Annotated in this window: 117 protein-coding genes and 3 tRNA genes (2 of these 120 running past the window's edge); 45 read left to right on the top strand and 75 right to left on the bottom strand. The window is 32.5% G+C overall.

The window, feature by feature from the left end:
• From PQ463_RS06345 to PQ463_RS06335, 3 genes are all read left to right on the top strand, one after another.
• Nucleotides 1-172, top strand: the end of a protein-coding gene (locus tag PQ463_RS06345; RefSeq protein ID WP_274256841.1) for a hypothetical protein. 323 nt of this gene lie to the left of the window's left edge; only the last 172 of its 495 coding nucleotides appear in the window; its start codon lies off the left edge, out of view; it ends in the stop codon at nt 170-172.
• A gap of 396 nt (nt 173-568) precedes the next feature.
• Entirely contained in the window at nt 569-2,344 is a 1,776-nt protein-coding gene (gene rpsA / locus PQ463_RS06340; RefSeq protein WP_111376332.1) for a 30S ribosomal protein S1, read from the top strand.
• A 124-nt stretch (nt 2,345-2,468) separates the two neighbouring features.
• Entirely contained in the window at nt 2,469-4,787 is a 2,319-nt protein-coding gene (locus PQ463_RS06335) for a DUF7619 domain-containing protein (RefSeq protein ID WP_274256840.1), read from the top strand.
• 118 nt (nt 4,788-4,905) lie between these two features.
• Here PQ463_RS06335 and PQ463_RS06330 read toward each other — a convergent pair whose 3' ends face one another.
• From PQ463_RS06330 to PQ463_RS06320, 3 genes are read right to left on the bottom strand one after another with little or no spacing between them, the layout of a single operon-like run.
• Entirely contained in the window at nt 4,906-5,433 is a 528-nt protein-coding gene (locus tag PQ463_RS06330) for an ExbD/TolR family protein (protein ID WP_274256839.1), read from the bottom strand.
• 11 nt (nt 5,434-5,444) lie between these two features.
• Complete coding sequence (locus PQ463_RS06325) at nt 5,445-5,975, bottom strand: ExbD/TolR family protein (protein WP_274256838.1); 531 nt, start codon at nt 5,973-5,975, stop codon at nt 5,445-5,447.
• 34 nt (nt 5,976-6,009) lie between these two features.
• On the bottom strand, nt 6,010-6,534 hold the full coding sequence (locus tag PQ463_RS06320; RefSeq protein WP_274256837.1) for an ExbD/TolR family protein: 525 nt from the start codon (nt 6,532-6,534) through the stop codon (nt 6,010-6,012).
• 215 nt (nt 6,535-6,749) lie between these two features.
• On the opposite strand from PQ463_RS06320, the gene PQ463_RS06315 reads away from it, so the two are divergent.
• Nucleotides 6,750-7,304, top strand: a complete 555-nt coding sequence (locus PQ463_RS06315; RefSeq protein ID WP_274256836.1) for a fasciclin domain-containing protein — start codon at nt 6,750-6,752, stop codon at nt 7,302-7,304.
• Nucleotides 7,305-7,391: 87 nt separating this feature from the next.
• Here the strand turns inward: PQ463_RS06315 and PQ463_RS06310 are convergent, their stop codons facing one another.
• From PQ463_RS06310 to PQ463_RS06280, 7 genes are all read right to left on the bottom strand, one after another.
• Nucleotides 7,392-8,237 (bottom strand): EamA family transporter, encoded by an 846-nt coding sequence (locus PQ463_RS06310; RefSeq protein ID WP_274256835.1) that lies wholly within the window; start codon nt 8,235-8,237, stop codon nt 7,392-7,394.
• A 63-nt stretch (nt 8,238-8,300) separates the two neighbouring features.
• Complete coding sequence (locus PQ463_RS06305; protein WP_111368963.1) at nt 8,301-8,444, bottom strand: SsrA-binding protein; 144 nt, start codon at nt 8,442-8,444, stop codon at nt 8,301-8,303.
• 231 nt (nt 8,445-8,675) lie between these two features.
• Nucleotides 8,676-10,526, bottom strand: a complete 1,851-nt coding sequence (locus PQ463_RS06300) for a M56 family metallopeptidase (protein ID WP_274256834.1) — start codon at nt 10,524-10,526, stop codon at nt 8,676-8,678.
• Between the two features lie 10 nt (nt 10,527-10,536).
• Nucleotides 10,537-10,905 carry a BlaI/MecI/CopY family transcriptional regulator gene (locus PQ463_RS06295; protein ID WP_111425003.1) on the bottom strand — a complete coding sequence of 123 codons (369 nt, stop codon included), beginning with the start codon at nt 10,903-10,905 and terminating at the stop codon, nt 10,537-10,539.
• A 27-nt stretch (nt 10,906-10,932) separates the two neighbouring features.
• Entirely contained in the window at nt 10,933-12,534 is a 1,602-nt protein-coding gene (locus tag PQ463_RS06290) for a M56 family metallopeptidase (RefSeq protein WP_274256833.1), read from the bottom strand.
• Nucleotides 12,535-12,542: 8 nt separating this feature from the next.
• Nucleotides 12,543-12,911 (bottom strand): BlaI/MecI/CopY family transcriptional regulator, encoded by a 369-nt coding sequence (locus PQ463_RS06285; protein ID WP_066034576.1) that lies wholly within the window; start codon nt 12,909-12,911, stop codon nt 12,543-12,545.
• 166 nt (nt 12,912-13,077) lie between these two features.
• Nucleotides 13,078-14,295, bottom strand: coding sequence for an MDR family MFS transporter (locus tag PQ463_RS06280; RefSeq protein ID WP_111376340.1), 1,218 nt, complete (start codon nt 14,293-14,295; stop codon nt 13,078-13,080).
• 99 nt (nt 14,296-14,394) lie between these two features.
• On the opposite strand from PQ463_RS06280, the gene PQ463_RS06275 reads away from it, so the two are divergent.
• The 7 genes from PQ463_RS06275 (at nt 14,395) to PQ463_RS06245 (ending at nt 19,335) form a co-directional block, all read left to right on the top strand.
• Nucleotides 14,395-14,994, top strand: coding sequence for a DUF1684 domain-containing protein (locus PQ463_RS06275; protein ID WP_274256832.1), 600 nt, complete (start codon nt 14,395-14,397; stop codon nt 14,992-14,994).
• Entirely contained in the window at nt 14,994-15,641 is a 648-nt protein-coding gene (locus tag PQ463_RS06270) for a TatD family hydrolase (RefSeq protein WP_274256831.1), read from the top strand. The genes PQ463_RS06275 and PQ463_RS06270 overlap by 1 nt, the downstream gene beginning before the upstream one ends.
• Nucleotides 15,642-15,772: 131 nt before the next feature.
• Nucleotides 15,773-16,486, top strand: coding sequence for a tRNA threonylcarbamoyladenosine dehydratase (locus PQ463_RS06265; RefSeq protein WP_111368980.1), 714 nt, complete (start codon nt 15,773-15,775; stop codon nt 16,484-16,486).
• Nucleotides 16,487-16,665: 179 nt separating this feature from the next.
• Nucleotides 16,666-17,328: an HAD family hydrolase gene (locus PQ463_RS06260; RefSeq protein WP_274256830.1), complete on the top strand. Its 663-nt coding sequence runs from the start codon at nt 16,666-16,668 to the stop codon at nt 17,326-17,328.
• A gap of 69 nt (nt 17,329-17,397) precedes the next feature.
• Nucleotides 17,398-18,240: a DUF2911 domain-containing protein gene (locus PQ463_RS06255; RefSeq protein ID WP_274256829.1), complete on the top strand. Its 843-nt coding sequence runs from the start codon at nt 17,398-17,400 to the stop codon at nt 18,238-18,240.
• A 154-nt stretch (nt 18,241-18,394) separates the two neighbouring features.
• Nucleotides 18,395-18,916 carry a TetR/AcrR family transcriptional regulator gene (locus PQ463_RS06250; protein ID WP_274256828.1) on the top strand — a complete coding sequence of 174 codons (522 nt, stop codon included), beginning with the start codon at nt 18,395-18,397 and terminating at the stop codon, nt 18,914-18,916.
• 5 nt (nt 18,917-18,921) lie between these two features.
• The gene (locus PQ463_RS06245) at nt 18,922-19,335 is read left to right on the top strand and encodes a nuclear transport factor 2 family protein (protein WP_274256827.1); all 414 of its coding nucleotides are present in this window, start codon (nt 18,922-18,924) and stop codon (nt 19,333-19,335) included.
• Nucleotides 19,336-19,339: 4 nt separating this feature from the next.
• Here the strand turns inward: PQ463_RS06245 and PQ463_RS06240 are convergent, their stop codons facing one another.
• The 14 genes from PQ463_RS06240 to PQ463_RS06175 form a co-directional block, all read right to left on the bottom strand.
• Nucleotides 19,340-19,969 carry an MCP four helix bundle domain-containing protein gene (locus PQ463_RS06240; protein ID WP_274256826.1) on the bottom strand — a complete coding sequence of 210 codons (630 nt, stop codon included), beginning with the start codon at nt 19,967-19,969 and terminating at the stop codon, nt 19,340-19,342.
• Between the two features lie 23 nt (nt 19,970-19,992).
• Nucleotides 19,993-20,595 (bottom strand): hypothetical protein, encoded by a 603-nt coding sequence (locus PQ463_RS06235; protein ID WP_274256825.1) that lies wholly within the window; start codon nt 20,593-20,595, stop codon nt 19,993-19,995.
• Between the two features lie 108 nt (nt 20,596-20,703).
• Nucleotides 20,704-21,192, bottom strand: coding sequence for a hypothetical protein (locus PQ463_RS06230; RefSeq protein WP_274256824.1), 489 nt, complete (start codon nt 21,190-21,192; stop codon nt 20,704-20,706).
• A gap of 28 nt (nt 21,193-21,220) precedes the next feature.
• Nucleotides 21,221-22,945 carry a sodium:solute symporter family protein gene (locus PQ463_RS06225; RefSeq protein ID WP_274256823.1) on the bottom strand — a complete coding sequence of 575 codons (1,725 nt, stop codon included), beginning with the start codon at nt 22,943-22,945 and terminating at the stop codon, nt 21,221-21,223.
• Nucleotides 22,946-23,060: 115 nt separating this feature from the next.
• Complete coding sequence (locus tag PQ463_RS06220) at nt 23,061-25,592, bottom strand: PIG-L family deacetylase (RefSeq protein ID WP_274256822.1); 2,532 nt, start codon at nt 25,590-25,592, stop codon at nt 23,061-23,063.
• 170 nt (nt 25,593-25,762) lie between these two features.
• Nucleotides 25,763-27,388, bottom strand: a complete 1,626-nt coding sequence (locus PQ463_RS06215) for an LVIVD repeat-containing protein (RefSeq protein WP_274256821.1) — start codon at nt 27,386-27,388, stop codon at nt 25,763-25,765.
• 207 nt (nt 27,389-27,595) lie between these two features.
• The gene (locus PQ463_RS06210) at nt 27,596-28,114 is read right to left on the bottom strand and encodes a hypothetical protein (protein WP_274256820.1); all 519 of its coding nucleotides are present in this window, start codon (nt 28,112-28,114) and stop codon (nt 27,596-27,598) included.
• A gap of 190 nt (nt 28,115-28,304) precedes the next feature.
• Nucleotides 28,305-30,137 (bottom strand): BamA/TamA family outer membrane protein, encoded by a 1,833-nt coding sequence (locus PQ463_RS06205; RefSeq protein ID WP_274256819.1) that lies wholly within the window; start codon nt 30,135-30,137, stop codon nt 28,305-28,307.
• An 80-nt stretch (nt 30,138-30,217) separates the two neighbouring features.
• The gene (locus PQ463_RS06200) at nt 30,218-31,318 is read right to left on the bottom strand and encodes an AI-2E family transporter (RefSeq protein WP_274256818.1); all 1,101 of its coding nucleotides are present in this window, start codon (nt 31,316-31,318) and stop codon (nt 30,218-30,220) included.
• A gap of 102 nt (nt 31,319-31,420) precedes the next feature.
• Nucleotides 31,421-31,951 (bottom strand): mechanosensitive ion channel domain-containing protein, encoded by a 531-nt coding sequence (locus PQ463_RS06195; RefSeq protein ID WP_274256817.1) that lies wholly within the window; start codon nt 31,949-31,951, stop codon nt 31,421-31,423.
• 10 nt (nt 31,952-31,961) lie between these two features.
• Complete coding sequence (locus PQ463_RS06190; RefSeq protein WP_274256816.1) at nt 31,962-32,546, bottom strand: Maf-like protein; 585 nt, start codon at nt 32,544-32,546, stop codon at nt 31,962-31,964.
• Nucleotides 32,539-33,465, bottom strand: a complete 927-nt coding sequence (locus tag PQ463_RS06185; RefSeq protein WP_274256815.1) for a geranylgeranylglycerol-phosphate geranylgeranyltransferase — start codon at nt 33,463-33,465, stop codon at nt 32,539-32,541. The genes PQ463_RS06190 and PQ463_RS06185 overlap by 8 nt, the downstream gene beginning before the upstream one ends.
• A gap of 82 nt (nt 33,466-33,547) precedes the next feature.
• Entirely contained in the window at nt 33,548-34,075 is a 528-nt protein-coding gene (locus tag PQ463_RS06180; protein WP_111376359.1) for a KdsC family phosphatase, read from the bottom strand.
• A complete protein-coding gene (locus PQ463_RS06175; protein ID WP_274256814.1) occupies nt 34,059-34,820 on the bottom strand; it encodes a Rossmann-like and DUF2520 domain-containing protein in 762 nt (253 codons plus the stop codon). Before PQ463_RS06175 ends, PQ463_RS06180 begins: the two co-directional genes overlap by 17 nt.
• A gap of 288 nt (nt 34,821-35,108) precedes the next feature.
• Here PQ463_RS06175 and PQ463_RS06170 point away from each other — a divergent pair, with 288 nt between their 5' ends.
• Nucleotides 35,109-38,324 carry a cytochrome c biogenesis protein CcsA gene (locus tag PQ463_RS06170; protein ID WP_274256813.1) on the top strand — a complete coding sequence of 1,072 codons (3,216 nt, stop codon included), beginning with the start codon at nt 35,109-35,111 and terminating at the stop codon, nt 38,322-38,324.
• A gap of 70 nt (nt 38,325-38,394) precedes the next feature.
• Here PQ463_RS06170 and PQ463_RS06165 read toward each other — a convergent pair whose 3' ends face one another.
• The 4 genes from PQ463_RS06165 to PQ463_RS06150 form a co-directional block, all read right to left on the bottom strand.
• Nucleotides 38,395-39,123, bottom strand: a complete 729-nt coding sequence (locus PQ463_RS06165) for a DUF3667 domain-containing protein (protein WP_274256812.1) — start codon at nt 39,121-39,123, stop codon at nt 38,395-38,397.
• Between the two features lie 17 nt (nt 39,124-39,140).
• Nucleotides 39,141-39,533: a DoxX family protein gene (locus PQ463_RS06160; RefSeq protein ID WP_274256811.1), complete on the bottom strand. Its 393-nt coding sequence runs from the start codon at nt 39,531-39,533 to the stop codon at nt 39,141-39,143.
• An 85-nt stretch (nt 39,534-39,618) separates the two neighbouring features.
• Nucleotides 39,619-40,407 (bottom strand): anti-sigma factor, encoded by a 789-nt coding sequence (locus PQ463_RS06155; RefSeq protein WP_274256810.1) that lies wholly within the window; start codon nt 40,405-40,407, stop codon nt 39,619-39,621.
• A complete protein-coding gene (locus PQ463_RS06150) occupies nt 40,407-40,937 on the bottom strand; it encodes an RNA polymerase sigma factor (protein ID WP_274256809.1) in 531 nt (176 codons plus the stop codon). The genes PQ463_RS06155 and PQ463_RS06150 overlap by 1 nt, the downstream gene beginning before the upstream one ends.
• Before the next feature lie 273 nt (nt 40,938-41,210).
• Here PQ463_RS06150 and PQ463_RS06145 point away from each other — a divergent pair, with 273 nt between their 5' ends.
• Both PQ463_RS06145 and PQ463_RS06140 read left to right on the top strand, forming a co-directional pair.
• Nucleotides 41,211-41,351 (top strand): hypothetical protein, encoded by a 141-nt coding sequence (locus tag PQ463_RS06145; protein ID WP_274256808.1) that lies wholly within the window; start codon nt 41,211-41,213, stop codon nt 41,349-41,351.
• A gap of 378 nt (nt 41,352-41,729) precedes the next feature.
• Nucleotides 41,730-42,317, top strand: coding sequence for a glutathione peroxidase (locus PQ463_RS06140; RefSeq protein WP_274256807.1), 588 nt, complete (start codon nt 41,730-41,732; stop codon nt 42,315-42,317).
• Nucleotides 42,318-42,427: 110 nt separating this feature from the next.
• On the opposite strand, the gene PQ463_RS06135 is transcribed toward PQ463_RS06140, so the two are convergent.
• Together PQ463_RS06135 and PQ463_RS06130 are read right to left on the bottom strand one after the other, a co-directional pair.
• A complete protein-coding gene (locus PQ463_RS06135; RefSeq protein WP_274256806.1) occupies nt 42,428-42,925 on the bottom strand; it encodes a GNAT family N-acetyltransferase in 498 nt (165 codons plus the stop codon).
• 17 nt (nt 42,926-42,942) lie between these two features.
• A complete protein-coding gene (locus tag PQ463_RS06130) occupies nt 42,943-44,118 on the bottom strand; it encodes a thioredoxin family protein (RefSeq protein WP_274256805.1) in 1,176 nt (391 codons plus the stop codon).
• A gap of 177 nt (nt 44,119-44,295) precedes the next feature.
• Here PQ463_RS06130 and menD point away from each other — a divergent pair, with 177 nt between their 5' ends.
• The 8 genes from menD (at nt 44,296) to PQ463_RS06090 (ending at nt 53,446) form a co-directional block, all read left to right on the top strand.
• A complete protein-coding gene (gene menD / locus PQ463_RS06125; protein WP_274256804.1) occupies nt 44,296-45,957 on the top strand; it encodes a 2-succinyl-5-enolpyruvyl-6-hydroxy-3-cyclohexene-1-carboxylic-acid synthase in 1,662 nt (553 codons plus the stop codon).
• Between the two features lie 86 nt (nt 45,958-46,043).
• On the top strand, nt 46,044-46,385 hold the full coding sequence (locus tag PQ463_RS06120; protein ID WP_274256803.1) for a DUF2853 family protein: 342 nt from the start codon (nt 46,044-46,046) through the stop codon (nt 46,383-46,385).
• Nucleotides 46,386-46,558: 173 nt separating this feature from the next.
• Nucleotides 46,559-47,413 carry a CvfB family protein gene (locus PQ463_RS06115; RefSeq protein WP_274256802.1) on the top strand — a complete coding sequence of 285 codons (855 nt, stop codon included), beginning with the start codon at nt 46,559-46,561 and terminating at the stop codon, nt 47,411-47,413.
• Between the two features lie 811 nt (nt 47,414-48,224).
• A complete protein-coding gene (locus tag PQ463_RS06110) occupies nt 48,225-49,058 on the top strand; it encodes a 1,4-dihydroxy-2-naphthoyl-CoA synthase (RefSeq protein WP_012024845.1) in 834 nt (277 codons plus the stop codon).
• A gap of 100 nt (nt 49,059-49,158) precedes the next feature.
• A complete protein-coding gene (menA, locus tag PQ463_RS06105; RefSeq protein ID WP_111376372.1) occupies nt 49,159-50,121 on the top strand; it encodes a 1,4-dihydroxy-2-naphthoate octaprenyltransferase in 963 nt (320 codons plus the stop codon).
• 30 nt (nt 50,122-50,151) lie between these two features.
• On the top strand, nt 50,152-50,829 hold the full coding sequence (locus tag PQ463_RS06100) for a metal-dependent hydrolase (RefSeq protein WP_111376373.1): 678 nt from the start codon (nt 50,152-50,154) through the stop codon (nt 50,827-50,829).
• Between the two features lie 193 nt (nt 50,830-51,022).
• A complete protein-coding gene (locus PQ463_RS06095; protein WP_274256801.1) occupies nt 51,023-52,261 on the top strand; it encodes a tetratricopeptide repeat protein in 1,239 nt (412 codons plus the stop codon).
• A 141-nt stretch (nt 52,262-52,402) separates the two neighbouring features.
• Nucleotides 52,403-53,446, top strand: a complete 1,044-nt coding sequence (locus PQ463_RS06090) for an o-succinylbenzoate synthase (RefSeq protein WP_274256800.1) — start codon at nt 52,403-52,405, stop codon at nt 53,444-53,446.
• 61 nt (nt 53,447-53,507) lie between these two features.
• Here the strand turns inward: PQ463_RS06090 and PQ463_RS06085 are convergent, their stop codons facing one another.
• Together PQ463_RS06085 and PQ463_RS06080 are read right to left on the bottom strand one after the other, a co-directional pair.
• The gene (locus tag PQ463_RS06085) at nt 53,508-54,053 is read right to left on the bottom strand and encodes a helix-hairpin-helix domain-containing protein (RefSeq protein WP_274256799.1); all 546 of its coding nucleotides are present in this window, start codon (nt 54,051-54,053) and stop codon (nt 53,508-53,510) included.
• Between the two features lie 16 nt (nt 54,054-54,069).
• Entirely contained in the window at nt 54,070-54,993 is a 924-nt protein-coding gene (locus tag PQ463_RS06080; protein WP_274256798.1) for an OmpA family protein, read from the bottom strand.
• A gap of 183 nt (nt 54,994-55,176) precedes the next feature.
• Here PQ463_RS06080 and PQ463_RS06075 point away from each other — a divergent pair, with 183 nt between their 5' ends.
• Both PQ463_RS06075 and PQ463_RS06070 read left to right on the top strand, forming a co-directional pair.
• A complete protein-coding gene (locus PQ463_RS06075) occupies nt 55,177-55,650 on the top strand; it encodes a CYTH domain-containing protein (protein WP_274256797.1) in 474 nt (157 codons plus the stop codon).
• A gap of 1 nt (nt 55,651) precedes the next feature.
• A complete protein-coding gene (locus PQ463_RS06070) occupies nt 55,652-56,620 on the top strand; it encodes a YpdA family putative bacillithiol disulfide reductase (protein WP_274256796.1) in 969 nt (322 codons plus the stop codon).
• A gap of 109 nt (nt 56,621-56,729) precedes the next feature.
• On the opposite strand, the gene PQ463_RS06065 is transcribed toward PQ463_RS06070, so the two are convergent.
• Nucleotides 56,730-58,298 (bottom strand): protein adenylyltransferase SelO, encoded by a 1,569-nt coding sequence (locus PQ463_RS06065; protein ID WP_274256795.1) that lies wholly within the window; start codon nt 58,296-58,298, stop codon nt 56,730-56,732.
• A gap of 188 nt (nt 58,299-58,486) precedes the next feature.
• Nucleotides 58,487-59,020: a peptide-methionine (S)-S-oxide reductase MsrA gene (gene msrA / locus PQ463_RS06060; protein ID WP_274256794.1), complete on the bottom strand. Its 534-nt coding sequence runs from the start codon at nt 59,018-59,020 to the stop codon at nt 58,487-58,489.
• A 184-nt stretch (nt 59,021-59,204) separates the two neighbouring features.
• On the opposite strand from msrA, the gene PQ463_RS06055 reads away from it, so the two are divergent.
• Entirely contained in the window at nt 59,205-60,692 is a 1,488-nt protein-coding gene (locus PQ463_RS06055; RefSeq protein WP_274256793.1) for an aminotransferase class V-fold PLP-dependent enzyme, read from the top strand.
• Nucleotides 60,693-60,882: 190 nt separating this feature from the next.
• Here PQ463_RS06055 and PQ463_RS06050 read toward each other — a convergent pair whose 3' ends face one another.
• The 6 genes from PQ463_RS06050 to PQ463_RS06025 all read right to left on the bottom strand — a co-directional run bounded on the left by PQ463_RS06050 (nt 60,883) and on the right by PQ463_RS06025 (nt 65,623).
• Entirely contained in the window at nt 60,883-62,625 is a 1,743-nt protein-coding gene (locus tag PQ463_RS06050; RefSeq protein ID WP_274256792.1) for an APC family permease, read from the bottom strand.
• Between the two features lie 111 nt (nt 62,626-62,736).
• Entirely contained in the window at nt 62,737-63,207 is a 471-nt protein-coding gene (locus PQ463_RS06045) for a nuclear transport factor 2 family protein (RefSeq protein WP_274256791.1), read from the bottom strand.
• Nucleotides 63,208-63,254: 47 nt separating this feature from the next.
• On the bottom strand, nt 63,255-63,767 hold the full coding sequence (locus tag PQ463_RS06040; protein WP_274256790.1) for a hypothetical protein: 513 nt from the start codon (nt 63,765-63,767) through the stop codon (nt 63,255-63,257).
• A gap of 24 nt (nt 63,768-63,791) precedes the next feature.
• Complete coding sequence (locus PQ463_RS06035) at nt 63,792-64,268, bottom strand: hypothetical protein (protein ID WP_111369054.1); 477 nt, start codon at nt 64,266-64,268, stop codon at nt 63,792-63,794.
• 6 nt (nt 64,269-64,274) lie between these two features.
• Entirely contained in the window at nt 64,275-64,952 is a 678-nt protein-coding gene (locus PQ463_RS06030) for a peptidoglycan DD-metalloendopeptidase family protein (protein ID WP_274256789.1), read from the bottom strand.
• Between the two features lie 5 nt (nt 64,953-64,957).
• Entirely contained in the window at nt 64,958-65,623 is a 666-nt protein-coding gene (locus PQ463_RS06025) for a spermidine synthase (protein ID WP_274256788.1), read from the bottom strand.
• Nucleotides 65,624-65,687: 64 nt separating this feature from the next.
• Here PQ463_RS06025 and PQ463_RS06020 point away from each other — a divergent pair, with 64 nt between their 5' ends.
• A complete protein-coding gene (locus PQ463_RS06020; protein ID WP_274256787.1) occupies nt 65,688-66,239 on the top strand; it encodes a 1-acyl-sn-glycerol-3-phosphate acyltransferase in 552 nt (183 codons plus the stop codon).
• Nucleotides 66,240-66,323: 84 nt separating this feature from the next.
• Here PQ463_RS06020 and PQ463_RS06015 read toward each other — a convergent pair whose 3' ends face one another.
• Nucleotides 66,324-66,782, bottom strand: a complete 459-nt coding sequence (locus PQ463_RS06015) for a helix-turn-helix domain-containing protein (RefSeq protein ID WP_274256786.1) — start codon at nt 66,780-66,782, stop codon at nt 66,324-66,326.
• A 312-nt stretch (nt 66,783-67,094) separates the two neighbouring features.
• On the opposite strand from PQ463_RS06015, the gene PQ463_RS06010 reads away from it, so the two are divergent.
• The 4 genes from PQ463_RS06010 (at nt 67,095) to PQ463_RS05995 (ending at nt 72,010) form a co-directional block, all read left to right on the top strand.
• Entirely contained in the window at nt 67,095-68,249 is a 1,155-nt protein-coding gene (locus PQ463_RS06010; RefSeq protein WP_274256785.1) for a M14 family metallopeptidase, read from the top strand.
• A gap of 77 nt (nt 68,250-68,326) precedes the next feature.
• Entirely contained in the window at nt 68,327-68,806 is a 480-nt protein-coding gene (locus PQ463_RS06005) for an Lrp/AsnC family transcriptional regulator (protein ID WP_008468989.1), read from the top strand.
• Between the two features lie 92 nt (nt 68,807-68,898).
• Nucleotides 68,899-71,484, top strand: coding sequence for a phosphoenolpyruvate carboxylase (locus PQ463_RS06000; RefSeq protein ID WP_274256784.1), 2,586 nt, complete (start codon nt 68,899-68,901; stop codon nt 71,482-71,484).
• Nucleotides 71,485-71,494: 10 nt separating this feature from the next.
• Nucleotides 71,495-72,010: a DinB family protein gene (locus PQ463_RS05995; protein WP_274256783.1), complete on the top strand. Its 516-nt coding sequence runs from the start codon at nt 71,495-71,497 to the stop codon at nt 72,008-72,010.
• Between the two features lie 174 nt (nt 72,011-72,184).
• On the opposite strand, the gene recQ is transcribed toward PQ463_RS05995, so the two are convergent.
• The 6 genes from recQ to PQ463_RS05965 all read right to left on the bottom strand — a co-directional run bounded on the left by recQ (nt 72,185) and on the right by PQ463_RS05965 (nt 81,520).
• Nucleotides 72,185-74,293, bottom strand: coding sequence for a DNA helicase RecQ (recQ, locus tag PQ463_RS05990; protein ID WP_274256782.1), 2,109 nt, complete (start codon nt 74,291-74,293; stop codon nt 72,185-72,187).
• A gap of 140 nt (nt 74,294-74,433) precedes the next feature.
• Nucleotides 74,434-74,844, bottom strand: a complete 411-nt coding sequence (locus PQ463_RS05985) for a DNA primase (protein ID WP_274256781.1) — start codon at nt 74,842-74,844, stop codon at nt 74,434-74,436.
• 8 nt (nt 74,845-74,852) lie between these two features.
• On the bottom strand, nt 74,853-75,821 hold the full coding sequence (locus PQ463_RS05980; RefSeq protein WP_057117936.1) for a deoxyhypusine synthase family protein: 969 nt from the start codon (nt 75,819-75,821) through the stop codon (nt 74,853-74,855).
• A gap of 98 nt (nt 75,822-75,919) precedes the next feature.
• Nucleotides 75,920-77,323: a type III PLP-dependent enzyme domain-containing protein gene (locus PQ463_RS05975; RefSeq protein WP_111424946.1), complete on the bottom strand. Its 1,404-nt coding sequence runs from the start codon at nt 77,321-77,323 to the stop codon at nt 75,920-75,922.
• A gap of 304 nt (nt 77,324-77,627) precedes the next feature.
• Complete coding sequence (gene aroB / locus PQ463_RS05970) at nt 77,628-78,695, bottom strand: 3-dehydroquinate synthase (RefSeq protein WP_274256780.1); 1,068 nt, start codon at nt 78,693-78,695, stop codon at nt 77,628-77,630.
• Nucleotides 78,696-78,814: 119 nt separating this feature from the next.
• Nucleotides 78,815-81,520, bottom strand: coding sequence for an O-antigen ligase family protein (locus PQ463_RS05965; protein WP_274256779.1), 2,706 nt, complete (start codon nt 81,518-81,520; stop codon nt 78,815-78,817).
• A gap of 160 nt (nt 81,521-81,680) precedes the next feature.
• Here PQ463_RS05965 and PQ463_RS05960 point away from each other — a divergent pair, with 160 nt between their 5' ends.
• Complete coding sequence (locus tag PQ463_RS05960; protein ID WP_274256778.1) at nt 81,681-82,850, top strand: proline dehydrogenase family protein; 1,170 nt, start codon at nt 81,681-81,683, stop codon at nt 82,848-82,850.
• A 229-nt stretch (nt 82,851-83,079) separates the two neighbouring features.
• Here the strand turns inward: PQ463_RS05960 and PQ463_RS05955 are convergent, their stop codons facing one another.
• The gene (locus PQ463_RS05955) at nt 83,080-84,864 is read right to left on the bottom strand and encodes an ABC transporter ATP-binding protein (RefSeq protein WP_274256777.1); all 1,785 of its coding nucleotides are present in this window, start codon (nt 84,862-84,864) and stop codon (nt 83,080-83,082) included.
• Nucleotides 84,865-85,256: 392 nt separating this feature from the next.
• Here PQ463_RS05955 and PQ463_RS05950 point away from each other — a divergent pair, with 392 nt between their 5' ends.
• From PQ463_RS05950 to PQ463_RS05935, 4 genes are all read left to right on the top strand, one after another.
• Nucleotides 85,257-86,246: a hypothetical protein gene (locus PQ463_RS05950; protein WP_274256776.1), complete on the top strand. Its 990-nt coding sequence runs from the start codon at nt 85,257-85,259 to the stop codon at nt 86,244-86,246.
• 229 nt (nt 86,247-86,475) lie between these two features.
• Nucleotides 86,476-86,550: transfer RNA gene (locus tag PQ463_RS05945), tRNA-Val, on the top strand.
• Nucleotides 86,551-86,641: 91 nt separating this feature from the next.
• A tRNA-Val gene (locus PQ463_RS05940) sits at nt 86,642-86,716 on the top strand.
• A gap of 78 nt (nt 86,717-86,794) precedes the next feature.
• A tRNA-Tyr gene (locus PQ463_RS05935) sits at nt 86,795-86,875 on the top strand.
• Between the two features lie 30 nt (nt 86,876-86,905).
• Here the strand turns inward: PQ463_RS05935 and PQ463_RS05930 are convergent.
• The 3 genes from PQ463_RS05930 to PQ463_RS05920 form a co-directional block, all read right to left on the bottom strand.
• On the bottom strand, nt 86,906-87,409 hold the full coding sequence (locus PQ463_RS05930) for a hypothetical protein (protein WP_274256775.1): 504 nt from the start codon (nt 87,407-87,409) through the stop codon (nt 86,906-86,908).
• 96 nt (nt 87,410-87,505) lie between these two features.
• Nucleotides 87,506-88,306 carry an MBL fold metallo-hydrolase gene (locus tag PQ463_RS05925; protein ID WP_274256774.1) on the bottom strand — a complete coding sequence of 267 codons (801 nt, stop codon included), beginning with the start codon at nt 88,304-88,306 and terminating at the stop codon, nt 87,506-87,508.
• Nucleotides 88,307-88,380: 74 nt separating this feature from the next.
• Complete coding sequence (locus PQ463_RS05920) at nt 88,381-88,944, bottom strand: Crp/Fnr family transcriptional regulator (protein ID WP_274256773.1); 564 nt, start codon at nt 88,942-88,944, stop codon at nt 88,381-88,383.
• Nucleotides 88,945-89,081: 137 nt separating this feature from the next.
• On the opposite strand from PQ463_RS05920, the gene PQ463_RS05915 reads away from it, so the two are divergent.
• On the top strand, nt 89,082-89,663 hold the full coding sequence (locus tag PQ463_RS05915; protein ID WP_274256772.1) for an HD domain-containing protein: 582 nt from the start codon (nt 89,082-89,084) through the stop codon (nt 89,661-89,663).
• 183 nt (nt 89,664-89,846) lie between these two features.
• Entirely contained in the window at nt 89,847-90,431 is a 585-nt protein-coding gene (locus PQ463_RS05910) for an RNA polymerase sigma factor (RefSeq protein ID WP_274256771.1), read from the top strand.
• On the opposite strand, the gene PQ463_RS05905 is transcribed toward PQ463_RS05910, so the two are convergent.
• The gene (locus PQ463_RS05905) at nt 90,428-90,931 is read right to left on the bottom strand and encodes an endonuclease V (RefSeq protein ID WP_274256770.1); all 504 of its coding nucleotides are present in this window, start codon (nt 90,929-90,931) and stop codon (nt 90,428-90,430) included. The genes PQ463_RS05910 and PQ463_RS05905 overlap by 4 nt on opposite strands.
• Before the next feature lie 218 nt (nt 90,932-91,149).
• On the opposite strand from PQ463_RS05905, the gene PQ463_RS05900 reads away from it, so the two are divergent.
• The 3 genes from PQ463_RS05900 (at nt 91,150) to PQ463_RS05890 (ending at nt 93,046) form a co-directional block, all read left to right on the top strand.
• Nucleotides 91,150-91,992: a chromate resistance protein ChrB domain-containing protein gene (locus tag PQ463_RS05900; RefSeq protein WP_274256769.1), complete on the top strand. Its 843-nt coding sequence runs from the start codon at nt 91,150-91,152 to the stop codon at nt 91,990-91,992.
• Between the two features lie 82 nt (nt 91,993-92,074).
• On the top strand, nt 92,075-92,572 hold the full coding sequence (locus PQ463_RS05895; RefSeq protein ID WP_274256768.1) for a hypothetical protein: 498 nt from the start codon (nt 92,075-92,077) through the stop codon (nt 92,570-92,572).
• 78 nt (nt 92,573-92,650) lie between these two features.
• The gene (locus tag PQ463_RS05890; RefSeq protein WP_111378007.1) at nt 92,651-93,046 is read left to right on the top strand and encodes a VOC family protein; all 396 of its coding nucleotides are present in this window, start codon (nt 92,651-92,653) and stop codon (nt 93,044-93,046) included.
• A 44-nt stretch (nt 93,047-93,090) separates the two neighbouring features.
• On the opposite strand, the gene PQ463_RS05885 is transcribed toward PQ463_RS05890, so the two are convergent.
• Genes PQ463_RS05885 through PQ463_RS05875 form a run of 3 tightly spaced genes read right to left on the bottom strand, consistent with a single transcriptional unit; the run spans nt 93,091 to nt 94,722 of the window.
• Nucleotides 93,091-93,729 (bottom strand): SMI1/KNR4 family protein, encoded by a 639-nt coding sequence (locus PQ463_RS05885; protein ID WP_274256767.1) that lies wholly within the window; start codon nt 93,727-93,729, stop codon nt 93,091-93,093.
• A gap of 4 nt (nt 93,730-93,733) precedes the next feature.
• Entirely contained in the window at nt 93,734-94,264 is a 531-nt protein-coding gene (locus PQ463_RS05880; protein WP_274256766.1) for a serine O-acetyltransferase, read from the bottom strand.
• A 59-nt stretch (nt 94,265-94,323) separates the two neighbouring features.
• Complete coding sequence (locus tag PQ463_RS05875) at nt 94,324-94,722, bottom strand: VOC family protein (RefSeq protein ID WP_274256765.1); 399 nt, start codon at nt 94,720-94,722, stop codon at nt 94,324-94,326.
• Nucleotides 94,723-94,840: 118 nt separating this feature from the next.
• Between PQ463_RS05875 and PQ463_RS05870 the strand changes: the two genes are divergently transcribed.
• A complete protein-coding gene (locus tag PQ463_RS05870) occupies nt 94,841-95,191 on the top strand; it encodes a DUF2200 domain-containing protein (RefSeq protein ID WP_274256764.1) in 351 nt (116 codons plus the stop codon).
• A gap of 210 nt (nt 95,192-95,401) precedes the next feature.
• Here the strand turns inward: PQ463_RS05870 and PQ463_RS05865 are convergent, their stop codons facing one another.
• The 15 genes from PQ463_RS05865 to PQ463_RS05795 form a co-directional block, all read right to left on the bottom strand.
• Nucleotides 95,402-95,959 (bottom strand): DUF4256 domain-containing protein, encoded by a 558-nt coding sequence (locus PQ463_RS05865; protein WP_274256763.1) that lies wholly within the window; start codon nt 95,957-95,959, stop codon nt 95,402-95,404.
• Between the two features lie 12 nt (nt 95,960-95,971).
• A complete protein-coding gene (locus PQ463_RS05860; RefSeq protein ID WP_274256762.1) occupies nt 95,972-96,349 on the bottom strand; it encodes a DoxX family protein in 378 nt (125 codons plus the stop codon).
• A 5-nt stretch (nt 96,350-96,354) separates the two neighbouring features.
• The gene (locus tag PQ463_RS05855) at nt 96,355-96,822 is read right to left on the bottom strand and encodes an SRPBCC domain-containing protein (RefSeq protein ID WP_274256761.1); all 468 of its coding nucleotides are present in this window, start codon (nt 96,820-96,822) and stop codon (nt 96,355-96,357) included.
• A gap of 3 nt (nt 96,823-96,825) precedes the next feature.
• Entirely contained in the window at nt 96,826-97,143 is a 318-nt protein-coding gene (locus PQ463_RS05850; RefSeq protein WP_008464153.1) for an ArsR/SmtB family transcription factor, read from the bottom strand.
• A gap of 140 nt (nt 97,144-97,283) precedes the next feature.
• The gene (locus PQ463_RS05845) at nt 97,284-98,336 is read right to left on the bottom strand and encodes a linear amide C-N hydrolase (RefSeq protein WP_274256760.1); all 1,053 of its coding nucleotides are present in this window, start codon (nt 98,334-98,336) and stop codon (nt 97,284-97,286) included.
• Nucleotides 98,337-98,506: 170 nt separating this feature from the next.
• Nucleotides 98,507-100,093 carry a ribosomal protection-like ABC-F family protein gene (abc-f, locus tag PQ463_RS05840; RefSeq protein ID WP_274256759.1) on the bottom strand — a complete coding sequence of 529 codons (1,587 nt, stop codon included), beginning with the start codon at nt 100,091-100,093 and terminating at the stop codon, nt 98,507-98,509.
• A 207-nt stretch (nt 100,094-100,300) separates the two neighbouring features.
• The gene (locus tag PQ463_RS05835; RefSeq protein ID WP_274256758.1) at nt 100,301-100,666 is read right to left on the bottom strand and encodes a hypothetical protein; all 366 of its coding nucleotides are present in this window, start codon (nt 100,664-100,666) and stop codon (nt 100,301-100,303) included.
• A 216-nt stretch (nt 100,667-100,882) separates the two neighbouring features.
• Nucleotides 100,883-101,815, bottom strand: a complete 933-nt coding sequence (locus tag PQ463_RS05830) for a transglutaminase-like domain-containing protein (protein WP_274256757.1) — start codon at nt 101,813-101,815, stop codon at nt 100,883-100,885.
• Nucleotides 101,816-101,834: 19 nt separating this feature from the next.
• The gene (locus PQ463_RS05825) at nt 101,835-102,686 is read right to left on the bottom strand and encodes a substrate-binding domain-containing protein (protein ID WP_111378019.1); all 852 of its coding nucleotides are present in this window, start codon (nt 102,684-102,686) and stop codon (nt 101,835-101,837) included.
• A gap of 243 nt (nt 102,687-102,929) precedes the next feature.
• On the bottom strand, nt 102,930-103,406 hold the full coding sequence (locus PQ463_RS05820) for a DUF4265 domain-containing protein (protein WP_274256756.1): 477 nt from the start codon (nt 103,404-103,406) through the stop codon (nt 102,930-102,932).
• Nucleotides 103,406-103,798: a VOC family protein gene (locus PQ463_RS05815; protein WP_274256755.1), complete on the bottom strand. Its 393-nt coding sequence runs from the start codon at nt 103,796-103,798 to the stop codon at nt 103,406-103,408. Before PQ463_RS05815 ends, PQ463_RS05820 begins: the two co-directional genes overlap by 1 nt.
• A 3-nt stretch (nt 103,799-103,801) precedes the next feature.
• Nucleotides 103,802-104,242, bottom strand: coding sequence for a DinB family protein (locus tag PQ463_RS05810; protein WP_274256754.1), 441 nt, complete (start codon nt 104,240-104,242; stop codon nt 103,802-103,804).
• 11 nt (nt 104,243-104,253) lie between these two features.
• Nucleotides 104,254-105,123 carry a nucleoside phosphorylase gene (locus PQ463_RS05805; protein ID WP_274256753.1) on the bottom strand — a complete coding sequence of 290 codons (870 nt, stop codon included), beginning with the start codon at nt 105,121-105,123 and terminating at the stop codon, nt 104,254-104,256.
• 120 nt (nt 105,124-105,243) lie between these two features.
• The gene (locus PQ463_RS05800; protein WP_008464140.1) at nt 105,244-105,576 is read right to left on the bottom strand and encodes a translation initiation factor; all 333 of its coding nucleotides are present in this window, start codon (nt 105,574-105,576) and stop codon (nt 105,244-105,246) included.
• Between the two features lie 114 nt (nt 105,577-105,690).
• On the bottom strand, nt 105,691-106,641 hold the full coding sequence (locus PQ463_RS05795; protein WP_274256752.1) for an isopenicillin N synthase family dioxygenase: 951 nt from the start codon (nt 106,639-106,641) through the stop codon (nt 105,691-105,693).
• Nucleotides 106,642-106,830: 189 nt separating this feature from the next.
• Between PQ463_RS05795 and PQ463_RS05790 the strand changes: the two genes are divergently transcribed.
• On the top strand, nt 106,831-108,807 hold the full coding sequence (locus tag PQ463_RS05790; protein ID WP_274256751.1) for an alpha-ketoacid dehydrogenase subunit alpha/beta: 1,977 nt from the start codon (nt 106,831-106,833) through the stop codon (nt 108,805-108,807).
• 147 nt (nt 108,808-108,954) lie between these two features.
• On the opposite strand, the gene PQ463_RS05785 is transcribed toward PQ463_RS05790, so the two are convergent.
• From PQ463_RS05785 to PQ463_RS05775, 3 genes are all read right to left on the bottom strand, one after another.
• Nucleotides 108,955-109,926, bottom strand: a complete 972-nt coding sequence (locus PQ463_RS05785; RefSeq protein ID WP_274256750.1) for a quinone oxidoreductase family protein — start codon at nt 109,924-109,926, stop codon at nt 108,955-108,957.
• 125 nt (nt 109,927-110,051) lie between these two features.
• Nucleotides 110,052-110,627 carry a Crp/Fnr family transcriptional regulator gene (locus PQ463_RS05780; RefSeq protein WP_274256749.1) on the bottom strand — a complete coding sequence of 192 codons (576 nt, stop codon included), beginning with the start codon at nt 110,625-110,627 and terminating at the stop codon, nt 110,052-110,054.
• A gap of 8 nt (nt 110,628-110,635) precedes the next feature.
• Nucleotides 110,636-111,037 carry a glyoxalase gene (locus PQ463_RS05775; protein ID WP_274256748.1) on the bottom strand — a complete coding sequence of 134 codons (402 nt, stop codon included), beginning with the start codon at nt 111,035-111,037 and terminating at the stop codon, nt 110,636-110,638.
• A gap of 81 nt (nt 111,038-111,118) precedes the next feature.
• On the opposite strand from PQ463_RS05775, the gene PQ463_RS05770 reads away from it, so the two are divergent.
• A complete protein-coding gene (locus PQ463_RS05770; RefSeq protein ID WP_274256747.1) occupies nt 111,119-111,541 on the top strand; it encodes a hypothetical protein in 423 nt (140 codons plus the stop codon).
• 175 nt (nt 111,542-111,716) lie between these two features.
• Here the strand turns inward: PQ463_RS05770 and PQ463_RS05765 are convergent, their stop codons facing one another.
• Nucleotides 111,717-112,964, bottom strand: coding sequence for a mechanosensitive ion channel family protein (locus PQ463_RS05765; RefSeq protein ID WP_274256745.1), 1,248 nt, complete (start codon nt 112,962-112,964; stop codon nt 111,717-111,719).
• The gene (locus tag PQ463_RS05760) at nt 112,957-113,250 is read right to left on the bottom strand and encodes a DUF3817 domain-containing protein (RefSeq protein ID WP_274256744.1); all 294 of its coding nucleotides are present in this window, start codon (nt 113,248-113,250) and stop codon (nt 112,957-112,959) included. Before PQ463_RS05760 ends, PQ463_RS05765 begins: the two co-directional genes overlap by 8 nt.
• 141 nt (nt 113,251-113,391) lie before the next feature.
• Here PQ463_RS05760 and PQ463_RS05755 point away from each other — a divergent pair, with 141 nt between their 5' ends.
• On the top strand, nt 113,392-113,925 hold the full coding sequence (locus PQ463_RS05755) for a DUF6155 family protein (RefSeq protein WP_274256743.1): 534 nt from the start codon (nt 113,392-113,394) through the stop codon (nt 113,923-113,925).
• Between the two features lie 109 nt (nt 113,926-114,034).
• Nucleotides 114,035-115,343: the 5' portion of a DEAD/DEAH box helicase gene (locus tag PQ463_RS05750; RefSeq protein WP_111424910.1), read on the top strand. Its footprint extends 227 nt past the window's final position; 1,309 of the gene's 1,536 nt are visible here — the first part of the coding sequence; the start codon lies at nt 114,035-114,037; the stop codon falls past the right edge of the window.

Below are 115,343 nucleotides of genomic sequence, written 5' to 3'. Positions count from 1 at the left end.
CAGACACAAGTATGATAATGAAAAGGTAGAATATTTAGCAGGCCGATGTATTAGAATGGACATATCTGTAAAGAATTATATGTTACAACAACTTAGTCCGTTTTCAGGAAATAAATATTCTTTTAATAGAAGTGAATATAGAGAAATCCAGAAAGAGTTTCGGGAAGAATAATAGAAATATTTTGTTCTTTTTGGAGTATGATTAATTAAACCTGACAGGTTTTTAAAACCTGTCAGGTTTCGCTTTTTAAGGTTCTTATGAAAACAAAAAAAATCTAACCTAGCCCCGATAGAAGTGGAAATCCTTTTGTGACGGGGTTCGGCACAAAAGATTGCAACGGATAGCGGGACTAAACGTCTTTTGGAACCTCAAATCTTCTGCTTCTTAATAATCAACTGATAATCATATCGGTTTTGTTTTGTTAATTCAGAAAAATGTATTAATTTTGCAGTCCTTTTGGCAGAGAAGAGTTTCCATTAGGAATCAACCATTTATGTAAAACAACTTCTGTATTTTCTATCGCATAGAGAAACTCGAGAAAAACAGAATACAAATTTTTTTATCAGCATGTCTGAACAAACAAAATCACAAGAAGAGTTTTTAGCAAATTTTAACTGGCACAACTTCCAAGAAGGAATCGATGCAGTAGATGAAAAAAACTTACAAGAGTTTGAAGAACTAGTATCAAAAACTTTCATCGCTACAGATCAAGAAGAAGTAGTTGAAGGAGTTGTAGTTAGAATTACAGATAGAGACGTTATCGTTGATATCAATGCTAAATCTGAAGGTGTTATTTCTTTAAACGAATTTCGTTACAACCCAAACTTAAAAGTAGGTGACAAAGTAGAAGTATTAATCGACATCCGTGAGGATAAAACAGGTCAATTAGTATTATCTCACAGAAAAGCACGTACTATCAAATCTTGGGATAGAGTTATTGCAGCTAATGAAACTGGAGAAATCGTTAACGGTTTTGTTAAATGTAGAACTAAAGGAGGTATGATTGTTGACGTATTCGGTATCGAAGCGTTCTTACCTGGATCTCAAATTGACGTTAAGCCAATTAGAGACTACGATGTATATGTAAACAAAATGATGGAATTCAAAGTGGTAAAAATCAACCACGAATTCAAAAACGTAGTTGTATCTCATAAAGCTCTTATCGAGGCTGATATTGAAGTACAGAAAAAAGAGATCATCGGTCAATTGCAAAAAGGACAAGTATTAGAAGGTGTTGTTAAAAACATTACTTCTTATGGTGTGTTCATTGACTTAGGTGGTGTTGACGGATTAATTCACATTACTGACCTTTCTTGGAGCAGAATCAACCACCCAAGTGAAGTTCTTGAATTAGACCAAAAATTAAACGTTGTAATCCTTGATTTCGATGATGAGAAAACAAGAATTCAATTAGGATTGAAACAATTAAACGCTCACCCATGGGATGCTTTAGATGCTAACTTAACTGTTGGTGACAAAGTTAAAGGTAAAGTAGTTGTAATCGCTGATTATGGTGCTTTCATCGAAGTTGCTGAAGGTGTTGAAGGTTTAATCCACGTTTCTGAAATGTCATGGTCAACTCACTTACGTTCTGCTCAGGACTTCGTGAAAGTTGGAGATGTTGTTGAAGCAGTTATCTTAACTCTTGACAGAGAAGATCGTAAGATGTCATTAGGTATCAAACAATTGACTCAAGATCCATGGACTGACATTACTTCTAAATACCCAGTAGGTTCTAAACATACAGGTATCGTTAGAAACTTCACAAACTTTGGTATTTTCGTAGAATTAGAAGAAGGAATTGATGGATTAATCTACATTTCTGACCTTTCTTGGACTAAGAAAATTAAACACCCATCTGAGTTTGTAAACGTTGGTGAAAAACTTGATGTTGTTGTATTAGAGTTAGATGTTGAAGGACGTAAATTATCTTTAGGTCACAAACAAACTACTGCTAATCCTTGGGATCAGTACGAAGATTCTTTCGCTGTAGGAACTATCCACAACGGTGAGATTTCTGAAATCGTTGACAAAGGAGCTACTGTAGAATTCGGAGATGATATTGTTGCTTTCATTCCTACTCGTCACCTTGAAAAAGAAGACGGAAAGAAATTGAAAAAAGGTGATACAGCTGATTTCAAAGTAATTGAGTTCAACAAAGAATTCAAAAGAGTAGTTGCTTCTCACACTGCTATCTTCAGAGAAGAAGAAGAGAAAAACGTGAAAGCTGCTGCTGAAACTACTACATCTGCATCTACAAACGCACCAGCTGCGACTTTAGGTGACAACAATGATGTATTAGCTGCTTTAAAAGCTAAAATGGAAAAAACTGAGAAAAAATAATTCTTAGCTTTTTTATAAATAGAAAGTCCCACAGAAATGTGGGACTTTTTTTTATTTAATAGTTTAAATTTTAGAATATTTTAACAAATAAAGTTGTGTTATTATCTCAAAAAGTTATTTTTGTATGAAAATACCACATATGAAGAAACTTTACTTTTTATTTTTGGCTCTATCCTTTTTTAATATATTGAGTGGGCAAGTAATTAATTTTCCAAATGCTCAATTTAAATCTGATTTGTTATCAGGGAGCTATACTAGAGATATTAATGGTTACTATTTATCAGTCGACAGTAATGGTGACAAGGAGATTGATATCTCTGAAGCCTTAAAAGTATATGAAATAACAGATGAAAATCACTTCATTACTGATGTTACTGGTATCGAAAATTTTACAAACCTTGTAACTTTAAAAATTCAAGGAAATAGGATTACTAACCTAGATGCATCTAATTTTAAAAAACTTAAATACTTAGATTGCAGTTCTAACATGCTAAAGACTTTAAATATATCAGGCCTTACTGATTTATCTTATTTAAAATGCAGTACAAATGGACTAAAAAATCTGGATTTAACAGGTTTAATATCTCTTACTAATTTGTATTGCTCACAAAATGCTATTAAAAATTTACTAATAAAAGATTTGCCTCTTTTAAAACTTGCTGAATGTGTGGGGCTTGGATTTGGTGACACTTCAACAACTAGCACTTTAGTGCTAGATAATCTGCCGAGTTTAATAAATTTAGATTGCACGTCTGGAAATATTTCTGAATTAAAAATGACGGGAATTGGCAAGCTTGAATATTTAACTTGCAAAGGAAACAAATTGACAACATTGGATGCTTCAGAAATGTATAGTGCTAAAAGTATAATAGTTTCAAATAATTATGAATTGACTTCTTTATTTGTTAAGAATGGAGTTGATGAAAATGTGAGTTTTGGAAATAATAATTTTAGTAGTAAGTTGAAATATATTTGTGCTGACGAAAGTCAAATAAAGAGTCTTCAATATAATATTGATAGAAATATGTCATATATGTCAGGAAAGTGCTTAATAGGTTCATATTGTAGTTTTAAGCCTGGAGGAGTTTTATATACTGTAAAAGGTAATCAAAAATGGGATATAAACAATAATGGCTGTGATATACAAGATCCTATTTTTCCTTACCTAAAGTTTAATATATCTAATGGAAATATTAGTGAAGATTTTATAGCTGATAATTCTGGGAAATATAGTATTTATGCTCAAGCTGGAAATCATACACTAAAACCCATTATTTTAGAAAATTCATCTTTTTTTATAGTTTCTCCAAATAATGTGAATGTTAATTTTCCGATTGATAATAATCCTTTTATACAGGATTTTTGTATTTCATCAAATGGAAATCATTCTGATTTAGAAATTGTTATGTTGCCAATAGAAGATGCGAGGCCCGGTTTTAATGCTAAGTATAAAATAATATATAAGAACAAAGGGAATACTATTGAAGAAGGTTCAATTAATTTGGATTTTGATGATAGTAAATTAGAATATGTTTCTTCAGATGTTTTTTTTAAAACTAAAGCAGTAAATAAAATAGTATGGAATTTTAATAATTTGCAACCATTTGAAAGCAGGCAAATAATTGTTTCTTTAAAAGTCAATAGACCAACAGAAACACCTCCTGTTAATATAGGTGATATAATAACTTATACATTGAAAGTGAAATCTGAAAGTAGCGACGAAACACCATTAGATAACACTTTTACTTTAAATCAAACAGTTGTTGGTTCCTACGATCCAAATGACAAAACTTGTTTAGAAGGTTCTATTGTTACGCCAAGTTTAATAGGCGAGTACGTGCATTACATGATTCGTTTTGAAAACACAGGGACATATCAAGCACAAAACATCGTAGTTAAAGATATGATTGATTTATCAAAATTTGATATTTCAACTTTAATTCCAACTAGTTCAAGCCATTCTTTCGTAACTAATATATCAGAAGGAAATAAAGTAGAATTTATATTCGAAAACATAAATCTTCCTTTTGATGATGCTAATAATGACGGTTACATTGCTTTTAAAATAAAGACAAAACCAACATTACAGGTTGGAGATACATTTACCAATGATGCTAATATTTATTTTGATTATAATTTTCCTATTTTGACTAATAAAGCAACTTCAACATTTAAAACTGTTTTATCAACGGAGGATTTTAATTTCTCTAGATATTTAAGTTTATATCCAAATCCGGCAAATCAGTTTTTAAATATTTCGCAAAACCAGAATATCGAAGTGCAATCATTTGAAATTTATGATGTTTTAGGGCAATTAGTAATTGCGGTTCCAAATGCAAAAACAACTTCAAATATTGATATTTCTAAACTTAGAGTAGGTAATTACTTTATACGAGTAAAATCAGACCAAGGAAGCTCAAGTATGAAATTTATTAAGAATTAAACAGGAAGTCCCACAGAAATGCGGGACTTTTTTGTTTGTAATGATTTGATTAGAGTTATTTCACTATTGCCACTTCGAGAGGAGTCGAAAATCTTTTGAAAAAAAATATTTTGTGATGTTAATTTGAAGCTAATAATTTTGATTCTTCTGGTGTAAACTGAGGGACAATTGCATAAGAAGTTATATTAGCAATTCTCATTTCATCTAATATATCTACTAAATTGCCATAATTTGAGTTTTGTGTTGGTTTTATAATGACCGTTATTCCTCTTCCTGGCCTACCAAGTCTTGCTGAATATTCTAAGCTCATTTTATTTTTTTCCATTAGTTCTTGTCGAATTCCATATTTGCCGTAGTTAGTTTCTTTAGGTGCTTGTATAGGAAATGCTAATAAGCCATGATAAGTTATTATTTTGTTATTTTTGTCTAGCAATAAAGTCGCTACTAGATTGTCATCGGGCTTATTACAATCTGGTTCAGGACCGCAGCCGCTACGACCAGAATATAGTTCCATAATTTTCGGTTTCGACAATTCCCCAACAACCATAAAAAATATAATTAGCAAAAAAGAAACACTAACCATTGCAGTTAGATCTACTTTTGAATTTAACTTTCTGCTTCTGACTTTTTGAGGTAGATTTTTCATAGGCTTTATATTTAGTTTGAAGCTAGTAATTTAGATTCTTCCGGACTGAAATCATTTACTATTGCATAAGTATCAATTTTTGCAATTGCCATTTCATCTAAAATGTCAACCAGATTTTTAAAATTACTTTTTTTGCTTGGTTTAATAATAACAATAAGCCCTCTTTCAGGTTTTCCTAATTGAGCATAGTACTTTAACATGTTCTTGTTTTGTTTTAAAAGCTCTTGCCTAATTCCTTGCTTTCCGTACCCTAACTTTTTTGGAGCAACTTTAGGCATTTCTAATAATCCCATGTAGCATACTAATTTGTTTTCTTCTCCAAGTAAAATTGTATAAGACCTATTCTCTCCAAAGCATCCGCCTGTCGAACCGCATATTATATCATCGTTGTTTGGTAAACTCAAATCGGCAACTTTTGGTTTTCTTAACTCAATTGTGACCATAAAAAATATAATTAGCAAAAAAGAAACACTAACCATTGCAGTTAAATCCACTTTTGAATTTAACTTTCTGCTTCTGACTTTTTCAGGTAGATTTTTCATAGGCTTTTTGATTTAGAGTTGTGACACAATTGAATTAGTTTGAGGCCAATAATTTTGATTCTTCTATAGTAAAATCATTTATTATTGAATAGTTTTCAATATTGGCAATTTTCATTTCATCTACTATATTTACTAAGCTTCCATAGTTTGAATTTTTACTCGGTTTTATAATAACGATTACTTCACTTGTTGGTTTTCCTTCGGAGATCATATAATCATGAACTTCTTTCTTTTTACGGAAGATTTCTTGCCGTATCTCATTTTTTTCAAAATTAAACTCTTTTGGCTTCTCGATTGGAAATTCCAACAAACCTGAATAAGTTATTATTTTACCATTTTTATCTAACAATATGGTATACAATCGATCAGTTTTGACACATCCAATATTTTCTAAATAGACATAGTTCTCTGGAAAAGAAAGATTGATTGTTTCAGGCTTTAATAATTTCTTAGCAGCCATAAAAAATACAATCAGTAAAAAACAAACGCTGACCATTGCGGTTAAATCTACTCTTGAACTTAACTTTCTGCTTCTGATTTTTTGATGCAAATTTTTCATGATTAGTAAGTTTTGATTTTAAATTTAATAATAAAATCGATACAAAAATTAGATGTATTTATAATTTTTTGAAAAAATATTAGAATACTTTAATGCCTTGTTTTGCGGGAAGTTTAGGAAAGAATTAGATTTTTTTGGTTTAAAAATAATTTTCAAATGAAAACCAAAACTATTCTATCGCCGTAAATGACCTTATAACTTAAAAATCATTTAATATGAAAACTAGAAAATTTTTAGCTCTTGCAGTTTTAGCTTTAGGATTTGCATTTACATCAAATGCTCAAAAATCAGTTATGGTCGGTGGAGCAGCGATGTATCCAAATAAAAATATAATTGAAAATGCTGTTAATTCAAAAGATCATACGACCTTGGTTGCTGCTGTAAAAGCTGCCGACTTAGTTGAAACTTTAAAAGGAAAAGGACCATTCACTGTTTTTGCCCCAACAAATGCAGCATTCGATAAATTGCCAAAAGGAACGGTTGAAACGTTGCTTAAACCAGAAAATAAAAAAATGCTTCAAAATATCTTGACTTATCATGTTGTTGCAGGAAAATGGGATGCTTCGGATATTGCAAAAGCTATAAAAGAAGGTAAAGGAAAAGCAACTATAAAAGCGGTAAATGGAGGAACATTAACAGCTTGGATGAAAGGAAAAGACTTATATATTAGCGACGAGAGCGGCAATAAAGCAAAAGTTACTATTGCCGACGTAAATCAGTCAAATGGCGTTATTCATGTTATAGACGCTGTATTGCTTCCTAAAAAATAAATGGCTTAAATTCTAATAAAAAAAACAAATTCCAAATTCCAAATGCTACATTGGAATTTGGAATTTTATTTTTGAGATTTTTTAAGCTTATTTTTTAGATGTCAAAGTACTTCCTGCGGAAGCAATTACAACGCATATTACAGCTAGAATTTCGTAAAAATTTAAACTTTCTTTCAGAAAAATAAAGGCACAGATAGAGGCTGCTGCCGGTTCTAGGCTCATTAAAATACTAAAAGTACGTGGAGGAAGTTTTCCCAATGCTTTCATTTCTAGTGTAAACGGAATTGCACTCGATAAAAGAGCAAGAGCAATACCCATTCCGAAAAGTTTAGGCGTAAGATTGTTTAATCCGCTTTCAAAGAAACCAAAAGGTAAAACTAAAAGAGCCGCAAATAACATTCCTATAGTAACGGCATCTCCATCATTCATTATTTTTGAAACTTTGCCTCCTAAAACAATATAAGCACTCCAAAAAGCCCCAGCTAAAAGAGCACATATAATTCCGACAGGATCTAAACGATCATTTGTCCAAGGCGCAATTAATAAAATACCAACTGCAGCCAATAAAACCCAGCAATAATCAACCAAACGTTTTGAACCAGCTATTGCAAGCAATAATGGCCCCACGAATTCTAGTGTTACCGCCAAACCAATTGGAATTCTTTCTATAGCGAGATAGTAAATTAAATTCATAGCACCCAATGATAAACCATAAGGAATTACAACTTTCCATTGTTTTGGTGTTATGGTTCTCAAATTTGGTCTATAAGCTAATAATAAAATTATTGCCGAAATACCAATACGCATTGATGCTGTACCTGCTGAGCCAATTGTTGGAAAAAGTGTCTTTGCAATTGCCGCACCGAATTGCACACTGATAATTGCTAATAATACTGCTGGAACAGGAGACAGACTGATTTCTCTGTTTTTCATAAAAAAATAAGACAGAATGCTAAAAAGCCTATTTCTGTCGGATAAATAAAAATGTATTCTAAATTAATTGCCCAATGCTTTTTTTGTAACATAGGCGCGATAACCAATAATTGCCATTTGCCATTTCTTTGCTTTTGAAATATCCAGACCTTGTTTGGTAAAGCTTGGCAAAAGTAGTTTATTTAGTTTAGCTAATAATTTATACATGGTAGATTTGTTTCGGCAAAGATATAAAAAAAAGACTTTGTGTTTGAAACAAAGTCTTTTGGCAGTAAAATGTAAAAGTATTTAAATTCTGATAACCAGATTTTTATCTTCAGCTGTTTTGTGATTTAGGGTATTTTTAGAGTCTCCATTCATCCAGCTTTATTGATGACAAATTTGAAAAGAGAAACCAGTGTTTGAGCACTGGTTTTTTATGTTTCAAAATATATGCAACTATGCTTTTTTATTTTGTTTTTCCATTTCTTTCATGTCTTTTTCATGCTGCTTCATATCTTTCTCATGTTGTTTCATGTCTTTTGCATGTTGCTTCATGTCTTTGGCGTGCTGTTTCATATCAAGCTCATACTGTTTCATGTCTTGTTCGTATTGCTTCATGCTATTTTCATAGTCTTTAGAATCATCTCCGAAGTTAAATTTAAAGTCATAATTAAATTTTTCCATGTTTGCACTAAACTTTTCCATAGCAATTTCATACTTAGCCATTTCTTTCTCATAAATAGCTTCTCTTTGAGACATAATAGTTTCAATTTGTTTCTCATATGCATCCATCTGAGGTTCCCATGCTTCCATTTGTTTTTCAAAAGCTTCCATGTCTTTTTCAAATTTAGCCATAGCAATTTTATCTTTTGGGTTTTTAGGAGCAACTGGAGGTTTTGGCATTTTTGACATGTCAACTGCAGGAGCAGGAGGCAGTGGCCCTGAAGGAAATGAAGGTGGAGTTGGAGGTGCTGGAGGAACTATATCTCCATTACGAACAATAACTTTTTCGTTTCTGATAATTATCGGTGTTCTGAAATTTTTATCAGTATTGATAACAATAGCTTTTGCTCCATTTTCATCTGTTCCAATTGCCAGTTCACAATCTTTTATAGCTTCGTCTCCGTCAATTTTGATAGTTTGTTTTTTGCCAGAATCCGATTTTACTTTGATCTGAATTGCTGTTAATTCTTCTTTGGTATTTCTTTTTACATCAGAAATCTCAACATCAAGATTATGATTTGTTTTTAACTTTCCAGGAAGTTCGTTTAATTCCTTATCGGTTGTATTTTTTGTTATTTTGATGGTTTCATCAGAATCTTTGATAGTATCTCTTTGAACAACAGCTTCATTTTGTTTCTTTTCCTGTGCAATGGTCTTTATCTGAAATAAAAGAACAAATGCGCCAAGAGCAGGAATTACTGCCGAATATTTCCAGTAGTTTCTTTTCTTTGATTGATTTTTGTTTAACATGACAATTCGTTTTTTGATTAATGATTGATAAAAATGATTGGTGATTGCAACACAAGTTTCATGCGTTGTGATTTTTAAAAGTGTATATTGATACGCTTTTTTGTCTGCAATTTTTTTTGAAGCTTCGCTATCAGCAATAAATTCTAGGTTTTGCAAAATTGCTTTTTTATAAAGCCAAACAATTGGATTGAACCAAAATAGGATACAGAAGATTCTCGAAATCAAAACATCGACTGTGTGTTTTTGATCGCTGTGCACTTTTTCATGTTCCAGAATATTCTCTAATTCTGCTGCTGTATATAGTGATGAGTTATATACAATGTAATCAAAATAGGAGAAGGGAGCAATGTTTTCATCCACATCAATGAATTTAAAATCATTTTGCTGTTCAATTTTCTTTCCTTTCAAAACAGAGTTTAAGCTGTAAAAATCTAGTGCAAATTTGATTAGAAATGCCAAGAAACCAATTCCATAGACTACGGCAAGAACTAAACTCCAATTGATTTCAAAATTTTCCTCCTCAACAACCGTAACCGTTGTGGGTTTGTATTGAGGTGTGTAAGCAATGACATCTTGACTTGAAATTGGAATGTTTTTTACAGCATTTTCCGTAGTTGTTATAATTGGGGCAGGAGCAAGCACAGGCGGTGCTTCAACCCAAATCACTTTGGTGTAAACTACAAAAGGCAGTATAACAGAAGTAATTAAACCAGCAATAAGAAACCAGCGGCTGCTGTTGAAAAAAGTCTCTTTGCGAAGTAAAAAAATGTAAGCAAAATAAAACGTTGCTAATAACCCGCTTGATTTTAGGATAAAAATGAAAAGTGCTTCCATACTATTTTGATTATTTGCCTTCTTTTGGATTTTCGATCATATCTAAGATTTCACGTAATTCGTCCGCCGAAATTTTTTCTTCTTTGGCAAAAAATGAAACCATACTTTTATAAGAACTATTGAAATAATTGTCAATAGCAGTACTCATAAAACCTTTTCTATAATCTTCTATGCTTACAGCTGGGTAATACTGATGTGTATTTCCGAAAGCATTATGCTTCACATAACCTTTCTCTTCCAGATTACGAACTATGGTCGACAAAGTGTTGTAATGCGGCTGATCTTCTAAAATCTCTGCTTGAATTTCTTTTACAAAAGCCTTTTTCAGCTTCCATAAAATATGCATGATTTCTTCTTCTTTATTGGTTAGTTTTTGCATTTTTTCTCTTTAAAAATTAGAAAGGTCTTATTTTTTAGTTTCGATTTCGATTACTCCATTTGTGGCTTTATCACCATATTGATCAGCTGCCTCTATTGCTTTTAAGACATTTACAGATAAAATATTTTCAGGTTTAATGCTATTGTAATCAAAGCTAGAAGGCATTTCTTCTCCATCAACAATCACTAGAGGGCTACCTACTTTAATGTTTGTTTTTACGCCACTTGAAACAGCAACAGTCGCACCATTGCTTGCAATAACTTTAGTGTTGCCGTCTTTGTTTACGATTACAGTAGTGCTAATATTTGTATTAGTATCACTGTTAATTTTTGTACTAGTAGTAGAATTAGTGTTAACATTGGTTTCTGTATTAGTAATTGTATTTTTAACTTCAGAATGGTTTTCCTTTTCATTTAAAGCAACTTTTTGACTTACAGCGCTTTTTTCATCATAGGTTTTGATGCCAGTTCTTTTTGTGCCATTTTTTCCAGAAACAACAACTATCCCGAAATCTTTAATGGCAACTTTTCCGCCTGTTTGGATAGATTGAGATTTTTGGTTTTCATAAGCTATTTCAACTTTAAGTGAAGTTAGCTGATTTGCCGAGTTTCTTTTGACTCTAGAAACTTCAAAATCAACATTGTGCAACATTTTTAATTGCGTTTTGATTCTTTTTAGCTCTAAATCAGTAGTGTTTTTTTGAATTTTGTAAATATCAACGGCTTCAATTTCGTTTGAAACTGATTTTACAGTTTGAGGTCTTTCTTTTGCAATTACTTCAATTTGAAATAATAATACAAATGCAGCAAGAGCTGGGATTACAGCATAATACTTCCAAGAATTTCTTTTTTTTGATTGACTTTTGTTTAGCATAACGATTCGTTTTTTGATTAATGATTGATAAAAATGATTAGTGATTGCAACACAGTTTTCGTGCGTTGTTATTTTTAAAAGCGTGTATTGATAGGCTTTTTTGTCTAAAAGTTTTTTAGCGGCCTCGCTGTCGGCAATAAATTCTAAATTCTGAGTTATTGCTTTTTTGTAAAACCAGACAATCGGGTTGAACCAGAAAATAATGCTGAATATTCTCGAAATCAACACATCGAATGTATGATTTTGATCGCTGTGCACTTTTTCGTGTTCAATTATGTTTTCCAATTCTGAAGCTGTGTACAGTGATGAGTTGTACACGATATATTCAAAATAGGAGAAAGGAGCAATGTTTTCGTTTATATCTATGAATTTGAAATCGGCTTGCTGTTTGATTTTTTTTCCTTTAATAATGGAATTCAAACTATAAAAATCGATTGCCAATTTTATTAGAAAAATCAAAAGGCCTAAAGCATAAAGCCCAAGAAGGAAATAGTTCCAATTAAACTCCGAAGATTCGTCTTGAGATGTGTTTGATACGAAATTCTGAAAATCGGTATCAAATTGTGGAGCCGCATTTATCCATATTACCTTCGTATAAGTCACTAATGGTAAAATTGCTGATACAATTAAACCAGACAAAAGAAACCATCTGTTGCTGTTAAAGAACGTTTCTTTGCGCAACAAGAAAAAGTAAGCGCAATAAAACAAAAGCATTAAGCCACTTGATTTGATAATATAAATGAAAAGTGCTTCCATAATCCGAATTATTTATCTTCTTTTTTATTTTCGATCATCGATAAAATTTCGCGTAATTCATCTGCTGAAATTTTCTCTTCTTTAGCAAAAAAGGACACCATGCTTTTATAAGAACTATTAAAGTAATTATCGATTGCGGTTTTCATAAATCCTTTTCTGTAATCTTCAATTGGTACAATCGGAAAGTATTGATGTGTGTTTCCGAAGGCATTGTGTCCAACATATCCTTTTTCTTCCAGATTACGCACAATAGTAGATAATGTGTTGTAATGCGGCTGGTCTTCAGTTATTTCAGCTTGAATTTCTTTTACAAAAGCTTTTTTAAGCTTCCATAAAATCATCATAATTTCTTCTTCTTTGTTTGTTAACTTCTGCATCTTCTTTAATTTTAATTCAAACCTACAACTATTTTTTTAGTTACACAACTATAAAAATAGTTATTTAACTAAAAATTAAGTTTGATTTCGATTTTAGACGCAAAAAAGCAATTCAAATTTAATGGTAATAAATTGAATTATAGTATTTTAAAAAGTTAAAAGTTGTTTAGGAAGCTTTTGGGTTAAGTAAAGCATTTTTAATCCAGATACAGCATCCAGTTGCAAGAACACCCATGCAGGCCATAAAAAGCCAGTTGGTTTGGTAGCCAAATCGGGTAATAATCTCGAAGCCAAGTTTAGAACTCACAATATGAGCAAGACTAAAACTCATGGTATAAAGTGCCATGTATCGTCCTTCTTGTCCGCGCGGTGCACGACTTAGCGCAAATGCATTGGAAAACGGAAAAGTAAGAACTTCACCAATAGAAATGCAAACCATGCTGACAACCAATATTCCTGCCCAGAAATTAATAAGAAGCAAAAAGAAACTGGATGCCATTACAAAAGAACCTACTATTATAATTCGAATTTTAGGAAAAGCTTTTCGCTCTAAAAATCCAACTGTTGGCATTTCTAGAGAAAAGATTAAGAGCCCGTTTAAAGTCATTAAAAGACCTGTTTGGAATTCGCTTAAGCCAAATTTTTCATTATGATATAAAGGTAGAGTAGTAAATAACTGGAAGAAAATCATAGCTGTAATAAAACTAACGAATAAGAAAACCCAGAAAATTTTATCATGAAAAACCGATTTTACATCAGTAGCGCTTTCTGCTTTATCGTCGTGAGTGGCTTTTTTCTTTTCTTTTACTAGCAGAGCGAAAATAGAGATTGAAATAATGCAAGAAGCACCGTCGACCCAAAACAAACCTGAATATCCCATTCCCATAATAATTAAACCGCCAAGGGCAGGTCCCGCTGCAAAACCTAAATTTACAGCAAGACGTACAAGTGTTAGAGCGCGGGTTCTATTTTCTGGTTTAGCATAAGCTCCAAGAGAAACAAACATCGCAGGTCTAAACATATCGGCAATGGTCATAAGAACAAACATTGCTACGCAAAGTGCCCAAAAAGTAGTAATATATTGTACAAAGAAAAGAGAAACACCGCTTGTAAATAAGCTAAAAATCATAATCTTATAGAACCCTATTTTATCTGATAGTTTACCTCCAAGCCACGAACCCAACATTGACCCAAAACCAAATGCAACCATAATCCACCCCACTTGATTGTACGAAAAGTGAAGATCTTCTTTCAAATATTTTGATAAAAAAGGAAGAACCATTGTTCCAGCGCGGTTGATAAAAGTGATGATGGCAAGAATCCAAACTTCTCTGGTAAAACCTCGAAAGTTGTTAATGTAGTGAGTTAGGGCGTTTTTAAGCATTTTGAGTGATAGATTATCGTCACAAAGTTAGGAAACTTTGTCTCGTTAAGTGGTTGTTGTTTTGTTACTTTTGAACTATTTTTGCATAAAATTTCTAGAATGAAAACTATAAACGCCATAGCTTTATTGTTGGTTTTTAATTTTGCTTTTGCACAAAAAAAGTTTAATAAAGCTGATGTACAAAAATTTCAAAAGAAAATCAATTCGGAATTTGCTGATCCTAAGACAAGTCCGTTGATGGCTGAAGATCTAAAAACTTTTAAAAGCTTAGATTTTTTTCCTATTTCTGAAACGTATTTTGTTAATGCGACTTTAGTAAAAGCTAAAGGGGGAAAAGTTTTTGAAATGAAAACTTCGGGAAAATATACTCCAAAGTACATTAAATATGGAACCTTAAATTTCAAAATAAACGGAAAAGCGTTTCAGCTTGCCGTTTACCAAAGTTTAGATCTTATAGTTCAGGAAAAATATAAAAATCATTTATTCTTGCCTTTTTCAGATTTAACAACTGGTAAAGAAAGTTATATCGGCGGCCGTTATATTGATTTAGAAATTCCGAAAGGAAATACAATAGCAGTCGATTTCAATCAAGCTTACAATCCGTATTGTGCTTATAATTACAAGTATTCTTGTCCGCTTGTACCGCAGGAAAATGATCTGAAAATTGAAATTAAAGCTGGTGTAAAGACTTTTCATTAATGGAATATTTTAATTTTCATACGCATCAATTTACCAATCAATCAGATGTTTTAGAATTGGTTAATCAATATCCAAAAGATTTTGATGCGTTAATTCCATTTTATTCGATAGGAATTCATCCTTGGTATATTGACGAAAATAGGCTTAATGAAGATTTGAAAATTATTGAAGTAAAACTGCAAACCAATAATTGTCTGGCGATTGGTGAATGTGGTCTGGATAAAAGAATAGAAGTTCCGTTTGATTTACAGGTCTCTATTTTTGAAAAACAATTGGAATTAGCAGAAAAATATAAAAAACCAGTAGTAATTCATTGCGTTGCCGCTTTTCAGGAAGTCATGGCAATTAAGAAAAAAATGAGGATAAATGTTCCAATGATTATTCATGGTTTTTCGAAAAATAATCAATTGGCTGAGCAATTAATAGCTGCTGGATTTTATCTTTCATTTGGAAAATATTTATTGAAAAATCCAGATTTGAAGTCGGTTTTTCAAAATGTTCCAAATGATCGTTTTTTCTTAGAAACGGATACTATTGAAGAATCAATTAAAGAAGTTTACGAATTGGCTTCTGAATATAAAGGACTAAATTTAAAAGAATTAGAAGAGATTATTTCAAGTAACTATAGAAGTGTGTTCGAATTGTAAAACATGATTTGTCAGGCGAAGTAAAGTCGAAGTCCAAACCAATAGGAACACCTTTCGACTTCGCTCAGGGCGCCAAACGTGTAAAACTTGAAACATTAAACTTGAAACAAAAAAAATAAAATAAAGAATATATGGCAGAATGGACAGAAAGAGCTGAGCTTTTGTTTACTAAAGAAGGATTAGAAAATTTACAAAAATCTAATGTTTTAGTCGTTGGACTAGGAGGAGTTGGATCTTTTGCAGCTGAATTTTTAGCAAGAGCAGGAGTAGGAAACATGACAATTGTAGACGGAGACGTTGTGGATATTACCAATATTAACCGTCAATTGCCAGCTTTGCACTCAACAGTAGGTCAGCCAAAAATTAAAATTGTAGGCGATCGTTTAATGGATATTAACCCAGAATTAAATCTAACTCGTGTTCAGGAATTTCTTTCTCCAGAACGTGCTTTTGAGATTGTTTCTCCAGAATTTGATTATGTTTTGGATTGCATTGACAGTATTACTCCAAAATTAAATCTGATTATTGCCGCAAAACGCAAAAGAGTAAAAATCATCAGCAGTATGGGAGCTGGTGGGAAAATGCTGGCTTCAAAAGTAAAAGTAGCAGATATTTCAAAAACAATTAATTGCTATTTCTCTAAAACAATTCGCAAACGTTTAAAAGAAGTAAAAATTAATAAACTGAAGGTAGTTTTCTCTTCTGAAATTCAAGACGAAAAAAGCCTAAAATTAACAGACGGTAAAAACTTTAAAAAATCGTTTTACGGAACAAACAGCTATATGCCAGGATTATTTGGTTTGCACGCCGCAGAAACGGTGATTAGATATTTGCTTAAAAAGTAAGGTTCTGAGATGCTAAGATTCTAAGGTGCTAAGGTTTTTTACTGAAACGCTGAATCTTAATTCCTTTGAACTTATAAATAAAACGTAAAGCAACTTTGTCAAAGTTTAAAACTTTGACAAAGTTAAACAGACACAAGAGAAACCTTAGAGTCTCAGAATCTCAGAAACTTTAAAAAAAAATGATTAAAACAGTAATTTTTGATATGGATGGCGTGATCGTTGACACGGAACCTGTTCATCGTTATGCCTACTATTTACAATTTTCAGAATTAAATATTAAAGTTCCTGAAGAAATGTATACCACATTTACAGGATTTTCAACTCGAAATACATTTCAAACTTTAAAAAGCTATTTTCCAACTGTAGAGCAGGAAGTTGAAGATTTGATTCAGAGAAAAAGAACCATTTTCAATGATGCTTTTGATACTAAGGAAGATCTATATCTTTTAGAAGGTGTTGAAGACCTGATTAAAGATTTGTACAACAACGGAATACAATTGATTTTGGCTTCATCAGCTTCAAAAGTTACTATTGATCGCGTTTTTACAAGATTTAATCTGCATCAATATTTCACGCACATTGTGAGCGGTGAAGATTTTCCGCAATCAAAACCAAATCCAGCCATATTTATTCATGCAGCTTCATTGTCGATTGCACCAAAAGAAGAATGTATTATTATTGAAGACAGCACAAATGGTGTAAAGGCGGCAAAGGGTGCCGGAATTTATTGTGTAGGATACAAAAGTGAACATTCTCATCTTCAAGATTTGTCTGAAGCAGATTTAGTTATAGAACATTTTAACGAATTAAATGCTGAAAAAATATCACAGCTAAAGCCTTGAATTATATAAAATTTAACATTTTAAAGCTGATTGAATTTGTAAATTTGAATAAAATAAAAACGTAAAATAATGAAAAAACTACTTATTGCTTTAGCTCTGATTATAGCTCCATTAGCATCAGAAGCTCAAGTAAAAACTCCACAAGCAAGTCCAAAAGGATATATTAAACAGACTGTTGGTTTAACCGATGTTGAAGTTACCTATTCAAGACCTGGAGCAAGAGGAAGAGCCGTGTTCGGAAACTTAGTTCCATTTGGGAAACTATGGAGAACAGGAGCTAACGAAAATACAATCATTAACTTTAGCGACGACGTTATAATTGACGGAAAAACGCTAAAGAAAGGAAAATATGCAATCTATACCGTTCCTAGAATCGAAAGCTGGGATATCATTTTTTATCTTTCTACAGACAACTGGGGATTGCCAGAAAACTGGAGCGACGCTTACGTAGCTTTAAAAACTACTGTAAAAGAAGAGGCTTTGCCAACTCCTGTTGAAACATTTACAATCGGAATTAACGGTTTAGATCCAAATTTTGGTTATTTAGATATTTCTTGGGAAAACTCTCATGTTGCTTTAAAATTTGAAGTTCCAACTGCTAAAATTGCTACAGCAAGTATCGATAAAGCTTTGGCTGGTCCAACTTGGAATGATTATTTTGCCGCTTCTCAATATTTATTCCAATCAAACGGAAATATTGAAACGGCTAGAAATTATGTAGACAAAGCGCTTGATATGAGTTCAGACAAACCTTATTATGTTTCAAGATTAAAATCTTTAATCCAAGCAAAACAAGGTGACAAAAAAGGCGCAATTGAAACTGCAAAAGCTTCTTTAGCATCTGCAGAAGCGGCAAACAATGCTGATTACGTAAAATTGAACAAAGACAGTATCGCTGAGTGGAGTAGATAGAAAATTCTTTCGAATTGTTAAAATCCAATTTTTAAAATATAAAATTCCAAAACTGACGAGTTTTGGAATTTTTTTTGCATTAAAAATAAAACAGACAGACTTGTCTGTTTGTTTTGAGAAAAAAACTATCTTTGTAGATATAAATTACGATGCTATGTTGCCAAAAGAAAGAATACTAGAAAAAACATTTACTTTATTTCATACGCAAGGTTATAATGCTACAGGCATCAATCAGATTATTGAAGAGGCAAAAGTGGCTAAAGCTAGTTTTTATCAGCACTTTAAATCTAAAGAGGATTTGTGTGTGGCTTTCTTAAATCAGCGTCATTTCTTTTGGTTTGAAGAATTACAAAAGTTTACATCAAAGGAAGAGGATAGGAAACTAAAAATTTTGGCTTCTTTTGATTTCTTAATTTATATGAATAAAAAGGAAAATTTTAGAGGTTGCAGTTTTCTAAATATTCTATCAGAGATTCAATCAGATAATGTTAAAATTCTAGATGTCATTCAAAATCATAAAGCTGATCTACGTGTCTATTTTAATGAAATTTTAAATGATAATCTTTTATCAGACCATGTGTATCTGCTTTTTGAGAGTTGTATTATAGAAAGTCAACTTTTTAAATCAAATCAACTTATTGAGCAAACTAAGAAAATTATTCAAACTTTAATCTAATTATTATGGAACAGAAATTGCCATTGCCACCTTTCTCGTATGAAACAGCAATAGAAAAAATTCTATTAGCAGAAGATGCGTGGAATAGTCAGGATCCTGAAAGGGTTTCAAAAGCGTACACGATAGACAGTGAATGGAGAAATAGAGATAAGTTTATAAATGGACGTGATGAAATCATTCTTTTTTTAACCGAAAAATGGAAAAAAGAGAAAAATTATAAATTAAAAAAGGAGTATTGGGCTCATACCGAAAACAGAATTGCTGTTCGATTTGAGTACGAATACCAGGATGTTAATGGAAACTGGTTTAGAGCTTACGGAAATGAAAACTGGGAGTTTGATGCAAATGGATTAATGCAGAAAAGATTTGCCAGTATAAATGATTTTCTGATCTCAGAAGAAACTAGGAAATTTAAATAAAAAACTAATTCATACTAGGCGGTTCTGGAATCTTAATTTTTTGCTTGATTTTCTTTACAATCAAAAGATAAAACGTAATTCCTCCTAAAATAATAAGAAGCGCAATCTGGAGCTGGCCTAGTACATTGTTTCTGTTATACATTGCATTTGCAGCGGCAAGTTTTGCTTTTCCTTCTTCAATTTGAATTTGCGAAAGGGATTCAAGGGTTTTTAAAGCTTTCTCGCTAGAAATGGCAATTTTATCCCAGTTTTTACTTTCAACCTGTTTGTTTATTTCTTTGCAGGAAAGCAAAAAAATATCAAAATACTGTTTCTCTTTGTTTGTTAAAACTGTTTTAGCGTACAAATCGTCGATATCATGAATAATATCAAGAGTATGAATAATTTCATTTTTCTTGATGTTGTCGCTCAAATTTAATTTTTCAGCTTCAGCTTTTATAAAATGAAGTTCTTTTGAGTATTGAAAAATATAATGCGCCACAACTAATCGGTCTTTGTAAATCGCATTGATATTATCATTTACGTTTTTGGAGTTTCGGAGCGTGTTAAAGTTCCCAAGCAGAATTATAAGCATTACTATTAATAGAATAAAAGCAGCTTTTGTTTTATTGCTGTATTTTTTTTGATCTTTCATAGTGTTTTTTGGAAACTAAAATTTTAATCAATCATTTTGTTTTCGACCAATGCAATGTTCTTTATGGAGGCTAAAGGAGTAATTTTTATTCTTTTGTCTCCTTTAACAAGATAGAAATAGTACAAGCTATTATTTCCAATAATAAAAACATTTTTAGATTCACCTTCATTAAAATCAAGTTGATAGCTATAATCCAATCTGTTTTCTTTTAGCTTTTTCGTAGTAAAATAGCCTCCAGCGAATCCGTAACCTAAAAAAAAGGATAATAAAAAAACTACGAGAGATTTTATGGCAATGCCATTATAGTAGCTTTTAGTTTCTTGTGGTGATAATTCATCTGTTGATTTTAATTCAAAAGATCGTTTCACAAATGCCGAATCTTTATTCTTAGCCAAGAAGGAAGGAAGATAAAAATGGGCCAAAAAAAGTAAAATTATTGCACCCAGAATAATAGGGTTTGAAGTAAATTCAGCAATTGGACTAATTAATATATCCATTATTGTAGAATACCTCAATATATTAATTCCGAATTGGTAATAGAATATACTATCTTTTAATATTCCCATTAAAATTAGAAATAGATATCCAAATGGCAATAGCTTTTCTAAATCGTCAGAAATCTTCATTTCTCCAGTTTAAGATTAGTTTAGTTTTATGGTCAGTCTTACAACTTACTAAAATAGTCTTTTTTACTTACAAAAAAAGAAGAATTGTATTGGAATGAGATTGTTTTCCTATTTTATAAATTTTGTGAAGGAAGTAAAAAAGTCTTTCAGTGAAAATATAAAATTATTATGCTGCCTAAATTTTTCTCCTTCAACATAATGTAAAGGAAAATTAGGACCTTTTATTCCGAAAGGTCCAGAACCATTTCTGTTATAATAATATTCATCCTTATTGTCAGTATACCTTCCTGCACAGAGCAGATTAAATGTTGTACTTTTTTTACTTGATTTTAAAACTCTAATATCAATCCAAACGGGAACTTTATTTTTTCGATATAGTAAGTCAACAACTTCCGTGTCCGTCAAATCCAGTTTTATTGTTCCTTGATCTTCTGGGTACAGATCAAATTGTGTTAGACTAGGATCATCTGTACTTACACTAAGAATGACATTGTATTTAAAATCTGTCTCTAATTTATCCTTGACATATCGTTCAGCAAATTTTAAAGCTATTATGCTTGCTCCTTGCAAATGAAATAAAAATTCTTCTTTTGTCATTTTATAAAAGTATAGATTTTCTAAAAATCTATTCGATTACTAACTCGTTATTGTCTGATTTCCCTCTGAAAAACAAAAATTGAAGTAAAACCGCCAATACAATTGTCAAAATTGCTCCAATAAAATTCAGCCATAAATACCCTAATTTTTCCTGACTGTAAATCATGAAATAGTAAATTACAAAAATGGTTAGCTGACTAATAATGGCGCTAATAAACATGGGTTTTGCTTGAACTTTTTTAGTGTAAAAACCAACAAGGAAGATTCCTAAAACGGTTCCGTAAAAGATAGATCCAATAATGTTTACAAGCTGAATTAAATTTTCAAACAATGTTCCAACGCAAGCAAAAAGTATTGCTATAACTCCCCAGAAAAGAGTGAAAAACTTAGTGACATGCAAATAATGTTTCTCTGATTTTTCTTCTTTCTGATTTCGTTTGTAAATATCAATTGCTGTCGTAGAAGCCAAAGCTGTTAATCCTGAAGCGGTAGAAGACATAGCAGCCGAAAGAATAACGGCCAATAACAATCCTATTAGGCCTTTTGGTAAGTAATGCAGAATGAAATGAAAGAATACATAATCTTTATCATTAGTTTCAGAATTACTGTCTGCTCTCGAAATGATTTCTTTGGCTTTATCGCGTAGATCTTTTTCTTTATTTGATAATGCAACCAATTCTTTACGCAAAATTGGATTGTCATAATCTTGATTCAGCTGATCGATATATAATAAGTTTATTACTTTTTTATCTTCTGAAAGCTTTACCAATTTTTCTTCTAAGACATGATATTCCTGTTTGTAAGGAGACTTCTCAATTGCAATTTTATTATTCGGATTAAAATTTAAAGGCACTGGATTGAATTGAAAAAAAACAAAAACCATAACTCCTGTCAAAAGAATAAAAAACTGCATTGGCACTTTAAGCAATCCATTCATAATTAATCCCATTTGGCTTTCACGAACCGATTTTCCAGATAAATAACGTCCAACTTGAGACTGGTCTGTACCAAAATAGGCTAGAGCAAGGAAGAAACCTCCTGTAATACCGCTCCAGAAAGTATATTTTTCTTCGGGATCAAAAGAAAAATCAACAATATTCATTTTATCATTAGCGCCTGCAATATGTAGCGCGCTGTTGAAAGTCATATCGTTTGGAAGATAATGCAGTATCAAGAAAAACGTGATAAACATTCCAGACATGATAACGAACATCTGCTGTTTTTGCGTAACGTTAACTGCTTTTGTACCACCAGAAAAAGTGTAGATAATTACCATAACTCCGATAATGATGTTCATTCCGGTTAAGTTCCATCCCAAAAGTGCAGACAAAATAATAGCTGGTGCATAAATGGTTAAACCAGTTCCTAGACCTCTTTGCACTAAAAATAAAATAGCAGCAAGTGAACGTGTTTTGACATCAAATCTTCGTTCTAAAAATTCGTATGCAGTAAAAACTTTACTTTTATGATAAAGTGGAATAAAAGTCAAACAAATGACAATCATGGCAATTGGCAAACCAAAATAAAACTGAACAAAACCCATTCCGTCGTGATATGCTTGTCCAGGTGTAGATAAGAACGTAATTGCGCTGGCTTGTGTCGCCATTACAGAAAGCCCTACAGTATACCAAGGTGTTTCATTGTTTCCTAAAATGAAATCTTCAACGTTTTTACTCCCTCGGGTTTTCCAAGAGCCATATCCAACAATAAATAATAGTGTTACAATAAGTACGATCCAGTCAAATAGCTGCATAGGTTATGAGTATAATTGCATGATTAAAAGAAAAATAGCTATGTAAATCGCATTAACGATCAAGACGTAAGTGTAGCTTTTTTTCCATTTTTTTGTCTTTTTGGCTTCCATATTTTTACTGCTTTAAATCTTGTTTTGGAGCTTCAATTGGCTGTTTTAGAGAAATAATATTAGATAATAATCTATATGCTCCAGAAACACCTTCTGGTAATTCTCTAAAGAAGCTTAAACCAGTGTAAATATAATATCCTTTTCCGTATGGAGCGACCAATAAAGCGCCATCTTTTGCAGATTCTCCTTTGTCATGTGATGAAATAATAGGAGTGAAGGCAGGATCATATTCATTTGGATAATACAAACCTTGCTCTTGTGTCCAACCTTGAAAATCTTTTTCAGAGATTTTATTTGGCGTATTTAAAACAGGATGATTTGGCGCTAAGAATGTAATTTTAGCATTTTCTTCTGTCACACGGTCATTTGATAATTTTAGCGAATATGGTGCAATTTTATCCGTAACCAGTTTTCCGTTTGTATTGTATTGAACAATCATATTTTTACCGCTTTTAACAAAATTGAAAAGTATATTTTGTTTGTTTGCTAAAGCATTCACAGTATTATAGGCACGGACTCCTGTAATTACAGTGTTGAAAGAATCTAGTTTTTGAGGCGTAATTTCTTCTGGTTTTAAGATAGAAACTTTATATCCCATTTGAGTTAAACTTTCTGGAACTTCATCTCCAGCACCCATAATGTAAGCAATGGCATCTCCAGAAATTTTCAAATCAATTCTAATGCATTTTGATTCCGCTGGTTTCAGAACCATTTGTTTGGTAATATGAGGAAAATCAATAATCGTTTGGTCTTTGTCAAAACGTTTGTTGTCAACAATTGCTACACTTTTTGCAGTAACTTCTTCTGGATTTACAGGAGGAGTTACTTCAAAATAAAAGATTTGTTCTGTACCTTTTTTATCCAAAGTAAACGGAATTTCTTTTGGTGAAACCGTCCAGCTTTTTGGTAATTCTAATTGTAGGTTTCCTTTCACATCATCTTTTCCTGCACGAACTTTTACTGGAACCATTTTACTTTTTGTATTTCCAAAAATTAAAACTCTTTCTGAGATTGAAGTTGTAACTTCTGGCACAATATCAAGAAAATTATACATTTCGCCTTTTACGCCATCATTGTATTTATATACAACAGTACGCTCAAACGGAATTTCGACATCGTTGATTTTTACGTTAAAAATTACTTTTGTGTCTCGTATAATATCTGGAATACCAATGTTTTCTTGATTAGAAACCGTGTACATTCCAACTGTAGCTTTTTCTTTTAGCCAATAAGGCTGCGTATATTCAATATCGTTAGGAAGCTGTAATTGCAGATTGATCTTTTGATCGTTATTGTTTTTTAAAACGCTGTTTTGAGTTGTCGTTTTATTATCTGGAAGCGTGGTTACACTAACTAACTGCATATCAACAGAACATCTATTTATAGCTTCAAGACTTAATTTAATAGTGCTTCCTGGTGTAGCTTCTTGTTCATTGGCAACGGCTTCAAGATATAAACCAGAACAAGATGCGATAATGTTTTTTATGGCTGCCGATTTAATCTCTTTCCAATGCGTATCGTCTAAAGCTTGGATCATGGCGTAAACTTTAACTAAATCTGGAATACTGGCAGAAGGATGGCTGAAATCGTATTTTGAAATGATTGATGAAATTAAATCGCCAACTGGTTTTCCGTTTTTAACGCGGTTCCAGCTTGTATCTATTCCGTCAAATAAATTATCGCGTTCTTTTGGAGTTTCTCCATTTATAAGTTCCAAATATTCAGTTTCTTCACCTCGAACACCCGTACTTCCAAAACCTTGCGATTGGTGACGGCTTCGGCTTAAAGCTGCGATTTCTTGATTCGATTTTCCGATTCCCGTGTAGTAAACACCTGTTTCTAGCTTTGTAAATTTAGATTTGTTTGCGGCATCAAATTTTTCTTGACTTCCGTAAAACCACCAAGACGGATTAAAGAATTGTCGTTTTACCTGCCAAGGTGAGACATATTTTAATTGTTCAGGATAAACTTTAGGATCGTTTGTCAATTTAAAACTTTCAACGCTAAGCATTGCAGATGAAGTATGATGCCCGTGTGTTGTGCCTGGCGAACGGTGATCAAAACGATTGATGATAATGTCTGGTTGGAATTTTCGTATTGTCCAAACCACATCGGCAAGGACTTTGTTTTTGTCCCAAATGTCTAAAGTTTCGTCTGGATTTTTTGAAAAACCAAAATCATTTGCTCTAGAAAAGAATTGTTCTCCTCCGTCAATTTTTCGCGCTTCAATTAATTCTTGTGTTCTTATAACACCAAGTAGTTCACGCAATTGAGGACCGATTAAGTTTTGTCCTCCATCACCGCGAGTCAATGACAAATAGCCTGTTCTAGCATTCATATCATTGGCTAAATACGAAATCATTCTGGTATTTTCATCGTCAGGATGTGCGGCAACATACAATACAGAACCTAAAAAGTTTAACTTCTTGATTTGATTGTAAATTTCAACTGAATTTGGTTTTTGTGGCTGCTGTGCAAATGAAACCTGAAAACCGATAAAAAATAAAAGAAAGATCTGGATCTGTATTTTTCGCATGGTAAATGTTAGGTATTTTTTGAAATCATTCCAAAAATAGTAATTATTTCATGTAAGATTATTTAAATGAATTGTTAACGCTCAATAATTATACCTTTCTTTAAATAGAAACAACAAAAAAAGCTGTTAGAAACCAATCTAACAGCTTTTCTATAAGGGTTTTGAAAAATTTACTTCAATTTATTTTCAGTGTCTTTGTAAGTTCCTGTAATGGTTACATTGCTTCCTTTGGTAACTTTTCCATAGATGGTTATAGAAGAATTATTTCCAATGAAATTAATTTTAGCACCACTATTTAATCTCAAATCTCCCCAGATTACAACAGAACCTTCAATCTGTAAAAGAGCATTATTATTGATAATTAACTCCGTAGGATTTGATTGCTGATATTTTCCTTGTGATAAACTCCCTGTCATATTAAAAGTACCACCACTGTTTAAAATCAGGCCATTTTGAATTGCAATAGAACCACAATGCGTTAAAACAGCACCAGAATTAATAATTGCCGAATTAATAGCAGTTGCTCCTTGGTATGATTTTATATCATTAGAATTCAAAATCAAATCTTTACCTTGATTGTAGACAATATAAGAAGTACAATTTGCAAAAGTGGTATTTGGTTTTTCCATTTTAATGATTTTCAAACCGCCTGTACCGCTCGCCACATAAATATAATTACCGCTTGATTTTACATAGTTTGATGAACCAGCAATTCCAACAGAACCTAACAAATTAAGCTGTGTTGCAGATTGATAAACGTTTAAGCCAAGAGCGCCGTTTGCCACAAAAGCATAACCATCATTAAAAGAAACTGCATTTGTTACATTGTCTTCTCCAGCTGTTGCAATGGCAATGCTTTGCAATTTAGATCCGCTGTTAATGTCGTATACACCAAGACCATTTGCCCCTTCAGAAACAAAAAGTTTTGATCCGTCAATATCCATTGTTCTTTTTGCACCGCTAATATCAGTAGAAGTTGTAAAGCTTTTTTGCAAAGCAAGAGTTGACTGATTGTAAATATTAACGCCCTTTGTTCCGCTTAACGTTACCACTTTGTCATTTGTTAAAGCGATAGAACGTAAGTCGGCTACAGCTGTTTTTCCAGTAATTTCTTTAGTTGAACTGCTTAGTTTGAATAAACTTCCGTTATCTCCAGTTACAGCAAAATAATTAGAAGTATTTGCTGCCACATCTGTTGTAACTCTATTCTCTAAATAATTGGTTTTTAATTTATCTGTAAGCAACCCAGAGCTTAATTCCATGTTAAGAACAATAGCAGGATTTGTAGAAAGAAGCGGATCTTTGTCTACATCTTTCGCAGCTCCGATAATTAAGTTTGAACCAGAAAAAGTAAGAGACGTAATATCAGTATTTGGAATTAAAGCAGACGTAACCAATTTTGGTTTGTAAGGATCTGAAACATCAATCACATCAATAGCTCCAGAATAGGCATCGCCTCTCATAATATAAGAAACATAAGCATAATTTCCGTTTACTGTAACATGGCTGGCTTGTAGTGTTCTTCCGTTAGCATCAACAGGAGGTTTAACTTCTGCAATTTGAACTAAAGGAAAAGAAGTGTTGGCTGTCTCTGCAGATTTTCCTGCCAAAGAACCATTTTCGATCGAAATTACCCCTGAATTAGTTAAGTCAAGTCTTTGATTTAAAGCAGATTGATCTGAGGTAATAGTAATGTTATTTGACGATTGTCCATCGTTTTTGTTGTCATTGTTATCGTCACATCCTATTAACAGTGACATTGCTAAAAATGAAAGCAAATAAACATTCTTTTTCATAAATTTCTTTTTTGGATTTTAAAATTCGGCGCAAATATATATCATAATCACATTAAACAAAGGTTAATTTTAGTAAAACAAGTTGTTTTTCAGTGATTTATATACGAATTACAGTTTTTTAACAAAAGTTCAAAATTAAATTGCCACAAAAAAAGAGAGTATCATTTATTTGATACTCTCTTGTGTTGATTGCTAATAATTTAGTATTTATCTTCTTCCGTGTCCATGTCCATGTCCGTGACCGTGATCGTCATCGTGGTCATCGCGATCGTGTTTGTTATGATGCTTATCATAGTGTTTATCATAACGTTTGTAATCTCTTCTATCGTCATAACCATATACTGGTCTCGGTCTGTATGGTCTTTGTGGAGCTCCATAATATCCTTTATAGTATTTTACTCTATGACGGTCAAAGTATGTATAAGGCGCTCTTCCATGATAGTCTGTCAAAACTACTTTATAACCTCCGTACAAATCATAGTTTCTATATTGTCTAGGTAAGTAAGTTGTTCTTACCCATCTTCCTCCTCCGAAATAGATAAATTGAGCAGCACGAACATCGTAGTAAGCTTCAATATCTGGCAGATAATAGTATTCCATATCTGTATATCCCACTGGACCCCAAGCTGGTGGATTTCCAATATTTACGTTTATCGATACTTGGGCTTGTGTGGCGTTTGCAACCAGTAGAAATAATCCGGCGATTGCTAATTTTATCGTTTTCATCTTTTTTGTTTTTTTTAAATGTTAATCTTGAATAGGGATATTCATATACTGTGCCAAAAAAAATGTTACGATGTATTTTGTCGGATAAAAATGCATTTCGTCGAATAAATTAAAAGCATCAATAGCTTTAATTCGTTGATATTTAGAGTTTTTAGTGCTTTTAAAAATTTCTTAAAAAAAATAAAAAAAATTACTTGTAATTAACCACTCTAGGTTTTGCCAACTCAAAACTCTGCAATCCATAATCGGTAGTTTCAAAAGTATTTGTCTTGAAAACATTATCTCCCTGTTGCGGAATACTCGGATAATAAGAAAGTGAAAGCTGAAATGAACTGAAAACCAAATAGTCATTGCTAATTAATAATCCTACAGTAAGTTTAGAATAAGGTTTGCTTTTTGTCATTGCCATTTCTGGACTTCCTAGTACTGCAATTGAATAATTAAAAAATGGGTTTAAACGAAATCCAAGTAAAGAGTGCGGCGAATATGTTTGTGTCTGCAATGATAAAAGTGCTTTACTTGTTCCGTACAAATAACTGTTGAATCCTGGAATTCCGTTTTCTTCATTTATATTTAACTGATCTCCAATAATATCATCTCGATTTATTCCAATTACAACTTTCGGATTTATAAATTGTCTAAGTTTCCAATTTCCTATGCTGAATAATTTCGTAAAATAATTAGATTCAAACAGAAATGAAGTTTGATAGGTCTTGGATTGATGAAAAAAAGTTCCAGCTTCAAAATTCATACTTAGAAAACCTAAGCGATAATAATTTCCAAAAGAAAATTGAGCACCAACATAAGGCCTCCAAAAAGTATTTTTATACTGATAGCCAAAAGTTACACCGTATATTCTTCCTATAGGGACGTCTTCTGTCTGCCCATTTCGAAAAATATAGCTGTCTTTGATAAATTTTCGCGTATTCAGTCCGATTCCGCTGAGAATTAGTTTTTCTGAAGAATAAAAATGATTCGGATCGTAAATCTCAGAAGGCGATTCGCTATAATTTACATTCAAAAAGCGCGCTGTTGTAATCAAATTGGTTATGGCATGATTGCTGTCTTCATACATTTTAAAAGCTCGTCCAGCCCAAACGTCTTGCGAAGTGTACTTTTTAGGCTGATAAGCAAATGTAGAATCGGGTGCTTGTAATGTATCCTTTCTAAAACTTTCATCAATATAAAATCCACCAGCCCATTTAGTCAAAGGAGAGTAGAAGTCTCGCTCAATATCTATACTTTTAATATAGTTATTATCCAAATCCATATTGTAATGAAACACAGTACCGATGTAAGTATTTTTAATATTTGGGATCGTGTATGTTGCCTCATTGGCATTTCGTCCATCATCAAAACGATTGGTAAAACGATATTCTAATTGCTGTCCAGTTCCAAAAAAGTCTTTTTCTTTAAAACCAATCGACATCTGGCTGCTAGAAATCGAAAATCTCGGAATGGTACTCCAAGAATCTAAAACCCGAATGGTAACATCTACAGAATCTGAAGCTTGTCCCACCGATTGATTCGAAATTCTAACCGCTGTAACATATCGTTGGGCACGAATTAAACGCTCAGATTCCAATACTTTATAGGTGTTGTAAGGCGTATTTTTCTTAAAAAGCAATAAATTATAGATAGCTATTTTTTTTGTTTTTAAGTGAAGTCTATTACCCATTCTTTCTCCCCAGTTTTTGGGAATCTGAGTGGTATCGGCAACAGAATGACCAAACGGATCTAAAGTAATAATATTGATCTTTCGAATAATTTTTCCATCGTAATTTGTAGAATCAAGCGGTACAAGCAGTTCGTCTTTTTTCTTTGGCTTTTTAGATCTAAAAAACAATTTATGCATTGCCTGCGTAAACTTATTTTTCTTAGAATAATTTCTAATTTTAGTATAGATTTCAGTGGTATCTTTCTCTTTTTTGGGCTCTTTTTTATTTTGATCTACCTGAGCATATCCGCTTTGTAAAAAAAAGCAAAACAAAATAAAAAACAGTATTTTGTAGTTTAAAGACATTCGGTAATTTTCTTCTAATATTTTTTTAAGTTTTATGAATTTAAGGAATAAATAAATACTATGCTAGCATAACGCTTTTTTTAATTTTCTGTTGTAATTTTTCTCTTTCTCCAGACAAATTTTCTTGGAACGTGATTTCCCATGAGATAACCCCAAGCGGAAAGAGAATCAATTCGGTCAAAAATAATTTTTAAAATTGCTAAAAGAGGAATGGCTAAAAACATTCCGGCAATTCCGGCAGCGGCTCCTCCCACAATAATGCCCATGATTGAAACAAAGGCATTTATTTCTACTTTAGAATTTATAATTAAAGGCACAAGCAAATTATTATCGATAAACTGAACAATAATATTTACAATAAGAATTCCGAGAATTACAGATATTTCTCCAGATCCTGTTAGCGATGCTAGAACCGTAATTACTCCAGCAATAAAAATTCCGATATAAGGAATCAAATTCAAAATTCCGGTTATTAATCCGAGAAGGATAAAATATTTTACGCCAATAATCCACAAACCCAGACTAGTTAATACCGAAACTACAATCATTTCGATAATTAAGCTTACTATGTAATTATTGATCGAAACTTTTATCTGAGATAATATATCTTGCAGAACAGCATGATTTTCTTGTTTGATTAGTTTCGCAAAAAACAATTTAAAATGCTCTTTGTAAATTAGAAACAGAAACGTGTAAATAATCATAATGGTACTATCCAGAAGAACATCGCTTATCGAAATTATAAACGAGCCTAATTTTGCCTGACCCGTTTTAACCGAATCTTTGGTAACCGAATCTAGATATTTTTTTTGCTCACCAATACTTACCTGAAAATTTTCTCTTATAAATTTATGGATTTCAATAATAAAGGAGTTGGCGTTTTTCTTTATAGTTTCAAAATCATTTGCTATGTAAGTGACTTGGTAAGAGATAAAAACTAAGATTCCGACAATGCAAGATATAAAAAGGACGAGACAAACAATTGCAGCGAGATGTCTTGGGAACTTACATTTTGTATTTAAAAAAGTAAAAATCGGAAGCAATAAAACAGCAAATAAGAATGCCATTAGAACGGGTGTAAGAATATCTTTTCCGATGCAAAAAATAAATGCAAAACAGATTAAAATAACAAGAATAAAGGAAAGTTTTGCATAAAATGGTAATGTTATAGGCCGAGTCATTTTTATTTTTATTTAGCTGAATTTATATAACAAATATTACGATTTATTTGTCTTTTTACGTTCTAGCTTTTCTCGTACCCGTTATAAAATTCCCATTATATTTTAGTCGAAAAATTCACGCTCTTCATACTTTGCAGGAATAATAGAAATTCCTTTCTGAAGTAATAGATTATTTGGGAAAACAATTTTCTCTCCTTCCTTTGTTTTTAAACTTACATGAAAGGTGTTAATGTCTTCGATTTCGGCTTCGATTGGAAAATCTTTGTCATGAATTTTAATGGTGTCTCCAATTCTAAAAGGAAAAGAAAAGAATAAAACCATTCCAGAAGTAATATTGCTCAAAATAGACCATTGAGCAAACATCGCAACTCCAATTACAGTGGCAATAGAAGAAATTGTAATAAAAATATCTTCGGTTTGAACGCCCCAAATTAGAATCAAAGTTGTGACTACAAGTATATTCATTAAAATATTAATATACTTAATAACCAAATTGGTACGATGTTCAAATAATTGGCTTGTAGCAGCAAAACGTCGTATTAATTTTGCAATTACGATACGAAGCACAATCAAAACACCAACAAGAATGATTGTGGTTATTATTTCTCGGCTATACTCTTTAAAAGAAAACATAAATAAATTTTTACACTAATGTAGTCAAAAATTCATAAACTTTTGCTGTCGGAAGTCCCATTACATTGGTATAAGAGCCTTCTACTTTTGCAACTGCCATAAAACCAAACCATTCCTGTATGCCATAAGCACCAGCTTTATCATAAGGTTTGTAATTTTCGATATAGTACAAAATAGCTTCGTCTGACAGATCGTTAAAAGTTACTTTAGTAATATCATGCAAAAGAGTAGAAGAGTGGGCTGTTTTAAAGCAAACCGAAGTAATTACCTCATGCGTTGCATTAGACATTGATTTTATCATAGCAAAAGCTTCTTCGGCATTTTTTGGTTTTCCTAAAGCTTTATTCTCATGCCATACAATAGTATCGCTTGTCACTAGAATTTCATTCTCTTTCAGTTCGCCTTCAAAAGCATTCGCCTTTAATTCAGCAAGATAATCGGTAATTTCTGCGGCCTTTAATTCTGGCGGATAGATTTCCTCAACGTCTTTTAAACGAATTTCAAAATCAAGATCCAAATCCTTAAAAAACTGCTGTCTGCGAGGCGAACCCGAAGCTAAAATGATTTTATATTTTTTTAATTTTTCTTTAAGCATTGTATTTGATATTTAAGGCAATAACCAAGATTGATAAAATTCCGAAGAACAAAATAAGTTTTAGAATACTGCTTAAATGATGAAATTCCTTTTGAGATTTTGCACTAAATATTTTGACAATAAAATATAGTAAAGGCGCTAAAACTGTTGCAAAAGCATAAAATACAGCAATATAAAGCTTATTTTGCATGAAATAAGTATTGCAATACAATCCAGATAGAATGAAGGCAATAACGGCAAAACCTAAAGCTATTTTTGCAGCTCGGTTAACTCCAATTGCAACTGGTAATGTGTTCATTCCCATATTATAATCGCCATTGACATCTTCAATATCTTTTACAATTTCGCGAATGAAATTAATCATAAAAGCAAATAAAGCATAATCTATTAAAATAGAAAAAAGACTTGCCATTTGCGCTTGGTTTTCGCCTGTTGTAGCAGGAAAAAGGTCAAAAACTCCAATAATTAAAACGCTCACAGCCAAAAGCAATGCGACAACAAAATTGCCTAAAATCATAATTTGTTTTAGCGTTGTTGCATAAAAATATAGCAACGATGCAATTAAAATAAAAAGCGAAGCAAAAGTTGGCCTCATGATAATATTCGATAGAATAAAACCAAGGGCAACACCAGAAATATTCAGACCAATATAAATATTGTAGGCCATAGTTTCTGTAATTCCTTTTCCGACTACTACATCATTTGGTTTGTTGATGCTGTCGGTTCCTACATCGTAAATGTTATTGATAACGTAACCTGCAGCAGCCAATAAAACAGTGCTTAATACAAGTAATCCGTATTGCCAATCTGATAATGCCAGCGGAATCTCTTGCTGTTTTAAAAAGGCATAACGAAAAAGCAGCTGCATAAAAGCAAGCATTAAAAGGTTTTTATAACGAATGAGTTTGAGGAATTTCATTTTTTTAAGATTCTGAGGGGCTAAGATGCTAAGGTTCTAAGTTTTTTAATTAACAATTTATAATTAACAATTCACAATTAAATTAATCATGTTGTCCGTTAAAGTATTCCATCCATTTCCCTTGCACTTTCATCACTTGCTCGATAACGTCTCTTGCAGCGCCACGCCCGCCTTTTACGTGTGAAATATAGCGGCAGATATTCTTAATTTCTGGACTTGCATCTTGAGGACAAGTAGGAAGTCCAACTAATTTCATCACGTGAAAATCTGGAATATCGTCTCCCATATATAGCACATTTTCAGGTTTAATATTATGAGTTTCGGTATAAGCTTTAAAAGTTTTTACTTTATCTGGAGTTCCTAAATGAATGTCATTAATGCCAAGATTTTGAAGACGAATGCGAACGCCTTCATTGCTTCCGCCAGAAATAATGCAAACATGATAACCACTTTCGATTGCAGCTTTCATTGCAAAACCATCACGAATATTCATCGTTCTTAGCATTTCACCTTCATTGGTTACAAAAACTGAGCTGTCTGTAAGTACGCCGTCTACATCAAAAACGAAGGTTGTGATGTCATTCATTAATTCTTTATAACTTTTTGCCATTATGCTGTATAGATTGTGTTAGGATTTTATAGATATTTTTTTTGTTTTCGTCTTGTAAAAAAGCCAGATGCGAGTCAATTGTATTTGAATCATGGCGAATGGCCGGACCCGTTTGTGCATCAATAGGATCGAGTGTGTTGATTTTATCAGCGGTTTCCTGAATCAATGGTCGTAAAACAGCAAAAGGAACTTGGTTTTCTTCACAGACTTCTTGTCCTATTTGGTACAAGTGATTTGTGAAATTGCTGACAAAAACGGCCGCTACATGAAGTGCTTTTCGCTGTTCTGAACTTATAGAATAAACTGCAGTAGAAATACTTTTAGCAACTGTTTCCAAAAGTTTAAAATCGGCTGTGTTTTCTGCTTCCAAACAGAAAGGTACTATAGAATAATTAATTTCCTTATTCTTAGAAAATGTTTGAAGCGGATAAAAAACTCCACGTCTATTTTTAGGGTTTAAAAGCTCAATTGAAGATGTTCCAGAAGTATGAACCACTAGCTGATTGTTAAACGGAAGCTGTTCTGAAACTTCTGAAATAGCATTGTCTGAAACTGAAATAATATGTAAATCGGTTGGTTCTAATGCTGCAAAATCGGTTACAATCTTTTCAGAATCAATTAAATGGATCAAGGCTTCTTTCTTTCTCGAAAAAACCTGTTTAATTTCAACAATTTTGCTGGCAGAGAAAGCCCTTATCAAATGCTGTGCAACGTTGCCGGAACCAATTATAGTTATCTGAATCATGAAAGCAAAATTAGTATTATTTTTTTAATGAAAGGAGCCTAATCCATATTGATAATGCTTTTTTGAAGTTTTTATTGTCTCGTATTTTCTGTTAGAATTCTAACACTTTTTTTATAAAAGTAATTAATAAAAAAACGCATATTGGTTTTGTAGGTTTTAACTTTCTATATTATCAATTTGTTTGAAAAATAGTCCTTATTTTTGGTTTTTATTAACAAAAGGCGAAGCCTGCTAATCAACATTTTTGAGTACTTTTGTCGCACTTTTATACAATGTAATCCCTAAGAAATGGATAAAAAAATATTCTCTTTTTTGTTTTCTACACGATTAATGGCCGTTCTTTTTTTAACATTTGCAATTGCAATGGGTGTTGGAACTTTTATCGAAAGTAAATACAATACCGATACAGCCAGAATACTAATTTACAATACTTGGTGGTTTGAAGCTATTATGGCCATCTTTGTGCTCAATTTCTTCGGAAATATCAAAAAATACCAACTGCATAAAAAAGAAAAATGGGCAAGTCTTTTATTGCACCTTTCTTTTATTTTTATCCTTTTAGGAGCTTTTATTACACGATATATTAGTTATGAAGGAATGATGCCAATTCGCGAAGGCGCGGCTGAAAACCAAGTTTATTCAGATAAAACCTTTTTAACCATTTTTGCTGATGGTGAATATAAGGGTGAAATGAAAAGAAGAGTCTTTGAAAAAAGTCTTATACTTTCTCCTGTTACGAATAATGATTTCAGCATTTCTGGAAAATTTGACGAGACTCCTTTTGAAGTTACCTATTCGAACTATATCATGGGAGCTAAAGAAGTGGTTAAACCAGATCCAAAAGGAACTTTATACTTGAAATTAGTTGAAGCTGGAGCCGGTGGGCGTGAAGAACATTATCTTAAAGAAGGTGAAGTTCAGAACATTCACAATGTTTTGTTTGCTTTAAATAAGCAGACAGACGGCGCAATAAACATCAATACTACTGGAAAAGAATATACAATTCAGACTCCTTTTGAAGGTGAATTTATGCGAATGGCGGATCAATTTAAAGGAAAAGTTACGAAAGATGATGTACAGCCTTTAATGATGCGTTCGTTATATAGCATTGGAGATATTAGAATTGTATTTCCAGAACCTCCAATGAGAGGAAAAGTGGACTATGAATCTAATAACGACTTTAAAGCAAAATCTCATAGAGATGCTTTGGTAGTAAAAGTAAAAGCTGAAGGACAGGAAAAAGAAGTAATGCTTTTTGGTAATAAAGGACAAGTTGGAGAAGCTAAAACAGTTAAAATTGGCAATATAGAATATTCTTTATTTTTTGGAAGCAAAGCTTATGTTTTGCCATTTAAAATTCGTTTGAACGACTTTATTGCTGAGAAATATCCTGGAACGGAAAAAAGTTATTCTTCATATAAAAGTAAAGTAACTGTTCAAGATTCTACAGAAACTTTTGATGCAGATATTTTTATGAATCACGTTTTGGATTATAAAGGATATCGTTTCTTCCAGTCTTCGTTTGATCCAGACGAAAAAGGAACTGTTTTATCTGTTAACCATGATTTCTGGGGAACTAATATTACTTATTTTGGTTATTATATATTATACATTGGTTTAATGGCTATTATGTTTACTAAACATTCTCGTTTTGGTGATTTGAAGCGTAAGCTTGAGGCTGTTAAAAAGAAAAAAGAAAAACTAATTACGATTTTAGTTTTAATGTTGAGTTTAAGCAGTTTTGCGCAGCAATCACCGCATGTTCACTCACATGATCATGATCACAATCACAGTGCAGATCCAAATGATCATGCGAATCATGTTACTGCACCGCCAAGCAAGAAACAACTAGATTCTTTATTGAATATTTACAAAGCGCCAGAAGCACATGCAGCAAAATTTGGACGTCTGATTATTCAGGATGCTGGGGGTAGAATGAAGCCTATTAATACGTTTTCTTCTGAATTACTTCGTAAGGTAAGTCATGATGACAAATACAACGAAATGAATTCTGATCAGGTATTTTTGTCTATGACGCAATATGCTCAAGTTTGGATTCAGGTTCCTATTATTTATATCAATACAAAAAATGATAGTATCCGTAAAATCATTGGTATCGATTCGAAAGATAAATACGCACCATTTGTAAAATTCTTTGATGAGCAAGGAAATTATAAATTATCTCCATATTTAGATGCAGCTTATAAAGCGGCTAATCCGAATAGTTTTGAGAAAGATTTTGTTGAAACCGATAAAAAAGTAAACTTAATGGAATCGGCATTAAGCGGTAGTATTTTAAGAATCTTCCCAATTCCTAATGATCCAAATCATAAATGGGTTTCTTATCTAGAACGCGAAAGTGCTGGTTTTAAAGGAATGGATTCTACTTACGTGAAACAAATTCTGCCTTTATATTTTAGTGCTTTGAATAACGGTTCTATCACCAAAAACTTTGACACAGCAGATAATTTAGTAGAAAGCATCAATGGCTTTCAAAAGAAATTTGGTGCAAAAGTAAGACCAAGCGAGCAAAAAATTGATGCAGAGATTGCCTATAACAAATATGACGTTTTTCAAAAACTACCATATTGGTATATTACAGCGGCAAGTTTTATGTTCATTTTTATTATTGTCAATATTTTCTTTGAGAAAAAATGGCTTCGTATTACTGTAAATGCCTTCCATATTATTATCGGATTATTGTTTGCGCTTCATACATTAGGGTTAATTGCACGCTGGTATATTTCTGGTCACGCTCCTTGGAGTAATGCGTACGAATCTATTGTATATGTGGCTTGGTCAACCATGTTCTTCGGATTGGCTTTTGATAGAAAATCAAAACTTACAGTAGCTTCATCAGCTTTCGTTACTGCTATGATTTTAATGGCAGCGTACTTAAACTGGATCGATCCAGAAATTGCAAATTTACAGCCGGTTCTTAATTCATATTGGTTAATGATTCACGTAGCAGTTATTGTAGGTAGTTATGGTCCGACTGCATTAGGAATGATTTTAGGTTTTGTATCATTAGTATTGATTTTCTTTACAACTGAGAAAAACAAAGCTAAAATGGAATTGAACATTAAAGAGATAACGTATATCAACGAAATGTCTTTAACAATCGGTCTTATCATGCTGACTATCGGAAACTTCCTTGGAGGACAATGGGCAAACGAAAGCTGGGGACGTTACTGGGGATGGGATCCAAAGGAAACTTGGGCTTTAATCTCGATTATGGTTTATGCATTTGTAATTCACGCTCGTTTTGTTCCTGCATTAAGAGGAAAATGGTTCTTTAACTTAATGAGTATGTATGCTTTTGTTTCTATCTTGTTTACTTATTATGGAGTAAACTTCCACTTAGTAGGTTTACACTCTTACGCAAGTGGCGAAGCACATTCATTAAACTGGATTTATTACTGCTTGATTACAATTTCTATAATTGGAGCTATAACATATCCAAAGTATCGAAAATACTATAAAACAAAAAAAGTGAAGAAATAGATAATTTGAAATAATTATTAATTCATAAAACGGCTCAACATCATGTTGGGCCGTTTTTTTATGTTAAGTTTTAAAATTTTCCAGAGATAAAAAGTATAATAATCATGATTATAAAAAAGAAAACCAAAAAGATTAGGTGACTTAGTATAGACAAGAAAAATGCTTTTGTTTTAGATATTTTATTAAAGAACTGAATGTTCGTCCAAAAGATTAAAATTACCCCAATAATATACATCGTATAAGTATACTGTTGCATGTGCGATGTATGATTTAGAAAAATCATTGCGGGTATTGTCAGCAACTGCACAGAAATTCGTTGTGCAGCTTTAAAAGTATTAAGCACAAAAAGTTCGACAAAATTATATCCCTGATTTTTAAAAACAAGATAAGTACCAATAGTATAAATAGGAATAGACCCTACTGTTACCCATGAAAAATGTGTGGCAAACCATTCATTTAGAAAATTTGAATCTAAGTTTGGAGCCTGTACATGATTAAAGGTGTCAATATGGAAGTAATGATATAAAAGCCCATAAAGTGTAGCAAGAACGACAACTAAAGATAAAGGTTTAAAATGACGGGCTCTTTTTCCTTCAATAAATTCGCGGATTGAATGCCCAGGTCTTGTAAACAATTGTTTTAAAGAATACAATATTCCTTTGTCAAAATGCAATAAACCATGCTGGATATCGTGCCATAAAAAATGCACATTTATTTTATGTGTTTCTGCAGACTGACCGCAATTGTTGCAATAATGGCCTCTAAAGACCTGATGGCAGTTTTTACACATTATTTCCATTAAACTTGATATTTGATTTATGAATTACTTTTTTGTTTTTTTATGATGCCATCAGGATACATAATTGCCAAGAGAACTACAATTAGAAGAAAATTATATTCGACACCGTTTCTTCCTCCTCCTACAACAAACCAGCCTTCTTGAAAGTGCACTAAAACAATGCCCATTATAAGAACAAAAATGGTAACAAAGCCAGCAAGTTTAATGCATTTATTTGCTAATAAAAGTATTGCGGCGGCAACATGAGACAATTTGATACTCCAAGCAAGAAATACGCCGTAAGGAGCAAAACCAATTTGGTTGAGGAAAAGATTTCCAAAATCATTAATGCCATTATTAAACATTCCAAAAACGGAATGGGTCAGGAGAATAATAGCTATAGCAATTCTCAAAAGTAAGTTTGCATTCATAAAATTGGTTTTTGGTGAATTAAAAATAATAAAAAAACGCATATTACACTGAATATGCGTTTTAGCTTTTTATAAAAGATTAATTTTAAACTTTTCCTAAAGTATAAAGCTGTTCCATTGTTGGTGTAGGGCTTCCGCCAGCTGGTTCCAAAGTAATTCCAAAAGCTTCCGCAGAATCGGTTTGATTTACAGCAAAGATTTTTTGTTTATTACCTTCAAAATTATCCAGCAAACCAATGCTTGTCGGAGTGAGTACAGGACTTAATTTCAAAGACCATACTTGATACACCATTCCTTTTGGCGGTGCAGGCAAACCTGCCGCATCAATATAAGTAGTTTTAGTTTGTTGATTCCAATATACCTTTGCAAAAGAAGCAGGCGAAACTGCCTGACCACCAAGTGTTACTCCTGTATTTTTAATATCTCTTACAATACCTAAGTTTTTCTCGGTTTCTTTATTCTGCTGATCTAAAAAGGCATATTCTCTTTGTATTTTATTCTTCTCATTTCCAACAGTAGAAATAGCTTCTTTGGTTTTTGTTAATTCTAAAGTTTGATATCCTAAACCTAGCAATAATAATACTGCTGCTGCCCAGCCCACATATTGCGACCAGTTTGAAGCTGGTTTGATATCGACTACTTTTCCATGTTTAAGTTCCAGACGAGCTTTAATTTTTTCGAAATTTTCCACAGAATGGAAAGGGGAGAAACTCGAAGAAAGTGCAATTACAGCCTTTTCTATCGAAATAATTTCCTGATCCATTTCGGGATTCTTTTTTGCCATTTCGGCAATTTCTAAATTTTCTTTCTCACTTAATAGGCCATAAACGTACAGCTCTAAAATTCCTGATTCTATATATTCTTGTGCTTCCATTATATCTTCAAATAATTACGTAAATCGTTAATACAGTTTCTGTTTTGTGTTTTGATAGTTCCCAGTGGCATTGCCAATTCTTCTGAAGCTTCTTGCTGGGTGTATCCTTTAAAGAATAATAAATTGATTATTTCGATACATTTTGGTTTTAGTTTTTTTACAAATTCCTGAATTCCAATTGCATCTAGTTTATGGCTCAATTTATTACTCTCATCTAAGAGATTTACGAAATTATCTGATGAAAGGTTTTTTTGGCTGTTGCTATAGTCTTTAGAACGAAGTTTATCGATCGAGGTGTTTCGGGCGATGTTAAGGATCCAAGTATAAAATCGTCCTTTACTCTCGTTGTAGGAATCGATGTTTTTCCAGATTTTGACAAAAACATCCTGAAGCACATCTTCTGCTTCTTCTCGATTTTTAATTAGGACGTGAATGACAGAAAATAAACTTTTAGAGTACATATCGTACAAATGCGTAAAAGCTTTTTCGTCCTTTTTGTAAATTAAAACTAGCAGTTCTTCTTGACTCATAGATTTGGATTTTTAAGTTTAAACATTAAAAGCTAAAGTATTATATGCTAACCTGTTATAAAGTTAATTTATTTTTTCTTCATTTTTATATTTTTTTTAGTAATCTAAAACCTAAGAAAATAAGGGGGTTCGGAAAAAAGTGCAATTTTTTGCACTTTTTTTAAAACCAAAAACAATCCAATTACGTAGATGAAATTAATAAGGTGAGAAAGATCTTATTTGCAGTTATAGAAATTAAGAATAAAACTGTTGTTAGAACATTATTAAAGACTTATGGATAGCAAAATAATAGTTAGAATATTAATAGTTGGATTAACAACAGTTTTATCGTTAACCATTTTTACTGAAAAAGATTTTATGAAAGAAGCTTTGTCAGGTTGGACAGATGTGACTGATTCAGGAATTTGTGGTTAAATAAGATTTGATTATAAAAGGAACAAAACATAAATATTGTATAGTTGATGTGCTCGGACTTCCAGATTGAAGATTTTTTTAATATGTCTCGTCTATTAGGATTTAATTTTACATCAATACAAGCCATTTAAAGATTTTTCAAAAAGACGTTTAACATATGGGGGATAAACGAATTTTCGACATAACCGAGTCATCAACTATAATTTATAAAAGATTGCATAATAATTAATTCATGGTTTGATTTGTTTGTATGGGGGGAAGCCTAACGTCTGATTAACGTTAGGCTTCATTTTTTATTTAACTTTTGATTAGCAAAAATTAAAGACTGAAAATGGTTTTTGAAAATGGATTTTAGCTAATTTTATAAAAAATTATCAGATGAAAAAAATACTTTTAATGCTATTTGGAGCAGCTGTTTTGTCAGTAACAGGGGTAAATGCTCAAACTAATACAAACAAATTATCTAAAAAGGATAAAGCCATGGCTAAAGAAACAATTTATCAGTTTAAAGTAGAAGACTTGTCAGGAGATACCTTTGACTTTGCATCTTTAAAAGGCAAAAAAATCATGATTGTCAATACTGCATCAAAATGCGGTTTAACTCCACAATATAAAGATTTAGAAGCGGTTTACAAAGAATACAAAGATAAAGGGTTTGTGATTGTTGGTTTCCCTGCAAATAATTTTGCTTCACAAGAACCAGGAACTGCTAAAGAAATTGAAACTTTCTGCCAGCAGAATTACGGTGTAACTTTCCCGATGATGAACAAAGTTTCTGTTAAAGGAAGCGATATGTGCGATGTCTATAAGTTCTTAACTGAAAAATCAAGAAACGGTCTACAGGATTCTGAAGTAGAATGGAACTTTCAAAAATACTTAATCAATGAAAAAGGAGAATTGGTAAAAGTAATTAAACCAAAAACTCTAGTAACTGAACCTGAAGTTATCAATTGGATTAAGGGTTAAAAAAGTTTAAGCATACTCATATAAATCAAACCCGACAGGTTTTAAAAACCTGTCGGGTTTTGTTTTAAAATAACATCGTGAACTTTGCGCAATCTTTAGTGCCTTTGCGGTTAAACCAAAATAAGTTGCATAAAAACCAGATCCAACCAGTGGTCAAATTTGTAGCCAACTTCACGAATTGTACCCGTAGCAACAAATCCGAATTTTTCATGAAAAGCAATACTTCCAGCGTTATCAGCATCAATGGCGCCAATCATAACATGATAACCTTGCTCTTTTGCCAAACGAATTAATTCTGTCAAAAGTTTAGAACCAATTCCTTTTCCAATGATATTATCGACCACATAAACAGAATGCTCAACAGTATATTGAAAGCCTATTTTTTCTCTAAACTGTCCGTAACTTCCAAAACCAACCACTTCACCATCTAAATCGGCAACAATTACAGGAATGTTTTTGGACACTTTGTCTTCAAACCACTTTGTCTGAATTTCCAAAGTCTGGATTTCGTAACTATAATTGGCAGTGGTATGCAGAATAGAATTATTTACAATTTCTAGAATCTTTTGCAAATCGTTTGTTACTGCAGGTCTTATAATAATGCTCATTGGTTAGTTGTTAAAAGTTATTTGGTGTTTAATTCAGCTAATAAAGTGTCTACTTCTTTAGAATTCCAGTCCATTTCCTTGGCTATTGCTTTGGCATTTTTGGCATATTCTAAAGCTTTCTTTTTATCTTTTATTTTGTTGTAAAGCTTCGCTTCAAGCAGATTTCCATCGTAAGAATCATTTAATTCTAAAGAACGATCAACCCAGAAAATGGCCTTTTTCAGGCTCTCTTTATCATTAATGTGCTTAAAGTAAGTATTCCCGATATCTTTTAAAAAACTCGCGTCGTTCCAAACTAATTTCTGAGTGTCTTCAAGTGTAACTTTTTTGTAGAAATTCCATTTTTCAGTTCTTTCGGCTAAAGTTAGATCATATTTAAAAACCAAAGAATCTGTTTTTTGCAATCGGATTGATTTTGCAACTTCTCTTTGTTTATAATAGTTTACAGTGTCTAAATTATCAACCAAAGGACGAAGCAATTCGTTTACAATACTTTCTATTTTACGGTCAACACGATTTTGAGAAGCTACCGCAGCAAATTCTTTCTGATGATTTAAAACGTATTGGAACTCTCTAGATTTTATATCGGTTACTCCATTAGCAATAACACGCCAGTTTAATTCGCTAACTAACTGTTTATCAGACTGGGTATTTAAATAAATATGAGTTGGAACGGATAATTCAGTTCTGTCTTTTCCTTTTTTTAAAGTATTTAAATAGGTAAAGAATTTATCTGAATTGCTTGGTTCAGCAAGAAATTCTTTTTCTAAATAAGGCAATTGCATTTTCGGATTTAAAGCATTATTTAATTCATTCTGAAATTCTGGCTTTTTCATTTCACCTTTCAATGCATAAATCAACGTTTCATTGCTGTCAAGAAATAAGAAAGTAGGAAGCGATTTGGTATTGAATTTATTCTTTAAAGCAATTCCTTCTTCTTTTTCTATATTTTTATAAGTACAGACAAAATTTTTATTCAAAAAATCCATAATAGCAGGATCACTCAAGACTTCCGTTTTCATTAAATTGCAATGCGGACACCAATCTGCATAAAGCATAATAAAAAGCGGTTTTCTTTCTTTTTTTGCATTTTCTAAAGCCGTTTTATATGGAACATCAACAGGCACAAACTGATTTTGAGCATTGATAGTTTGAAAAGTAACAGATAAAAAAAGTATAAGTAAGAAACGCATATTGTGTCAGGCTTTTATTAATTATTCGATTTTACAAATATATTTCCTTTTTCTAGAAAGAGCCTTAATATATTCCTAATTATAATATAAATCAAATGCGAAGTTTGTAACTTTGTAAGCAAGATGAAGAAAAATCAAGAAAAAGACTTTCTTCGAAAAAAGTAATACACGACCGGAATGATTTACCCCAAAATAGCGCTTGCACAAAGCATTATCGAAATTTTATCTGCCAAAGGCATTGTCAATATTATAATTTCTCCAGGATCCAGAAATGCACCGTTAACTATCGGATTTGCTCAAAATCCAAACTTCACCTGTTATAGCATTGCGGATGAGCGTTGTGCCGCCTTTTTTGCTTTGGGAATTGCTCAGCAAACCAAACAGCCAACAGCCATAGTCTGTACTTCAGGATCTGCCTTATTAAATTATTATCCTGCTCTGGCAGAAGCATTCTACAGTCAGATTCCATTGATTGTAATATCGGCTGACCGTCCACAAAGTAAAATTGATATTGGTGACGGACAAACTATTCGCCAGGAAAATGTTTTTGCTAACCATTCTGTTTTCAATGCTAATTTAACCGAAGAAGCATCTGAAGAGAATGACTTAAAAATCAATCTGGCCATTGAAACGGCTATTCTTAAAAAAGGCCCAGTGCATATCAACGCACCTTTTGAAGAGCCGCTTTATGAAACAACAGAAGAGCTTTCTGTACAGCCAAAAATTACAAATCAGGATCCAGAAGTTTTTCCTTTAACAATAGAAAATAGCGAAGAAGTAGTTTCTGTTTGGAATACTGCCAAACGAAAATTAATCTTAGTTGGAGTTAACGAAGCAAATGTAATTGACAAAGAGATTATAGAAAATTTAGCTTCAGATCCGTCAGTTGTAGTGCTTACAGAAACAACTTCAAATCTTCATCACGATAGTTTTATCAATTCAATAGATACTTTAATTACGCCTTTTGATGATTTTGATTTTAAGAAGTTTAACCCAGTAGTTTTAATAACTTTTGGAGGAATGGTTGTTTCAAAAAGAATTAAAGGTTTTTTACGAAAATACAAACCAGAACAGCATTGGCATATTGATACTTTACGTGCTTATGATACATTTGGAGCATTGACAAAACATTTTGAAATGAAGCCGAATGATTTCTTTAAAGACTTGCTTTCAAAAACATCTTTTGTAGAAAGTAAGTATTTTAATAATGTAGGTACTGTTTACCAAACGAGATTAGAAAGAAGAAAGGAATATTTAAGCAAAATAGGATTTTCAGACTTCAAAGTTTTCGAAAAAGTAATTGGATCATTGCCTAAAAATAGCATGTTGCAAATTAGTAATAGTTCTGCTATTCGTTATGCACAACTTATTGATATAGATGATACAATTGAAGTCTTTTGCAATCGCGGCACAAGCGGTATAGACGGAAGCACTTCTACGGCAATTGGTGCAGCAGTTGGAAACGAAAAGCAGACCGTTTTTGTCACTGGCGATATAAGTTTTCTATACGACAGCAATGCTTTATGGAACTCTTATATTCCTAAAAACTTCAAAATTATTTTGATTAATAATGGAGGAGGAGGTATTTTTAGAATTCTTCCTGGTCATCAAGAAAAACCAGTTTTCAATACTTATTTTGAGACATCTCATAAATTGACGGCTGAACATTTGGCTAAAATGTATGGATTTGACTATTTAGCAGCCCATGATATTCAATCATTAGACAGTGGAATCCAATCTTTATATAATTCTGATGAGACTCCTTGTATTTTAGAAATTTTCACACCAACAGTTGAAAATGATCAGATTTTGAAGCAGTATTTTAAATATCTCTATTGAATTTGAAAGAAAATATTTGTTAAAATTATTGTTTAGCGTTTTTCATAATTATACATTTGGCTTATTATTCACCAAATTAAATAATTATGAGCAAGAGAGAAGAATTAATTAAAAAGTACACAACTGATTTAAAAGAGAAATGTGGTATTATAGCTGACGCAGATTTATTGACAAAAGTTACAATTGCTTGCGGTCCGTCAATTTACAATGACGACGCTTCTACGGTAGCTTCTTCACAGCAGTCAGAATTAGATACAGTAAAAAATAACTTTTTAATTAAGAAATTAGGTTTAAAAAGCGGTCCAGATTTAGACAAAGGATTAGATGCTGTTTTGGAAAAATACGGAAAATCTAATAAACACAAATACAGAGCAGTAGTGTATTATTTACTGACTGTACACTTTAAAAAAGAGAACATCTTTAAATAATCTCCAATTTATAAAAGAGTCAAAATTCCTTTATAACATCTGTTTATAAAGGGATTTTCTGTTTTTTGCGTGCAACTTAAGTTTTGTTAAAATTAATTTCTTTGTACCGCGTCAAACTTCGTACCTTTGCGCCTCAGAAACTTAGCAGTTCGACTGCTTAGAAACTTATAAAAATGCTAGAAATAGGAAAATACAATACGCTAACTATATTACGTGATACCAAAGTTGGTTTGTTTTTAGGAGATCCAGAAAATGATCCAGAAGGTGTTCACGACGTTTTGCTTCCAAATAAATATGTGCCAAAAGTTTTTGAAATTGGCGAAGAATTAATCGTTTTTGTTTACTTAGACCACGAACAGCGGCCAGTTGCTACGACCTTGGTTCCGTACATTTTGCTAAATGAATTTGCTCTTTTGAGAGTGAACTACATCAATAATGTAGGTGCTTTCATGGATTGGGGAATGGAGAAAGATATTTTGGTTCCGTTCAAAGAACAAGCGCGCCCAATGGAAAAAGGAAAACGCTATTTGGTTTACTTGTACATGGACAAACAAACCAATCGTTTAGTTGCTTCGAGTAAAACTAATCAGTTTTTGAGCAATGATAATTTGACAGTTGAAAAAGGTGAAGAAGTTGACTTAATTGTTTCTCATATTACAGATATGGGAATCAATGTTATTATAAATGAGCAACATAAAGGCCTTTTATATAAAGATGAAGTGTACGATGACGCAATAAGAACCGGAGACAGAATGCGCGGTTATATCAAAAATATTCGTCCCGATAATAAAATTGATGTTGCGCTTCAGGCACAAGGTTTTGAGAGTATAGAGCCAAATGCTGAAAAAATATTAAGTGAGCTAAGAGCTAGTAGAGGCTTTCTTAGATTGAATGATAATTCTCATCCTGAAGACATTAAAACAGTTTTGAAAATGAGTAAGAAATCATTTAAGAAAGCGATTGGTGCTTTGTACAAAGAAAAACTGATCGAAATAAAAGAAGACGGAATTTATCTGGTAAAAGAATAAAAACCTAAAAATCCCAATATTTTAAATTCTAAATTCCAAGACTGATTTAACGCAATCCATTGGAATTTGGAATTTTTATTTTTTGGAATTTATTTTTGCGAAACCAAAATAATGGTAATACAAAAGGCTGCTCATTACAAGCAGCCTTTCGCTTTTTATTCAGTTTTAAAAAAAATTGTAATTAAAAAAAAACAGAAATAAAATAATTCGAGTCCATCTCAGAACAATAGCTTTACGAATTTTAGAAATTATTCCATTGATGGGTATGTCTTTTAAATGATTTGATGTACCTATCTCAAAAGCAAAAAAAGAATTTCACGGCTCATCCATTGGTTTTATAAAATAACTTTTAGAAAGTGTGAATTAGTACTTTTTCCTCTTTTCGTTATCATTTCTATACTAATTATAGATACAATTCTAACATTTAACCTTAGGTGTTACTTTTTTCTTTTTGAAGTTTCGACAAACACATAAATCATTTGCTCTTTTAATTGAGGTTTGTTCGTGAAAACCCTAAAAAAATGAGCGACAAATTTTTTAAATTTTCTCAAAAAAATCATTTTTTAGGTTAATAAATCAGTGAAAGAAAATCAATCTGAAATCTTTAAAATATTTTGTATCTTATTGATTTCTAGGTTGTAAAATTAATTATTAATTTTCTAAACTAATGTTAAAAAATGTTATTTTTTGTAAGTAAATACCAATTGTTAACATTGCGTGTCAATTTAGTAAAGACTTAAGACGGATTGAGTAGGTAAAATAGTAAAAATGCTTTATTTTTACCGTATAATTATTAAAACAAAAAATCAAAATGGATTGGATTACAGCCAGAGAATTTGAAGATATAACTTATAAAAAATGTAACGGAGTAGCGAGAATTGCGTTTAACAGACCAAATGTTAGAAACGCATTCCGTCCTAAAACTACTTCAGAATTATACCAAGCTTTTTACGACGCACAGGAAGATACTTCAATTGGAGTTGTTTTACTTTCTGCAGAAGGACCTTCAACAAAAGATGGAGTTTACTCTTTTTGCAGTGGTGGAGATCAAAATGCTCGAGGACATCAAGGATATGTTGGAGATGATGGACAGCACCGTTTGAATATTTTAGAAGTGCAGCGTTTAATTCGTTTTATGCCAAAAGTTGTTATTGCTGTTGTTCCAGGCTGGGCTGTAGGTGGCGGACATAGTTTACACGTGGTTTGTGACATGACACTTGCAAGTAAAGAGCATGCTATTTTTAAGCAAACTGATGCAGACGTAACAAGTTTCGACGGCGGTTACGGATCAGCATATTTGGCAAAAATGGTGGGACAGAAAAAAGCTCGTGAAATCTTTTTCTTAGGTAGAAATTATTCTGCTCAGGAAGCTTTTGAAATGGGAATGGTAAATGCTGTAATTCCGCACGACGAACTTGAAGCTACAGCTTACGAATGGGCTCAAGAGATCCTTCAAAAATCACCAACTTCTATAAAAATGCTAAAGTTTGCAATGAACTTAACAGACGACGGAATGGTTGGACAACAAGTTTTTGCTGGGGAGGCAACTCGTTTAGCTTACATGACTGAAGAAGCTAAAGAAGGAAGAAATGCTTTCTTAGAAAAAAGAAAACCAAACTTTGGTGAAAATAAATGGTTACCTTAATAATTTTAGATTTCTGATTTTAGATTTTAGATTTTCAATCTATAATTTTCAATCAGAATATGTAATCTAAAATCTATATTCTAAAATCTAAAATTAAAACATGAAACATTGGATTGAAGCCGCTAGATTGCGCACATTACCTTTATCAGTTTCTGGAATTATAGTTGGAAGTATTTATGCTTTGTCAAATCCAACAGAAACTATTAACACTCCAACAGAAGTTTTTAGCTGGAAAGTCTTTGGTTTTGCTTTATTGACAACGTTAGGATTACAGGTTTTATCCAATTTTGCGAATGATTATGGTGACGGTGTAAAAGGTACCGATAACGCAGATCGTGTTGGTCCTCAGCGTGCTATTCAGAGTGGGGTTATTACACCTCAGGCAATGAAAAAAGCTATTATTATTACTTCATTTTTGACTTTATTGTCGGCAATCATATTAATTTATTTTGCTTTCGGAAAAGACAATTTCGGGTATTCTATCTTTTTCCTGTTGTTAGGGATTGCGGCTATTGTGGCTGCAATTAAATACACTGTCGGTAATTCTGCTTATGGATATAGAGGATTAGGAGATTTATTCGTTTTCATTTTCTTCGGATTAGTGAGCACGTTAGGAGTAAACTTTTTATATGCAAAAGAAGTAGATCCGCTTTTAATTCTTCCAGCTGTTGCCATCGGATTATTGAGCGTTGGAGTTTTAAACCTAAACAATATGCGCGATCAGGAATCAGATAAAAAAGCAGGTAAAAACACAATTGTAGTACAAATGGGAGCTGAGAAAGCTAAATTTTACCATTATGCTTTGATTGGTGGCGCAATGCTTTTAGTTATTATTTTTGCCATTCTAAGCGATTATAATTTTGATCAATATTTGTTTGTATTGGCCTATATTCCGTTGACAAAACATTTAATCACGGTTTACAAAAACCAAGATCCAAAATTATTAGACCCAGAATTGAAAAAACTAGCATTAAGCACATTTTTGCTTTCTATATTGCTTACAGTTTGTATGATCTCATTGATTTCAGACATTATTGTAAATCTCTTTTTAGGAGGAAGATAAATAACATGTTTAATTTAAAAAGGTAACAAAATGAAAATTACATACTACGGACACGCTTCATTAGGAATTGAAGTAGGAGGAAAACACATTATTGTGGATCCATTTATTACCGGAAACCCACAAGCAGCTACAATTAACCTGAGCACAATCAGAGCCGATTATATTCTGCTAACGCATGCACACGCTGACCATGTTTTAGATGTTGAAGCGATTGCTAAAAACACCAATGCAGTTATCGTTTCTAATGCAGAAATTGCAAGTTACTATGCAAAAAAAGGATTCAATTCGCACCCAATGAATCACGGCGGAAGCTGGAAATTTGATTTCGGTAAAGTAAAATATGTAAATGCAATTCACTCAAGCAGTTTTCCTGACGGTTCTTACGGCGGAAATCCTGGAGGTTTTGTAATCGAAGGCGAGCATAAAAATATCTACATCGCTGGAGATACGGCATTGACTTATGATATGAAATTGATTCCGCTTCGCACAAAACTAGATCTGGTGATTCTTCCAATCGGAAACAACTTCACAATGGATGTCGAAGACGCTATTATCGCTTCAGATTTTGTGGAATGCGACAAAGTTCTGGGATATCACTACGATACTTTTGGTTATATCGAAATCGATCATGAAGAAGCAATTCGTAAATTTTTCGATAAAGGAAAAGATTTAATGCTTTTACCAATCGGAGATTCTATCGAATTATAATTGTCATCCTGAGCGGAGTTGAAGGAAGGAGCCAATCCCGCTTTCGGCTATATCTTTTTAAGGCAAAGAAAAATTGCCTTAAAAAGGATACCGCCTCTATCGGGGCTAGGGCACTCAATTCCATAAGAAAGTTATTTGGCATAATCTATGTTAATTGAATTAAAGTTTTTTAAAGTAAAAATCATTTTAATCTGTGAAATCTGTGGCACTTAAAGCATCATCACAAAATACAACTTTCAAACAAATCCTTTTATTACTATTTATCGCAACTTCCTATAACGCTTTTGCACAAAAAGACGGTTATTGGGACAAAGAACGTGCAACAACCAAAGAAATTATGGTTCCCGCACGCGATAGAATTTCTATACCAACAGAAGACTTACCAGTTGGAACTACAGAAATTGTATATAGAATCACACTTTTAGATAAAAATCAGGAAATGGCCAATAGTTTGGTTTCCTTATTAAAAGCAATTCCAGATCCAACAGGTGTTAGCCAAGGTTCTGCTGGTGCTGTTTTCTTAATGTCAAAAATTTCAGGCGATGACGAGTGTACCTATTCTATTTTTACTTCTAATGAAAATTCGAAAAAATATGTTGCAGATGGTAAAATAGATAAAGCCTGCTATTCTCAAGCAGAACCTGTTAGCAAAGATGCCAAACGTTTATCTGTAAATAAATCATCTTGCTTAAAGGAAAATATTAGTACAATCTGGTTTGGCTTTGAAAGCAAAAATTGGATCTTAAGCCAAAAAGTAGTTCTAGAAGTAGTGCCGTGGGTAGATACAAAATTAAACCGCGGTTGGAATCAGGACAATAAAAACGAAATCATAAGTTTGTGCAAAACGTCTACAATGGCACAGAAAATGGCCAATTCGGACGATTTTTGTGTTTGTATTTTAAATAAAATTATGAAACAATATCGTTATGATGAGTTTCAAAAATTGTTGGCTGTAGAAAAAATTAAAGTCTATAAAGATTTTGGAAACAGCTGTTACAAAGATGCTGATATTTCTAAGAATGTATTCAACGATTTAAGAACACAAGTGGCATCTTTAATCAAAGCCCAAAAGTATAACGAAGCAATTCCGAAATTAAATACAATTGTAAATGAAGGTAAAGCAACTGCTTTAGATTACGGTTCGTTAGGATACTGCTATATTTTGACCAAACAATATGCAAAAGCATTAAAAGTGCTTCAAGAAGGTGAAAAGCTGGATGATACAGAATTATTAGTAAAATTAAACTTAGCGCATACTTACTTAGTAAGCGACGATTACAGTGCCGCAAAAGCGATTTACAAAAAATATCAGACTCAAAACGTAACAGACAGTTTAAGCTGGATTGCAAAAACAAAACTTGATTTTCAGGCTTTTGAAAAAGCAGGCTTGCCTTCAAAAGACTTCGAGAAAATCTTAAAATTATATAACTAAGTTACTGAGATACTAAGATGCTGAGATACTAAGTTGCTTAGATGTAAGATGCTTTTTAAAGCATCTTTTTTAACTCGGCACCCCAGCAAACTTATCAACTTAGCATCTCAGTAACTTAGCATCTTAGAATCTTAAAAAAAAATGAACGCATCTTATCAAAAATATTTATTAGAATTTAAACGTCCTTCTGGAACTTCTCGTGGAATTATGACCGAGAAAGAAACTTGGTTTATAATCTTAGAAGAAAACGGCAAAAAAGGAATAGGAGAGTGTGGCATACTGCGTGGTTTGAGCGCAGATGATCGTGAAGATTACGAAGAAAAATTAAAATGGGCTTGCGACAATATTCACTTAGGTGAAACAGTACTTTGGAATGCTTTATTAGAATTTCCTTCTATACAATTCGGAATAGAAATGGCTTTTTTATCTCTTAAAAGTGAAAATCCATATCTTTTATTTCCATCCGATTTTACCAATAATACAAGCTCAATTGTTATAAACGGATTAGTTTGGATGGGCGAATCTGCTTTTATGAAACAGCAGATTGAAGAAAAATTAGCTGATGGTTTTAGCTGTATAAAACTCAAAATCGGGGCTATTGATTTTGATAAAGAGTTAGAATTATTGCAATTCATCAGAAGCCATTTTTCTCCAGAAGAAATAGAAATTAGAGTAGATGCTAATGGAGCTTTTTCTTCAATAGAAGCTTTAGGTAAATTGAATCAATTAAAACAATTTCAGCTTCATAGCATTGAACAACCCATTAAAAAAGGACAAATTGCTGAAATGGCTGAATTGTGCAAACAAACACCATTTCCAATAGCTTTAGATGAAGAGCTTATTGGCGTGTTTTCATTAGAAGAAAAAGAAAAATTACTTCAAGAAATTAAACCTCAATACATCATTTTAAAGCCAAGTTTTGTTGGTGGTTTTCGTGGCACTCAAGAATGGATTACGCTAGCAGAAAAGTATAATATTGGCTGGTGGATTACTTCGGCATTGGAGAGCAATATCGGGCTGAATGCCATTGCACAATGGACATTTACGTTGCATTCAGATATGCCACAAGGTTTAGGAACAGGAGCATTATATACTAATAATATAGATTGCCCACTTGAAGTAAAAAATGGAAAACTTTGGTACAATGCTTCAAAGAATTGGGAAAAGTTCAAAGAAACAGAGTGACAAAGCAACAAAGGAAAAATCTCTGAGCCTTTGCAACTTTGTTTCTTTGAACCTTATTTTTCTACTCTTTTCCGCCCAAAAGACTGTCTTGCCAATCTTTTAACTCTTTCCATTTTCCTTGATAAGCCATTAACGCTTGTCTAGCCCAAGTACTTGGATTGTGCATAGCATAGTTTTCTCCTCCTGCATCTAGAATTGATTGTAGTTTTTCTGTAGAAGCTTGCGAAAGATCATACCACGTATTGATTCCTGCGGCGTTAAATAAAGCTTCTATTTTTGGGCCTATTCCTTCTACAATTTTCAGATCATTTTCTTTTATTTTTTTTCCTAGCACATTGGCTGCCAAAGCAGCATCAAAAGGAATTGTTACTGGAGCAGTAGCCGCAAAAGATTGGACTGAAGATTTTGCTTTTGCTGCCAGATCAGCTTCTAGAGTCGAGATTCTTGCATTCAGATTTTTTGTATTTGCCTTGCAGGCATCTAAATCCGCTTGAAGTGAAGCAGAAAGTGAATCATCATTTTTTGAATTCATTTTTCCTAGTAAATAACCTAAGATTCCACAGATTAAACCTACTAGAATAGGTATTAAGATACAAGGTATATTCATGATCGTATATTTTTAATTATTTAATGGTAATTACAGTTCTTCTATTTGCAGCCTTTCCATCCGCCGTATTGTTATCGCCTATAGGCTCGTCAGGACCTTTAGATTGCGTTTCAATTCTTGTATTATCAATTCCGTTCTTAGAAAGATAATCCTTTGAAAAATCAGCTCTTTTTTGTGCTAAAACAATGTTTGAGTCACGGTTTCCAACATTGTCAGAATGTCCAATTACCACAATCACAGCATCTTTTACATTCTCTGCATATTTAGCAATATCAGTAACTTTTTGTTTTTCGGTAACACTTAATTTCTCGCTAGATTTATTGGTATTGAAATGGAGAATTAACGGATCTGCATTTATTTTAGATTTCAAAACACTCCATTCATCATTTGCTGTTGAGTTTGCTGTAGAAGTAGAGTCAATAGCCTCAAATTTATAGTCAGCAGGCCCAAGAAGCGTATCTGCATTCATATTCCATTTGTCTAAAATTACCCCTTTTGTATTAAGCTGATTTTCTAGTATTCCCTTTGAAGCAAAAAAGTTTTTAACATCATTTGCCCTCGCTAGACCCAAATTTTCAAAAGTTGTATTGTTTGTTTCGTCAGATAATGCATAACCGGTTATTGTGATTTTCTGTTTTGGATTTGCTTCTAAGAACATCTTTAAGTTTTCGATACCAGTAGTTACAGAGTCTTCAATAGGCATAATTAATTTTGCGCTGTTTTTAAGAAATTTGAGATTATCGTTTGTACGATAATTAATTCCAGGACCATTTAAGACAAACGGAACAAAACCAGTCTCTAGCACAGAAGAAGAGGCTGTCTTGAGAGTACTATCCGTTGTAGTTTTTTCACAGCAGTTGCAACAAAGTTTTGAGTAAAAAAAAGCACCCAAAATTATGGTTATTGCAATGCCTAACAAGTAAAGTGCTTTTTTAGACATAGGTGACGGATTAAGATTCTATCAAATTTAATCAAAATAATCATATTAACGTGTTAATTATCAGTTGTTTTGATGTTTCTAATTTGTGATGAAATAAAAGAAATTAACTTAATTTTCATTTCTTATAAACTACAAGGCTTAGTTAAAATGAGTAACTTGCATAAAAAATAATCTAGAATTAAGATGGTTGAAATAGAAAGAAAGTTTCTTGTAAAATCTGACGCATACAAGAATCAAGCTTTTGCTCAGAATAAAATTGCTCAAGGCTATTTGAGTTCTGCTCCTGAACGTACGGTTAGGGTTAGAATTAAAGGGCATAAAGGCTTTATAACTATAAAAGGGATAAGCCATAGTGGCGGTATGTCTCGCTTTGAATGGGAAAATGAAATTCCGCTTGAAGAAGCTCAGGAATTACTGAAATTATGCGAAAAGGGTAAAATTGAAAAAACGCGTTATGAAATACAATCTGGTGAGCATATTTATGAAGTCGATGAATTTTATGGTGAAAATGAAGGCTTAGTAATGGCTGAAATTGAATTAAATTCGGAAGATGAAGTTTTTGAAAAACCAGAATGGCTTGGAGAAGAAGTAACAAACGACGAAAGATATTATAATGCTTATTTAAGCAAAAATCCTTATAAAGACTGGCAAAAATAAAATGACAGAATCAATATATGACCTTATTATTGTTGGTGGAGGACCAATTGGTCTTGCTTGTGCAATAGAAGCCGAAAAGAAAAAATTAAAATATGTAATTATAGAGAAAGGAGCGATTGTAAATAGTATTTTTAATTATCCGCTTTATATGACCTTTTTCTCTACCGCAGAAAGATTAGAAATTGGTGAGATTCCGTTTAACTGCCTGGCACCAAAACCAGGACGTCAGGAGGCTTTGGAATATTATCGAAATATTCACCGTTACTTTAAATTCAACATCAATTTATTTGAGAAAGTACTTGATGTACAGAAAAACCAAGGCATTTTTAAAATTGCAACGAATAAACAAAATTACGAATCGAAGAATGTCATATTGGCAACCGGCTTTTATGATATTCCAATTGAAATGAATGTTTTAGGCGAAAACCTTCCAAAAGTCCGTCATTATTATAAAGAAGCACATGAGTATGCTTTTAGAAAAGTTTTGGTTGTAGGCGCTAATAATTCGTCTGTAGACGCTGCTTTGGAATGCTGGAGAAAAGGAGCAGAGGTTACCATGGTAATTCGTAAAAACGAAATAAATAGCCGTGTGAAATATTGGGTAAAACCAGATATTGAAAATCGAATTGCCGAAGGAAGTATTAAGGCCTATTTTGAGTCTAATATTACTGAAATTCGTGAAGATGAAGTGGAAATTCAAACACCAAACGGAAAAATTACAATTGAAAATGATTTTGTTTTGGCATTAACTGGCTATAAACCTGATCTAAATTTTCTAGAAAAAATCGGAATCCAGCTTTCTAATGACGAACTGAAAATTCCAGTTTATAACCCTGAAACAATGGAAACAAATGTAGAAGGTTTGTTTCTTGCCGGAGTAGTTTGTGGCGGAATGCAGACACATAAGTGGTTTATAGAAAACTCGAGAGTTCATGCTAGTATGATTGTAGATTATATTAGTTCAAAGTAAAAAAGTTAGCCACAAATTACACGAATTTGCACAAATTTTATCCATTTAGTTTTTATTCTAAAAGTATAGAAATTAGTGTCAATCCGTGTAATTCGTGGCAAAAAAACTTTTAAGAACTACAAGATAACATAGAGCAGCCAACTTTTGTTCTAGCCCAATCAGGACGTTTTGCAAACCATTTTTCAGATTCTGGCTGCTCGTCATACGGATTTTTCAAAAGCTGAAACAATTCATCAACCAAAGAATAATCCTCTTTATCTGCTGCATCAATAGCTAATTGTGCCATATAATTTCGCAATACATACTTTGGATTAATTTGATTCATTTTTTCTGAACGCTCATTATCCGAAAGTTCTTCTGCTTTTAATCTTTTCAAATAAACAGTAAACCATTTTTGCCAAGCATCTAGAATATTTTCTCTTATTTCTTCTGGAATATAAAATGCGTATTCTATTTTTTGGAACGCTTGTTCTACCGAATCATCTTTTTTAATATTACTAAGATTTCTAAAAAAGATAGTCATATCGGTTTCTGATAACTGCAAAATTTCTTCTAAACCTTTAATGATTTTATCATCAGCTTCATTTGAAGTGAATATGCCTAATTTGCTTAAAAACATTGTTTTGTAGTCATTTTCAAAATCAGTAATAAAGGTGTCCAGAATTTTTTCTAATGGTGCAGCTTCATTAATTAAAGGATAAAGTGCATTTGCCAATTGAAATAAATTCCATTGTGCCACCTGCGGCTGATTTCCGAAACGGTATCTTCTATTTTGACTGTCGGTTGTGTTTGGCGTCCAGTCTGGATCATAGTTTTCTAGCCAACCGTATGGGCCGTAATCAATCGTAATTCCATGAATGGACATATTATCCGTATTCATCACGCCATGTACAAATCCAACGCGTTGCCAATGCAAAATCATTTCTCGGGTTGTATCTGCAATTTTTTGAAAGAATTGTAAATATTGTTCTTTTGGCTCTCCAGTAATTTCAGGAAAATAATGCTTAATCGTAAACTCGACAAATTGCTTTAAGTTTCTTAGCTCATTTCTCGCTGTAAGCATTTCGTAGCTTCCAAAACGAATAAAAGAAGGAGCAACTCGACAAACTATAGCGCCTTTTTCATAAGCAGGATTTCCGTTATACAAAATATCTCTTAAAACCTGATCTCCAGAAAGGGCAAGTGAAAGCGATCGGGTAGTGGGAACACCCAAATTATACATTGCTTCAGCACATAGATATTCTCTTATAGAAGAGCGTAAAACAGCCAAGCCATCTGCCGTTCTAGAATATGGAGTTTTTCCTGCGCCTTTTAACTGCAGTGTGTAAAATTGGTTGTTGTTTTCAACTTCTGTTAAATTGATTGCGCGACCATCGCCCAATTGTCCTGCCCAATTTCCAAATTGATGTCCCGCATAGCACATGGCATACGGCTGTGTTTCTGGAAGAATCTCTTTACCAGAAAAAACATTTAAAAATTCTTCTGATCGAATTTCGTCTTTAGAAATTCCAACTAATTCAGCCACTTCTTCAGAAGCGTGAATCAATTTTGGGTTTGAGGGTTTTGTTGGATTTACATATGAAAACAGCGCATTTTTAACCTGACGAATCTCATTCGTCAAATCTGGATCTGCTGGCAATTCGGCAGTAAATCGATTATTTATTTTAAGATTTTTCATTTTGTTGTTTTTCTTTCTTTTTGCCACAGATTATATAGATCAAACGGATTTATTATTCTAGTATTTGTCAGGCTGAGCGAAGTCGAAGCCTCGGTTCAATTGGAGCGCCCTTCGACTTCGCTCAGGGTAACAATTCAATTCATAAATAATTCCAATCTTTAATCTTTTTAATCTGTGGCAACTTAAAATTAGCCAATTAGCATATCAGCATACATTTTTTTAAGTTTTTGAATTTTTGGATCAATTACAACTTGGCAATATCCAGCTTCTTGGTTTTCATTGTAATAATTTTGATGATAATCTTCAGCTTCATAAAAAACTTCAAAAGGCTTTAGTTGCGTTACAATTGGATCTTCGTAAGCAGGTTGCACTTCTTCAAAAACTTTTTCGGCAATTGCTTTTTGCGCATCATCGTGATATAAAATTATCGAACGGTATTGGGTTCCACTATCGCCACCTTGACGATTTAAAGTTGTCGGATCATGACTTGTCATGAAAATGAAAATTAAGTCATGATATGAAATTATGTCAGGGTTGAAAGTCACTTGAATCACTTCGGCATGTCCTGTTCTTCCCGTACATACTTCACGATACGCTGGATTTTTTATAAATCCGTCTGAATAACCCGATTTTATAGATTCTATTCCTTTTAAACGCTGAATTACAGCTTCTATACACCAAAAACATCCGCCACCAAAGGTAGCTACAGATAAATTTTCCATAAATATTACTTTCTTTAAATTTAATGCCTATTAATTCGATAGGATATTATGATAATTTATTAAAAAAAAAGTTGTTTTAACTAAAAATATCAAACAGTAATATAGTGTTTGAAGTTTACTATTGATAAATTCGCAATTTTATAAAAAACTATATATATTTGCAGTCAAACACAAGGCACAACTAATGAATAGCAAAAATAGTACCATGACACTGGAAACTTATTTCCAGAAATTTAGACAGAATATTGTCGGTATAAATCAAGAATTTACTTCGCCTTATGGCACAAAATCAATAATTTACACAGATTGGACTGCCAGCGGAAGGTTATATCGTCCGATTGAGGAAAAACTATTAAATCAGTTTGGACCATTTGTAGCCAATACACATACTGAAACTACTGTATCTGGTACGGCTATGACAAAAGCATACCATCATGCTAGACATATTATTAAGCGTCATGCCAATGCTAACAATGATGATGTTTTAATTACGGATGGAACTGGAATGACGGGAGTTATCAATAAATTTCAGCGTATTTTAGGATTAAAAATTCCTGAAAACTTAAAAAGTTTTACAACTGTTCCCGCAGAAAAAAAACCTATAGTTTTTATTTCGCATATGGAGCACCATTCTAATCAGACTTCGTGGCTAGAAACTATTGCAGATGTTGAGATTATTCCGTCTTGCGAGAAAGGGCTTTTTCATTTAGAGAGTCTTGAAGCTTTATTGGAGAAATATAAAGATAGAACTATCAAAATTGCTTCAATTACGGCTTGTTCGAATGTTACGGGGCTTAGAACTCCTTTTCATGAAGCTGCAAAACTAATGCATCAATACAATGGTGTATGTTTTGTTGATTTTGCCTGTTCTGGGCCATATGTAGAAATTGATATGCATCCGGCAGATCCAGAATCTTATTTGGATGCTATTTTTATGTCGCCTCATAAATTCTTAGGGGGACCTGGAACTTCTGGAGTTTTGATTTTCAACAAAAAGTTATACAACAACATGATTCCTGATTGCCCAGGCGGAGGAACCGTGAGCTGGACAAATCCTTGGGGAGAGCATAAGTATATTGATAACATTGAAGATCGTGAAGATGGCGGAACGCCTGGTTTCCTTCAAGTTATTAAAACTGCGCTGGCAATTGAGCTTAAGGAGGAAATGGGGATTGAAAACATTATGGAACGTGAACATGAAATTGTTGATTATGTTTTCTCTCAATTGGATCCTGTTTCTAATATTAAAATTTTAGCTGGACAGCACAAAGAACGTCTTGGCGTAATTTCGTTTTTTATTGATGATCTTCACTTCAATTTAGGGGTAAAAATCTTAAATGATCGTTTTGGAATTCAGACTAGAGGAGGATGCAGTTGTGCAGGAACTTATGGCCATTATTTATTGCATGTTGATCAGGAAACTTCTAATAAATTGGTTAATGAAATTACGATTGGCGATTTAATCAAAAAACCGGGATGGATTAGAATGTCAATTCACCCAACAACAACTGATGAAGAGATTGCTTTTGTTTGCAATAGCATCAAAGAATTAGCTGCAAATCATAAAACATGGGCTTTGGATTATTCTTACGATAAAAACCGTAATGAGTTTATTCATAAAGATGCAACTTCTTTTGAAGATGAATTAGTTGAAAGTTGGTTTAAATCTTAGATCTATAACTTCAAATAGCTAAAAACTCTTTAGCCACAGATTATACAGATTAACGCTGATTTTTTAAAATCTCTTTAATTTTTTAATCTGTGGCTATTTTTTTTTTTAACGCAAAGAGCGCTAAGATTCGTATTGATTTTGTTTAATAATCTTTGTCTTTATTGAGGTCGCAAAGGAAAAGACCTGATATTCACATAATCAATCTTACGCCGCCAAGATCGGCAACTCGGTAGGAGAATCTATTTCCTGGTGAACCAATAAACATAAAGTTTTTTGGAATGTTCCATTTTTGAGAAAGTTCATCTATAATTTCGGGACCAAATACGCCTTCAATTTCTATAAATTCAATGTCGAGACTGTCATAAGCACGATCCAAAACTTCTAAATCTTTTTTAAGAGCTTCGTTATCAACAGTGTCTTTTTTTACATGAACAATTTTAAGTTTTTTAGTAGTTTCGTTGTCTTCAACATATTGTAAGACTTTGTTCAAAATTGTAATGTCGTCTCCTTTTGTAAAGAAAACGAACTCTTGAGAGTTGATTTTTGAACTTAAACTTTCTAAATAACGATTGCTAAGAATAACCATTTTGCGTAATGGCTGATAAAAATATTCTAGAGCTTCGATTAACAATCGTATCAAAGTAACACGATTTAGCATAATTCCAATAAAGATTAAAGCAGGAATCATGTACTGCAAAAATGTATAAAACGAATTGATATTTAAGGACATGTTTCCTAAAAATGCTGCAATGACAAAGAATACGGCAATAACAACAGCAATACCTTTGGCACGTTCTGGTCTAGGAAGTTTACTTCTTTTGTATTTTAAAAGCAAGTTTCCGATTCCGAAAAGCGCCATAACCGCCAAGAAAGAAAAAGTATAAACTCCAGCCAGAGATTCTAAATGTCCATTTGTAGCAAATAGGACTGATAAACATAGAATCAAGAAACTTATAACAATTCGGTAATGAGAGCCTCTTTTATTCTGTTTTAGGAAATAATTTGGCAAAATTCTATCTAATGTCATTCGGTTTAGAAGCCCAGAAACACCAACAAAAGAAGTTAGAACGGCTCCACAAAGCACCATAACTGCATCTATAGAAATAAGCCAAGCGAGCCAAGCTCCTCCTGTGGTATCTCCTAAATGCGCAAGAAGTGATTCTTTATTTTCTCCAACTTCTGTTAACGGAATTACACTAATTAATAAAATGGCAATTACGGGATTAAAAAAACTCACGATTCCCCACATGTTACGAAGTGTTTTAGGAAAAACGCCATGTTCCTGTTCTTCAACGAAGTTGGCTGAACTTTCGAAACCAGAGATCCCTAACATAGCTGCAGAAAACCCAAGAAAAAGGGCTGTTTTAATGCTTCCTGAAGCAATAGGTGTCTGCCAATTGATATGAAAAGTGTCTAAACCATGTGTCAAAACAAACCAAGCTGATGCCAAAACCAGCAAAGTCAAAGTTCCGATATGTGTTATGAATATGATAACGGCTACAAATGCAGATTCCCCAATTCCTAAAATGGCCAATCCTGTAAACAGAACGAGAACAACTACTGTTGCTATGGTAACATTAAGACCCTCAAAAATTCCGTGTAAATAATGCATTCCTTCTGAAGCTGAAATTACAGCGGTCGCCATATAGGACAAAACGGTCAATGTTGCAGCTACAGATGCCAGACGTTTTGTAGAAGTATTTAATAAAACATTGTAAGCGCCACCATTTAAAGGAATTGCTCCGACAACTTCTGCATAAATTTTTCTGAAAAGAAATAAGACGACAGCAACAATTAGGAGTGAGATACAAGCGTATTGTCCTGCATACAAAATAGTTAAAGCTGAAACATAAAGGCAAGAAGAGCTTATATCGTTTCCGCAAATTGCAGTTGCCTGTAATTGATTTAATTTTTTGTGTACGATTTCTTTCATCAGTATTCGGAGTTAACACTTTTAGTAAAATAATAAGTAACAAAATAATTATAATCGTGCGATCAAGGCAGATATTAAACTAAATCAAATACAGACTAATGCTATTCAGATTTATATAGCACTCTGAAACTGTTTCAGAGCAGATAGGGCCTGGGATTGTACTTTTTTCTGGAAAAATCCTGTCCAACCAAGTAAATAACCAGTAAGGCCAAAAGCTTGTTTTGACCATTTCCAAACATCAAAACTATCGGTATGTTTGATAATTAATCCGTCTTGGAATATAAATTCGGCTGAAATTTTATTGATGACTTTTCTGTTTGTTTTGCTAAAATTATAAGTGGCTGTCCAATTTGCAGAACCGATAGAGTCGTCTGCTTTTACATTTGAAAATTCAATTTTTAAATTGCCTTTACTTTTTAAGAGCAGCATCTCCCACATGTTAGAAACTTGTTCTTCTTTTAATAAACCAAAAGCAGGATCAATAAAATGAACTTTCGGATGATAGCATTCGCTCATAGTTTTGGCGTCAGCATTCGCGAAAGCGGTATAAAATTTTGTAATCAAGGCTTCATTTGAGTTCATAAAAAAATATTTATGTTAAATATAAGATTTATTATATTAAAAAATCACTATAAAACACTAATTTCTTTAGCTGTATCAAATGTTTTTTTAGATTTATCAAATGCTGTTGAGAAATATTTCACTTTACTATAAGCTGTAAAATGACCAGTTAGATTTCCTGAAATATCTGGCCCACCTGCAATTATAAATCGTACGGCGTAAATATCAGTCTTTTTAAGTTTTAGCCATTCTGCAGGAGTGAAATAATAGTAGGCAGTTGTTTTTCCATCTGCAGATTCTTTTACATTCTTGTCTGTGCAAGCAATTACATCTGCATTAGTCAAATCGACATAAACGCCACCGGCAATTTTTGCTTTGTCATTTGCGGTAGAAACAGTTAGTTTTAAAATACCTCCTTTTTCTGTTTTAGCTATCTGTACATTAATTTCACCAGAGTAAGCATATTTCTCGCAGATGAAAGTATATTCTTGTGTTGCAGGATAAGGTGCAGACCCTTTTACACTGATAGTTTGCTGTGCTGAAGCAAATGTTGAAACAAATAACAAAAGAAGTAGTGGCATTTTAAAATTCATAGGTATCGTAATTTATTGATCGGCTAATTTGGCATCAAATTTTTCATCCCAATCCATAGATTTTATGGCAGAAATGAGATTGTCTTCATTTACAAAGATGCGCAATTCTTTATTGGCAACTTTTTTTGTGTACAAAGCATGATAGCGATAAATGACTTCATGCTTGGTTTTGTAAACTCCATCTAATTTTAAATCTATAAAACTTCCGTAGTATTGTCTAAATCTTTGGCAGGTTTTGGTTAAACGCTCTTCTGTTGTGTTTTCCATAACCGTTTTAGTTACTTCAGTTTCATTAAAAGGTTTAAATTTTGAAGTATTACAAGTTTCCAAGACTCTCTTTCCTAAATCATACGCTTTACGCTGCTGATTTGCATTTACATCTGCTCCAGAAACTTTTTTAATCTTTAAATCTTCTGTATCTCTGCTTACGGTTTTAGATTTACATCCGATTAATAACAACAAACATATAATCAATCCTGCTTTCTTCATAACTATTTAAGTAATTTTTAATAATAAGTTAGGATCGGGACAATTTTCGATATAGAAGTTTAGGTCTTTTGTATTGCAGACTCCTGGATAATCTCCCCAATAATCTCCAATGTTATGAATGATCTGAAAATGGACATGAGGTGCATAATCGCCATTTACAGAGGCATTTCCTAAAGTTGCAATTTTTTCGCCTTTCTTAAAATTGTCTCCGACATTTAAATTTTCTATACTTTCTAACGATAAATGTCCGTATAAAGTATAAAATTTCTCATTTTCTATTTCGTGCTCCAATATAATAGTAGGACCGTAGTCGCCTAAGCCAATATTATTTTTAAAACTGTGTACCGTTCCATTAAGTGCTGCAAGTACAGCAGTTCCAGCTTCTGCCCATAAATCTAATCCGATATGAATATTGCGTTCGGGCTTTGAGGCATCCAAAAAAATGGGACTTCTTTGATATAAAAATCTACCTTCTATGTAACCTCCAAAGGCAACTTTGGCATTGTTTTCTTTTAGATAGTTTGAAATATATTTTTCAAAATCTTCTGAAGTGTCCAGTTTTTTATCAACCAATTCCTGATTTGAAACAGACAAATTTAAAGGTACATATTCAGAAAGATTAATTGAGGCATCAATAACTTTAGTAGGTGGCAGGGCGTTTAAGATTGAAGAAAGGGGTTTCATAAAATTTAAGCAACTTTGTTTATAATTATTAATTCGTTATGTACTTCAATGCGGGGCAGCATCTTTGTTTTAAACATTTTAGGATTTACTTCTGCAACATATTTTCTATTTCGAACATTATGAGCTTCGTCTAATATCATGGTGTTGAATAAAACAAAACCATTGTCTCTTAAAATAGCGCAGACTCTATCAACAAAAAACTTTTCGAACAAAAAATTGGGCATATGTGTGTCTTCAAAAATATCTATAATTATGAGATCATATTTTTCTTTTGTTTTCAAGACAAACTCAAATGCATCGTCAATGACAACTTCTAACTGTTTAATTTGATTAAGGTTAAAATATTGATTGGCAATATGAATCATATCGGGATCAATTTCGACTCCTGTTATTTTTTCTTTGTAGGCTATCTCATCTACTAAAGTTTTTACTACGCTTCCGCCGGCAACTCCCAATAGTAGAATATGCTCCATTTCAAGAATTTTATCGTATCCAATATTTCGAAGTCCGTACCTTAATATACGCTGCAAACTTCCATATGAATAATTTGTGTTTTCAGTGTCCAATACTAATTCGCCATTTGCCCATGTAACTTCGATCATTTTGCTTCTGGCTGATTTTTTCTTAAATATTTTTATTGGAATTATATAACTGAAAAATTTTCGAATCATTTTTTGTGCTTTTACTCAAATTTACCATTAAATCTTTTATTTTGCACCAAATATTGAATCTTTCATGAAAAAACTGTTGTACAAATTCATCTTTTACAAGCTAATGGGCTGGAAGATAGTGGGAATGGAGAATGCTGAAGTAAAAAAATGTGTATTAGTAGTGATGCCACATACAAGCAATCATGACTTTTATATAGGTCTTTTGACTCGTGGCATATCTGGATTGCAGATGAATTTTGTAGCAAAGAAGGAATTATTTAGATTTCCTTTTGGTTTTTATTTTAGAAATGTCGGCGGTGAGCCATTAGATCGTTCGGGCGGATTGAATAAAGTAGATGCCATTGCTTCGATTTTTGATAGAAAAGAAACCTTTCGTTTGGCCGTTGCTCCGGAAGGAACCAGAAAAAAAGTAAATGAACTAAAAACCGGATTTTATTTTATCGCGCTTAAAGCGAATGTGCCAATTGTTCCCGTTGCTTTTGATTGGGGCAAAAAAGAAGTCAATATAGGTAAAGCAATTTATCCGACTGGAAATTACGAAGCCGATTATGAAATTTTGAAAAAGCACTATGAAGGTGTTTTAGGAAAAATTCCTGAAAATGGTATCAAATTGTAATTTCTGAGAATTTTTTCAAATGCATGAGAATCGCATATTTAAAAATTTTCTAGGCAAAGAGTCAAATACGCGCTAATTTTTGCATTACGGAGAATAGGCCTTAAAGGTGCCGTTTTTATAAAATAAGACGATTTTTTCAATTTCGCCATCTTCCAAATTAAAATCTGTGTTTTTTGGAGCTGAAGATTTTTTGAGTTCTCTTTTTTCTTCTTCTTCAGAATTTATTTCTATAGCCGAAAATAAATCATTTCCCATATTCTGATTTGGCAGAATAGAAGGAGAGGACTTTTGAGTTTCATCCACTTCTTCATTATTGTTTTTTGGAAAACTTCCTTTTCCTGTCAAAATCCAATATAGATCTACATCGGGAAAAACTTCCAAAATTTTCATTACAAAATCTAAACTAGGCTTATTTCTGCCTGATAAAAGATGTGACATGCTAGAACGTTGCACTCCAATTTTATCAGCAAAAGCAGAGGCATTTAAGCCATAATATTCTAATACGGATTCAAGTCTTTTTACAAAATCATCTATGTTTACCATTGTAAATTCCTGTTTTAAATTCGTCCATTTACAAATGTAAACAAAAAGAAACAGTATTCGAATATTATTGTTGCAATTTTAATTAGAGTTCATTTTTATGTTAAATTTAAAATTTAAATAAATATTTATAATTAACTGAAATATATTATTTTATACATACTTAATCAATTTAAAAAGCTCAATTAAAACAAGTTATATTTACTACTGTTAAATGTCCTCAAAAACTGTTTACAATTCTAAATTATTAAATTTTCGAACAGTTTACAATTGTAAAAATAAAGATGTTTACTTTTGTAAACTAATCGAAATACAATGAATTTAGAACAGCTTTTTACGCAATACAAAGAACAATCCATTTCTGGCAGATATCTTACATTAGACCATATTAAACCGCTTTTAGATAAGTTAAATACAAATGGTCAGGTTAAGATTATTGGTACATCTGTTTTAGGTGAACCTATATATAGTTATCAAATTGGAACGGGAAAAACACGTGCTTACTTATGGTCTCAAATGCACGGAAACGAAAGCACAACAACAAAAGCTTTATTTGATTTCATAAATCTATTGAATGACGATACCGACTTTGCAAAGCAAATGTTGAATACTTTTACGTTTTACTGCATTCCTATGCTTAATCCTGATGGAGCAAGACTTTATACAAGAGCAAATGCAAATGAAATAGATCTAAATCGTGATTCGCAAGATTTAACGCAGCCAGAAAGCAAAGTGCTTCGCCAAGTATTTGAAGAATTTAAGCCTGATTTCTGTTTTAATTTACATGACCAGCGCACCATATTTGGAGCAGGAACAACAGGAAAACCTGCTACAGTATCTTTCTTGGCTCCATCTTATAATGAGGAAAGAGAAGTAAACGAAAATAGATTAAAAGCCATAAATGTCATTGCAGGAATCAATGAAGAGCTTCAAAAATACATCCCTGGACAAGTTGGACGTTTTGATGACTCCTTCAATATTAATTGTATAGGAGACACTTTTCAGTATTTAGGTGTACCAACTATCTTATTTGAGGCAGGACATTTTCCGGAGGATTACGAACGAGAGATTACTAGGAAATTCATATTTTTCGCGTTAATTTTAAGCTTCAAGCAGATATCCGAAAACGATTTAGTTAGCAATAGATTTTCTGAATATTTGAATATTTCACAAAATAATGTGGTTTTTTATGATTTTATGTATAAAAATGTCAAAATAAATTATGATGGTATCGAAATTATTACGAATTTTGTCGCTCAATACAAAGAAGAATTAATCGAAAATAAGATTCATTTTAACGCTTACATAGTTGAAGTAGGCGAATTGGAAAATTATTTTGGACATTATGAATACGACGCAAAAGGCGCAGAATATTCGGACGATTTACAAAACTTTCCTAAAACGGGTCAAAAAGCAAATTTTTATTTAAATAAAAATGTTAAATTTGTTAACGGATTAATAAAAAGTTAATTTTTATGTGAATTTGTTGTTTTTTATATATAATTTTATACTTTGTAATAGCAATTAGTAATATTAATTAAACAATTATGAGTAAATTTCGTTTAGATGAAGTAGATCACCAGATTTTAGATATGTTAATAGACAATACGAGAGTTCCGTTTACTGACATTGCAAAAAAACTTTTGATATCTGCTGGTACAGTACACGTTAGAGTTAAAAAGATGGAAGATGCCGGTATCATCATGGGATCTTCATTAGCCTTAGATTACGATAAATTAGGTTATTCATTTATTGCTTATGTAGGGGTTTTCCTTAATAATACATCTCAGACTAAATTTGTATTAGAGCGAATCAATCAAATTCCATTCGTAACTGTAGCTTCTGTAACTACAGGAAAATTCAACATCTTTTGCAAAATTAGAGCAAAAGATACTAAGCACGCAAAAGAAGTTATCTTTATGATTGACGATATTGATGGTGTTTACAGAACAGAAACAATGATTTCATTAGAGGAAAGTATAAACGATAAGAAGCGTTTGATGCATACTATTTTCAAAAATATGTAAGAACTTTTCTTGAATGCTATATTAAAATATAACCTCAAGTTTATTCTTGGGGTTTTTTTATGACTAATTAACCAACCAACTATAACACGATTATGTATACGTTGCCAAAAATTGAGCGTTTTAATCAAGACGTTCTCTCAAAATACCACATTTATAATAGTGTTTTTATAACATTACCCTTTGATTCTATAGATAATACAGGAGTTTTACTTCCTTTATTTACAGAAACTTGCGAAACAGGCTTTAAAAAACAGGAAACACCAAAAGAAATTGTTGATTTCTTCTCAAATAAATTCTTAAGTAATGCTTCTGAAGAAGAAAAAATCGACCTTATGTTTCGATTTATTCAATATATAGAGCGTCAAATTGTATTATTTGATGCTATTGAAGATGCTGCTTTTCCGGAAGTTAACAATATGGAAGGACGTGGATCTCTTCGTGACATCAAAGAAAAATCGGATGCTAAAGAGAAAGATGAAGAATTAAGTGAATTTCTAGAAAGCTTCAATGTTCGTACGGTTTTAACAGCACACCCAACTCAATTTTATCCTGGACCTGTTTTAGGAATTATCAATGACTTGACGGAAGCAATTCGTCAAAATGATTTGCTGCAAATTAAACAATTACTAGCTCAATTAGGAAAAACGCCTTTCATTCAGAAAGAAAAACCAAATCCTTACGATGAAGCGGTAAGTTTAATTTGGTACCTTGAAAATGTATTTTATGCTACAGCAGGAGAAATTGTTCATTACTTGCAAAAAAATATTTTAGAAGGAAATCCCATTCACAACCAATTGATCAAACTTGGTTTCTGGCCAGGAGGAGATCGTGACGGAAATCCGTTTGTTACTACAGACATTACACTTAAAGTTGCAGATCGTTTGCGTACTTCAATTTTAAAGTGCTATTATGTAGAAATGAGAAACTTAAAACGTAAGTTAACTTTCTCAGGTGTAGATGATTTGGTTGCTGAACTTGAACATAAACTTTATCGTTCTGTATTTTATTCTAAAGGAGATATTTTTATCACATTAGAGGAATTATTAACGCAATTAAACAAAATTCGAGCTATAATTATTGAGAAGCATCAGTCTTTATATTTGGATGAATTAGATGCGCTTTTGGTAAAAGTTAATTTATTCGGATTCCATTTTGCAACTTTAGATATTCGTCAGAATAGTAAAATTCACAATGCAGTTTTCAAAGATGTTGTGAATTACTATTTGAATTCTGGTTCGGATGTTTTCCCGAAAAATTATTACGAATTGACAGAAGATCAAAAAATTGATGTTTTATCGAAAATTAAAGGAAATCTAAATCCAGCTGACTTTGAAAACGAAATCACGAGATATACTTTAGAATCTGTTCAAGCTATTAAAACGATTCAGCAAAACAATGGTGAAGAAGGAGCAAACCGTTATATTATTAGCAATAACGAAAGTGCTCTGAATGTTATGGAAACTTTTGCCATGATTCGTTTGAACAATTGGGAAAAGCCAACAGTAGATATTATTCCCCTTTTTGAATCTGTAGATGATTTGCAAAATGCACATACTATTATGGAGCAATTGTACACGAATCCAGAATATGCTAAACATTTGAAATCAAGAGGAAATAAACAAACTATCATGCTTGGATTCTCAGACGGAACGAAAGATGGTGGTTATTTAATGGCAAACTGGAGTATTTATCAAGCTAAAATTTCGTTGACAAAAATTTCTAGAGAATACGGAATTAAAGCGATTTTCTTTGACGGACGTGGTGGACCTCCAGCTCGTGGTGGTGGAAAAACTCACAAGTTCTACGCATCTCTTGGTCCAAAAATTGAAAACAACGAAATTCAAATTACAGTTCAAGGTCAAACAATCAGTTCTAATTTTGGAACTTTAGATTCTTGCCGTTATAATATCGAAAACTTATTAAGTGCTGGTGTTACCAATCAAGTATTTAGTAAAGAGAAAAACGAATTAACTGCGGAAGAAACTCAGATTTTGACTGATTTGGCTAATCTAGGGTATGATAAATATTTAAGCTTTAAAAATCATCCGAAGTTTATTCCGTACTTAGAGAAAATGAGTACGCTTAAATATTACTCAAAAACAAATATTGGAAGCCGTCCTTCTAAAAGAAGCAAATCTGAATCATTAGATTTTGCCGATTTAAGAGCGATTCCGTTTGTGGGTTCATGGAGCCAGTTAAAACAGAACGTTCCTGGATTCTTTGGAGTAGGTTCAGCATTGAGACATTTTGAGGAATCAGGACAATGGGACAAAGTAAGTGATTTGTATCATAATTCATTATTTTTCAAAACATTGCTTGAAAACAGTATGATGTCATTAGCAAAATCTTTCTTGCCATTGACAGCTTACATGAAAAATGATCCTGAGTTTGGTGAATTCTGGCAGATTATCTACGATGAATTCTCAGAAACAAAACGTCTTTTATTGAAAATTGCTGGTCATAAAACATTAATGGAAAATTATCCTGATGGTATTGCTTCAATTCAGATAAGAGAGCGCATTGTTTTACCGTTGTTGACTATTCAGCAATATGCTTTATTGAGAATTAATGAGTTAAATAAAGCGGAAAAGCCAAATGAAGAATTGGTTAAAGTTTATGAGAAAATCGTAACGAGATCATTATTTGGAAATACTAACGCAAGTAGAAACTCAGCTTAAAATAATAAAAATGAGAGCAGCAGAATTATTAGACAATGAATATTCAGGCCATTTTGGTACTTATATCAAAGCGGCTGGAGATGGAATTTTAATTGAAGAATTAGAAATTTCGCTTCACGAGTTTATCCGATTTGTTCAAAATATTCCAATGGATAAATTTGATTATCGTTATGCCGAAGGAAAATGGACTATAAAGGACATTATTCAGCATGTTATCGATACAGAGCGAATTTTTGCTTATCGTGCTTTACGTTTTTCAAGAAACGACAAAACGCCTTTGCCGAGTTTTGAAGAAAATGATTACGCAGATAATACAGATTCAAATAAGAGAAGCATTCAAGATTTATTAACTGAATTTTCGGCTGTGAGACATTCTAATTTGTTGTTTTATAAAAGCTTATCTGAGGAACAGCTTAAACGAATTGGAACTGCATCAAATAATCCGATTTCTGTTCGCGCTTTAGGTTTTGTCATGATTGGACATCAAAAACATCATCAGAAAGTTTTTGAGGAAAGATATTTGTAAAAATTGAATATTTTAAAATTTAAAATCCCAAATTCCAATTTCGTTGGAGTTTGGGATTTTTTTTGATTTTATATTCAGTAAACCTGACAAGTTTTTAAAACCTGTCGGGTTTGGTGCTTTACTAATATTTGTGGAATTTCTAGCGTGATCTCTCCTTCGTCAAGATGACAGAACTCATTTAAGTTTTCTCTCTAAAAAAGCCAAACCAAACCGGATTTTATCATAAGACATTTTCTCTTCGAAAAAATCGTAGTAAGGCCTTAATGCATTTGGATTTTCTAATTCTATCTGAGCTTTTTCTATTTGCAGAATTTCATCTTCAGAAACAAACTGGCTTAAATCTAAATCATGACCATCAACATATAATTTCGCCAAATGTGAAATAATTGTCGTTGGACTCAAATCTCGCTGTTCTGCTATTTCTTCTACTGAAATTCCATTCTGAAATAATTCCAGCGTTTTCTTATAGGTGTTGTCTTTTTTCTCTTTTTTGACAACAGATTTGTTTCTTTCAAACTCAATAATTGCTTTAATGAAATCTGCTCCATATTTTTCCAATTTAGCTTTTCCGACACCTTCAACAGCAAGAAACTCTTCATCGCTCATAGGCCTTAAGATTTCCATTTGACGCAGAGAAGCATCGCTAAAAATAACATAAGCTGGAACTTCTTCTTCCAGTGCAATTTCATAACGCAATTTGCGAAGTGTTTCAAATAAAGAGTTTTTAGCTGCTTTTGGTTTTGCCTCTTTAGCTTCACTTTTATCAATTGTTTTCTTAACAACTGTTGTCAGCTTTACTTTTTCACCTTCAAACAAAACTTTCTTTGCAAAAGGAGTAAGCAAGATTTTATTGTGCTGATGAAAGGCAATTTCGCAATAACCTAAATTGATAAGCTGAATAAGGTATTGATTCCAATCGTACCAAGAAACATCAGCTCCAATTCCGTACGTTTTTAGCTCTTGATAATTTTTTTCGTAAATATACGCGTTTCTCGAGCCTCTCAAAAAATCGACAATTACAGCCAAAGGTTCAGATTCCTTTAAACGCACAATCGCAGATAAGGCTTTTTGTGCTAGAATCGTCCCATCGAAAAAAGTTGGTGGATTTTTGCAAATATCGCAGTTTCCGCAATTCTCGGTAACCAATTCGCCAAAATAAGACAGCAGAATTTTTCTACGACAGCTTACAGCATCAGCATATTGTTTCATACGATCTAATTTTGCAAGTTGAATATCTGAGTTCAATCCTTCAGAAGCAAATTTCTGCAACTGAATCACATCTGCATAACTTTCAAACAAAACTGTTTCGGCTGGAAGGCCATCACGGCCGGCACGTCCAATTTCCTGGTAATAGCCTTCTATGTTTTTCGGAAGATTGTAATGAATCACCCAACGAACATTAGATTTATCAATTCCCATTCCGAAAGCAATTGTTGCGCAAACGACCTGACAATCATCATTTATAAATTGATCTTGAGTTTTAGCGCGAGTTTCATTATCTAAACCAGCATGATATGCTTTCGCTTCAATTCCGTTTTTTCTCAATTTTTCGGCAAGCTCTTCTGTTGCTTTACGGCTCAAACAATAAATGATTCCAGATTCATTGGGTTTGTTTTCAATAAAATCAATTATTTGTTTCACCCGATCCAAAGCTGGACGAACTTCAAGACTTAGATTTTTACGATCAAAAGAAGCTATGAATGTTTTCGGATTCTTAAGATTCAATTGTTTGGATATGTCTGTTCGAGTCGCTTTATCAGCTGTAGCAGTTAATGCTAAGATTGGAGTAGAAGGGAAGCGGCTTTTTAGATATCCTAAATTAGTATAGGCAGGTCTAAAATCGTGCCCCCAAGACGAGATGCAATGCGCTTCGTCAATTGCTATTAAACTGATATTCAATTCACTGAAAGCTATATCCAGATAAGAAAGGCTTTCTGGTGCTACGTAAACCAATTTAAAATGATTTGATTTTAAATTGTCTATATAATATTGCTGTTCTTGTGATGATTGTGTGCTATTAATATAACAAGCAGAAATTCCGTTTGTTTTCAGACTATCTACTTGATCTTTCATTAAAGCAATCAGAGGTGATATTACAATGGTAATTCCGGGCAAGATTAAAGCAGGAAGCTGAAAACAGATTGATTTTCCTCCACCTGTTGGCATAATTGCCAAAGCATCTTGTCCTGATAATACAGTGTTGATTATAGTTTCTTGATTAGGTCTGAATTTTTCAAAACCAAAATTTTCTTTTAATGTAGCGTGTAGAATTTCTGATGTCATAGGCATATATTTTTTGTTTAAGATTTAAATGTAAAAATAATCCTATAAAAATAAAAATATAATTTGTTGAATTGTATTGTTTTATTATAAAAAAAGGAACTCCAGAAAGAGTTCCTTTTATTTATTCAAAAGAAAATGAATTAATCTTCATCATCTTCGTCTTCTTCATCATAATCAGTGTCTGCTTTATCATCATCATCGTCATCATCGTCGCCACCATCAGTATCAGGTTTGTCGTGATTATCATCGTCATCGTCGTCGTCACTAATATCATCATCAAGATCTATACCTTTAACTGGCGCAATTGCATCTACATCAACATCTAAATCGTCATCTTCATCGTAGTTTTCAATTCTGTCAGCAAGTTTAGTACTAATTTTTACTAAGTAAATAGTGTCTTCAGTACGAACTTCAACAGCTTCAACCAATTCGTTTTTAGCATTTCTAAAACGGATTACATCCGAATCATCATAACCATCAGGAAATTTCTCAACCAAAAGGTTTAAAATTTCGTTGGTAAGTTTGGCGTAGTCTACTATAACTCTTTTCATAAATTATCTTATAAATCTAATAAGTATGCAAAAATTAACGGAGCAACAATTGTAGCATCCGATTCAATAATAAATTTAGGGGTTTTGATGTCTAATTTACCCCAAGTGATTTTTTCATTTGGAACTGCCCCAGAGTAAGAACCATAACTAGTTGTTGAATCTGAGATTTGGCAGAAATAGCTCCAAAATGGAACATCGTGCATTTCCATATCTTGGTATAGCATAGGTACTACACAGATAGGGAAGTCACCCGCGATACCACCACCGATTTGGAAGAATCCAATTCCGTTTGAACTGTTTTTAGAATACCAATCCGCAAGGAAAGTCATGTATTCAATTCCAGATTTCATGGTAGATGCTTTTAAATCTCCTTTAATTACGTATGAAGCAAAGATGTTACCCATTGTACTATCTTCCCATCCTGGAACGATAATTGGTAAATTTTTCTCTGCAGCTGCATACATCCAGCTATCTTTTAGATCAATTTCGTAATATTCTTCTAAAACGCCAGATAACAACATTTTATACATAAATTCGTGTGGAAAGTAACGCTCACCTTTGTCGTCAGCATCTTTCCAGATTTTGTAAATATGTTTTTGTAAACGACGGAAAGCTTCATGCTCAGGAATACAAGTGTCTGTAACACGGTTTAATCCTCTTTCTAGCAAGGCCCATTCGTCTTCTGGTGTCAAATCACGGTAATTAGGAACTCTCTCGTAGTGAGAATGAGCTACTAAATTCATGATGTCTTCTTCTAAATTTGCTCCAGTACATGAAATAATGTGCACTTTGTCTTGTCTGATTACTTCGGCAAAAATTTTACCAATTTCTGCTGTACTCATTGCGCCAGCCATACTTACCAGCATCTTAGCACCATCAGCTAATTGCTGCTCGTATGCTTTTGCTGCATCTACTAATGAAGCAGAATTAAAATGCAAATAGTGTTTTTCAATAAACTGACTGATTGGTCCTTTCATTTTTTTTGTTTTTTTTGAATTAAAAAGTTTAACCTTTTTGGATGTTAATGCAAATTAAGAATTTTTTAAGAAAAATTATAACTTAATCTGCCGTTTTTTTACACCTTTTTTTTGTATCCTAAAATCTTTAAAACATCGTCTGAAGTCTGTTGTTCTGAGAAAACCTCGGTTGCCAGAATTCCATTTTCATCACGATCAATTAAAATGTGTTTAGGTTGCGGAATTAGACAGTGGTGCAGACCTCCGTATCCTCCAATTGTTTCTTGATAAGCGCCAGTATTAAAGAATCCAATGTATAATGGTTTCTCTTTGTTGTATTTAGGCAAATAAATGGCGTTCATGTTTTGTTCAGAATTGTAATAATCGTCACTATCACAAGTAAGACCTCCTAACAGAACCCGTTCGTAAGTATCATTCCAGCGATTTACTGCCAGCATAATAAAACGTTTGTTTATAGCCCAAGTATCTGGTAAAGTGGTAATGAAAGATGAATCAATCATATTCCATTTTTCTCTATCATTTTGTTGTTTTTGATACAAAATCTGATAGATTGCACCACCGCTTTCGCCTACTGTAAATGAACCAAATTCCGTAAAAATATTTGGAACATCAACTTCAGCTTCATCACAAGCAATTTTAATCTGATTGATGATTTCATCAATCATATATTGATAATCATATTCAAAGGCAAGTGAGTTTTTAATTGGAAAACCACCACCAATGTTCAAACCGTCAAGAGTAGGGCACTCTTTTTTAAGAGCAATGTATACTTTGATACATTTTACAAGCTCATTCCAGTAATATGAAGTATCGTTTATACCAGTATTAATGAAAAAGTGAAGCATTTTCAGCTCTAATTTGTCATTTTCCTGGATTTGTTTTTTATAGAAAGAAACTATGTTTTTGTAACCAATACCTAATCTAGAAGTATAAAACTCAAATTTAGGTTCTTCTTCAGCAGCAATACGGATTCCGATTTTGAATTTTCCTTTAATTTCTGCTTGAAGTAGATCTAACTCTTCGTAGTTATCAATAATTGGAATAGTGTTTTTATGCCCATTGTTGATTAATCTACCAATGTTAGTAATGTATTCGTCTCTTTTGAAACCATTACAGATTACATACGTACTTTTGTTGATTTTTCCGTTTTCTAATAAATTCTCCACAATATTTACATCAAAAGCAGATGATGTTTCAATGTGAATGTTATTCTTGAAAGCTTCATTCATAATGTATTCAAAATGAGAGCTTTTAGTGCAATAACAATAGTAATACTTTGCTTCGTATTTATTCTTTTCCATTGATTTTCTGAACCAAGCTTTTGCTTTGTTGATGTTTTCAGAAATCTGAGGCAAGTAAGTAAACTTTAATGGTGTACCATATTGTTCAACCAATTTCATCAAATCGATGTTGTGAAATAACAGGTTGTCTTTGTTTAGTTTAAATTCCTCTTGTGGAAAGTAGTATGTTTGGTTTATTAGATCAGAATATTTTGTATTCATTTATTTATCAATGTTTAGAGATTGTAATTATAATTTAATTTTAGGTTTTTGGGGACTTAATCTTAAATTCAAACTCTAATATTGGCAAATATAATAGGCAGTTTTTCATGCTCTGCTTTTGTACATTGGAAAACATCAAAACAGAAAGGGCTTTTACTATTGTAAAAACGGTTCAGCATTCTTAATAAAGAACTGCTGAGTCTGTTTCTGTAAGAGCTAAAGTGCCTTTGCTGCTTGTTTGTTTTCATGGCGCAAATGTAAAAAATAATATATACCAAATGCAATGCTTTTGATTAAAAAAAGTTTAAGATTTATAATCCTCAAACGCTTCTAGAATCAATTTATTTTCAACGGATTGGTTGATTTTTATTTTTCCGATTCCTTCAATTAATGCAAATTGAATTAAACCGTATTCATTTTTTTTGTCGTGAATTAACAATTCCAAGATCGGATCAATGTCATTTTCCTCAAAAACCACATCGTCATAAATATCTTTTATTACCGCTTTGATTTCTCTGTATTCTTCTGCAGAAATTAATCCTTTCTGAAGTGAGATATAACTTTCCAAGATCATTCCAACCGCAATCGCTTCACCATGCAGCAAAGTTGTTTTCTCTTCACTTTCCAGGAAGTATCCTTCAATAGCATGTCCTAAAGTATGTCCAAAATTCAAGGCTTTACGAATATTTTTCTCTGTTGGATCTTGAATAACGATTTCATTCTTAATTTCAACAGAACGATATATTAATTGATCTAATTCATCAAAAACAATCGATTTTAAGTCTGAAAACTGTCTCCAATAAGGTGCGTCATATATTAAACCATGTTTTAGCATTTCAGCCAAACCAGAACGCATTTCGCTTTGCGGTAAAGTTTCTAAATATTGTGTATCAATTAATACCATTTGCGGTACATTAATCACTCCGATCTGATTTTTAAGATTTCCTAAGTCAACTCCTGTTTTTCCTCCAACAGAAGCATCAACCATAGACAATAGGGTAGTAGGAATATTGATAAAATCTACACCTCTTTTGAATGTAGAAGCAACAAAGCCTCCTAAATCTGTGACAACACCTCCTCCTAAATTAATGATAAGCGATTTTCTATCTGCTCCAAGTTCTGTCAAAATATTCCAGATCTCAATACAAGTTTCAATGTTTTTATTTGCTTCTCCAGCTTCAAATTCTATGATTTCGATTGCTAAATCGGTCTCTAAAAGAGGAATAAATTTAGATAAACAATACTCATTAGTTTGATCATCAACAATCATAAAAATATTAGAATATTTACTTTCTCTTAAATGTTTATTTAAAGCTTCGTAAGCATTCTCATTAAAATGTACGAAATAATTATTGGCTTGAATAGATTGCATAATTGTGTAGTTAATTGAAAGCACAAAATAAGGCATTTTTAACTAAAATATATTCAAATTTTATAGCTAATTTGTTTAAAAACGAATCATTTTACATTAATGTTTAAGAAAAACAAGAACTATTTGCACATCTTTAATAACTGTTGGGCATCAGAATAGTTTTTGTCTTGTGCTATGTTTAAATACTTGCAGGCATTATTTTTATCATTTTCTTTTAAGTAACAAATTGCTAGGAAGTATTCTGTTTTCCCTCCATTTAAACCTGGATATTTAAGAGCGTTCAATAAATAATAGATCGCTTTTTTTGACTGTCCTATTTTTAAATAATAAAAACCAATATTTTGCGCTACATAAATGCTTTTCGGATCAATTTTTTGGGCTTTTTGATAGGATTCTAAAGCTTTATCCATTTCTTTCTTATCTTCATAGTTTTGGCCTTCGGTAATTAAGTCCGCAATTATAAGATCATTTTTTCGTTTTTTTAATGCTGCAACTTCAGTATCACTATTTTGAGTTTTAGCCATTAATTGTTTTGCAATAGGATAATTTTTATCTTTTGATAGATTGAAATATTTTTGAGCATTAACTTTGTCGTTCTCTTTTAAATAGCAAATAGCAAGAAAAAATTCTGTTTTGCCATCATTTAGGCCTGGATATTTCAATGCTTCCTGTAAAGCATTTATTGCTTTCTTGTTCTGCCCTTGTTTTAAATAATTAAAACCAATATTTTGTGTTACATAAATATTTTTAGGGTCAATTTTTAAAGCTTTTTCATAAGACTCCAACGCACTGCTCAAATCATCTTTGTACTCAAAATTCTGGCCTCCAGTTAAGTAAGTTGTAATTAAAAGTTCATTTTTTTGTTTTGATAAAATACTGTCCCCAGGGAATTTTTTTAATCCTTCATTAAGAAATTGAATTAAATTTTGATCATTGTAACCCGAATATCTAAGTCCACGTACTGCAAGATCCCAAGTTTGAGGCATTGGTCTGTATTGTGAAAATAGTTTGTTTTGCTTTAATATTTCTGTGGTGTCCTTTTTTGATATAGCAAGATTAATTGCCGCATTAAATAAGTCGTAATTTCTTGGACGAAGATAGAAAGCCTGCTTAGAATAAACATACGCACTATCCATATTCCCTTTATGTTTAGAGATTACATGTTTGTAAAACTCTATTCGCCCCGAATACCCATTAATTTTACCTGCTTTTGAAAAACATTTTAAGGCTTTGTCATATTGTTTTTCTCTGACATAGTAAATTCCGGCATATTCATAAAATGATTCTGAACTGCTAAAAGTATTTGGATATCCAGAGATTTTATTTACAACCTGATCTCCTGTTAGAAGTCCTTTTAATTTATTATTTATATCATCACGAGCAATTAGGTATTCTAAATTTGAAGCTTTATAGATTATAAATCCTGAATAACTTGTTATTAAGGATATTACAATTATAATCGCAGTTATTGTTTTAAATGAGAATAGTTTGTTAGGCAATGTAATTTGATCTGTTTCAGAATTAGTTACGGTCAAAGCCAGAATCAAACTAAAAAATATCGCCATGGTTGGCCTGTACATTGGAAAGTTAAAAAATGAATCTATTCCGTATACGACTAAAAGCAAAAGAGTTAATAAAGCTACTAGTTGTGATTCTTCTTTTTGTGGTTTTAGTATTCTTTTGAGATTTATAAAGAATGAATAAATAAAAATAGAGAGATAAATTAGGCCATTTATTATTCCTGTTTCGGCTAGAATTTCAAGAAAATCATTGTGCGCATGTAGAGAAACTTGAGAATCATTTGAAGTTGTTCTTTCATAAGGAATTGATTCAACCTGATAATTCCCTAGACCAATTCCTGTTAAAGGTGATTCTTTAGTCATCTTTAAAGTATTGCCCCAAAAACTTAGCCTTAATTGCGAAGATGCGTCATCGACGTTTATCTGAGTTACCCTGTTTTCTAAAGATGAATACCTTCCTTTGTCTTTTGATTTTTCAAAAATTGAGTTAGCAAATACTATAGCTGTTAATACCGGAACTATTAGAACTAATGCTTTAGAAATAGTCGTTCTTTTAAACGAATATTCTTTTAAGAGGTAAATTATATATATTGAATAAATCAAAAACAAGTTAATAAGTGGCGTTCTGGCTCCTGTGAGGAAAATAACAGAAGTAACTGAAAATAGGATAAAAACCAGCAACCACTTTTTGTATGCCGTAAAATGAGTTATCCCAAGTAGTAAGAAAGGAACTTTTATGGTAAGGCTGGCTGCTAAAATATTTATATTTCCCGTATTGCCTTTCATGCTACTCAATAAATCCATAATTGAGGCATGACGTGGAATAATAATAAAATGACAAAGCTGCTGCCAAGATTGAATTAAAGCACTTATGCTAACTACAAGTATGATTTTGTACAGAAGGTCTAATTTGTTTTTTAAAAGAATAGTGAGATTTACAAATAAGCAGAATACAATTACTATTTCGGTAAATTTTGTAAGTACTAATGAAGTATTTTTCGCTGCGAAGTAAGATGCGGCACAAAAGAAAAGAAATCCTAGATAGAATTTGAAAATATAGCTTCTTTTTAATGAAGGAAAAATATTTTCGGCAATTAAAGAGGAGTTAAAATATTGATAAACTGCGATAATTACATTTAATATAGAAAGGTATAAAAACTGAGGATTTATTATTTCCGCACTGTTAAAGTAAGGAAAAAAATCAATAATCAATAATGAAACTATAAAGGAGATAACCACAAAATTTGGAAAGCTACTTTTTCCTTTAGTCTCATTGATTATACTATTTATCTTATTATTATCCATGTCTTTTTAACTTTTTGCAAAAGTAAACAAATAAAACAAGTAAAATCCTACTTTAGTATAAAAAGTAGTTGTTAAAGTTATTGATAAAATTTAAAAATTAGATACCTATTTGTGAATAATATTCAAAACACTCTATATCTTTGCACAAAAACTAAACTTAATGGAAAAAATATTCGATAACACTCAAGTTGCATTTTCGCTAAAAAGTGACACGGAACTTGATAGAGCTTATTTTCTTTTCAAAATGATTGACAGCGAGCCTTTAGTAAGAATTGGGACTGCTGTTACTAATTTTGCAATTAAAGCTCATTTACCAGTAGAAGGATTAATTAGAGCAACTGTTTTTGACCATTTTTGCGGTGGTGTAAACGAAAATGACTGCCTTACTGTGGTAGACAAAATGTTTACAAAAGGAGTTTCTTCTGTTCTGGACTATTCAGTTGAAGGAAAGGAAGAAGAAGAGCAGTTTGACGCAGCTTTAGAAATGACTTTAAGAACAGTAGATTTTGCTAAAGAGCGTTTGGCTATTCCGTTTGCCGTTTTCAAGCCAACAGGTTTAGGGCGTTTTGAACTGTATGAAAAATTAGGAGAAAAACAAACTTTAAACCCAGCTGAACAAGCAGAATGGGATAGAGTAGTGGCTCGTTTTGATAAAATATGTAGTGAAGCGCACAAAAAAGATGTTGCTTTATTAATTGATGGTGAAGAAAGCTGGATGCAAGATGCTGCCGATGAATTGGTGACAGATATGATGCGCAAATACAATAAAGAAAAAGCTATTGTCTTTAACACTTTGCAAATGTACCGTTGGGATCGTTTAGATTATCTTAAAAAACTTCATGAAGTTGCTAAAACTGAAGGTTTTTATATCGGGATGAAATTGGTTCGTGGTGCTTACATGGAAAAAGAAAACAAAAGAGCGGAAGAAAAAGGGTATGTTTCTCCAATCTGCGTTTCTAAAGAAGCTACCGATGTAAATTATGATAATGCTGTACAATATATGTTAGAGCATCTTGATAAAATGGCCATTTTTGCAGGAACTCACAACGAATTGAGTTCATATAAATTAATGGAAATGATGGCGCAGAAAGGAATCGCTAAAAATGATTCTAGAATCTGGTTTGGACAGTTGTACGGAATGAGTGATAACATTAGTTACAATTTAGCAGAAAATGGTTATAATGTTGCTAAATACTTGCCATTTGGACCTGTAAAAGATGTTATGCCGTACTTGATTCGTCGTGCTGAAGAAAATACTTCTGTAGCAGGTCAAACAAGCCGAGAATTATCTATGATTAAAACTGAACGTAAACGTAGAAAAGGGAAATAATTTATTAGTGTTCAGTATTCAGTTTTGAGTATTCAGTTTACAGTTTATATAGAAAAAGCTTCAATTTTTATTGAAGCTTTTTTGTTTGAGATCAGTCAGTATTATTTAAACCCTACAGTTTTTTCTAAGACCTGTAGGGTTTGCTATATTAGATAAAAAAACTCCATTTGATTTATCAAATGGAGTTTTTTTTATTGGAATTTGGAATTTTATTTTTTGGAACTTTTAGCTAAGAGTTACTAAACTGTAAGTTGCTTAAATTCTTATAAATTCCGTTTTCTAAGTTTATTAATTCCTGATGCGTGCCTTCTTCAGAAATTTTTCCGTTATCCAAAACTAGGATTTTATCTGCATTTCTAATGGTTGAAAGACGGTGCGCAATAATAATGCTTGTTCTTCCTTCCATTAACACTTCTAAAGCTTCTTGTACCAATTTTTCGCTTTCGCTATCTAAAGATGATGTAGCTTCATCTAAAATCAAAATACTTGGGTTTTTAAGCAATGCTCTCGCAATTGCAATACGCTGACGCTGACCTCCAGAAAGTTTAACACCACGTTCTCCAACCAAAGTTTCGAATTTTTCAGGGAAACCATCTACAAAATTAAATGCATTGGCTTGTTTTGCAGCTTGAATGATTTCTTCGTCTGTTGCATCTGGTTTTCCGTATGCGATGTTTTCTCTAATTGTTCCTCCAAACAGAATTACATCCTGAGGTACAATACTCATATTTCCGCGAAGGTTTTCTAAGTCATAGTCGTAGATGTTTTTTCCGTCAACAGTAATTTCTCCAGAAGTAATATCGTAAAAACGAAGCAGAAGAGAAGAGATAGTCGATTTTCCCGCTCCGCTAGGGCCCACAATTGCAATTTTCTGACCAAATTCTGCCGAAAAGTTAACATCTTTCAAAACTTGGATTTCTTGACGCGTAGGATAGCTAAATGCTACATTTTTGAAAGTAACATTTCCTTTTATTTTTTCTTGATTTTGACTTGAATCTGAGTTGATTTTCTCTGGACTTTCGTCTAATAATTCAAAAACACGTTCTGTCGCACCAATTGCTTTCTGAATCTGTGCATATAATTCGGCAATTCCTCCAAAAGAAGCCCCAACAAAAGTAGAGTATAATACGAATGAAATTAATTGTCCAACGCTCATTTCACCAGCAATGCTTAAGCGGACTCCATACCAAACAACAGCTACGATTGCACCAAATAGACAGAAAATAATAAACGAAGCAAAGTAACCGCGATATTTACCGCCCTTAATAGCCAGTTTTACCACTTCGCTAATTTTACCTTTATAACGTGCAATTTCATACCATTCATTAGCAAAAGCTTTTACAATACTAATACCTTGCATGGTCTCTTCAACAATAACCTGACTTTCAGCAACCTGATCTTGTACTTTTTTTGAGTATTTTCTAATAAATCTTCCAAAAACAACAGCCGCAATTGCCACTAACGGAACTACAGAAAGCATTAATAATGTCAATTTGAAGCTTTCTGTCGCCAAAAGAATAACTCCGCCAATAATTAGGATAAACTGACGTAAAAACTCAGCAATTGTCGTTGTTAATGTGTCTTGAATCTGAGTAATGTCAGCACTTATTCTACTGTTTAATTCACCAACTCTTTTTTGAGAAAAAAAAGTCATTGGCAGCTTAACCAGATTGGTATACAATGCCAAACGCAGGTTTGCTAATGTGTTTTCTGTAAAGTTTACAAACAATGAAAGTCTGAAAAATGAAAAGAAAGATTGTAAAAACAGAATTACAACCAATCCAAATGCAATTTGATTGGCTTCGTCGCTGTTTTTGTTTTTAACGCAATCTACCAGCATTCCCATTAATTTAGGAAAGGCTAGGGCAGTGGCACCAGTTAGTAAAAGAAAAATCAAACCAATGAAGAATTTCCATTTATGATGTCCTGCGTATGTGAAAATTGTTTTTGCTTTATTTAGTGAAGTAGCCGTTATTTTTGATTTTGGTAAATCATTTTCTTTAAATCGTGCCATTTGAGTTTATTGTTTTTAGGTATACAAATGTATGACTAAGTCGAATTACTACAAAGGAATATTAAGAATTAGAGCTCTCAATTTGACTTTTTAACGAAATTATAAGAAAAGAGTAAAAGAGCTTTATTTTATCAGGCTCGAAAAGTATGCTTGTTTTTCTAAGGCTTACAGATGTAAAATCTAACCGCATGCTTTTGCCTGTGTTTATTAAAATCAAGTATATTTACGCATAGTTTTAGATTAAAAAAACGCTAGTTTTGAGTGCTTTATAACTTTTCTTTTAAAACTGTATTAGCCTAATCTCAAATATAATAGTTCGTAGAAAGCATTTCTATTTTATAAATTCTATAACTTTCATTCAGTCAACTGGAAAACTTTAAGCAATAATCAGAATGGAAGCTGATTATTTAATCTATAAAACGAATCAAATTATGGGCAATTATCTGAAACCAAACTGGATTACATTTAAGGGAAGTATAAATAACTTTTATAATGATTATCGTCCAGCAATTGGCCCAGACGGTAATGCTATAGTGTTTGAACGAACCTCATGCAATCCTGAAATGAGAACGTTGGACACCAAACTTTTTATTGTTGATGATTTAAATATGCCTTCTCCACATCTTTTTCTTAGCGATTGCGATTCTCTTCAACAAACTAGACCTGCTTGGACTGGTGATAATATAGCTTTAAATTTAGCATATGAAAACAAAATATCTGTTTGGACAGTTGATGCTAATGGAAATAACCTAAAACAGATTGAAAATACAAATGACTGTATTTATCCGCAATGGGACATTAATCTGCCATTTGAAGGTTTAGTTGTCATGAATCTAAAGCAGCCTACACAACCCATGAGTACATTATTTGATCTTAACGGAACTATTATCATCGATAATATGAACGGTATAGACACCAATGGCAATAAAATGTTTGGTGGTATGCCTGCGGTTTCCCCAAACAATGCAACATCAATAGCATTTGCTGGACAGCCACCCTTTGTAGACGATCCCAATTATAATCAGAATAAAAACTATATTTTTATTAATATTGAAACAGAAGAAGGATTTGTATCTGTACCCATGGAAAGTTCAGCAAATTTAATTTCTTTCGATAAATCTTTTCAAGGACGAGCGCCTGCCGTTTCCCCAGACGGAAACTATATTGCTTTTGAGAGTAATCGAGATGGCTGTTACGCTCTCTATCTGTATAATTTTAATAAGCCTGAAAATGGTTCTATTTGTCTGACGGATCCAACCGGAAATCTCAATTCACAGCATCCTAAATTTTTTCCTGATGGCAGACGCCTCATTTTTAGCGCGGTACCTTCTGGATATACTCATAGCTGTATTGCTTGGATTGATATTTCTGAATATCTATAATGTTTTTTCTTGAATTCATTAGATATGATGAGATAATAACCATCGGAAAGAAACAAATTAGTAAAAACAAAGATCTGTTGAGAGTTCAAACTTTTTAATTAAGTTTTAGAAGTTTGATAAACAACAAAGTAAAAAATATTTCATTTTTTTTATTGAAAAGGCTTGCAAATGCAAAATCTAGCTGTATATTTGCACTCGCAATCACAAACGATAGCAACCTAGTAAAATAGGGCGATTAGCTCAGCTGGTTCAGAGCACCTCGTTTACACCGAGGGGGTCGGGGGTTCGAACCCCTCATCGCCCACAAATTTTTTATAAAAAAAAACACTTGCAAATATAAAATCTAGATGTATATTTGCACTCGCTATCAGAAACGATAGTAACCTAATAAAATAGGGCGATTAGCTCAGCTGGTTCAGAGCACCTCGTTTACACCGAGGGGGTCGGGGGTTCGAACCCCTCATCGCCCACAAAACTCCTTAAGCAATTAAGGATTTTTTTTTTTGAATTTCCTGAATGTAATAAATTAAAATTTACACTCAGTTTTTGGGGAGATACTCAAGCGGCCAACGAGGGCAGACTGTAAATCTGCTGTGTGAACTTCGCAGGTTCGAATCCTGCTCTCCCCACAAAAAAATAAAGCCTATAGATCTTTGGATTTATAGGCTTTTTACTTTTCTTGCTAAGCTGTTTCTAAAATTAAATATATTAGACAAATACTCTTTCTGTTTATCTTCTATTATTAATAAACCATTAAAGTAATTCGTCTCAAATCGGTCACTTTCCAAAAACAGGTACTTTAATTTACAATTGTATTCCAATTCTTTTTGAATACTAGTAATAATATGTAAAGATTCAGCTTCTTCAATTTTAAACCATTCATTAATTTCAATTGGTTTACATACACTAAGAAGCACTTCAATATTGTCATTTTGCCTATTAAAGAGATCTAAACAGAAATGATAAAGTGCTTCTTCTGATACTAAAAGTGTTTTTTCGTTGAAATGTAAATTATATGTCACTTTACAACTAGCATCATCTTCTTTCTCAATTCTAATTTTATTTACTTCATTTACAAAAATGACTGAGTTTGAGAATACATCAAAATTGTGTTTGAACTTCTCTGATAGAATTTTTAAATTTTCAATAATAGTTTCAGCCATTGCTTTACTTTCTTTTTACTATGCTAATATAATTAAAACCCAGTCACTTCTTGTTTTCGGTTATTAGAATTATTAAGACAGTATTAAATGAGGATTTTATTTCACTAGAACTTTTTCAACACCACTTTCCAACCACAAAAATTTCTCTTTTACCTCAGATTTTTCAATTTCACTTTTTAATGATTTTGCAGACTGTTTAAAATGCCACCAACCTTCATAATGTATCGGAATTACAACGCTCGGTTTTAAAAGTTGAGTTGTTGCAATTGCTTCTGTGCCATTCATTGTCACTCGTAAATTTCTTTTTAAATAAGGAAATGCACCAGCTCCTAAATGCAAAATGGCTATGTCTACTTTTTTCTTTTGCTTCAGTTCATGTAGTCCTTCAAAAAGAACAGTATCTCCTGAGATATATAAACAGCCGTTTTGCTGGGCTTCCCATTCTAATGCAAAACCAATAACCTTACCCATAACTCTGTTTAATCTTTTAATATTGGTATGCTGAGCTGGTATTGCTGTAATTTTTAGATTTTTTACTTTTTCAGTTGCAACATTATATTCCTGCCAGTTGTCAAGTCCTATTGTATTGGTGTTTTTTAAACGTTTTACAGCATCTTTTGTTGAAAGAACAATAGGAACGGTTTGAATAAAATTACGCCCTTTTTTATCTAAATTATCACTGTGATGATCATGACTTAATAAAACTAAATCTATTTTTCCAATTTCTTCAATAGATAGGGAAGGATTACAATATTTTTTTGAAAATGCCATCGGACTGCTGACATATTGAGGAAAAAATCCGTCTTTTTTGTCTAAAGTAGGATCTGTCAAAATTTTAAATCCATTTATGTTTATCAGCACGCAAGCCGTGTCGATATGTGTAATTGTAACTTTCATTTGTACTTGATTTTAAATTGTTAAAATGTTCATACAAATCTGAGTTTAATAAATGATCTTCAAATTGACTTTGGTCAAGAAATGCGTTTTCTAATCCTGCTTAAGGTTTCTGGTACGACTCCAATATAAGAAGCAAGATATTTTAGCGGAATCTGCTGAATGTATTTAGGCTGTTCAAATAGCAATCTTTCATATCTTTCTTGCGGTGTTTTGGTCAGAAGATTTAATTCTCTTTTTACTTTCTTATCAAGCAGATATTCAGTTGCAATGCGTCCGAGTTTCTTTGCTGTTTCACATTTTTCGTAAAGACGCTGTAAATTTTCGTATGATATAGAAAATAATTGACAATCTGTTAATGCCTGGATATACACATTGGTTGCTGTTCTGTTGTAGAAAGAATCGTATGCACAATAAAAGGAATTTTTGAAAGCAAAATCAAAAGTAATTTCTTTATCGTTTGCAACAACATAATATCTGACAACTCCTACGTCTATAAAAGACAAATAATTTTCAGATTGACCTTGAGCAAGAATCAGCTCATTTGCCGAGAATTGTCTTGTTTTTATACAGCTTAAAAATTCAGCTAAAGTATGTTCTGGAAAGCCTAGCTTTTCAAAATATTCTATTATTGATGTCATTTCAAACGATTCAGTATTTATTTTAGGCTAATATACAATCATTCCAACAATTTAAAATAATGGGCTAGCTATTGAATTGTTGCAAATCTGTAGAAAAAGTTCTAAATTACGTTCAATCTAAAAATAAAAACACAAAGATGAAACAGCAAAAAGATTGGTCAATAGACGAAATTCAAAACACTTGGCAATTGGTCTCAAAACTTCATGACGGACAAAAATACGGTGGGAGTGATGAAGGCGAAAGAGTTGAATACATCAATCATATCGGAAGTGTTGTTTTTGAAGTTTTAAATGCCGTGCAATTAACAGAAAATATGAATGCCGATTTGGCTGTAAAATGTGCTATGCTTCATGATACTATCGAAGACACGGCATTTACTTATGAAAAAGTTGTCGATTTGTTTGGTTCTCAAGTTGCATCTGGGGTTTTGGCATTAACCAAGAATGAAGAAATTGAGGATTCATTTGAAAAAATGCGCGATAGTTTAAACAGAATTAAAAAACAGCCAATAGAAGTCTGGGCTGTGAAAATGGCCGACAGAATATGCAATTTATACGAACCTCCATATTATTGGAATGACGAGAAAAAGTTAAAATATATTGAAGAAGCCGAAATTATACATAATGAACTTAAAGATGGAAATATCTATTTAGCAGAAAGGTTAAAGAATAAAATTCGAGAATATAATCGTTTTCTTAGCACTGCTAACCAATTGTAATTATCAAATTCCTTAAGTAATTGAAGAGTTTGGTAATTACTATAATGCATTTGCGTCATAATTATATGCAAGAAAGATTTAACCGTTAAAAAAACTTATTTTAATGGTTTAAAGTCTTCTAAAGGCAAAAGGACATTCAAGCCAACACTATTTTTGCATCGTGAAAATTAAAAGTTTGATGCTATGATTGATTTGAATATTCCTGACTCCCTACTAATAAAGAAATATCTAGAAGGCAATGAAGAAGCTCTCTCTACATTAATCAAAAGACATGAATCTAGAATATATAGTTTTATATACTCAAAGGTTAAAGATAAAGATATCTCAAATGATATTTTTCAAGACACTTTTATTAAAATAATCAAAACTTTTAAAGGCAACTCATATAAAGAAGAAGAAAAATTTCTTTCTTGGGTACTAAGGATATCCCACAACTTGGTCATAGATCATTTTCGAAAAGTAAATCGTATGCCAATGCAAAGGGAAACTGAAGATTTTTCTATTTTTTCTATCATGCAGAGTGATTCTCAAAACATTGAAGATCAAACAATCACAAATCAAATTCAAACTGATATCAAGAAGCTTATAGAAGAGCTTGCCGATGATCAAAAAGAAATAGTGATAATGAGAATTTATCAGAACATGAGTTTTAAGGAAATATCTGAAGAGAAAGAAATTAGCATAAACACAGCATTAGGAAGAATGCGTTATGCTATGAATAATTTGAGAAAAATAATAGAAAAAAATAAAATGATTTTAGATTATTAATTTTCTTTCGTTAATCTATCCAATTCTTTTAATAAAGTTGGCATTCTAAATTCTCCATGCATGCTTTCGACTTTTTTATAAGCTTTGTCCAAATCAATTCCGATAGAAGTAATATACAACGGTTTCTTGCTGTCGCCTCTAAAAAGTGCTTTCTTGTTCTTTTCTATAGAGGCAAAATTCGTTTTGGCAACACCAATAATCGGAATTTGTTTATTCAGCTTTTCATACAGATAGCCTCCCAAACCATATTTCTGTTCGTCATTTAAATACACGAAACCATCAACAACTATTGCTTTAACCTTAGACAAATCAACTTGATTTAATAAGCTCAAAATGCATGGTAATTCTCTTTTATAAAACTCTCCAGGAATATATTCTGCTACATTGTCTATTGTTTCAGAATAAATTTTAAAGTTTTTATCTTCATTCCACTCTGTAAATTCTAGACAGATTGTTTTTGCTTTTTGGTCAAAGTAATAAGTATCAAAAGCTAAGATCATATGTTATTTTCTAAGGTGTAAATAAGAGTTTAAAATTAGAAAAATCATTTATAAACATCTATTTATTGGAGATAATTAGTTTAAAAGTTTTCTTTAGCTCGAAGTCGGCATCAATCAAAAATCCCAAAACTTTATAATTCAAGTTTTTGAAAAACTCATAAATAAATGTAGTTTAGCTAAAACTTTTAAAAAAAATCCCTTTTCAATTACATTTGAATATGAAATGGATCACTAGAGAAAGACCAAAAATAGATCGAATCGCCTGTCCGTGGCTGATTCGAAAGTTTGTTGATCCTGAATCTGAATTTATCTATGTCCCTTTTGATGATGTTATAGCAAAAGCAAAAGAACTTGATGCTATTCCGTTTGATGTTCCAAATGTTGAATTTACGCACTATAATGAAGAATGCACTTTTGATTATATCATAAAGAAATATGATATAAAAGATCCAGCGGTTAAAATTATTGCCGGAATTGTACGCGGAGCAGATACCGACCGACATGAAATTGCAAAAGAATCGGCTGGGCTTTGGGCTATTTCTGCTGGACTGGCTTATAATATTACCGATGATTATGAACTGTTAGAAAAAGGAATGCTTCTATATGACGCCTTATACAGCTGGGCTACACACTTATATCAGCAAAATCACTTGCAGAATAGTCCGTTTGAGAAACTGCTTCATGAAGTCTATAACAAATTTCTAAAAGACAAAAAAGCATTAGGAAAAACACCTTCTTGGGTAAAGGATTTAAAAAACTTAATTCAAGATCAGGTTGATGCTCAGTTTGCTTTTGATTTAAAGAAAATTTCGAGCGAATTAGATTTAAATCCGTCCTATTTATCACGAGAATTTTCTAAGCATTTTGAAGATTTAAATTTTGGCGAATATGTTAGAAAACTTCGTATTGAAAAAGCAATCAATCTTATCGAAAATTCCGCTCATAATTTAACTGAAATAGCTTATATGACTGGCTTTTCAGACCAAAGTCATTTTACCAGAATTTTTAAGCTCCATACAGGTAAAAATCCTTCTGCTTATAGAAAAAAGTCAAAAAAGTAAACCAGATACAAAAGGTAAATTGAGTTCTATTTTTTGACTGCAGATGCTTCTAGCTTTGTTTATATAACCAAAATTTTAAACAATGTCTTTCAAGCACACTTTCTTTATTGCTTTATTATCCACAGGTTTTACAGCTTTCTCACAAACTACATACCCGAAAATAACGGGATATTTTGGCATTATGCATCCAATTGTTACTATAAATGAAGACGAAACTACTGTAAATTTTAGAGATTATTACGCTGTTGGTTTCCCTACAGGCATTAATATCTGGAAAAATGAAAAAATTGGATTTTCTTTTGAAATGGTTCCCAACATAAAAGATGATCAGGGGACAAGTAAAGTGACCAATCTACTTTTTCATCCAGGAGTTTTGGTCGCTTTAGGAAAAGGGTACATATTTGCTGGAAGAGCTGCTTTTGAAACTAGCGGACGATATGGATTTACTCCCGTTTTTAATAAAACGATTATAAAGAATAGCAGTTGCAGTTATTATGTTGCTGTGCCTTTACCTGTTCGTTTTGGTAATGATCATCCAGCTAGTTTTACGATTGGTTTTCAATTTGGAATTGCTTTTTAATTATTTTTAAACCGAAAACTTTCTATAAATTTACTTGATTATCATTAACTTAGTCTTAATCAATTAAAACTAAAGTTTATGAAAACTAAAATGATATGGGCCAACTTGGTTTCAAGCGATATACCTAAAACAATTCAATTTTACACTGCTCTTGGTTTTAAACAAAACGGACAAGAAACAAAGGAGCTGGTAAGTTTCATTTTTGGAGAGAATGATTTTGTGATTAATTTTTTTGCACCAAAAAGATTGGAAGATGCTATAAGAGGAAAACTATCCAATACGGCTATAGATAACGAAATTGTGTTTTCTTTGTCTGCGAGTAGTGTAGAGGAGGTTGATCTTTGGTACAATAAAATAAAAGAAATCAACGGAACTATTTTCTCTGAGCCTGAGAATTTTGAAATTGGTTATACCTTTGGTTTTTCAGATCCAGACGGTCATAAGTTCAATTTTTTATATTGGCCTGGAATGTAAATTTTCTTGAATTGAATTTAAAAACAAAAAAAATAGCAATATACTTAATTGCCATTTTTAGTGTTGTATTCTGCCGCGATATCGCTCCAGTCATTTTCCCAAGTATTTTGGAAATATATTTCCGCCATATGCCAGTCTTCTTCATCCCAATCGTCTCTTTCGTCAATTAATTCTAACTGTTCAGATTCTAGTTTTTCCATTATTAAAACCAAAAAATCATCAAAACTATCAGCAATAACAGCAATTGGTTCAGGATCGCCAGTTGGCAGATACAAAATTTGTCCCAAAGTTCCTTCTGAATTCGGGTTAAAATCGATTGCCAAATAATTTCCAGAGCCATCATAAGCAAACGGAATTCTTTTTGGGCAGTATAACGTATTCTTAATCTTTTCTACCTGATTAATTGCTTCAGCTTCCATTTCTGGAGCTTCTTTTAAGAAAGTCCACTGCATCTTAATTTCTTCAATTCCTAAGTAGCTAAAACCTCCCATAAAGCCAACACTGCGATTTTCTCCATTATATGTTTCAAGAAGATTAATGTAAGATTCAGGTAATTTTGCTTCAATGAAGTCTTCTAATTTATTGATTTCATTAATATTAGCGCCAGTATTCATGAATTGATCGAAAATATCAAGTTTTGATTTATAGGCATCTATATATTGGTGAGATAAAATTGATTTCATTTTGTTATACAATTATTTGCTGCTTGTTAAACTCAGCTATTAGTTTTTTGTTTGCTTCTATTATTTTCTGAGGATTAATCATGTTCGGACTAAATATCAAATCATAGTTTTTATCCTTTGGCCTAAATTGATTCACTCCATAAGCCACACTATTTGCAGGTATGTTTTTGGTTATGATAGCTCCCGCGCCAATAACCGAATTTTCGCCAATAACTATTGGACCTAAAATTTTGGCACCATCAGCAATAATGACATTTTTAGCAATGATAGGGTTTCCGACGTTTTCCCATTCGTCATTAACTTTATTGTATTTCAAATTAGCTCCAATTGATACGTTTTGAAAAATAACCACATTCGCACAGATTTTAGACGCCACGATTGTACACCCGCGGGCATGATGCGCAAACAAAACAGATTTATCCATTTCTGCACAGTTTATTTCACAACAGTATAATTTTTCTAATAAATTACCAGCAATGTATTTTAAAAGACTATTTTTTGAATGGCAATTGATTTTAATTAATGTATCAAACATATTCTTTACAAAGCTTTAGCAACAACTCATAACTCATAATTCATAATTCAAAACTCAATTTAAGGTTCCCAAAGCTCAATTTTATTTCCTTCAGTATCCATAATGTGTACAAACTTGCCATATTCGTAGGTTTCAATATCATCAAGAACTGTAACTCCGTTTGATTTCAGTTTTTCTACAAGACCTTCAATATTCTGAACACGATAGTTTACCATAAATTCTTTTTTAGAAGGTGAAAAATATTCATCTCCTTTATTAAAAGGACACCATTGCGTAGATTCTATCTCTTCTGGTTTTTCCAAATTTCTAGACTCAAAACTTGCGGAACCCCATTCATTGATTTCTAATCCTAAATTTTTAGCATACCATTCTTTGGTTTCTTTCGGATTATCCATAAAAAAGAAAATACCGCCAAGTCCAGTCACTTTGGGTGTTGTATCGTTTGAATTATTTTCCATAGGTTAGTTTTTAAGGTTATTTTCGAGAATCTAAGATATTAAATATTGCTTGTATTTTTATTCTATTTGCTTTTGAATTACATTTACATAAACGTATTTCAATCTAAATTAAAGCAAAATGAAAACGGAAAGAATTTACAAAATACTATTTTCCAGCGTTTATCCTTTATACATTCAAAAAGTAGAAAAAAAGGGAAGAACAAAAGAAGAATTAGATATTGTAATCAAATGGCTTACAGGATATAGTGATGATCAAATTAAAGAACAAATTGAAAAGAAAGTAGATTTTCAAACATTCTTTGCTGAAGCTCCAAAACTCAATCCGAATGCTTCTAAAATTACGGGAGTAATCTGCGGCTATCGTGTAGAAGAGATTGAAGATCCTTTAATTCAAAAAATGCGATATTTAGACAAACTAATTGATGAAATCGCCAAAGGAAGAAAAATGGAAAAGATTTTAAGAGAATAAAAAAGCTGATTAGAATATAACTATAAAAAAAATATTCCGTAGGAATATCTCATCGGTAGAAAGAGAAAATTACGTCTATATTGTGTCCTGTAGGGACACCTGATTTTAATAAAATAAAATTTCAAAAAAAATCAAACGTTCCTACGGAACGTAAACTTTTCTAATTCAATCTAGTTCTACCAATGAGACATTCCTACGGAATGAATTCTTTTAAACTCTCAGCAAACCGCGAAAGCCTCTCGCAGCATAATAAGATTCTGCACCATTATGGTAAACAAAAACGGTATTATATCTAAAATCTGAGAAAATTGCACCGCCTAATTTTCTTATTTCTGGCGGAGTCAAAATCCAGCTTGACGTTTTCGCATCAAATTTTCCTAGTTTTTGCAGTTCTTTATATTGCGCTTCGTTTAAGATTTCAATTCCCATTTCTTCTGCCATATTTATAGCACTGTCAGCGGGTTTGTGTTCTTTTCTTTTTTCGAGCGCTTCATGATCGTAACAGATACTTCTACGTCCTTTTGGACTTTCAGAAGAACAATCTACAAAAAGATATTCGTCAGTTTTTGAATCGTATCCAATTACATCTGGCTCGCCTTCAGTTCTTTCCATTTCGTCAAGAGACCATAGTTTTGATGGATTAGCTTTCAGTTTGGCTTCAATTTTTGACCAATCTAGATTCTCGTGACGGTTTTTATTCTTTTCAAAACGCTTTTCGAGTATGTTCAATAATTCGTCTTGTTCGTTTACGGTAAGTTGCTTTTTCATTTTTCTAAGTTTTTAATTAGAACTGCATTTTCTAGTTTCAGGTCTGAAATACCAAGAAACTACAGTTAAAACAATCAATAATGTTGGCCCGAAAAGAGCTGAAGCGTCATCTTTAATAGCTAAATGTGAAACTACAGCTCCAGACATGGCAAAAAAGAAACCTGCATAAGCCCATTCTTTCAGTAAACCAAATTTTGGAATTAAAATTGCAATTACTCCTAAAAGTTTCCAAACACCTAAAAGCGTTAAAAAATAAAGCGGATAGCCTAACTTCTGTATCATTTCTGCTTCTTCTTTTACAGGTATCAGTTGTACAATTCCTGTTGCTGTCATTCCCAAAGCCAACCATAAAGTGGCAATCCAATAGATAATTTTATTTCTTTTGCTCATGATTTTTATTTTAGTTTAGTTACAATTTCTTCCAATCGGTTGTGCGCCATATTTAATCCTTGTGCAAATGGCAGTTTTAACTGTGTCATTCTATGCTCGATAGATTTATAAATGATCTGCATAGTCAATTTGCTAGTGGCATCTGTTAGTTTTTCAAACTCCAAAAATTCTAATTGAGGCGCAAAATTGGCATTATCCATTTCAAAAGTGCGCACTATTTTTTCATTCGGAACAAAATCATGAAAAACACCATTTGCTCTAAAAACTACATTTCCATTAGGATCGCTAGTTTCATACTCCCATCCACCATATTTTTTGCTTTCCAGCTTCAATACTTTTGTACCCATCCATTGTGCTACAATTTCAGATTCGGTATGAGCTTTAAATAATAATTCAACTGGCAGATCAAATTCTCTCGTAATCACAAGATCTAGTCTGTCATCTTCGGCGTGAATTTTTGTTTTCTTTTCCATGGTTTATTTTTTATAGTTTTTCATAATTGATTCTAATTTATTAAAACGATCGTCCCACATTTTTCTGAATGGCTCGATGAACTTGTCAATTTCTTTCATTTTTTCTGGGTTTAAATGATAATAAATTTCTCTTCCGTTTTGAGTTTGGTGTAATAGTTCGCATTCGTTCAAAATCTGAATATGTTTTGAAATAGTCTGTCTTGACGAATTAAAATTCTCTGCAATTGCCCCAGGCGTCATAGCCTGAATGGCAACTAAACTTAAAATAGCTCTTCGGGTAGGATCGGCTATTGCTTGAAAAACATCTCTTCTAATCTCCATTGTGCAGTTATTTGACTGCAAATATAATGAAGTCATTTGACTGCGCAATATTTTTTTTGATTTTTTTTTTCAAAAAGAAAACCTTCAAACTTTTCAATTTGAAGGTTTTATAGTGTTTGATTAATCTAGAAAAGATATTCTTAATCAAGTCCAGCGAACTGAAAAGACTTTGTTTCCTTGAAATTAATCAAAGATTCACCAGAATAATTCTCATTATTTGCTAAGCTCAATTTTTTGATCTTTCCTTTTTCGCTAAAATCAATTTTACTGAATTCAACCCAAATGACATTCGGATTTAAAACATTATCAAAATAATAAACCAGATTCTTTTGGTCTGCAACTGTTCTCCAGCGGGTAGAGGAGATGTTAGGTTCAGTTTCTGATGAAATTCCTAAAGGAACAGAACAATTTCTAATTACACCAAAAACACTAGATAAAGCTGTTCTGATATTATCTGTTTTCGGAATGGCATCAATATAATAAGAAGCTCTTACAAAACGATCTGCGGCACGATTGGTTCCTGGAAGCATAATAGTACCCGGAATACCTTTCCAATACGCATTAATGGCTAATTGCTGGTCAAAAATAGGTGAATTGGTCATGGCAACATATTTTCTATCATGATGGATAACAAGCTTGCCATTTATATATTCAAAAATAGCATTGTCTCCGCCGGAATCAGAAATAGATAAATGAACAGTTGCAAAAATATTGGTTCCTGGAATATGTGAAGAAGTAATGACAAATTCGTTCTTTTCTAATGCAGAAACGGTTTCTGCAACGGTCGAAAAATTATCCAAAACATACTGAAGCCATAAAGAAACTGCCAAACCTTTTACTTTCCCATTTTTTTCAAATGCAGGATATTGTGATTCTACAAGCCATAAAAGGTTGCCTACAAGTCCTTTTTCGTTCATACCATCAGAAGAAGCAATGTCCCAAGAACTGGTAATAACGCTTCCGTATTTAGATTTCCATTTTATTGAACTTGTACCAACTTCTCCAGATCGTTCAATTCCACGAGGAAAAATCCATAAATTGGCAGGAATCTCTCCGCGCCAATCCATCGAACGGGCAGTAATAATTGTTCCATTTAGACCTTCATAAACGACTCTTGTACAAGGTAAAACAGTTTCGGTTATTAATAATGTAAAAGCAAGCAGGGCAGGAAAAATTCTGATTTTTGGTTTCATAAAATTTTAGATTTTAATTAAACGTGCAACTTGAATTTATAAAAGCTTTTTTTTAAATAGATTAAATTTATCAGTATTTACTGCAATTTACGGAATTTTAATTATTTGAATATGAAATTAATACTAAAAGAAAAACGCCAAGATAATTCTCAGCGTTGATGGTTTTTATTTTAAAGCAAAATACTTTTTTCAATATCGATTTGCTCCAAAAATGATTGATCGTGTGAAATCACAATTAAAGTTCCCCGATATTCATTGATTGCAGTGGTTAATATTTCAATATTTTGAATATCCAGATTATTTGTAGGTTCGTCCAGAATGATAATCTCAGGAGATTCGTTGCTAATCGTTAGACAGCATAGCATTAAACGCATTCTTTCGCCTCCGCTTAATGCATTGCAAGGTTTGTCCCAATCATTTCTAGAAAACAAAAAGCGATTCAATCTCATCTTTATTTCGTGCTCTTCTAAACCGCAGTCATTAAAAGCTTGAGCTTGTTCGTAAATTTTAAGATTCTGATTCAATAATGAATAATCCTGATCGATATAAATTGCTTTTTTTGCCAATGAAGTGGTTTGTCCTTGCGTTGGAATCAATTCTCCAAGAATAATTTTGATTAAAGTTGTTTTCCCAGAACCATTCAAACCTTTTATGGCAAGGCGTTCTCCAGAAAGAATTTCAAAATTGAGGTTTTCTTTCCAAAGAATTTTATCTTCATAAGCATAATTCATATCTGAAGCCTTAAAAAGTGTTTTTCCTTTGAGAAAAGAAGTAGTATCAAACCCGAATTTCATTTGATCTATTGCAGGAAGTGATGAACGCAACTGTCTCAAATCCTCTGAAATTCCGTTAATTTTTTCGGCATGAACGTCTTTGAGTTTAGAACTGCTGTTTTCAGCTTTATTTCGAAGCGTATTCATCATAATTCTGGCAACACCAGACTTTTCCTGTTTCTTTTTGCCTCTAGAATCAAGTTTGTTTTGGCGTTCAATAGATTCTCTTTCTTTTTCTTTGGCCTTTCGCAAAGCTTTTTCTTTGCTCTGAACATCTTGTTCTAAAGCATTATGTTCAATTTTCTTCTGTTCGTTATAAAAATCATAACCTCCGCCATAGACTGAAATTTCATTTTTTGACATTTCTAAAGTCTTATTTAAAAGATTTAGAAGTGTTCTGTCATGACTAACAACTAAAAGTGTACTAGAAGTAGATTTTATAAAATCATATAATAATTTTCTACCAGAAAAATCTAAATGATTGCTAGGTTCGTCCAATAAAACCAAATCGGGTTCATGAATCATAATTCCGGCTAAAAAAACTTTTGTTTTCTGTCCTCCGCTTAAAGTTTCCATTTTTTGGTTCAAATCCAAATCATGGAGTTGCCAATACGATAGAGCTTCATTACAGCGCTCTTCAATTGTCCAGTCGTCATTTAGAAGCTGAAGGTTTTCTTCGGTTACAACACCTTCAAGTATTTCTTTAAGTGAGATTAACTTTTCCTTTATTTTTAAAGCTTCAGCAATTGTCAAATCATTAAACTGACCAAATAATTGAGGTACAAAATAAGGTTTTGAATTTTGAATTAGTTGCCCTGAAAATGGATGTAATTCACCTGCGATAATTTTTAATAATGTAGATTTTCCAACACCATTATTTCCGACCAAAGCGGTTTTATCGTGATGCTTTAGAGTAAAACTAATGTTTTGAAACAGCATGTCTTTATTCTCATGCTGATATGAGATATTTTGAAGAATAAGCATAATTCCTTTCTTTTATAGATAAATAATTGGGTCACCACAAAACTGTGATTACTCGCTAAATTTTCTGAAAGAAATTATTTTTCACATATCGTAATACTTATTTTAAGAAGTGCAAAGATATTTATTTTAGTTCTAAAAATCAAAAAACCATTCTTAACGATGGAAAAGAATGGTTTTTTAGCATTGAATTACGTTGTAATTCTATATTTAAATTTTACTAAATGTCAGTTTGGCTTCTTTGGTATCTAGAATTAATTGATCATCTGTTATTGTGCTCACACATTCATAAGGTGTACCAACTTCATCTTTTATAACAAGTTTTTTTCCTTTTTGTGTTAACGCGTAAGTTCCGTCGGTAATTTCACGAAGCAAGTATCCAGTAACGTGGCCATCTTCTGTAAAAGTAAGCATCCCGTTGGCTAAAATCGCATTTTTTGTAGAATCAGAAACAGCTTCTTTGGGTTCTACTGCAGTAACTTTCCATGAATTCACAAGCTTGTCTCTTTTAAGATGGCATGAAACTATTACGACAGCAATTGCAATTACGAGGGTAAATAATTTAGAGTTTTTCATGATTTTGTGATTAAAAGTTAAACAGGAAAAAGTTACAAAAAAAAATGACATTAAAATATTCGCAATCAAATATTTATAAAGATTTTTTTTACTTATTAAATTAAACTACTTTTAATACAAAAAGCCCCTATTTACGAGACTTTAGCTGATAACCAAATATTTAGAAATTAACTCTTCAAATAGTCAAAATTGGTTAAACAGTCTTTTTGAGGCACATTAATTAAGGGTTAGAGCTCCCAAAATTTCTTCATACATAAACGGTCCTCCAGGATAAGTCGCTGTATAATCCAAGTTCATCCATACTTGACCGCGCTCATCTATATGATAGTGTAGTTTTTTGCCGTAGCTTTCCTTTACAAAAAGCACGTTTTTAATTAAATAATTGACTTTTTCCAAATCAATCATAGAACCAATTAAGATTTCAGGATAGATATGCCCTTTGGTGTGAATTAGTCGCGGAGTTCCGCCAATAGAACGTACAGCGGCAGCCATTAAAATAGAATGATCATCGCAATCGCCAGAGAAATATTCTAAAGATTCGCTGGCGGTTGCAATATAATCACCGTCTTTTGGATCGTTTACATAATTCCATCTGCCGTTTATTTCTTTAAAAACAGCAAAACATTGAATTATAGTTCGATAATCTGAGTACCCTCTTATGCCTTTAAAATGCTTTGTCGTTGCCATAATAGCAAAATTTCGCACTTTCGGATTCTGGTATTCTATAGCATTGAGAATCTTTGTTTTATTTGGAAACGGAAGTAGTTTTGCTACAATAATATCCTGCGGATATGGATTATCAGACATGGTATAAATCATAGAATTATAATCTTCTGAGATTTCGTTAAAACCATAATTTCCAATCACCGATCCATAGAATAGAATCAATAAATAAACTGCAACACACAGGATAATAATTGTTCTGAGATACATCAGAAGAAAAAATACAGCTGCAAAAACAAAAATAAAGATGAATATACGATCTAGATTGAATGCCCATTCTAGATCGATCAAATTTTGATGCAGTATGATGAAAATCGGAATTGTAATTAAAAGACTCAACAGCGAGATAATAATCCTGTCCCACGGTGATTTCACCTGTAGTTTAGATTTTAATTGCGGTAAGTCAATTTTAGGGAATTTCATCATACGAATCAAAAAGCAGTATTTACAATGCTTTTACTGTTTCTACAAAAATACTTTTTTTATCAATAATTCCCAGATCAAATAATTGATTTTGAATTTTATTAAAAGATTTTTCTGTCAAATTTTTCTGTGACCACTGAGTCAATTTTAGCCATTCTTTAATATCTTCTGCTTTTTGATTAAACAGCTTAGATAATTTCTTGTCTATTTCTGGAATCTCTTTAAAATCAACAGTTGTCTTGTTGATTATTTTAAGAATCGTCTCTACTGTTTTAGGATTCTTTTTCAAGAATTCGTCACGTCCTACAATAATAAATGAAGGCCAAGGAGTAGGGCAGTCGTCAATGCGTCTAAAAATGCCTTTATCTACAAGCGGTTTGGTCATAAAACGTTCCCACATAAAATAATCAGCTTTTTTATTGGTTAATGCATCTACAGCACCATCAATTGTATTTACAATCTCAAATTCAAGATCATCCATTTCCCAGCCTTGCTCATTTGCATTTACATAAGCCATTAATTGTGATCCTGAACCGATTCTCGAAATTGCGGCTTTTTTGTTTTTAAGGTCTTTTAGTGATTTAAAATCAGATTTTGCATCAACATGAATTCCCCATATTAAAGGAGATTGCACATAAACCTGCACGATTTTGCTCGGATTACCAGCTGCAATATCTTTAAGAATTCCTTCGGTTAGAATAACAGCCAAATCTGTTTCTCCGTCACGAAGCATTTGACACATCTTCCCAGTTCCTTCGGGAACATTTGTCCATTTTAAGTCGATGTTCTCTTCTTCAAATTCGCCGTTTTCAATGCATAGATGCCACGGCAAATTGAAGTGTTCCGGAACACCCGCAATTTTGACAGTTTTCATTTATTTTAAGTTTAAGTTAAGTTGCTTGGTATGCGTATGCGTAATCGTATTGTTAAGTTTGGTTAGTTATATCTGTTAATCAAAATTATTTTAACACATAGAAATATAGCTTTTTAAAACTTAAAAAAAGACGTTTAACTTATTTCAGTAAACATAGCTATGTGTTAAAGCTTGCTTTTTCTAAAATCTTAAATAGATTCAATAAAAATCTATGTTTCTATGTGTTTAAATTAAATTTTAGCATTAGTTTTTTAATAAATCTGCCCTATGTTTTTCTGAAAGGCAAGGCTCAGCAAATTCTATAATTTCTTTAGATTCATATTCATTCAAAAGGCTTCTTACTAAAGTATAATCTATATCTTTAGTAATTTCTGCTGCAAAAAAAGTTTCATTTAGCCCTTCAGAGAGGCAATTAAGCACTTTTAGTTTGTCTCTGATGATTTCCTTGTCAAATCCTTTTTCTAGAACAGCCACCTGAATAATCGAATTTCCTGAATTCTGAATCGTTTTTCTATGCATAAAACGTTCTTCTGTTTCATCATATTCTGCATAAAAAATGTCATCTGTAGCAATCAAAGGACCAAAAAACGGAATATTATCCAGTTTGAAAAGACCTTTTTCCAGATCAATAATTTCTGCCCACATAGTTTCTGACACAACTTCGTCTAGATAATCACTATAGTATTTAAACAATATTTTCTTGTGCGTTTCCTGTTCCATTATTCAATTTCGCTAATTACAGCTTTTAAGGGAGATATTACAATTCTATAGCCATCTGGATCCTGAATCATTTTTCCGTTTTCATTCCAAAAAGGATTCAGCGATAGAATAACTGTAATATTGTGCTGCGTTAATTTATGTACTAATTTATCGTAATCTGCAATAGTTTTTGGGTATAAGACCATAACATCGTCTTCATCAAAAGTATGTTTTGCCGCAACTTGAGATTGAGTAAACTCAAAATGCCAGTCTAAACCTGGTTTTCCGACAAAAACACCATCATAATTGTTATGATGTTCAAATCCGCCCAATCGTTCAAATCCGAGCACATCAACATAAAAATTTTCAATTCTTTCTAAATCATTCGTATGTCTGGCTACTCTCAAAAACATAATTTATGCTCTTATTTGATTAATATGATGTTCTAAATGTTCAACATAATCGGTCATTAAAAATCTTAAATCGATTACAGATTCGTCGGCCAAAATGATTTTATAATCTAAAGCTTTTTCATCAACAGATTTCATTAATCTCACCATCTGCTTGTTTATAGTAAACCATAGCTGAGTAAGTTCCTGAATGTCTATTTTCTGATATTGATTTAAATTTACTAAATCTGTTTGGTTATAAGGTCTGTGGTGATATGGCTTTTCTGCATAATTAATCTCAGTAAAACGTACTAGATTGTGAATTGCAGAATCTACTAAATGTCCCAAAATCTCTTTTTTAGACCATTTACCAGGATTTTTAACTTCTAAAACTTCGTTCTGTATTGTTGGAATGTAATTTACATTTTCATCCAATAACTTTTCAAATTTAAGAATAGCGTTTTGCATAAATAATCAGATTAATTGCCTGCTAATTTATTCAACGTATAAGCAATCAGTTCGTCAACAGCCTTGTACGGATCTGCACTAAATGTTCCAGAAGCACGGTTTGCAATAATAGCGTTCAGCGATAAAGCATTATGGCCTAAAAGAGCTGAAAGCCCGTAAATTGCCGCAGTTTCCATTTCTAAATTAGTGATTTTAGTTTCGTTAAAACTAAAATCATCCATTTTGTTATTTAATTCCTCATCTTGAATATTTAAACGCAAAACTCTTCCTTGTGGTCCGTAGAATCCTCCAGCAGTTGCTGTAATCCCTTTAAAAATTCGATCTGATTCGATTAATTTTTCTAATTTTTCAGAACATTGCGTCACATAAGGTTTTCCTTTTTTAGGATCCCAATTGGTATGTTTTACAAATGCATCCTCAATTTCTGTAATTGAAACGCCATCAATTAAATAGGAGCGAAGCATATTGTCTAATCCCAAACCAAATTTTGACATTACGAAACTATCTACTGGAATATCTTCCTGCAATGAACCCGAAGTTCCAATTCTGATAATATTCAAAGAAGTCAATTTTTCTTTTGGCTGACGTGTTTTAAGATCGATATTTACTAAAGCATCTAATTCGTTTAGTACAATATCAATATTATCAGGGCCAATTCCTGTAGAAACCACAGAAATTCTTTTTCCTTTATAAATACCGGTTTGGGTTTTAAATTCTCTCTTTTGAGCAGAATGTTCGATTGAGTCGAAAAACTGAGTGATTTTTTCTACTCTGTTTTGGTCACCAACAAATATAATGTCGTGTGCTATATGTTCTGGACGAAGGTTTAAGTGGTAAACGCTTCCGTCTGGATTTAATATCAATTCTGAAGATTGTATCATTTTTTTTTAAGTTGCTAAGTTTCTAAGGTGCTAATATTTGAGTTTTTTTGTTTCAAGTTTCACGTTTCAGGTTATATGCAGAACTTGAAACTTTAAACATGAAACTTTTAAACAAATTAATTATCCTCCTACACGTTTGGTTTTGAATCCTTTTTCTTTTAAGATTGCCATTATTTTATCTCGGTAATCGCCCTGAATTATAATCGAATCGTCTTTAAAAGTTCCGCCAACACTTAATTTGGTTTTGATTTCTTTGGCTAAGATTTTAAAATCTTCATCAGAACCTTCGTAACCTTCAATAATAGTGGTTGGTTTTCCTTTTCTTTTTTCAAATTTACAAATCATAGGTTCCTTCTGAACATAAAGAACGTGTTCTTGTTCTTCAACTTGTTCAGGCTCATTTGATTCAACATGATCTGGAAACAGATTCTTTAATTGGTCTTTTAAGTCCATATTTTTCTTATTCTAAAAAATAAATTTTCAAGCATAAAGATATCTAAAAATTAAATTCCAAACCCCAAGAAAAACTTGGAATTTGGAATTTTTATATCTGGAAATTATTTAAGTTTATTTTTTGATTAAACCTAATTCTACTAAACGTTCATACAAGAACTCTCCAGCTGTAATATCTTCGTATTTCTTTGGGTTTTCTTCATCAATACAATTTTCAAGGCAATCCAAACGCATATCGCTTACTGGGTGCATGAAAAATGGAATTGAATAGCGTGAAGTTCCCCACAACTCTCTTGGCGGATTTACCACTTGGTGAATTGTAGATTTTAATTTGTTGTTAGTGTGTCTAGACAACATATCACCAACGTTGATTACCAATTCGTCATCCTCAGCAATGGCATCAATCCAATCGCCGTTGTGATTTTGAACTTGTAATCCTCTTCCTTGAGCTCCCATCAACAATGTGATCAAGTTGATATCACCATGAGCCGCTGCACGAATTGCATTTTCTGGCTCAGAAGTAATAGGAGGGTAGTGGATTGGTCTTAAAATTGAGTTTCCTTCTTTTGCATAATTATCAAAATAAAACTCATCAAGACCTAAATGTAAAGCCAAAGCTCTTAAAACATAAACACCCGTTTTTTCCAATTTTTGGTATGCCTCTTTACCAACCACATTAAAACGTGGTAATTCAGTAACTTCAACATTGTCTGGGTATTCAGAAGCCCATCTTGAATCTTTGTCAACGTATTGACCAAAATGCCAAAATTCTTTTAAATCTCCTTCTTTGCGTCCTTTAGCATGTTCTTTTCCAAAAGAAACATAACCTCTTTGTCCGCCGATTCCAGGAATTTCATAATTATGCTTAGTTTCTATTGGCAAGGCGAAAAAGTTTCTAATTTCACCATAAAGTTCGTTAACCAATTGATCATCAAGAAAATGACCTTTTAAGGCTACGAAGCCAATGTTTTCAAATGCACTGCCGATTTCATTTACAAATTTTTGTTTACGTTTCGGGTCGTCCGAAAGGAAATCACGTAAGTCTACACTAGGAATGTTTTGCATACTTTACATTTTTTATTTTAAAGAAGAAAGGTGTCATAAGTACCTTTCGCTAACAAAGGTAGATAATATTTTAGAAAATAAACTTAAGCTCAGGCATTAAAAGTAGATTTCTGATTAAAATTTTATTTCAGAATCTAATAAAACAGTAGTAATTTGTTATATTTGAAACACTAAAAAAACAAAAAATACATGATCTTTTACCGCCAAAACCTGACTGACGCGCAATTATTAGATTTATATAAAAAAATATTAAAACCCCGATTGATCGAAGAAAAGATGCTCATCTTGATTCGGCAAGGAAAAGTCTCCAAATGGTTTTCTGGAATAGGGCAAGAAGCTATTGCTGTTGGTGTTACTGCAGTTCTAGATCAATCTGAATACGTATTGCCAATGCACCGAAACCTTGGTGTATTTACGACTAGAGAAATTCCGTTGCATCGTTTATTCTCACAATGGCAAGGAAAAGCAAATGGTTTTACAAAAGGTCGTGATAGAAGTTTTCACTTTGGAACGCAAGAATACAATATTATAGGAATGATTTCGCATTTGGGTCCGCAGTTAGGAATTGCTGACGGAATCGCTCTTGCGAATAAACTTCAAGACAATAAAAAAATTACCGCTGTTTTTACTGGTGAAGGCGCTACAAGTGAAGGCGATTTTCACGAAGCTCTAAATATTGCAGCTGTTTGGAAACTGCCTGTAATGTTTATTATAGAAAATAATGGTTACGGACTTTCTACACCAACCAATGAGCAATATGCCTGTGAAAATCTTGCAGACAAAGGAATTGGCTACGGAATTGAGAGCTGGATTATTGACGGAAATAATATTGTAGAAATTTATAATAAACTGTCTCAGCTAAAGAAAGAAATGCAGGAAGATCCACGTCCTATTTTATTGGAGTTTAAAACTTTTAGAATGCGTGGGCATGAAGAGGCAAGTGGCACAAAATATGTTCCGCAAGAATTAATGGATCAATGGGAACTGAGAGATCCCGTTACGAATTATAGAAAATATTTAACTGAAAACGGAATTCTAACAGCAGAATTAGATGAACAATTTCATACCGAAATTAAACACGAAATTGATGAAAACTGGGCAATAGCCAATGCCGAACCAGAAATAAAACCAACTTATAGCGGAGAATTAAATGATGTTTACAAAGAATATCAATATGAGGAATATAGCCATAATTCAGATTCAGAGAATATTCGTTTTATAGATGCTATTCGAAATAGTCTGGAACAATCTATGTGGCGCCATAAAAATCTTGTAATCATGGGACAAGATATTGCCGAATATGGCGGTGCTTTTAAAATTACAGAAAGTTTTGTTGATGCTTTTGGAAAAGACAGAATACGCAATACGCCAATCTGCGAAAGCGCTGTAATTTCTACAGGAATGGGACTTTCTATTAATGGCTATAAAGCAATTGTAGAAATGCAATTTGCAGATTTCGTTTCAACTGGATTTAATCCAATTGTGAATCTTTTGGCTAAATCTCATTATCGCTGGGGCGAAAAAGCCGATGTTGTCGTTCGTATGCCTTGTGGCGGAGGAACTCAAGCTGGACCATTTCACTCTCAGACCAATGAGGCTTGGTTTACTAAAACTCCAGGTTTAAAAGTAGTTTATCCAGCATTTCCATACGATGCAAAAGGGCTTTTGAACACCGCAATTAACGACCCAAATCCTGTTTTATTCTTCGAACATAAATTATTATACCGCAGTATTTATCAGGATGTTCCAAAAGACTATTATACTATTCCTTTAGGTAAAGCGGCTTTGGTTAAAGAAGGAAAATCGGTAACGATTATTGCTTTTGGAGCTACTGTTCATTGGGCTTTAGACACTTTAGCGCAACATCCAGAAATTGATGCCGATTTAATTGACTTAAGAACTTTACAGCCTCTTGATACAGAAACGATTTTTGCTTCGGTTAAGAAAACTGGAAAAGCTATAATCTACCAAGAAGACACCCTATTTGGCGGAATTGCAAGTGATATTTCGGCTTTAATTATGGAGAATTGCTTCGAATATTTAGATGCTCCGGTAAAACGTGTAGCGAGTTTAGATTCGCCAATTCCATTTACAAAAGCTTTAGAAGATCAGTTTTTACCAAAGAATAGATTTGAGCAAGCTTTGAAAGAGCTACTAGAATATTAAAAATATAAACACATAGAAACATAGCTTCTTGGAATCTATAAAAGGCGTTTCACTTGTTTAAATACACATAGCTATGTGTGAGAAACTAGTTTCTTTTATTTATCTTTTTAAGAAGCGATAAACTATGTTTCTATGTGTTTAAAAATTTTAGATCACCACAACTAAACGTTTCCCGTCAGGAACTTCTGCATTCCACATTTTTTCTATATCAGATAGATTCACCGTTTCAATATTTACTTTTAGTATATTTTTTGAAGCTAAAAGAAACATTTCTGGAAGTATTTCAGAAAATAAGAGTTTGACTTCTTCTTTTGTCCAGCTTCCTAATCCTGAACCCGATAATTGAAGATCTGCACTTCGTAAAATCTGAGCTGATAATTGAATGGTATCTCCAGACATAGAACCCACAGAAACATATCGAGTTTTATGCGTAAAGTTTCCATTTCCTTTTAAAACTGAAAGGATAAGTTCTGCCGAATGTCCCCACAAATAGTCTATTACAATATCTATTGGAGTATTTTTATGGATTTCTTTTAACTGAGAAATAAAAGATTCATCATTTTGTTTTAGAGAAACAATTTCATCGGCACCTAATTCTAAAAGACTTTCTAGCGCTTTTTCGTTTCTTCCTGTAACAATTATTTTTTTAGCTCCATAATGCTTTGCAATTTGAACGGCCATTTGTCCTGTAAAACCAGTCGCTCCATTTATTAAAACCGTTTCACCTGACTTTATTCCGGCTCTAAAACGAAGAGCCATTGCCGAACCTGCAACTGCATTTGGCATCGCTGCAGCTGTTGCATCATCAATTCCATCTGGCAAAACTACCAATCTATTTTTCTCTACCAAAGCCTTCTCGGCAATCGTTCCTGAAATTCCGCGGGCGTAAACTCTTGTTCCGTTTTCTAGAATACCGATTCCGTCGCTTCCAACAATAAATCCGTTTTGATTTTCTTTTTCTGAAGAATAATGATCTCCGCTTGCAATTCCTTTATCCAAATTCGTAATAGCTACGGCTTTTACCGAAACCAAAATTTCGTTTTCATTGGATGCAATTGGCTCTTCAAATTCTGCATATTTTGGCGATTCGCCTTTTTTATAAACTACTGCTGCTTTCATAATTATTAAATTTTATGAAGCAAAATTACAGAGCCGTTTATGGGCAGACGATAACATTTGTTATCAAATTTTTCTTTAAACGATATAAGTTATATAAGTCAATTTAAGTTTGACTAAAAAGTCAATTATTCTTTACTTAATAGTTTACTTTTTAGTCTGCTTAGATGCACAGTTGTTATTCCTAAATAAGAAGCGATATAATGTTGTGGAACACGCAATATGATTTGAGGCCTTTCTTTAATTAAGTTAGAATAACGCTCTGCAGGGGAATCTTTTATAAACGAAACGAAATATTTCATATAATCTAAAGTACGCTCAAAAAGCTTATTAATGAGACTATCCCTTAATTCAGGGATCTCTTTGATTTCTTCTAGAATTTTATCCAGATCATTCTTACGAATCCACCACAAAACTGAAGGCTCAATCGTTTCTATATTTGTCGGACTCGGAAGTTTCTTCATGAAACTTTCGATAGAAGCAACGCTCTCATTTTCAAAAAAGAATTGCGTAGTGAGATCTTTTCCGTTATTGTTAAACCAAACCCGAATACAGCCTTTTTCTATGATATAAAGTTTTTTTGAAACTTCACCTTCTTCTAAAAGGGTAGTTTTCGTAGGAACTTCAATTCGATTGAAATAACCGATGTATTCGTTCCATTTTTTATCGGTTAAAGGGAATTTGTTTCGGAATTGGTTGAACATTTTGTATTCTAATTTGATTCCACTTCAAACAACTGCACCTGATTTTTCAATCGGTCAATCAACAAGTTCATCATACGTTTATTCAAATCAGAAGAATTCTTAATATAAGTATTGTATTCGTCAACTGTAAAAAGCGCCATTACAATTCCTTTTAAAGAATTTCTGAATTTAATGTCTTTTTGAATGGAATTTTCGATTGTCTGAAGTTTCTTTTCAACCGAATAAGAATAGAAATCGGGTTTGTTTTTGTTTACATAATTGATAAAAACGGCAACGAACAAGTCGTTTTGAAGTTTTAAAATAGGCCTGATGGTCTGGTTTTGAAAGATCTCATCTGCTGAAGATTGAGCACTTACGGTTCCTAAAGTTTCGCCTCTGAATTCTTTTAAAAAGGTGTCTCTATCTTCCATGGTATTTGTTTTAAGTTTTTCTTAAAGTTAAAGAAATAATCCCATAGTAAAAACCTATTTTTGTTTTTCTAAAAATAAATTATGCGATTATTTCTGTTTTTATGCTTATTACTAGCTTCTTGCAATTCTAAAGAAGATAAAGAAAAATACAATCGTCAATTATACCGCGCTGTAAACAATAAAGATACAGCAGTTCTTGATATCCATATAAATGACAAACGCTTTTATGGTCGTTACGAAATTAATCATTACGGAACAGGAAAAGATTCTGGTGATGTAAGAGGCGATTTAAGAGGAGATACACTGAGAGGCGATTATCATTATATTTCTTTCGGTGGAGCTTGGAAAAGAGTTCCTTTGGCTCTTTTAAAGAAAGACGGCAAACTTTATTTAGGAAAAGGAGTAATTGGAACTTATTTTAATCTTCCTTGCTACGTTCCAGAAGTTCCAATTGAATATCAAAATCCTGAGTTTCTTTTTGAGAAAATAGAGGAGAGGCAATAAAAATTCCAAAATTTAAATTCCAAATTCCAAACTTTAATTCCTTTGTGTGTTTTACCGCAAAGCACGCAAAGTTTTTTTTATAAGTTAGATTTACTAAAAACGCAAAGTTCGCAAAGCTTTATTTAAAAACTTTGCGAACCTTGCGTAAACCTTTGCGAACTTTGCGGTTAAAAATCTAACCAATACTCGAAGGAAGCTCAAAAATTTCAAGATCAAAATATCTTACAGATGCCATTACGTGGTCAAAAATATCAGCCATGATATATTCGTAATTGGCCCAGCGTTTGTCACTTGAAAACACATAAATCTCCAACGGAACTCCATGCGCGGTCGATTGTAGCTGTCGGCACATGATATGCATATTTTTGTTCAATCCCGGATGGTCATGTAGATATTGCATAATGTATTTTCTAAACAATCCTAAATTGGTCATATTTCTGCCATTTAGCGAAAGCGTTTTATCAATTCCTCTAAGATCATTGTATCTGTCAATTTCTGCTTGACGGCTGTCTATATAAGAAGTAATAAGTTGAACTTTTCGCAATTGATGCAAATCTTCATCGTTTAAAAAACGGATTGTACTGCTTTTTATTAAAACATGTCTTTTGATGCGTCTTCCATCAGATTTCTGCATTCCGCGCCAGTTCTGAAACGAATCTGAACTTAAAGCATAAGTCGGAATCGTGGTAATGGTGTTATCAAAATTTCGAACTTTTACCGTTGTCAAATTGATTTCGATAACATCTCCGTCAGCTCCAAATTTATCCATTGTAATCCAGTCGCCAATACGAACCATATCGTTTATCGCTACCTGAACACTCGAAACAAACCCAAGAATCGTATCTCTGAAAATTAAGATGATAATTGCCGAAAGTGTTCCAAGAATAGTTAATAGTTCGCCTTTTTTAATTCCGAATAAAGTCGAAATAATCATGGCAACTCCAAAAATCCAGAGCACAATCATAATAACCTGAACAAAACTATCAATTGGTTTGTCGCTATATTCAGGCTTTTGTTTTAAATAATCGCGTAACGAATTAAAAACAGTTCGAACAATCCATAATCCAAGTAATACTATATAGATACCTACAATTTTTCCGAAAATCGATTCCCAATATTCGTATTTATCTAAAATAACAGGAACCGCTTTATAAATAAAGAAAAACGGAATTAAATAAGCTGTATATCTAGTGGTTTTGTTTTGAATTAAATAATCGTCAAACTTTGTTTTGGTGCGCTGTGCAAAAACAGCAGTTAAAGTGACCAAAAGAAATTTGGCTGCGTAATAAATCACGTAAGCCAGTGCTATTAAAATAGCGATATTAAAGATTAGACTGGTATAAGACGCTACATTGCGGCTCATTCCCCATTCTCTAAAAATAGGATATAAAAAGTTAAATATTTTCTCCAAAAACTTATGCATTTGCTTTAGTTTCTAAATATTTTTTCTCGATGTAAAAAGTTCCAAACGGAATTAGAGAAGCAACTTGAATGATTGCAAAAGTTTTTAAATCCCAATTCATTGATTTTTTCAATAAAAAGGCTAAAAGAATATATCCGATAAATAAAACACCGTGTGTCATTCCTAACGGACGTAATAATGTATGGTAGAGTTCAGGATTATTATTTTTGATAATCAACATATTAGCAAACAATACTAAATAAGAGATTCCCTCTAAAATGGCAGTAACTTTGAAAATCTTGAGCATGTATATATTTTTTAAGTTTTATGCCAGCAAAATTAAGGATTCTGGATTGATTTTAGGATTTAAAAATTCAAAATTAACAGCCTTTAAATAGGCTGAAATTTGGAATTTGGAATTTAAAATTTTGAAAATTACCTTTACTCTATGAGTAAAAGAGATTTAAAAAAATATTTAGGCGAGTTGACAAAAGAGCAATTAGAGGAACAATTGGTAGAATTGTATGAGAAATTTGCTCCTGTAAAAGTATATTATGACTTTGTTTTTAATCCAAAAGAAGACAAATTGCTTCAGGAGGCCAAGGTCAAAATCTCTCACGAATATTTCCCAATCAAAAAACCGGGAGCAAAATGGCGTCCAAAAGCCAAAATGAGAAGATCAGTTGCTCAAAAACTCATTAAACATTTTATGATGTTGGGTGTAGACTCATATGTTGTTGCTGATATTATGCTTTACAATATTGAAATAGCGCAAACGTTTTCTTCGCAAAATTTAATCAAGCAGGAATTGTTTTACAAAAGCATCTTTAATTCTTTTGAGCAAGCAGTAAATTATATTGTTTCAAACGGAATTTTTAATGATTTTAAATTGCGAATTAATGCAATTCAGGAGGAAACATTAGAGCAAAAATGGAAAAATAGATACGATTTTGAGGCAATTTTGGAGAAAATCGACTACTAAAGCCCTTTCTCATAAAAAATATTTATTCAAAAAAAATATTTATTTTAGGTTAAAAGAGGATGAATAACTGTTTTTTCGATGTATTTTTGCAAAAATCCAAAAATAAACAATGTCTCAAACTTTAGAAATACAAAGAGAAGATAAAAAAGAACTGTATGCATACCAAAAAGGCGATATTGACGCTATTTTTGACCGTTTAGATAATGCTCCTCCCAAACACCACTTACTGTATCAGCTTCCTACTGGAGGAGGAAAAACAGTAATATTTTCTGAAATCGTACGCCGCTATTTGTCAAATAATGACAAAAAAGTGGTTGTTTTGACGCACCGTATCGAACTTTGTAAACAAACTTCAAAAATGTTGACGGGTTTTGGCGTTACAAACAAAATAATCAATAGTAAAGTAAAAGAATTGCCAGACCAAAATGATTTTTCATGTTTTGTGGCGATGGTTGAAACTTTAAAAAATCGTATTAATGATGAAAAACTTCATCTTGACAATATCGGTTTAGTTATTATTGATGAGGCACACTACAACTCATTTAGAAAACTTTTAAACTCATTTAAAAATGCTTTTATCCTTGGAGTAACAGCAACACCTTTGAGTTCGAATATAAAATTGCCAATGCACCAAAGCTACCACGAACTTATTGTTGGTGATACAATTGGCTCATTGATTGAAAAAGGTTTCTTGGCCAAAGCAACAACTTATAGCTACGATGTTGGTTTGACTTCGCTTAAAGTAGGTATCAATGGTGATTATACCGTAAAGTCTTCAGACGATTTATATACGAATACTTTGATGCAGGAAAAACTGCTTCATGCGTATACAGAACGTTCTTTGGGAAAGAAAACCTTGATTTTCAATAATGGTATTCATACTTCATTATATGTATATGAAACTTTTAGAGAAGCAGGTTACGATATCAGACACTTAGACAACACAAGTAGTTCTGAAGAGCGTAAAGACATTTTGCAATGGTTTAAGAAAACTCCAGATGCTATTTTAACTTCTGTCGGAATTTTGACAACTGGTTTTGACGAGCCAACTGTAGAAACTATTATTTTGAACAGAGCAACAAAATCATTGACTTTATATTTCCAGATGATTGGTCGTGGTTCTCGTAAATTACCAGGAAAAGACGAATTTACGGTTATTGATTTAGGAAACAATGCCGCTCGTTTTGGTTTGTGGAGCGATCCTGTAAACTGGCAGCATATTTTTAAATCTCCAGAATTTTACTTGGAAAACCTGCGTGATGACCAAGAAATCGAAATGTTCTTTAAATACAGCATGCCGCCAGAATTGCGCGCAAAATTCAGTAAAACTGCCGATGTTAGTTTTGATGTCGATGAAGAACACAAATTAATAATTAAACAAAATCTTCGTTCTAAAGTAGTTTTAGACAAATCTTTAG

It is taken from the genome of Flavobacterium sp. KACC 22763 (assembly GCF_028736155.1).
In the GTDB taxonomy this organism is placed as follows: domain Bacteria; phylum Bacteroidota; class Bacteroidia; order Flavobacteriales; family Flavobacteriaceae; genus Flavobacterium.
This window is presented reverse-complemented; position numbering and strand designations above follow the sequence as displayed.

Bases quoted from the DNA above. Each gene is read 5' to 3' on its own strand.
- PQ463_RS06005 (WP_008468989.1), top strand. From the start codon at position 68,327: ATGAGTAAATTTCGTTTAGATGAAGTAGATCACCAGATTTTAGATATG.
- PQ463_RS05760 (WP_274256744.1), bottom strand. From the start codon at position 113,250: ATGCTCAAGATTTTCAAAGTTACTGCCATTTTAGAGGGAATCTCTTAT.
- PQ463_RS05765 (WP_274256745.1), bottom strand. From the start codon at position 112,964: ATGCATAAGTTTTTGGAGAAAATATTTAACTTTTTATATCCTATTTTT.
- PQ463_RS05815 (WP_274256755.1), bottom strand. From the start codon at position 103,798: ATGTTTTTGAGAGTAGCCAGACATACGAATGATTTAGAAAGAATTGAA.
- PQ463_RS06170 (WP_274256813.1), top strand. From the start codon at position 35,109: ATGGATAAAAAAATATTCTCTTTTTTGTTTTCTACACGATTAATGGCC.
- PQ463_RS06055 (WP_274256793.1), top strand. From the start codon at position 59,205: ATGAATAGCAAAAATAGTACCATGACACTGGAAACTTATTTCCAGAAA.
- PQ463_RS06300 (WP_274256834.1), bottom strand. From the start codon at position 10,526: ATGGAAGCACTTTTCATTTTTATCCTAAAATCAAGCGGGTTATTAGCA.
- PQ463_RS06265 (WP_111368980.1), top strand. From the start codon at position 15,773: ATGGCAGAATGGACAGAAAGAGCTGAGCTTTTGTTTACTAAAGAAGGA.
- PQ463_RS05835 (WP_274256758.1), bottom strand. From the start codon at position 100,666: ATGAAAAACTCTAAATTATTTACCCTCGTAATTGCAATTGCTGTCGTA.
- PQ463_RS05755 (WP_274256743.1), top strand. From the start codon at position 113,392: ATGAGTAAAAGAGATTTAAAAAAATATTTAGGCGAGTTGACAAAAGAG.
- PQ463_RS06050 (WP_274256792.1), bottom strand. From the start codon at position 62,625: ATGAAAGAAATCGTACACAAAAAATTAAATCAATTACAGGCAACTGCA.
- PQ463_RS05830 (WP_274256757.1), bottom strand. From the start codon at position 101,815: ATGATGAAATTCCCTAAAATTGACTTACCGCAATTAAAATCTAAACTA.
- PQ463_RS06025 (WP_274256788.1), bottom strand. From the start codon at position 65,623: ATGATTCGAAAATTTTTCAGTTATATAATTCCAATAAAAATATTTAAG.
- PQ463_RS06010 (WP_274256785.1), top strand. From the start codon at position 67,095: ATGAATTTAGAACAGCTTTTTACGCAATACAAAGAACAATCCATTTCT.
- PQ463_RS05850 (WP_008464153.1), bottom strand. From the start codon at position 97,143: ATGGAGATTAGAAGAGATGTTTTTCAAGCAATAGCCGATCCTACCCGA.
- PQ463_RS06280 (WP_111376340.1), bottom strand. From the start codon at position 14,295: ATGCTTAAAAACGCCCTAACTCACTACATTAACAACTTTCGAGGTTTT.
- PQ463_RS05950 (WP_274256776.1), top strand. From the start codon at position 85,257: ATGGAAGCTGATTATTTAATCTATAAAACGAATCAAATTATGGGCAAT.
- PQ463_RS06215 (WP_274256821.1), bottom strand. From the start codon at position 27,388: ATGAAAAAGAATGTTTATTTGCTTTCATTTTTAGCAATGTCACTGTTA.
- PQ463_RS06205 (WP_274256819.1), bottom strand. From the start codon at position 30,137: ATGTCTTTAAACTACAAAATACTGTTTTTTATTTTGTTTTGCTTTTTT.
- PQ463_RS06190 (WP_274256816.1), bottom strand. From the start codon at position 32,546: ATGCTTAAAGAAAAATTAAAAAAATATAAAATCATTTTAGCTTCGGGT.
- PQ463_RS06030 (WP_274256789.1), bottom strand. From the start codon at position 64,952: ATGAAACCCCTTTCTTCAATCTTAAACGCCCTGCCACCTACTAAAGTT.
- PQ463_RS05890 (WP_111378007.1), top strand. From the start codon at position 92,651: ATGAAAACTAAAATGATATGGGCCAACTTGGTTTCAAGCGATATACCT.
- PQ463_RS05885 (WP_274256767.1), bottom strand. From the start codon at position 93,729: ATGAAATCAATTTTATCTCACCAATATATAGATGCCTATAAATCAAAA.
- PQ463_RS06160 (WP_274256811.1), bottom strand. From the start codon at position 39,533: ATGAATGCAAACTTACTTTTGAGAATTGCTATAGCTATTATTCTCCTG.
- PQ463_RS05865 (WP_274256763.1), bottom strand. From the start codon at position 95,959: ATGAAAAAGCAACTTACCGTAAACGAACAAGACGAATTATTGAACATA.
- PQ463_RS06290 (WP_274256833.1), bottom strand. From the start codon at position 12,534: ATGGAAGCACTTTTCATTTATATTATCAAATCAAGTGGCTTAATGCTT.
- PQ463_RS05820 (WP_274256756.1), bottom strand. From the start codon at position 103,406: ATGGAACAGGAAACGCACAAGAAAATATTGTTTAAATACTATAGTGAT.
- PQ463_RS06155 (WP_274256810.1), bottom strand. From the start codon at position 40,407: ATGGAAGCACAAGAATATATAGAATCAGGAATTTTAGAGCTGTACGTT.
- PQ463_RS06330 (WP_274256839.1), bottom strand. From the start codon at position 5,433: ATGAAAAATCTACCTCAAAAAGTCAGAAGCAGAAAGTTAAATTCAAAA.
- rpsA (WP_111376332.1), top strand. From the start codon at position 569: ATGTCTGAACAAACAAAATCACAAGAAGAGTTTTTAGCAAATTTTAAC.
- PQ463_RS05810 (WP_274256754.1), bottom strand. From the start codon at position 104,242: ATGCAAAACGCTATTCTTAAATTTGAAAAGTTATTGGATGAAAATGTA.
- PQ463_RS05895 (WP_274256768.1), top strand. From the start codon at position 92,075: ATGTCTTTCAAGCACACTTTCTTTATTGCTTTATTATCCACAGGTTTT.
- PQ463_RS05900 (WP_274256769.1), top strand. From the start codon at position 91,150: ATGAAATGGATCACTAGAGAAAGACCAAAAATAGATCGAATCGCCTGT.
- PQ463_RS05975 (WP_111424946.1), bottom strand. From the start codon at position 77,323: ATGAATACAAAATATTCTGATCTAATAAACCAAACATACTACTTTCCA.
- PQ463_RS06230 (WP_274256824.1), bottom strand. From the start codon at position 21,192: ATGACAAAAGAAGAATTTTTATTTCATTTGCAAGGAGCAAGCATAATA.
- PQ463_RS05800 (WP_008464140.1), bottom strand. From the start codon at position 105,576: ATGGACTTAAAAGACCAATTAAAGAATCTGTTTCCAGATCATGTTGAA.
- PQ463_RS06175 (WP_274256814.1), bottom strand. From the start codon at position 34,820: ATGATTCAGATAACTATAATTGGTTCCGGCAACGTTGCACAGCATTTG.
- PQ463_RS06220 (WP_274256822.1), bottom strand. From the start codon at position 25,592: ATGCGAAAAATACAGATCCAGATCTTTCTTTTATTTTTTATCGGTTTT.
- PQ463_RS05915 (WP_274256772.1), top strand. From the start codon at position 89,082: ATGAAACAGCAAAAAGATTGGTCAATAGACGAAATTCAAAACACTTGG.
- PQ463_RS05985 (WP_274256781.1), bottom strand. From the start codon at position 74,844: ATGAAAAGAGTTATAGTAGACTACGCCAAACTTACCAACGAAATTTTA.
- PQ463_RS05925 (WP_274256774.1), bottom strand. From the start codon at position 88,306: ATGAAAGTTACAATTACACATATCGACACGGCTTGCGTGCTGATAAAC.
- PQ463_RS06295 (WP_111425003.1), bottom strand. From the start codon at position 10,905: ATGCAAAAACTAACCAATAAAGAAGAAGAAATCATGCATATTTTATGG.
- PQ463_RS05860 (WP_274256762.1), bottom strand. From the start codon at position 96,349: ATGAGCAAAAGAAATAAAATTATCTATTGGATTGCCACTTTATGGTTG.
- PQ463_RS05965 (WP_274256779.1), bottom strand. From the start codon at position 81,520: ATGGATAATAATAAGATAAATAGTATAATCAATGAGACTAAAGGAAAA.
- PQ463_RS06075 (WP_274256797.1), top strand. From the start codon at position 55,177: ATGGTTGAAATAGAAAGAAAGTTTCTTGTAAAATCTGACGCATACAAG.
- PQ463_RS05825 (WP_111378019.1), bottom strand. From the start codon at position 102,686: ATGAAAACTGTCAAAATTGCGGGTGTTCCGGAACACTTCAATTTGCCG.
- PQ463_RS05875 (WP_274256765.1), bottom strand. From the start codon at position 94,722: ATGGAAAATAATTCAAACGATACAACACCCAAAGTGACTGGACTTGGC.
- PQ463_RS05785 (WP_274256750.1), bottom strand. From the start codon at position 109,926: ATGAAAGCAGCAGTAGTTTATAAAAAAGGCGAATCGCCAAAATATGCA.
- PQ463_RS06320 (WP_274256837.1), bottom strand. From the start codon at position 6,534: ATGAAAAATTTGCATCAAAAAATCAGAAGCAGAAAGTTAAGTTCAAGA.
- PQ463_RS06335 (WP_274256840.1), top strand. From the start codon at position 2,469: ATGAAAATACCACATATGAAGAAACTTTACTTTTTATTTTTGGCTCTA.
- PQ463_RS06325 (WP_274256838.1), bottom strand. From the start codon at position 5,975: ATGAAAAATCTACCTGAAAAAGTCAGAAGCAGAAAGTTAAATTCAAAA.
- PQ463_RS05955 (WP_274256777.1), bottom strand. From the start codon at position 84,864: ATGGCACGATTTAAAGAAAATGATTTACCAAAATCAAAAATAACGGCT.
- PQ463_RS06240 (WP_274256826.1), bottom strand. From the start codon at position 19,969: ATGAAAGATCAAAAAAAATACAGCAATAAAACAAAAGCTGCTTTTATT.
- PQ463_RS06130 (WP_274256805.1), bottom strand. From the start codon at position 44,118: ATGCGTTTCTTACTTATACTTTTTTTATCTGTTACTTTTCAAACTATC.
- PQ463_RS06145 (WP_274256808.1), top strand. From the start codon at position 41,211: ATGGATAGCAAAATAATAGTTAGAATATTAATAGTTGGATTAACAACA.
- menA (WP_111376372.1), top strand. From the start codon at position 49,159: ATGAAACATTGGATTGAAGCCGCTAGATTGCGCACATTACCTTTATCA.
- PQ463_RS06065 (WP_274256795.1), bottom strand. From the start codon at position 58,298: ATGAAAAATCTTAAAATAAATAATCGATTTACTGCCGAATTGCCAGCA.
- PQ463_RS06235 (WP_274256825.1), bottom strand. From the start codon at position 20,595: ATGAAGATTTCTGACGATTTAGAAAAGCTATTGCCATTTGGATATCTA.
- PQ463_RS06120 (WP_274256803.1), top strand. From the start codon at position 46,044: ATGAGCAAGAGAGAAGAATTAATTAAAAAGTACACAACTGATTTAAAA.
- PQ463_RS06135 (WP_274256806.1), bottom strand. From the start codon at position 42,925: ATGAGCATTATTATAAGACCTGCAGTAACAAACGATTTGCAAAAGATT.
- PQ463_RS05910 (WP_274256771.1), top strand. From the start codon at position 89,847: ATGATTGATTTGAATATTCCTGACTCCCTACTAATAAAGAAATATCTA.
- PQ463_RS05930 (WP_274256775.1), bottom strand. From the start codon at position 87,409: ATGGCTGAAACTATTATTGAAAATTTAAAAATTCTATCAGAGAAGTTC.
- PQ463_RS06085 (WP_274256799.1), bottom strand. From the start codon at position 54,053: ATGAATATACCTTGTATCTTAATACCTATTCTAGTAGGTTTAATCTGT.
- PQ463_RS06245 (WP_274256827.1), top strand. From the start codon at position 18,922: ATGGAACAGAAATTGCCATTGCCACCTTTCTCGTATGAAACAGCAATA.
- PQ463_RS06270 (WP_274256831.1), top strand. From the start codon at position 14,994: ATGGAATATTTTAATTTTCATACGCATCAATTTACCAATCAATCAGAT.
- PQ463_RS05845 (WP_274256760.1), bottom strand. From the start codon at position 98,336: ATGAAACCAAAAATCAGAATTTTTCCTGCCCTGCTTGCTTTTACATTA.
- PQ463_RS06185 (WP_274256815.1), bottom strand. From the start codon at position 33,465: ATGAAATTCCTCAAACTCATTCGTTATAAAAACCTTTTAATGCTTGCT.
- msrA (WP_274256794.1), bottom strand. From the start codon at position 59,020: ATGGAAAATTTATCTGTAGCTACCTTTGGTGGCGGATGTTTTTGGTGT.
- PQ463_RS06275 (WP_274256832.1), top strand. From the start codon at position 14,395: ATGAAAACTATAAACGCCATAGCTTTATTGTTGGTTTTTAATTTTGCT.
- PQ463_RS06225 (WP_274256823.1), bottom strand. From the start codon at position 22,945: ATGCAGCTATTTGACTGGATCGTACTTATTGTAACACTATTATTTATT.
- PQ463_RS06150 (WP_274256809.1), bottom strand. From the start codon at position 40,937: ATGAGTCAAGAAGAACTGCTAGTTTTAATTTACAAAAAGGACGAAAAA.
- PQ463_RS06000 (WP_274256784.1), top strand. From the start codon at position 68,899: ATGTATACGTTGCCAAAAATTGAGCGTTTTAATCAAGACGTTCTCTCA.
- PQ463_RS06140 (WP_274256807.1), top strand. From the start codon at position 41,730: ATGAAAAAAATACTTTTAATGCTATTTGGAGCAGCTGTTTTGTCAGTA.
- PQ463_RS06200 (WP_274256818.1), bottom strand. From the start codon at position 31,318: ATGACTCGGCCTATAACATTACCATTTTATGCAAAACTTTCCTTTATT.
- PQ463_RS06285 (WP_066034576.1), bottom strand. From the start codon at position 12,911: ATGCAGAAGTTAACAAACAAAGAAGAAGAAATTATGATGATTTTATGG.
- PQ463_RS06090 (WP_274256800.1), top strand. From the start codon at position 52,403: ATGAACGCATCTTATCAAAAATATTTATTAGAATTTAAACGTCCTTCT.
- PQ463_RS06070 (WP_274256796.1), top strand. From the start codon at position 55,652: ATGACAGAATCAATATATGACCTTATTATTGTTGGTGGAGGACCAATT.
- PQ463_RS05780 (WP_274256749.1), bottom strand. From the start codon at position 110,627: ATGTTCAACCAATTCCGAAACAAATTCCCTTTAACCGATAAAAAATGG.
- PQ463_RS06250 (WP_274256828.1), top strand. From the start codon at position 18,395: ATGTTGCCAAAAGAAAGAATACTAGAAAAAACATTTACTTTATTTCAT.
- PQ463_RS06045 (WP_274256791.1), bottom strand. From the start codon at position 63,207: ATGAACTCAAATGAAGCCTTGATTACAAAATTTTATACCGCTTTCGCG.
- PQ463_RS05805 (WP_274256753.1), bottom strand. From the start codon at position 105,123: ATGATACAATCTTCAGAATTGATATTAAATCCAGACGGAAGCGTTTAC.
- PQ463_RS05795 (WP_274256752.1), bottom strand. From the start codon at position 106,641: ATGCAAAACATTCCTAGTGTAGACTTACGTGATTTCCTTTCGGACGAC.
- PQ463_RS06180 (WP_111376359.1), bottom strand. From the start codon at position 34,075: ATGGCAAAAAGTTATAAAGAATTAATGAATGACATCACAACCTTCGTT.
- PQ463_RS06020 (WP_274256787.1), top strand. From the start codon at position 65,688: ATGAAAAAACTGTTGTACAAATTCATCTTTTACAAGCTAATGGGCTGG.
- PQ463_RS06195 (WP_274256817.1), bottom strand. From the start codon at position 31,951: ATGTTTTCTTTTAAAGAGTATAGCCGAGAAATAATAACCACAATCATT.
- PQ463_RS06015 (WP_274256786.1), bottom strand. From the start codon at position 66,782: ATGGTAAACATAGATGATTTTGTAAAAAGACTTGAATCCGTATTAGAA.
- PQ463_RS06100 (WP_111376373.1), top strand. From the start codon at position 50,152: ATGAAAATTACATACTACGGACACGCTTCATTAGGAATTGAAGTAGGA.
- PQ463_RS05770 (WP_274256747.1), top strand. From the start codon at position 111,119: ATGCGATTATTTCTGTTTTTATGCTTATTACTAGCTTCTTGCAATTCT.
- PQ463_RS06115 (WP_274256802.1), top strand. From the start codon at position 46,559: ATGCTAGAAATAGGAAAATACAATACGCTAACTATATTACGTGATACC.
- PQ463_RS06165 (WP_274256812.1), bottom strand. From the start codon at position 39,123: ATGGAAATAATGTGTAAAAACTGCCATCAGGTCTTTAGAGGCCATTAT.
- PQ463_RS05960 (WP_274256778.1), top strand. From the start codon at position 81,681: ATGGAAAAAATATTCGATAACACTCAAGTTGCATTTTCGCTAAAAAGT.
- PQ463_RS06080 (WP_274256798.1), bottom strand. From the start codon at position 54,993: ATGTCTAAAAAAGCACTTTACTTGTTAGGCATTGCAATAACCATAATT.
- PQ463_RS05855 (WP_274256761.1), bottom strand. From the start codon at position 96,822: ATGGAAAAGAAAACAAAAATTCACGCCGAAGATGACAGACTAGATCTT.
- PQ463_RS06110 (WP_012024845.1), top strand. From the start codon at position 48,225: ATGGATTGGATTACAGCCAGAGAATTTGAAGATATAACTTATAAAAAA.
- PQ463_RS06315 (WP_274256836.1), top strand. From the start codon at position 6,750: ATGAAAACTAGAAAATTTTTAGCTCTTGCAGTTTTAGCTTTAGGATTT.
- PQ463_RS06035 (WP_111369054.1), bottom strand. From the start codon at position 64,268: ATGAAGAAAGCAGGATTGATTATATGTTTGTTGTTATTAATCGGATGT.
- PQ463_RS05920 (WP_274256773.1), bottom strand. From the start codon at position 88,944: ATGACATCAATAATAGAATATTTTGAAAAGCTAGGCTTTCCAGAACAT.
- recQ (WP_274256782.1), bottom strand. From the start codon at position 74,293: ATGACATCAGAAATTCTACACGCTACATTAAAAGAAAATTTTGGTTTT.
- PQ463_RS06305 (WP_111368963.1), bottom strand. From the start codon at position 8,444: ATGTATAAATTATTAGCTAAACTAAATAAACTACTTTTGCCAAGCTTT.
- PQ463_RS06255 (WP_274256829.1), top strand. From the start codon at position 17,398: ATGAAAAAACTACTTATTGCTTTAGCTCTGATTATAGCTCCATTAGCA.
- PQ463_RS05995 (WP_274256783.1), top strand. From the start codon at position 71,495: ATGAGAGCAGCAGAATTATTAGACAATGAATATTCAGGCCATTTTGGT.
- PQ463_RS05870 (WP_274256764.1), top strand. From the start codon at position 94,841: ATGAAAACGGAAAGAATTTACAAAATACTATTTTCCAGCGTTTATCCT.
- PQ463_RS05905 (WP_274256770.1), bottom strand. From the start codon at position 90,931: ATGATCTTAGCTTTTGATACTTATTACTTTGACCAAAAAGCAAAAACA.
- PQ463_RS05790 (WP_274256751.1), top strand. From the start codon at position 106,831: ATGATCTTTTACCGCCAAAACCTGACTGACGCGCAATTATTAGATTTA.
- PQ463_RS06260 (WP_274256830.1), top strand. From the start codon at position 16,666: ATGATTAAAACAGTAATTTTTGATATGGATGGCGTGATCGTTGACACG.
- PQ463_RS05775 (WP_274256748.1), bottom strand. From the start codon at position 111,037: ATGGAAGATAGAGACACCTTTTTAAAAGAATTCAGAGGCGAAACTTTA.
- PQ463_RS06040 (WP_274256790.1), bottom strand. From the start codon at position 63,767: ATGCCACTACTTCTTTTGTTATTTGTTTCAACATTTGCTTCAGCACAG.
- PQ463_RS05880 (WP_274256766.1), bottom strand. From the start codon at position 94,264: ATGTTTGATACATTAATTAAAATCAATTGCCATTCAAAAAATAGTCTT.
- PQ463_RS06310 (WP_274256835.1), bottom strand. From the start codon at position 8,237: ATGAAAAACAGAGAAATCAGTCTGTCTCCTGTTCCAGCAGTATTATTA.
- PQ463_RS05980 (WP_057117936.1), bottom strand. From the start codon at position 75,821: ATGAAAGGACCAATCAGTCAGTTTATTGAAAAACACTATTTGCATTTT.
- abc-f (WP_274256759.1), bottom strand. From the start codon at position 100,093: ATGCTTATTCTTCAAAATATCTCATATCAGCATGAGAATAAAGACATG.
- menD (WP_274256804.1), top strand. From the start codon at position 44,296: ATGATTTACCCCAAAATAGCGCTTGCACAAAGCATTATCGAAATTTTA.
- PQ463_RS06210 (WP_274256820.1), bottom strand. From the start codon at position 28,114: ATGAAAACGATAAAATTAGCAATCGCCGGATTATTTCTACTGGTTGCA.
- aroB (WP_274256780.1), bottom strand. From the start codon at position 78,695: ATGCAATCTATTCAAGCCAATAATTATTTCGTACATTTTAATGAGAAT.